Origin of the sequence: Aliivibrio sp. EL58, from assembly GCF_900312675.1 — a bacterium.
Classification (GTDB): Bacteria; Pseudomonadota; Gammaproteobacteria; order Enterobacterales; family Vibrionaceae; genus Aliivibrio.
This window is the reverse complement of the sequence record NZ_OMPC01000012.1, coordinates 57,672-173,014: the sequence shown is the minus strand read 5'-3', so window position 1 is coordinate 173,014 and position 115,343 is coordinate 57,672. Positions and strand designations below refer to the sequence as shown.

The following is a 115,343-nucleotide window of genomic DNA, read 5'->3' as shown; positions in this document are numbered from 1 at the left end:
CATTAATCATGCCTATCTCATCTCGTCACCTATTGATAAAAAACCGCCTTGGTTTACATGCCAGAGCAGCGATCAAATTGGTTGAGATGGCGCAAAGCTTTGATGCCATCATTACATTAACCAATGATGAAAATAAACAAGCAACGGCAGATGGTGTAATGGGCTTACTTATGTTGGACTCAGCGCAAGGTCAATACGTCGATGTTTCCGCTGATGGCCCAGATGCAGAACAAGCACTTTCTGCTATTTGTGAGCTTATTGAAGCCGGTTTTGATGAGGATGAGTGAGTATTTACTCATCCCTTCTCTTCTTTGACCTAATCTTCACAAATTTATCTTATTTCCTTTCTAAAATTGCGTTACTATTCTGCCCATTATTTAGATTGACTATACTCAGTTAATCAGTCTTTTATGGGGGAGAGAATGCAAGAACAACCAGATTTCGATCAAACCCATCAAACTCTTCAAGAAGTATCTAATGCGCTTGATAGTGGGATGTTTGTCCATGTACGTCGTTTATTACAAGACATGGAACCCGAGGATATTGCCCATCTATTAGAAGCCTCACCCAGAAAAAGCCGTAATGTATTATGGCAACTGACCGATCCTGAAGATTACGGTGAGATCCTTGACGAACTTTCCGAAGGCGTAAAAGACGGAATTGTTTCACAAATGGCTCCACAGAGCATTGTAGAAGCAACAGAAGGTATGGAGACAGATGATGTCGCTTACGTTCTTCGTAGCTTACCTCATGACGTCTCACGTGAAATATTAAGCCAGATGGACACGGTTGATCGATTCCGTGTCGAAACAGCACTGTCTTATCCAGAAGATACCGCCGGTGGGATGATGAATACCGATTTCATCACCATCCGTGCTGATGTTGAAATCGATGTTGTATTGCGTTACTTACGCATGAAAAGCGAGCTTCCCGATTCAACCGATGCCCTGTATGTCCTTGATGAAGAAAGTCGACTCATCGGCCACTTATCTTTAGCGACTCTGTTAACCACTCAACCCGATATTCTGGTTAGTGAAGTTATGGGTGATGCTGATGAGGCCATTCCAGTAAATACTGACGATGGTGAAGTTGCTAATCTATTTGAGCGTCGTAATTGGGTATCCGCGCCTGTTGTTGATGAAAACCTCTTGCTGCTTGGTCGTATTACCATTGATGATGTTGTCGATGTTATTCGTGAAGACGCTGAACACTCAATGATGAGTATGGCGGGTATGGATGACGAAGAAGATACCTTTGCTCCCGTGGTTAAATCAGCTCGCCGTCGTAGTGTTTGGCTAGGTATGAATGTATTAGCCGCTCTTGCTGCCGCATCGGTTTCTAATATGTTCGAAGCCACACTAGCACAAATGGCATCAATTGCCGTACTAATGACGATTGTCCCTTCAATGGGTGGTGTTGCCGGAAATCAAACTGTTGCTCTTGTTATCCGCGGTTTAGCGGTTGGTCATATCGGTGACAGTAACCAAAAAGAATTATTATTCAAAGAAGCAGGGATAGGTCTACTTAATGGTATTTTATGGGCTTCTATCATTGGTGGTATTGTCATGGTTTGGAAAGGCGACATCATGCTTGGAGCCATCATCTCCGCGGCTATGCTCGTTAACTTAACCGTTGCCGGAATTGCAGGGGTAACTATCCCTCTTATCCTAAAGAAAATGAATATCGACCCAGCATTAGCTGGTGGAATGGCCTTAACCACCATCACCGATATTATTGGTCTATTTGCTTTCTTAGGTCTTGCCACTGTTTTAATGTAATCAAAAATCTCTTTAATAAAAAAGCGCGCTCTCATTTAATGACAGCGCGCTTTTTATTATTTATTTAATTTAGGATTAATTACTGACCAGCAATCTTCATCGATTCAATTAAGATTGAACCAGTCTGAATTTGTGAACGCGTTTCGACATCACTACCGACTGCAATAATATTTTGGTACATTTCAGCCAAATTACCCGCAATGGTGATCTCTGAAACAGGGTATTGGATTTCACCATTCTCCACCCAGAAACCAGCTGCTCCACGAGAATAGTCACCAGTCACCGTATTTACGCCTTGCCCCATCAGCTCTGTCACAAGAAGGCCTGTTCCCATGGTTTTTAGCATCTGATCAAAGCTTTGACCGGTTGAGCTAACAAACCAGTTATGGATACCACCAGCATGACCTGTCGGTGTCATATTCAATTTACGTGCTGCATAGCTTGTTAATAAATACGTAGCCAATACACCATCAGTAATGATTTCACGATCTTGTGTATATAAACCCTCACTATCAAATGGGCTACTTGCTAAGCCTTTTAGGATATGTGGACGCTCACTCACATTAAACCATTCAGGTAAGATCTTCTCGTTCAGCTTATCTAACATGAAAGTAGATTTGCGATAAAGGTTTGCACCACTGATCGCCATCACCAAATGTCCTAACAAGCCTGTTGCTACATCTGCTGCAAACATAACTGGTACTTTCATGGTATCCAATTTTTTAGCATCTAAACGACTTACTGTACGCTCAGCAGCTTCTAACCCTACTTTTTTAGCATCCCATAAATCATCACGATGACGAGCAACTGTATAACTATAATCGCGCTCCATATCACCATTTTTATCGACACCAATAACACTACAGCTAATGCTATGACGGCTTGATGGGTAACTTGCCAACATGCCATGACTGTTGCCGTAAACTTTAATACCGTAGTGGCTATCGTAGCTCGCGCCGTCACTCTGCTTAATTGAAGAGTGGTACTCTAAAGCGGCTTGTTCTGCTTCAATTGCTTTTTGTGCTGCGTAATCTGGTTCTGGATCATCGGGATGAAACAAATCTAAATCAGGAATATTTTGAGCCATTAATTCTTTTGGTGCAGGTCCAGAAAATGGGTCTTCAGAAGTGTAATTTGCAATATCTAATGCCGCAGCTACCGTCTGTTGAATCGCTTTATCACTTAAATCAGATGTAGATGCACTGCCTTTACGATGGCCGCGATAAACTGTAATTCCTAGTGCGCCATCACGATTAAATTCAACGTTTTCAACCTCTCCCATTAAAGTAGAGACGCTAATACCTGTTGTTTTAGTAATCGCAACTTCTGCTGCACTTGCATGTTGTGTTGCCATTTCTAACGCTTTGGCTACTGCTGCTTCAAGTTCTATTTTTTGATTCATCATTTGGGCTTTTGCATCCATAACATCTGACTGAATATAAACATTTTTACTAGAATAACACTCTATGTGATAAATTTGCGCCCAATTATCCATTTATCTTGCTAAAATAGAGATAATCACCCATTAAAGAATGAAGATCATGGCACGCAAAAATCAAAAAGCTCCTTGGGAAGAAGAAGAAGAGATCATCTGGGTAAGTAGAACCGAGATGAAAAACGACATGGAAGACCTACAAAAACTAGGCGAAGAGTTAGTTGGTTTAAAGCCAGCTGTTCTTGCTAAATTTCCACTTTCAGAAACTCTGCAAGTGGCAATTTCCGATGCTCAGCGTTTTAAAAACGAAGCAAAACGTCGCCAATTACAATACATTGGTAAGCTAATGCGTCTTGAAGATCCAGAACCAATCCAATTGGCTCTAGACAAAGTACGTAATAAGCACTCACAAGCAACAATTGCACTTCAAAAATTAGAAGTCCTACGTGACCGTATGATTGAAACGCCTGATGCAGTGATTGAAGAAGTTATGGTGAAATACCCAGAAGCTGATCGTCAACGCTTCCGTCAACTTGCTCGCCAAGCAAGCAAAGAAAAAGCAGCGAGTAAACCGCCAAAGGCGTATCGTGAAATTTTCCAAGTATTAAAAGATCTGTACTTAGACCAAGACCTATAATTTAGGTTGAGGTAAAAAAGAGCCAAGCATTATGACAATGCTTGGCTCTTTTTATATCAGTTAATTAATTCAAACTAACCGAACTATTCTGTACCGCCAACAGTCAATGCATCTAACTTCAATGTTGGTTGACCAACACCTACTGGTACACTTTGTCCTGCTTTACCACAAACACCAACGCCACGGTCTAACGACAAGTCATTACCAACCATAGAGATCTGTTGCATCGCTTCCATACCAGAACCAATCAGTGTTGCGCCTTTTACTGGTCGGGTAATCTTACCATCTTCAATTAAGTAAGCTTCTGATGCTGAGAATACAAACTTACCCGAAGTAATATCAACTTGGCCGCCACCAAAGTTTGGCGCATAAATACCTTTCTTCACTGTTGAGATAATCTCTTCTGGTGCATATTCACCAGGCAGCATGTAAGTATTCGTCATGCGTGGCATTGGTAAGTGAGCATAAGATTCACGACGACCATTACCTGTCGGAGCAACACCCATTAAACGGGCATTCAACTTATCTTGCATGTAACCTTTTAATACACCATTTTCAATTAATGTATTGTATTGACCTGCAACACCTTCATCATCGACACTTAAAGAGCCACGACGATCAGGCATCGTGCCATCATCAACAATAGTACATACAGAAGAGGTTACTTTCTCGCCAATTTTACCTGAGAATACTGATGACCCTTTACGGTTAAAGTCACCTTCAAGACCATGACCTACAGCTTCATGCAATAGAACACCAGGCCAACCTGAACCAAGAACAACTGGCATCATTCCCGCAGGGGCTGCATCAGCATCAAGATTAACAAGAGCCTGACGAATTGCTTCATCTGCGAATTCAAGTGCGATTGATTTACCGTTAACTTCAGTTAGGAAATAATCATAGCCATAACGACCACCACCACCAGCACTGCCTCGTTCGCGCTTATCACCACGTTGGACTAATACACTGATAGAAAGACGAACCAATGGTCGAATATCCGCAGCATACGTACCATCAAGGGCAGCAACTAACATTTGTTCGTAGACACCACTGATGCTTGCAGATACCTCTTGAACTAAAGGCTCTTTTGCTCGGATATAGGCATCGACTTCTTCAAGCAATGCTATTTTTTGTTTCTTATCTAAGCTATTAAGTGGGTTAATTGGCGCATAAAACTGAGGCATTGCTTGAGAAGCAAACGCTTTTACTCGGCCTTCACCACCTTGCTGAACAATACCACGAGCCGCTTTTGCACTTTGGGTTAATGCTTCAAGGTTAATTTGGTCTGAATAAGCAAAACCTGTTTTTTCACCTGCAACCGCACGGATACCAACACCACGGTCGATATTAAACGAGCCGTCTTTAATAATGCTGTCTTCGAGTACTAATGATTCATGCCAGCAAGATTGAAAGTAGATATCAGCATAGTCTACGTCTCTTTTTGCAATGGTGCTTAAGGTCTGAGACAGTTCCTGCTGACCGATCCCTGCTTGGCTTAATAAGGATTGTTCTACTTCTTGCAAAATCATTCGAGATACTCTTGTTAAGAATTTAAGATCTAGGATCTAATTATGAATAAAAAAGTGTGTGTTTTATAGTGAAATTCACTCTTTATATCAAATAAAGCGACAGCTATTCTGAGCTTAACTCAATTTACACTCTAACCTTGCGTGTTGAGCCACCGGCATTTTCTTACGGATCATCGCTAATTGTGATTTATCTATATCAGCAATAATAACCCCAGTCCCCTCTCGCTGAGTCGCGACTTTATTTCCCCATGGATCAATAATCATTGAGTGTCCCCATGTTTCACGCTCAGCGCCATGAGAGCCCCATTGACCAGCAGCTAACACCCAGCACTGTGTTTCAATCGCTCTTGAGCGTAATAAAATGTCCCAATGAGCATAACCCGTCACCTTAGTAAACGCAGCTGGTACAGCGATAATCTCAACCCCTTGCCGGCGAAGCTCGCTGTATAATTGTGGAAAACGAACGTCATAACAAATAGAGAGTCCTAATTTACCAAAAGGTGTATCAACTACTTTAACTTCATTGCCCGGTGTAAAAGTGTCTGATTCTCGATAACTATGATGGCCGTCTTCAATCTCAACATCAAACATATGTAATTTATGGTAATGCTCAACTAGAACACCATTATCATCAAATACCAAACAGGTGGTCGATAGAGAACCATCCACATTTCTAATTGGAAAAGAACCAATCACGAGCCAAATCTGATAACGCTTAGCAAGAGCTGAAAGCGTATCTTGTAACTCCCCTTGTCCTAACGGTTCTGCATAGCGTTCATAGTCTTCTTTTTGACCAAATACGATACAGTTTTCAGGCGTTAGTGCGAGTTTTGCCCCTTGTTGTTGCAATCCTTTTAGCTTAAGACTTAGCTGTTTAATATTCTCTTCAGGAGTCGCTCCTGAGTTCATTTGAACTACGCCAACTTTGCTCATCACACTTCCTTATTTGATTCTTACTCACTGTAAAAACGGCTAACTTAGGCTTATTTTTCGGTTTTCTCCGGCAATTGATACTCACCTTGACTACGAGATAACTCTTTTACTGTTGGAGACTCAAGCGGCCCTTCTACTTTATAATTAACTTGCGTAATAACGTCAATAACTGGCGCAATAGCCGTTGCGACTGCAAGTACAATAATTGCTGTTTGTGGTGCAACAGCAAAAGCAGTAATAATAGGAATCCCTGATGTTAAATCTGGGGTAAAACTTACTTCAGCATCCACTAGACGTGTATTTAAGTTCGCTTTACCTTTGATATTCATCTCACCAGCAACCGCATCCATGGTTAAGTTATTACTAACAAATACACCATTACGCATTTTACCGCTGCCTTTGATGGAGTTAAATGCCATCCCATCATCAAATACATCTCTGAAATCTAATTTCATTTTACGGATAATAGAATCAATACTAAATAAGCCTAGGAAGCGTGCCGCCCCTTTCACATCAGTGATCACACCTTCACCTAATGTGGAAGCTAAATCACCAGAGAGTGTGTTAATTTGAATACTCCAAGGTGCGCCTTCCCATTGAAGATCTCCATCCATACTATAACTGGCTTTTTGAATACCAGAACTAATACCAAAACGAGCTAACAATTCAGAGTTATCTTCCCCTGATGCTTTAACCTTAAATTCTGAATGACTGGTATCTTTATCTAATAACCAATCCCCAGACATCGCTAATTTATTCTCACCACTCGTGATCTTTAGCTTATCTAAATAAAAGGTATTCGCTTTTTTATGCAGTTTAGTATCCACTTTACCTAGCTTGTAGCCTTGAACCCATGTGTCATTAATGGTCAGTTCTAAATTCGGCATCAAACGGAAAAATTCACGGTCAAAATCAGAAATAACAGGTTCATTATCATTAGCTTGATTTAAACGCTTTTGATTTTCAGGCTTATCTAGACTTGGAATAAAGATATGAAGATTATCCAATTGCACCAATAAATCATCATTGCCTTTCCAGCTCGCTTTTCCATCCACTTCTTGGCTGTTAACTTGTATATACCAGCCTTGAGATTTTTTACGTACATCTGTATTTACATCGTTCCAATCTAATGTCGCTAATCGTAATGACTTCACATTGGCATCAATGCGAGTTGGCACAGGGATAGTTGGAAAATGACTAGCCGTCGCTTTTCCTTTTTTCACTGCCTTATCATGATTCAAAATAGGCTCTGATAACCAAGCATCCAGATCTAATGACTTTGTATTAATCGAAGCTGATTGCCCAACAATTGGACTCACTTTAAAATTACCACGCCCAACCACAACATGACTTGCTGCTATTACGGGTGTTGTTTCAGCAATATTAATTTCAGCTTGATACTTAGCATCTGGTAACGTCAAACGACCTGATAATTTTTCTGAGTTGCCAGATACTTGCAGCAACGCTTTTGTTGCCGTACCTTTACCAAGAGCCAACGGATAAGGCAGAGTAGAAGTCATGCTATCTAATGAAGCATTCACTCCTATTTGATAAGTAAAACCAACATCTGCAACTTGTAAATTAATATCAGAATTCCATGTAGAAACACCACTCACTTTTTCCATCATTGGAGAATCTATATATTCTCTTAATGGTGAGATTTTCCATTTACCTTTTGTTTCAATCGCAACACTGTAAAAGTCAGACTGTGCTTCGCCATTAAAGGAAAGAGAGATTGGTTGTCCTAATAGTGACGCTTTAATTCCTGAGGCTTTCACTACATCATTATCAAACTCAATTCGTCCTTTAGCATTGGTCAATACAATATTAGGTGATTGTAATTCAATATGGTTATTAGCAAGATCGGCATAACCCCACGCACGAACATCTTCTCCCGTAAATGGAATATCTAATCGTAATAATGCATCAACTCGATTATCTACTTGTATGCTATTAAGCGCTGCACCAACAGAATCGACCAAAGGTGTTGCTGTCATGTATTCACGAACCGCTTTACCTGAGCCATTTGCTGTAGCACGAATTGTTAACTTACCGTCTTCCGCTAAATTGGCAATTCGTCCCGTAACACGAGTGGCGTGCACATCCATCAAATCTGCAGAGTGAGAGCTTAAGAACATAGAGGCATTTTGAAACATTAAATCTAACTGTAAATTAGTCAGAGGCGGCCACGCGGTATCAAATGAGAACTGAGCGTCTTTTAATCCCACTTTTACTTGGAAAATACCGTCATACTTAGTATAAGGAAAATCAGCTAACTCCCCATACCAAAGTAGCTGTACCGTTTTAGCACTACCCCCTTGAACTGCAGCAGATAGATAATCTGTCAGATCTTGCCCTAATGCTAAGGTCGGTAAATAACGCCAAGTTTGATCGGCATTAAAGGCATCTGCTTCAGCATAAAAAGAGAGAACTGAAGGCTTATCGTTAGGAAAATCTAATCGAAACTCCCCTTTTGCTTGCAGGTCAGGTGTCGATACATTGATGTAATCAGACCATAAACGCCAACCTTTATCATTCACTTCCCAATACGCAGTGACATCACCATTTTTTATATTTAATGGAGCTTGGAATACCTCACCATAAGGCAGAGTATCATCCACTAATGATAATTTAGCTTCACCCTTTTCAGCATCACCAGCAATCAAAACGTTTAATTTATGAAAACCTGGCAGTAGCTCCCATTGATTAATTTTTGCTTCATAGATCGATGCAGAGTAACTCAATCCAAGAGAATGATCATACTCAACTCGAATATCATTAATACTCCCTTCAGGATCCAAAGTAGTAAGAAGGTCGGTAATATTATCTTGAGAAGCTGGCAATAACGTTTTTAAACCCAATGCACTCTGTAAATCAACATGACTTAGATTTAAAATCCACTTTTCCGGCTGCCAAGTGAAATTACCTGAGATCTCAGGCCATAGCTCTGCTTGATGTTTAACTTGAATATCAGAAGCAGAAACCTTCCATCCTTCTCTATCTGGCTGAAGCTCAAACACGCCACCTTCAACACTCGCTTGATGGACTGTTTTACCTTCTAACCAGTTAACATAAGAAGGTGAAGCTTCGACAAGAGCATCAATCGGTTGCCCATCTTTAAAAGATAACCACGCATTAGCTGAGACTTCACCTTGAGTAATACCATATTCATTCTGAAGTTCTTCTGTGATCCACGGAGTTACTTGAATGTTTTTAGCTTCTACATAAAAATGGCCATCTAAACTTTTAAATGTGCCCTTCTCTTTAAAGTTAGCGATGACTTTAAGCTGGTTTATCTCACTACCAATGACACTAACAACACCTTCAGCTAGATGTTTTCTGCGCTCGTTGCGCCATTGTAATGAGTCAATTTGTACTGTTTTATCCGTTCCATCAAGTGCCACAAAAGCGACTTGAGAATCTTTTAATGAGAAATGATTTAACCGAACTAAAAATATATCTTCGAGACGTTTACCCAACGATTTATCAGCTTGCTGATTTTTTGGGTCCGATTCTTCCTCCTCTACATCAGAAGTACGCTTGCCTAATGAGGTAAGATCCGCACTTAATTTATCAATTCGTAGATCCGCAAATTGAGGTTGTCCAGCCCAAAGCGAAGAGAGAATATTCAGTTGGATCTCGACTTCTTTAACTGCAATGATTTCATCGCCAGTCGCAGGGTCAATAGCAGTAAGCTTTCGAAGATTTAAAGAGGGATTAGTATTTCGCCAGCGACCATCTAGCTCGCCAATTGAAATCGAAAAGCCTGTTGCTTGAGAAAGAAAGCCTTCAATTTCAGGTTGATATTTATTCAACGAAGGAAGGAAAAGGCGCAAGCTTGTAATGACTAATGCTGCCAGTAAAAATACCAGCAGCAATAATCCCATCAAGCAACGTTCAAAACGAATTAACTTAGTGGTCACGTATTATTATTCTCTACATCATTACGACATCAAACTGCTCTTGAATATAAAGAGGTTCAGCTTGAATTTTTACCTGTTTACCAATGAAAAGTTCGAGTTCTGCGAGTGCATGTGACTCTTCGCCTTCAAGCGCATTAGCTACTGCAACAGAGGCATATACAACAAACTTATCTGAATCATAAGCACGGTTTACTCGTGTGATTTCACGTAATATTTCGTAACACACACTTTCAATCGTTTTAACTGCCCCTCGACCTTCACAGGTTGGACACTGATCACATAAGATATGTTCAATACTTTCACGAGTTCGTTTTCGTGTCATTTCAACTAAACCAAGCTGAGTAAACCCGTTAACGTTACTTTTAACTCGATCTTTATCTAACGCAGCACCAAGTACTTGTAACACTCGACGACGATGCTCTTCACTCATCATGTCAATAAAATCAATGATGATGATGCCGCCAAGATTACGTAAACGTAACTGACGTGCAATCGCTTGTGTGGCTTCAATATTGGTATTAAAAATAGTTTCTTCTAAATTACGTCGTCCAACAAATGCACCAGTATTGATATCAACAGTGGTCATCGCCTCTGTTTGATCAATAATCAGGTAACCACCTGACTTTAATTCTACTTTACGATCAAGAGCACGTTGAATTTCGTTCTCTGTTTCGTACATATCAAAAATAGGCTTATCGCCTGAGTAATACTCAAGTTTCTTGGTTAACTCTGGTACGAATTCTGTTGTAAATTGCTTTAACTTTTCAAAAGCAAGTTTTGAATCAACACGAATTAAATCAAGCTCTGTTCCAACAAAATCACGCAGAATACGCTGGTCTAAACCTAGCTCACCGTACAGCATTGATTTAGTTTTGCTTTTTTTACGACGCTCAATCACCTTGTGCCATAGACGCTTTAAGAAAGCAGCATCTTGTGAGATCTCAGCTTCGCTTGCGCCTTCTGCAGCAGTACGAATGATAAAACCACCAAACTCATCGCAATAATCAGAGACCGTATTCTTTAAACGATTACGTTCTTTTTCACTTTCAATGCGTTGTGATACACCGACATGACTTGCCCCTGGCATAAATACCAAATAGCGAGAAGGAAGGGTAATATCCGTGGTTAGACGAGCGCCTTTAGTTCCAAGTGGGTCTTTAACAACTTGCACCACCAAGTCTTGTCCTTGGTGTACTAGCTGAGAAATATCTCTCACTTGAAACTGACGTTTTTCATTTTCAGACACACATTCCGTATGAGGAACGATATCTGAGGCGTGCAGAAATGCGGCTTTATCTAAACCGATATCTATAAACGCAGCTTGCATCCCCGGTAATACTCGGCTTACTCGGCCTTTGTATATATTACCCACAATACCGCGTCTTGCTTCTCTTTCTACATGGATCTCTTGAAGCACACCTGCTTCAATCATCGCAACACGAGTTTCGCTCGGCGTTACGTTTATTAACAACTCTGTACTCATTGGAGCACCTCACTAATTTTTACAAAAATTGGTGTAAGAGCTGATCTGTTTCCATCAAAGGCAGTCCCATGACAGCATGATAGCTGCCATCAATACGCGAGACAAATCGCCCACCACTACCTTGAATACCGTATGACCCTGCTTTATCACAAGGTTCTCCACTTTCCCAATATTGTTCTATTTCTTGTTCTGAAAGTGTTTTAAACCACACCTGTGTTATTACTGTTTTGGTTCTAATTTCATCAGGTGTTGCTAGTGTTACGGCAGTCATTACTTGATGTTGACGACCAGACAGTGCTAAAAGCATTCTTTTAGCATCTTCAAAATCTTTCGGCTTTTCTAAAATAACACCATCGATTACAACGATGGTGTCAGAGCCCAATACTGGGACATATTTATTCTTTGTTAGTTCTAATACTCTTACGCCAGCTTGTGCTTTATCTTTTGATAATCGTTCTACATATATAAGAGGCGTCTCATGTGACTGATGCACCTCTTCAACGTCTATAGATAAAATCTCAAACTGATACCCTAGTTGAGTTAATAATTCTTTTCTTCGTGGAGAGCCAGAAGCTAAGAAAACTTGAGTAGTCATTTTATTTCCCTATCGAATTGACCAATGACGACGCACCCTGCGCATCAATAAAAACAACCATGGCCAAAGAATGAAGTTTAACACGCCAGCCCATAAAAAATGTGCGTTAAAAGCCACATCATGAACTAAAAATTCACCCATAAACTCTAATATTTTACCAAGTAAGGTTAATCCGGAAAAAATAGCTGCTTGTTGCCATAACGCTAAGTTTCTCAATACCTTAAAATTGGCGGCGACAAGATAGACTAAAATAGCCATTGTCATGCCACGGATCCCTAATGTCGTACCCAATAAAAGGTCCCACAAGATACCAAGTAACATTGCCGTCCCAACATTGACTCGATGAGGCAGTGCCAGTACCCAATAAAAGGTAACTAAAATAATCCAAGAAGGTCTCAATACCTCTAGGGCTCCAGGCCACGGAGCAGCTTGCAAGGTTAATGCAATTAAAAAAGAGAGCCAAATGATGATTCGACCGCGCATTAAATGACTACTGGCCATTTGCCGTCTCCTCGGTATTAACTTCTGATTCTGTAGGCCAAACTAATAATAGATAACGTAATTTATCAAACTCAACCGTTGTCTTTAAATCAATAGAAGCAAAAGGACGTTTATTATCATTATCAATATTTGAAATATAACCCACAGGGTATCCTTCAGGGTAGCGTCCACCTAAGCCAGAACTCACTAATCTATCACCGACTTCTACATCTGTATTGGTTGGTATGTGCTCTAGTTGCATGGTATCTAAATACCCCTTTCCTGATGCTATCACTCGAATATCATTTCGTTCTACTTGGACTGGAATAGAGTTATTTGGATCGGTTAATAATAAAACGCGGCTATTGTGTGCACCAACATAGTTGATCTGTCCCACAATACCTTTATCGCTGATCACTGGTTGGCCTTCATAAACGCCATCAACCTGGCCTTTATCAATCATTACCTGATGCGTGTATGGTGCAGAATCAACCGCCATTACCTCTGTTACCATTTTTCTTTCATCACGAATAAATGGAGACCCTAATAGGTTACGTAAACGGCTGTTTTCTTGCTTAAGTTGTTCCATTAACAGTAAATTACTACTCTGCATAAACATTTCTTGTTTAAGCTTTTGATTTTCAAGCATGAGAGTATTACGGCTATTAAACCGGTCATACATGCCATCAAACATGGTACGAGGAAGGTTTGCCGCATAATGGATTGGAGCTACAAAGCTATTTAATAGGTAACGTACGTCGGAAAAGGCATTCAAGCGACTATCGGCTAGCATAAGGCTAGCCGATACCATTACAGCAATAAACAGGCGAAACTGTAGAGAAGGGCCTCTACCAAAGATTGGAGTCATATCCACTCACCCGTTATTTGTTATTACTCTTCACTAAACAGATCGCCACCGTGCATGTCGATCATTTCTAATGCTTTACCGCCGCCACGAGCCACACAAGTTAATGGTTCTTCAGCAACAACAACAGGAATCCCTGTTTCTTCAGTTAGAAGGCGGTCTAAATCACGAAGTAGTGCTCCACCACCCGTTAATACCATGCCGTGCTCAGAAATATCAGAAGCTAGCTCTGGTGGACACTGTTCTAGTGCAACCATTACTGCTGAAACGATACCAGATAGAGGTTCTTGAAGCGCTTCTAAGATTTCGTTTGAGTTCAATGTAAAGCTACGAGGTACACCTTCTGCAAGGTTACGACCACGAACTTCAATTTCACAGACATCATCGCCAGGATAAGCTGAACCGATCTCGTGCTTGATACGCTCTGCGGTTGCTTCACCAATTAAGCTTCCGTAGTTACGACGAACGTAGTTAATGATAGCCTCATCAAAGCGATCGCCACCAATACGTACTGATGAAGAGTAAACAACACCGTTAAGCGAGATAACAGCAACTTCTGTTGTACCGCCACCTATATCGATAACCATAGAACCTGTCGCTTCTGATACTGGCAAACCAGCACCAATCGCAGCCGCCATTGGCTCATCAATTAGGTAAACTTCACGAGCGCCTGCACCTTGTGCTGATTCACGGATAGCACGACGTTCAACTTGTGTAGAGCCACAAGGAACACAAACTAATACGCGAGGGCTTGGACGCAAAATGCTATTGTCATGCACTTGCTTAATAAAGTGTTGAAGCATTTTCTCTGTCACATAAAAGTCAGCAATAACGCCATCTTTCATTGGACGAATAGCTGAGATGTTACCAGGAGTACGACCTAGCATTTGCTTCGCATCATGGCCAACAGCTGCAACACTTTTCGTTGAACCATTACGGTCTTGACGGATAGCAACTACAGACGGCTCATCAAGAACAATCCCTTGACCTTTTACATAGATAAGTGTGTTGGCAGTACCTAGATCGATCGAAAGATCGTTTGAAAACATGCCACGAAGTTTTTTAAACATAATCTTCGTATTTCCTGAAAACGTGAGAATAAGATAAATTTTACTAAATGTACCAATGCCTAGCCTAATCAGCAAGGCATTGCTACAGAATCCTGAAGCAAATCAGGATTTTTATTCAATTTTTAGTTAGAAGTACCAATAATGTTACTTTCGCCGCGGAATATGACTCGATCATTGCCACGGAAAATACCAAAGGTCACGACTGTCGATGGATCTTCATCACCTTGCCCTCGCCAGTTGTATTGTAACCAAGGTTGGTCCTCATAACCTGATTCACAAGCGACATTCGTTTCACTTGTTTGTGGAGAGGTACTCGCTAATCTCAACCAAAAGCGCACTTGCTCTCGTAATGAACTATTATTTGCCTCTGCAACTAAATTGGTAACATCACTTCCTTGAATAACCGTATTAGAACCTTTTAGGATCGTACTACTAGATTGAGTCGGATCAGGCCATACAGTTTGCTTGCAATGCTTCCCCCCCTCAAACTTACTCGCATTATCAGTATTACTTAGTACGAAGGTATTACCATTCCAATATTGGACCCGCAGTGGAACAGCCACATCTTGACCTACAGCCGTTCCAACACTATCTAACACCATTCGACCGTAACGAACGTCTGGTTGAGAAAGTAATTCTTGCTCTGTTACTGCTGGATTAACAGGTGTGGTATCAAAAGAAACAGGATCGACACCACTAATTTTTAACCCTAACGCCGTTGTTACTGAGTTTGAGTTCCCGCTCATATTGAAGGGGCCATCTTCTTTTGTAAGTAATGGCGATGCTCCATCTGTGACTTGTTTTTTCTTCCAAGTAACCGTATCGCCAAGTCCTGTGACTTTCCAAAGCGAACCACTGTTCCAGAGTGATACATCTAAATCAGCATCTGTAATATTTAAGCGTTCCGAGTGATCACCTGATGATAAGTCTACGAGAGAAAAAGAAGCTTTTAGTCCATCAGAAAACAGACCATAATTCTCTGTCTCAGTTCCTGACGAATTATATGCCCTTACTTCAAAGCTCACATCAGTAAAGTTTTGATCCATGTAAATATAGCGACCACTCACTGAACCTTGATTTCCTGGGTAATCCCATATCGTATCTGTTATCTCAAAATATGTAGGGTAGAAGCGTCCAACCGCACTGCTTCCATCAGGGATGCCACCTTGAATTCCATCATAAAAACCAATACTTGAAACTTCTACATTAAATTGAATACTACCAACTTCATCATAAGTCATATTTTCAAAGAGATAATATTTATCAGGTTCACCAGTTTCTGAAATATCTGTTACATGATCATCATGCTCAAAAGAAGAAGATAATAGTAATAATGAACCTAGTACACCTCCCGCAGGAGAATCAAGAGTTGGATCTAATGCCACTATCGTGGCTGTAGGCGCTGTTGAGGCAAAAAAGTTTTGGGTAATTGGTAGTTGGCATACATCTGCGTTATTACCATAACGAACTGGTTTTACTTGAAGTGAAAATGGCTCACCAGCAGCCACAAGAGCCGAGCTTGAGTCATCATCACTGTTGCCATTGATCGGAACACCACTACAAACTGCAAGCTTCCAAGGGCGAGATTCAATATTTATCGTTGTTGATAATAAATCGGAATCAACAGGGTAATCATTACAATCAAAATTAGGAGGGCAAATAAAGCTAGGATCACTCAATATAAAACTAACTTCTCCTGTTTCTTGATAGGTTAGGTTTGTTGTTGCTTTACCTTTATCAAAAATAAGTTCAATTTTACTTGGGTTAGTTTGGTCTGCAAGCTGAAAATCAGTACGAATACCGTCATTTGAATTTGGTTTAATCAGCTTATAAGTCGATACATCTAATAACTTTTTTCCTTCGTAATTTTTAGTGATATCAACATTATTATTATCACAAGCTAATACTTTAATTTCAAAAGAGTGCGATAAATTTGCTATTACTTTTGTAGATGAAGTATCAAACATATAAGGTACGTAATGAACCTCACCTTCATCCGTTACATTTGAATCACCTTGCAAACTAGCCTTAACTGCAATTGTTTCTATTTTCTGTTTATCTAATTTTGAAAAAGATAATTTAACTTCACCGTTATTATCAGTAACTAAATTTGAGCTTAAAAGTGCAAGCTTTGATTCGTCGAATTGAAGCGCGATTTCCTTACCTATAACAGGAGTAGGAATGTCTGAATCAGTCATAACCAAAACATTAAATTCAACGTCATTACAAACTAAGCTATATTGTTCTATCGGAGTTATCCTCAGTATATAATTGTCACTCGGTGGCGATATATTACAAATATCATCAGAAGGAGATACTGGGCAATTACTAAAATCATTACAGTTAGCATCATTTAAGCCACAATACAATTTAGCCTTAGAAAAGTCAGTTTCACCTGATAACGAAGTGACGGTTCCACATACATCTGCACCTTTTATTGTTACTTTACCAAAGGAATCAATGGCATTTATTCCTGCATATATTTTATTGCCATTTTCTTCAATTATTACCTCCCCCCCTTCAGAAGTAATCGTTCCACAAACGAGTACCTTCTTTAATTTAGCATCATGATGAGCAACAATATCTCCAAAAACTTGATTTCCACTTTCTTCAATAAAAATGCCTTCACCATAACTAGTAATATCACCAATCACCTTTGTTTTTTTTAATTTAACGCTGCTTTGTGCAAAAATACTTCCTGTTATATGATTTCCACTTTCTTCTACAACAACCTCCCCACCAACACTAATAATATTTCCAAACACAGTTACTTTTTTTAATTTAACGTTGCTTTGTCCAACAATAAATCCATAAATTACATTACCATTTCCCTCAATGATAACTTCACCACCAAGTGATTTCAGATGGATAGACTGCTCTTCTGTTCCTATCTTATTACTGTTGAGTTTCATCGTACCACTAGATATCAACTCGACATTAGTTAAGTTCAAATCACTAACAATAATAGCGTCGTTTTTTTGAAGAGTAAGGTTACCTACACATTGGTAAATATTTCCGACTAGAGAACCATTACAAAGAGATACATTAGGATCAGATAAATCATACACTTTTGCATGCGCTGTAAATGATAAAAGTAAGAATATAAAAAATATCTTCCTCATTAATTAATCTCCTTTGCCCATACTTCTTGAACTCGCACCACTGCATTTATCCCTGAGCCACAGGTAGCGGTACTGGTAATTTGAAAATACCTAATATCATTCACCGGTGTCTTTTTACATGTTATTTGTGGTGCTGTGCGGCAACCACTGCCATCAAGCTGCATATCAGGAAAGTGCTTACGAAGGGGTTCATGCTCATCACAAATCGAATCATTAGCGCCAGATTGGTTTAATGGAAACAGCTGCACTAACCCCCACTCCGCTCCGGAGTGCGCTAAAAACCACGCTTGAGTACCTAATACTTCTTTAGATACCGTATCGTGATTGCTGGTTTCGACTTTCAATAAATTTAATGATAGGTAGCCAACAACAACCATGACAACAACAGACATTATCAACAGGTTACCTTTTTGCTTTGCTTGATTATGGTACATTGATCACCTGTACATCATGTTGATATTGAGTTGTTTCACCTAAGTCATTTTCAAAAACCAAGGTCATTTTAATGATGCTATTGCGATTTACCGATGCGCTTTGCGTAGTGAAATCGCCTGAAGAAACTTGATTTGCTAATTGAACCCCACTGCGGAATACGCCACCAAGTTGGATGCAATATTCAACAGGATTTGGACTATAAATAAATACACGTTCAGAGATTGAACTTGAAATAAAAGCAGGGTTATTAAGTGCGTTAGGAAAGTTAATTGTAGAAACACTTCCAGATTGTGTCATTGATTCAATGTTCACAAATCGGTGGTTACTTTCATTAATTAAATCAGCTTGAGAGCTTGGGTTAATGACCAATCTATGACCATTAAGATTAAACGTCGCATTAGAAAGTAATACAGTATCAATGTGTTTTTGGTCAAATGCAGGTAATGCTAAATAGAAAGCGCTTGCCTCAACAGGAATAAAACTGACGCAACTACCATTACCTGAGACTCCTACGCTATTTGGTACTGCATGACGCAGTTCTCGACTCAACTTTTCAATGACAAACTTTGCCTGCATTTGGTTATCTTGGCGATCAATACTATCGTTATAACTTTGAAAACCCAGTTGTAAGGTATTACTGGCAGCCAAGGCTACAATCCCGACCACCACAATAGTTAAGATCAACTCGATAAGGGTAAAACCATGAATACGCTTCATTAATAATTCCCTCGATAAGCACTAAAAGTATATTGCGCATGGCTGCTTGCATACAGGGTAATATCGATCTTTTTAAACTGAGTTATTGCTGTTGCACTATTATCTACATCTGCATAAGCGGCATTAATTTCAACAGTAAAATTTTTATATTCAGCGGCACTGTCTTGATCTATTAAACGATTTAACGAGTAATTAGCTAACCCTGAAGTACATTGAGCAGCCTCTCCCCAGCATCCAATAAAATCATCAACATCATTAAAAATAGTAGAATGGCTAGTTGTATTTTTTTCTGTAACACTATCTCGCCCAAGTTCATTAGGACTTGAACACACATCAGGTGCCGCAGCTTCTCCGCAACGATACGCTCCCCCATTAGGATCACTGTGCTCATCAAATTGACGACTTAAGATATCGGTCATAATTGAATGACCTAGCGCTGCAGCTTGAGCTTGATAGGTTGCTTGATGTGATTTAGTAGAAGAGGTAAATACACCAGAAACCAATACTGACAAAGCAAACCCTAGAATTACAATTCCAACAATGGACTCTATTAGTGTGAAACCAATTTGATGACCTTTCATTCGGTTCATATCCCACATCCTTCATCTTGAACTGAACGATAAATAAAGCCTTCACTATTAATGCACACAGAGCGGCTTTCATTTGAAGAAGGTGTCGTTATGGTGATGCGACAATCACTGTCGGTACAAAGAGTGGTGGTGGCGGATGAAGTCACTATTGCCGGCCTTCCAAGTAAATCAAACGACAACTCTGATACTTTGCCACCCGCAGAGTTAAACACATATTTTAATTTAATTAACTCTAATTCTTGCTGATTTGTCTCTTTTGAATAATCAGAAAGTACCGCGCTGCTCATATCTCGACTTGGACATGACTGGCTAACGCCAAATTGAGTTTCTTCCATAACAACCAACCGACAATCATCGTAGTTATTTGAACCATTTACTTGCATCGCTGTGATTTGAACTTGACGCAGAATAGAGAGCACTTGCTCTTGTGCTGCCGCCGAAGAGAAACGGCTCGCCCCCATGTATTTACTCGACGCATAGACACTAATAATAGCAAGTAGCACTATCACGACGATCAACTCTACCAGAGTAAAACCACCAGTTTGGGCTTGTTGTTTCGAGCTATTTTTATTGAGAGGAAAAGTCATCATCCGTTACCTTATTGCTTCCTGTTACTAGGATAACGAAATTTATAGAGATAGCGAGAGTTTGTTAATTTTTGATACAAAAAAGCCAGCGGAGATCGCTGGCTTTGGAAGTGTTAAGCTTTAGCTATTAACAACCTGTAGAGTTAACTGTAACTGTAGATGTTGCCGAAGAAGATGCAGCATTTTTATAGATTACCTGACAATCAGTTACTGACGAAGCTACTCCAGAGAAGTTAACTTTAACTTCATCTGCTGTATCATAATCAACAGCCCAATCCTCAAGGCCTATGACAACAGCACCAATACCTGCTGATGTAGCAGCTGGGTAACCAAATACAATTGCAGTACTATCATTTAATGTTGTACTTCCTTTTTGCTCTTTACCTTCAATCGCAGCTTTACCATAAACGATACCAGCAGCACCAGACATTGCGCCTTTTAGGCCTTGCAGTGATGATGCACGTGCATCTGATTGCAGGTTAAGGAATTTAGGTGCTGCAGTTACTGCTAGAATACCTAGAATAACGATTACAACTACCAACTCAATAAGGGTGAAACCACCTTGTCTTTTCATGTTACTACTCTCTTTTATTATAAAAAGTGATGGAACTTAATCGTTGCCACCATTATTGTTAAAACAGTTACTGCTATACGCCACTGGTTTAAGCAGTTTTCATTTAGCACCTTCATGAACAACACGATCATAAAGGTATTAATTCTTTATTGCAGAGTCACTACTACACGGCCAGATTCAGGCTCATAGGTAAAGAAGTGCCCTTCGTTTTCTTGTTGCGTATATTTACATTGATTGCGACTATTTTCGCTAATCACTTCTGCTAAGTATTTCGCTTTATTGTCATTGCTGTCATCTGTCACGTATGGCGCATTTTGCAATAACATTTCCATCAACAAGATACATTCTTTTGCCGTTAATGATGTCGGGTAGCTACCAGTATCATTACCATCTAAGTCTTCACGTGGTGAAATTGGGTAACCAGGACGAAAATCCACTTGATTTGCCTGAGATGGATCTGTTAGCCAAAACTCAGTGCCATCATAACTAACCGCATTGTAGCTATCAGTTCTTGGACGAGCTTCCGCTTCCCATTGTGCTCTTGCAGAAAGCACCGCCGTTGCATAACCACCTGCAACGCCTTCAATACTGGCTTTTTTTGCTTCAAGGCTAACATCTAAAAATCGAGGTAATGCTACTGTTGCCAGCAAACCTATTACAACAATCACAATCACTAGCTCAACCAGTGAGAAACCTTTTTGGTGCTTCATCGTAATGCTTCTCTCTCTATTCTTATTTTCGTTCTGAATTGTAAGGGATTATACAAAAAAAAACACAGTGTTCGTCAAAAAAATGCCCATTAATTTTTAATTCAAAAAACCGACATTAACTTTAAAAACACCATTCGATAACATTACAGAAAACACCTTACCATTCGGCATTCTATAATCACAGCGATATTGTTCTTTCATGCTAGTATTTTTATTTATTTCGATACGGTCCGCATAAACCTTGTCTTTATTTGGTAATAAAAGAGCTAACCATGCCTGACAATCCACATTATTATCACTAAGCACTACTGGCCAACCTAGTGATGAAAATTTCACATCTATGCCATCTTTTATCATGGAGTGAGGCTGTCCATTCACCACCCAATAATTTTTGAATTCATTCGCTGAGGATAATATCTCCCGACTGGTCATCGTCAATGCAGTATCTTCAACTTCAGGCTCTATTATCTCCCACTGGTATAAAATAACAGCAAGTAAAATAATCACCAGAGCCCCCCATATGATTCGGGTTGCTGACATAATTAACCGCCTTTTACTACATCTAACATATTCCACATAGGCAAGAAAATACCTAGTGCTAATATCAGAACCATACCCGATACAATCACCAACAACAGCGGTTCTATTCTTGCTGTTAAGGTTTTTAAATCATAATCGACTTCACGGTCATAAAAGTCAGACACTTCCAATAGCAAGTCATCGATTTGCCCGGTCTCTTCACCTACCGCAATCATCTGTTGAACAAGCGGTGTGAAAATTCCACTTTGTGCTGCGGTTGCTGACATACTGGTGCCCGATTCAATACCATTTTTCATTTCAAGCAACCTATTTTCTAAGTACTTATTACCTAGAGACTCCGCAGAAAGAGCAATAGATTGATTTAATGGCACCCCTGATTTTAGCATCAGAGCAAAGGTTCTTGAGAAACGTGACATTTGCGCTCGTGTAACAATATCGCCAACAATAGGAATTCGTAATCGAAATTTATCCCATTTTTCACGCCCGACGTCGCCACTGATCCAAGATTGAAAAGCAACAAACATTCCGGCCATTCCACCGAGCATAAAGTGCCAATAATTTACAGAGAAGCTCGATGTCGCCATTAAAATCCGCGTTGGTAATGGCAGTTCAACACCAAAACGAGCAAACATTGAGGTAAATTGTGGAATAACTTTAACGTTCAGTACTAACATCGCTAAGAAAATAAAACTCAGCACAAAAATAGGATAACGCATCGCTGATTTAATTCGCTTACGTGTTTCCATCTCTTGTTCATAATAATTTGCAAGCTGTAATAATGCCTGATCTAAACGACCAGTATTTTCACCAACATGGATCATTGAAACAAATAAAGAGCTAAATACTTGTGGATGCTGCTGCATTGATACAGATAAGCTTCGACCATTAGTTAAATCAGTAGTCACTTCTTCTAATGCTTTTTTGAGCAGTTTATTATTACTGTTTTGCGACAAACCATTCATCGCCCTCAACAATGGTACCCCTGCCTTTGTTAAGCTATACATTTGGCGACAAAAAATCACTAATACTTCTAAAGGAATATTAGGTTGAAACCATTTTTTCCAATCAGAAGCACTCGAATTACCACCAAATTTACTTGCTCGAATAGAGGTCGGGATCACTCCATCATTCATCAACTGTTCAGCGGCGGCTTCTTGTGACACCGATTCAACGGAGCCTGATACTTGCTCTCCGCGTCTGTTACGCCCGCTGTATTTAAATATTGCCATGCTCTATGCCTACATCAATATTGGCTGATGGGAAGCGGCATTATCTCCTTCCCCTAGAACCATCACTTCATCAAGACTGATGATGCCATTCATGGCTAACTCCATGGCTGAGGCTAATAATGGTTTATAATCTGCATTTTCTCGTGCTTTATGAGAAAAACCCACAGCATCATTAGCTCTTAATGCATCCATCATGGGTTGATCCAATTCCAGTAGTTCGAAAACACCGATACGCCCACGGTAGCCAGTTAAATTACAGCTTTGACAACCATGCCCCCTCTGAAATGGGACTGAAACTTGATTTGGGAAACGTGTCTGCACCCATTGTTTACGAGCGTCATCTAAATTATCAACCCCAGAGCAATCCGGACAAATTTTCTTAACGAGTCGTTGAGCCAATACTGCACGAACCGCGCTCGCTACCAAATACCCAGGCGCGCCCATATCCATCATACGCAACGCACTGTCTACCGCGTCATTGGTATGTAATGTTGATAATACTAGGTGACCGGTTAGGGCTGCTCGCAATCCAATCTCTACGGTTTCTTGATCACGCATTTCACCAATAAGAATTATATCAGGATCCTGACGTAGGAAGGTTCTTAAAATTTTAGCAAACGTTAAATCAATCTTACTATTTACTTGAACCTGGTTAATTCGAGGTAGACGATACTCTACTGGGTCTTCCGCAGTAATGATCTTCTTACTTGACTGATTAAGCTCACTCAACGCACCATATAGCGTTGTCGTTTTACCAGAACCTGTAGGCCCTGTTACTAAGATCATACCGTGAGGGCGACGTAGTTGTTTACGTAATCGAACTAAAAGATGTTCAGGTAAGCCTGAGTATTCTAATTCACGAATACCTGATGTTTGGTTAAGTAAACGCATTACCACTGATTCGCCATATTGTACTGGCATGGTTGAGAGACGAATATCAACCGATTGACCACGGGACTTTATATTAAAGCGCCCATCTTGAGGTAAACGTTTTTCAGAAATATCCAAGTTAGCCATAAGCTTTAAACGAAGTACTAAAGCAGAAGCGATGTTGACTTCATTAAGTAGTGTTTCGTGTAAAACACCATCAATACGCTGACGCAAACGTAATACTTTATCATCAGGTTCGATATGAATATCCGATGCACCAACTTGAATTGCATCTTCAAATAAAGAATTAATTAATTTAACAACGGTAACTTCATCATTATCGGTATCTGTAATACCAAAATTAAAGTCATTGGTATCTTGATGTTCAGATTGTAATTGCTCAGCAAAAGAGGCGATCTCTTTAGTTCGACGATAAAAACGGTCAAAGCTATCAACTAATTGTCTTTCTGATGCGATAACCATTTCAATTTGATAGCGCTGAAGTTGCGAAAACAGTGCTTCTTGAGCGGAGAGATCGGCAGGATCACTCATTGCTACACGAATGGTATCTCCCTTTTGACTGATCACTAGTGCTCGTAATCGACGAGCATGAACCTCTGGTAATAGCTGTACTGCGGCTGCATCAATATCTGCTCGGTTTAAATCAACCAAAGGAACATCTAATTGCTGAGATAGAAAGGCTAACATTTGCTTTTCAGATAAGAAGCCTAACTGTATTAGCGTACCACCCAGTTTTCGTCCTGTTTTCTTCTGTGCTAACAGGGCTTGCTCTATCTGCTGTTCAGTAACAATGTTTTCTTCGACTAATAGATCACCAAGTCTTTTTCTTAACTTAAGACGCATTATTCATTTCCTTCCATTGTTGCTAATAATTTAATTCTATCTCTTATGAACACCTGAGATGAGCGAGATAATCCAGGTTTAATCAATGCGGCTTGATAAGTCTCGTACGCTTTCTTTACTTGCGCCTCTCTTTCATAAACTATCGCTAGGCCAAGCCACCAGCGACCATTATCGGGTTCTTTCTCTACTAGCATTTGGTAACTTTCTTTTGCCAAGTCCATCAGCTTTAGCTGTTGAGCCAATCCGCCACGAGTAGCAAGATAATCAACATCGGCCTCTACAGGTATGAACTCTAACACTGACAAAGCGGCTTCAGGCTGTTTTTCTTTTTGCAATAAACTCGACAACGCTAAACGCAAAGAGACACTGTTATGGTCAAGCTTAATCCCTTGTTGTAATACCGCCGCAGATTCTTGTACTTCTCGCTTGCCATACAATAATGCCGCGAGTTTCTTTCGTGATTCCTCATCACTAGGCTGATATTTTAAAACCGTATAGTACGCTTTCATTGCCTCTTTAAAATCAGATCTATCTAACGCATTCTTAGCTACGTAACGACTTTTTTGCGCTAAATCTGATGGTAATAATTCAACTTCTTCCACAAAAAAATCTTCTGTTGCCTTCTCTTGTGGGGTCTTGGGGATGACCGACTCTTTTTTAGGTGTTACTGATGCTGTTTTTGTATTCGCGGTATAGCTAACAGCCGATGTAGTAACTTTTGCAGGCTGCGCTTCTCTATTTTCTGATTTCTGTTCTCTCGCAATAGAAATGGGCTCAAGTGCTTTATCTTTATAAATAGAGCTGATCTCTTTATTGGCTACTTTTTGCGTAGGCGAGAGAGATAAAATAGGTGCTCCTGTCGATACTCGTGTAGCGGGCACCTCTTCTTGAATAGGGTTTGAAGTATCACCTAAGCTCGCCCAGCCAATAAGAGAGAGTGAACTAATCACTCCAATAGCAAAAAAGAAAGAGGCTTTAAATTTAGATTCAACATTTGGAATATGTGCTGGAGAAATGCTCTTTTGAACACCTTCATTTACATCTTGTTTAGTAATATTCAACAAGGCTTTATTAGTGGCACTCACGATGCTCTCCAACCCCAAAATGTGGGGAAATAATACGTAGGTTTGGCGGTATCAGTTGTATCTAAAATGGCATTAAATACGGACTTAGCTGATACTCTCTCTAACTCTTCAGAAAAAGAAATAAGTAGAGCTTTATGGCATAGTTGATTAATTAATCGTGGTACGCCACCACTTGCCCGCCAAATAGCTTTCATCAGAGAAAGCGTAAAGGGGTTATTCTCACAGCCAGATTCAGACATTCTATAATTAATGTACGCCACGGTTTCACTTACATTTAATACGCGTAGCGATGCGGAAAAAGTAATTCGCTGCCTAAGTTGACGTAAGTGGTATTGCTGTAATCTCTCATCTAGTTCTGGCTGCCCAAACAAAACAATTTGCAATAACTTGGTATAGTCAGTTTCAAGATTTCCAAATAGACGCAAGGTTTCTAGAGCTTCATCACTGAGTGCTTGCGCCTCATCAAGAAAAACAACAGCGGTTTTTCCTTCCGCTTGTAAATCAATCAGCCGATCATGAATGCGGTCAGTCAATGCGACACCATCACCGCCTTGATCAATCCATAGCTCTTTAGCTAATGCTTGACGTAACTCATGACCATTCATCATCGGATTTGGAAGATAAAGTAACTCAACATTCGCAGGTAACTGACTCATCAACATTCGACAAACCAGCGTTTTACCCGTGCCAATCTCACCAGTGACTTTAATGACTCCCTCTCCCATAGAGATGGCAGACAATACCATTTTTATCGCCTCATAATGAGGCAATAATCCATGAAAAAGAGAGGTGTTCGGCGTTAAGGTAAAAGGTAACTGCTTTAAACCGAAATGTTGTTCATACATAAATGTTGTTCATACATAAACGTTGTGATTACTCGTCAGGGAACCATTCTTGCAATAAATCACGAGAACGCTCTAACTCTTCTTGCCAAGTATCAACACCAACAACCGTTGGTTTTAATAAAATAACCAGTTCTGTTTTTTGAGTAAGTTGACTTACATTACGGAATAAATGACCTAATGCAGGGATATCACCTAAGAATGGAACTTTAGATACTTGGTCAACAGTTTGAGATTTCATCAAACCACCAATAACCACCACATCGCCACTTTTTGCACGGATAACAGAGTCAGACTCACGGATTGAGCTTTTCGCTAGCGGTAGCTGAAGCACACCACCTACATCACCCAAGCCGATCTCTTTAATTTCAGTTTCAACATCAATAACAGAAGGATGTACATGCAACATTACATTGCCTTTATCATCGATTTGAGGAGTCACATCTAATGAAATACCAGAGAAAAATGGAGTTAGAGTCACTTCCGGCGATGCATTTGAATTATCACCACTGCCTGTAACGCTTGATACATCAGTAACAAAATATTCATCACGACCGACTTTAATTACGGCTTTTTGATTATTTGCAGCAGTAACACGAGGACTCGAAAGTACATTCAAATCACCTTGAGTATCCATAAAACTAAGAACCGCTTCAAAATTCCCATCTGAAACAGTGATGTTAGTTTGGCCTCCTAATAAGGACCCAATCGCATCCATACCCGGTAAAGCCCCAGCTGTTGTTCCTGGAGTTTGGCCGAAGATAATATCCGTACCGCCAATTGAACCGGTTAAATTTGACCAATTAATACCTTGCTGATAGCCGTCACTTAATGTTACTTCAAGCAATTTAGCTTCTAAAATAACCTGACGTTGCAAGCGTTTATGAGAAACACCTAAAAATTGTTTAACTTTACGTAACTCATCAGGAGAGGCGGTAATAGTAATAACACTCGCTTGTGGAGAGGTTACAACACTACGACCTGAACCATTTCCGATCATCACTGATACTGCTTTCTCTAATTCTGTCCAGAAGTCACTTTCACTGGTGGTTTCAATTTCAGTTCCGCCAGTAGCAGAAGATGATGAAGACGAATTACCGCTTGAATTTGAGTTATCACTATTACTTGATGATGAATTGCTATCAGAATTAGTAATAGAGCCCGTTGTTATCGTCGTTAATGAGCGACCTTTACGAGTAAGCTGCAAATAATCAATAGGGATTGTTTCTGTGCGGATTGTCGCTGGATAAACTTGTAATATTTTATCTGACTTTACAATTTCATAGCCATACAAATCTTCAACCGAAGATAAAACTTCGTCTAAGGTAACATCATTAACATTCATTGTTATACGACCAGAAACTTTAGGATGTATTACAACGCTGTATTCAGTGCCTTTAACGAGACTAGTAAAGAAAGCTTTAGCGCTGACTCCGTTAGCTTTTACTCTAAAACGTTTAACTGGTTCATCTATTTCAATACTCGGCGCATTCAAATCAGGCATTAAATCAGCCTGTACTGAAGCTGGCAAATCAGCTAATAACTGGCCACCATTTTCATTAATAGATTGATCTAAAGTCTGTTTAATTTCAACGGGATCACGGTGCCCCATTGAGCAGCCCGCTAATGACGCTACCATGAAGCTAATGATGACATTACGTACTTTCATTATTACAAACCTTAATTCTTAATATCTTGTGAAAATAGAGAAAGTTGCCACTGCTTACCAGAACGGCCAATCGAAACGCTTTCTTCGTTAATCGCTAATAAAGTGTAACCTGATATTTTGTCGCCTTTTGTCACTGACTTATCATCCAGCACGGCATAACAATTTGACTGCCCAGTACAACTGATTGCTTGTAATGAAGGAAAATACTGGCGTTTCTTAACCACTTTTTTCTTTACTGGTTCTGGTTTTATCCAACTTAGAGGCTCAGTAGGATCATGCCCAACCGTAGCATCTGATGCGTAAGACGAAGCTGAGAATAGCAATAAAACTAAAAAAATATTTTTCATATTAGCCGCCAATAAATCCTTTACTCGAACCTAGCGTATAAACCTCTATACTAAGTTCTGCTATTGGGTATTTTTTAACTTCATAGTTAAAATTTCGCCAATAATACTTCACAGGCAACGCTTCTAAACTAGATAAATAAGCTTCTATATCAAAATAGTTTCCTGATAAAACCAACTTCACAGGATGAATGTAATAGCCAGCAACATTATTTTCATCCAATAAACGCTCTGAACGTAGCGTACTCATTGAAAGTAAGGTTAACTTTGATGATTCTTGTAGCACGGTTTCCAGCAGCTGAGCCATTTGACTAGGCGATACTAAAGCAGCCACTCGATTTGAAAGCAATTCTGCGAGATCTTGACTCTCTAGCGTTAACGCTTGGTATTGTTCATTAATCTCTACATTTGGATCTTTTTGTAGCCTAAATTGAGCCAATTCAATTTGTTGCTTTAACGATGAAATCGAGTTGTTTAAACGGGTAATATCTCGTTCCACTTTTTGATATTGGGCGATTTTAGGTTCAACAAGAAAGGTTAATGAAATAAAAATCACAGCAACCCAACCAACTAAAGTAATTAGTATTTTTTCTCTTTGCGAAAGTGCAGAGAATGCCTCTTTGGCTTTAATCCAATGTTCCATGATTATTCCTTTGCCACTTTAGTGTTTAAGATAAATGACACTAAGCCTTTCTCATCTGTTTTGATTTCTAATTGGTCGAAGGTTCTGCCCACTAAGTGCAGTTCACTTTCAAAGCTTTGCACCCAATTAGGGATAACATCTGGCGTTCGTGCATAACCCGTAAAGTTAACATCTTCACCTGAAATATAGATTTTTGTCAGAGAGATATTTCCTTTTCCGAGTTGAGTTAAGTTACTCATAACACCGGAATAACCGATCTGCATTCCCTCATCAAAATTATCAATCACTTTCAACGATGCACGTTTCGATTCAATGTCTTCTTTTAAGCGCTTAATTGCCGCTAATTTTGCAGCAGAAGGTTTATGCCCTTCTAGTTTTTTATTTAATACTGACAATTCTTGTTTATGGCGACTTTCTTGAGATGCGAGCAATTGCGTGCGTTCTTCTAAATTGATTAATTTCCACTGATAAAAACCAACAATCATCGCCGCAATAACAAGGCCTACACCCCAGCTAATCATTACATTTTGTAGAGTGAAATAATCCGCTTTCGGTTTTAATCTATCACTGTATAAATTGACACTTGATTGATTAAATAATCCAAGCCAAGCTAGCAATTCTCCAGATCGAAATACTCGTGGTTCATCAACCAAAAGTGAAGCAACTTTCACACCTAAACGATTCTGTAATTCTGATGCTAAAATCGCATCGTCTTCATCATCACAACGAAAGTATAAGTGGTTAATATTAACGCTATGCAGCTGAGCACTGAGATAGTCCAATGAGCGTTGTAATTCCAATGCTAAACTATCTAATTGAAAGCTATTTGCATTATCACCCGTTAATGGAGCCATAATTCCACGTAAAGAACGGTTGAGGTGCAAACGCTCTTCACTAAAAGCAAGTAACTTAAATTCAGCTGATTTATTGTGGGTTAATAGCATGAAGCTATCGTCTTCTTTTTTGGCGTGCCCCCAAACCAATTCATCAGGGGTGACATTGACGATATTAATTGAAAGCGGCTTTAGTAACTCAAGTAGGGCTTGAATCGTAGCTAATTGAGAAATGTATACTTGCATCTTGCCATTAATCGTCTCGATTCCATCAGCGACAATATCTGCAACACGATCAGAGATCAGATCCTTAACTAAAAAAGGTAAAGCGCCAACCAACTCTTCTTTTGGTAGATTCGGGTTATCAATTTGGAAAGATTGGTATAAATGCGAACCTATCACAATATTCGCATTACAATCTGATATAGCCATATCCTGACAAGCACTAATTAGAGCTTCTTTCCAATTATGTGATTGTTCAACAGGAGTAAAGTGATGCGATTTAAGTTCATCATTAGCATCACTTTTTGCGATATAAATACCACCTTGCAATATCACAATCGATGTTGTTGTCTTTACTGAACGAGATAGCTTCAGTTTTTTTAATGCATCCATCATATTCATTATATTGCTCATTTCTCTACTGCGTTATTTCAATGGTATTAACAAGCCAAGACATATAGCGCAAGATAATACAACATTCTATTCCTGTCTGATATGAGATTATCTACAAATTAAGAAAGTTCCTACTTTCCCCATCGATTTCTTCTTTTTGGTATTGATATTTTTTCCTGTTGGTGGAATAGAGCAACTTCTGCTTCAAAAATTCGGCCTTGCCCTCCTTCAACACCTAACTCTTTTAATAATTTAAGTTCTTTCTTACTTTCAATTCCCACTGCCAATACTTTAGCGCCGGTATTCTCGCACGCGCCCAATAAACTACGTACAAATAACTGATTCTCATATCGCTGGTGAATATCTTTCATTAAGCTACGGTGAAGCTTAATATAATCAACCTTCAAGTCTTTAATGTAGTGAGTGCTTACTATTGTTCTTCCTGCTTGTTCGACAACTAATTGACAGCTAAATCCTTTTAATAACTTAGCGATAGGTCTTACCGCATCTAAATACGTCACTACCTGACCTTCAGTTAACTCGAAACTCAGTCGTTGAAGTTGAGCTCTAGGAGTTTGTAATAACCTATTTTTAAGCTGTCGTACAAATACAGGATTTTGTAAACTCTTAACTTGTAGGTGTACAGAAAAATGATGTTGAGAAAAATCAGGATCAGCAAGCAACGGGAATACCTGCTTCAATACTGCAATATCTAACTTTATTTGGTAACCAACTTGTTCTATCGCGGGTAAGAAACGAGAGGCTTTAATTTGCACTCCATTTTCATCTTTTATCCGGGAAAAAAGCTCAAAGTGAAGAGTCTCAAGCCCATTATCTTTAAAAAGAAAAGTTGATTGCTTATACAGCACTAATTGTTCTTGCTCAAAAATAGCATCAAATAGGTTTCTCCAACGAACACTACCTAAGCTCTCAGTCAGTTGTTGTTGCTTTTTAAATAGAGACCAACTGTTATTGTTCTGTAATAGTGCACTACGATGAGCCATATCTAACTCATCCATTAAGCGACCTCTTCTTTCTGAACTTACGTACATACTGACGCCGATGTGGCACCAATTATCAGAATCCAAGCTTTTTGGCGGCGATATTTTCTCTACAATTTTTAAACATTGAGCCGCGATTACTTTTGCTTCTTTAAGAGATTGCTGAGGGATAAGTAATGCAAAATCAGATTGATAATAACGAGAGAGAACGCTATCACTGTAACGCTGGATTAAATTATTCAGTTGCTTACCGACTTCAACAATGAGTTCATCACCAACCGCTTTTCCTTGTTCTTCAACTAAGTCTTCCCAACCATTTATTTTCAATAATAAAAGAACACCTTGACTGTCTGATTCTTGTAATGTCGATTCGAGTTTACTGTCGAATAACACTCGATTCGCAGAGCCTGTCAATTGATCTAAAAAAGTATGGGTACGAATAAACGTATCGAAGCGACTGCGCTCTTTTCGTGCGTCTTTTAATTCAGTGATCACACTATCAAGCGCTAAACTAGCCGTTGCTGGCCATTCTTCTTCGTTACCAACAGCATAATCATCTAACTTCCCAGCTAATAGCATTCTGCCTCGTTCTTCTAATAATTCAGAACCATGCAGCTGTTTCCTTAACCAGACCACTCCCCATAATAATGAGACGATAATGACAGCAATAGCTGCTGTTATTGAAAATAGAGCACCTAAAGAGTAGGCAAATGCACTATAGGGAGGTACTGATTTAAAGGTAATTGAATACCCTTTATTCATCTGAAGAGGTAGCGTGTTTGTAGAGAGTAAACTGCCATCAGGGATAACCGCTAATGTTTGAAACGAATAAACAACACCAGTAGGAGAGGATAATTCCATGCTCACTACACTACTTGCTTTCAATAGTTTAGGTAGCCACTTAGCCATTGATTCTGCTTCTTCTGGATGTAGTAACTCTTCATCTACAACATTCACTACACCAGTCAAATAATGCTCAAGGTATTCATTACCAATTTGCTTAAATGAGATGGTTCCACCAATAAACAAAATGAAGATTGCAGCTGACACCATTAATGTGACAAATGATATTAAGCGATTGCTTAGGCGTAAACTTGGGGTCTTTCTCATTAAACTTTTCTTCCTTGAAAAAATCTGATTGTGAATAATGCCACAATTAAACATGTAAGATTTAGAACTATCTCTAAATGCGTATTAGATATAATACAAATATTTCACCAACATCTCTATACAATGCCCAAAGTCAGTAACAGAACACTTATAAATCTGCACAAACCCTAGATCATACAAGGTAGATACGTGAATATTGAATTCAATGCTAAAAAATTATTAACTTTTTTCCTCTCCATTATTACTCTACTTTTCGTGGCAAACTCCTTTGCTATCTTTTCCGAACATTATTTAACGTATTCTCACATTGAAACAATCATCCGTTTATTTAATGTCGATAAAGAAATGAATATCCCAACACTGTACTCTTCTTGTGCAATGATCGTTGCCAGCCTTTTACTCGGTCTTGTTGCTCATATTCATGCAAAACAGCATGACGCCTATTTGGCTTGGGCTGGCTTAAGTGGCATATTTCTTTTTCTTGCTCTCGATGAAATGACAGAGCTTCATGAAATGTTAGTAGGCCCTGTTCGTAATTCTTTAAATACAAGCGGTGTGCTTTATTTTGCTTGGGTAATTCCTTATGCGGCCTTACTGCTCATTTTTACGTTAACCTATTTTAAATTCTTGTTTAGACTGCCAACCAAAACCCGCAACCTTCTTATCTTATCTGGTGTTATTTACGTTTCAGGGGCATTAGGATTTGAGCTGATTGGAGGTAAAATCTCTCAGTTACACGGTATTAACTCATTAAATTATGCCGTTAGCTATACCATTGAAGAAACATTAGAGATGCTTGGTATCGCTTTTCTAATTTATACCGCCAGTAGTTACATTGCTGAGCAATTTCCAAATTTAACCTTAAAGTTCAGCAAGTAATACCAGAATACGCCGATAAAAAAAGCCTCGATAAATTCGAGGCTTTTTTATTTATAACAACATCTACATTCTATGATTAGAACGGAATGTCGTCATCGAAGTCCATTGGCGGCTCATTATATTGAGGCTGAGCAGCCTGTGGTGCTTGTTGTTGAGGGGCTTGCTGCTGTTGCTTTGGTGCAAAATTATTTTGCTGAGCAGGCTGTTGAGGTTGACCCCAATTTCCTTGCTGTTGTTGACCACCAGCTGGAGCGCCTTGGCCTTGACCACGACCACCAAGCATTTGCATTACGCCATTAAAGCCTTGAACAACAACTTCTGTAGTAAAGCGATCTTGACCATTTTGGTCTTGCCATTTACGTGTTTGAAGTTGACCTTCAACATAAACTTGAGAGCCTTTACGTAAATACTCACCCGCAACTTCCGCCAACTTACCAAACAAAGACACACGGTGCCATTCTGTTTTTTCACGTTGTTCGCCAGTTGCTTTATCACGCCATGATTCAGACGTTGCAATTGTAATGTTTGCTACCGCACCGCCACTTGGCATGTAACGGATTTCAGGATCTTGCCCTAAGTTACCAACAAGAATAACTTTATTAATACCACGGCTGGCCATAGTTTGCTCCAGATAGATTAGGGGCGCATTCATAGCACCCGGTTATATATACAGTAGTCTTCAGTCTAACACGTTCAAGGTTATTTCTGATACCCCTAAAAATAGGATCCATTTCATAAAGCATCACAATTGAACAGCCTTTAAAGCAGGCTTCACCCCTTAAACGACTAAAAACTTTGAGTTACTCAAAAATATGAGACACCCTCCGCAAATAAAAAAGAGTAGGATGTCATTTTTTTGACGAAAAGCTAACTTTAATCAGCAATCCATCCTTTATAATGAATACAATAATTTAAATGCTTAAATTGGAGCGATATGAAACAACAAAATATTCAAGTGCTGACGAATAGCTATCGCACCCTAATAAAGACATTTGATTTTATAATTATTAATGCTGTTCTTTCTTTTATTATCCCAACAGAAACTGCGATTGATCTTAGTGCTGGGTTATTATTTTCAACTCTTTACCTTTTAGTCAGTGAGTATATTGGTCTATACACGATCAACCCTAAAAGAGAACTAGCTAAATACCTTTTAAAAGTAATAATTTCATTAACTCTTACTATTGCTGCGTTCTCCTTTCTAAAACTGAGATTTCTTCAATTTGAAGGGATTAATATCAGCAACCTATCACCTTCAATATACTTACAATGGTACCTAATAGTATTTGGCTCTTTATCGCTATCTCGCATTGTCTGTACTTGCTTCTATCGATTATTCATTCTACCGAAGATGGAAATTAAAAATATTGCTATCATAGGGTTAACTCCTGCTGGGCTTTCAATTGAGAAAGCGTTAATTGAAAAGTATAAAAATCAAAAAGTTAACATTAAGTTTTACGATGATCGTTCTGATGAGCGCTTTAGTTATGTCGCAAAAAGTGAATATGCAGGCAAAGTATCAGCAGCAATTGAAAAAGTAAAAAACAATGAAATAAAAGACGTCTATATTGCACTACCTATGGTAGCAAAAGACCGCATTAAAGCCGCTATCTTGCAATTATCAAACTCAACAGTTAATGCTTATATTGTCCCTGATTTATACACTTATAACTTAAGTGTTTCTCAAATTTCACGTATTGGTAATGTACACACATTCAGTATTTTCAGCTCTCCTTTTGAAGGATTAGGAGCAATAACAAAGCGTATCGAAGACATTGTCGTTGGCTCTCTTATTACATTATTAATCTTACCTGTTTTATGTATTGTCGCTTTAGGGGTGAAATTAAGCTCTCCAGGTCCTATCCTATTCAAACAGGATCGCTATGGTTTAGGTGGGAAGAAGATTAAGGTTTGGAAGTTTCGTTCCATGAGAGTCATGGAAAATTCAGAAATAGTAACTCAAGCAACCAAAAACGATCCGCGTGTGACTCGCTTTGGGAGCTTTATTCGTAGAACCTCTTTAGATGAGTTGCCTCAATTTATTAATGTACTGCAAGGCAGTATGTCAATTGTAGGACCAAGACCTCACGCTGTTGCCCATAATGAGGAATATCGTGTATTGGTTGATAACTATATGGTAAGGCACAAAATCAAACCAGGCATTACAGGTTTGGCACAAATTAATGGCTACCGTGGTGAAACAGATACATTAGATAAAATGGAAAAGCGAGTTGAGTATGATATTAAATATCTTCAAAATTGGTCGCTTCCTCTGGATATTAAAATCATCTTTTTAACCGTATTTAAAGGGTTTGTAAGTGATACCGCTTATTAAACCTAAGTACACCTTAAGCCTTTTATTGCTAAACTTTTATATGTTTGGCAGTACTGCTTACGCCTATTTAACACCAAAACCTCATATTGGACCTGCCGGTATTGAGTTTCAAAGCAACGTCGACCTTGATTATGGCTATGACGATAATGTGAATTTTCAATCTGAAAAAACAACACAAGTAGAGTCTGATTTCTTTAATGTAAAACCATTTATTCAATTAAAAGGCGTTCGTGGCGCTGACGTTTATACTCTTCAATATTCTGGAGATTATCGCCAATACCAAGAAGAAAGCACTTCTGACGATTATGATGATCACACAATTAAGTTTATTGGCGCCTGGAAAAAAGGCTTCAATAGTGACTTATTATTTACTATTGAAAATCAATTTGGTCATGAAAACAGAGGTGAAGGTCTTACTGATGGTTTCACTACTTACAATACAGACGACCCGAATGACCCTACGAATAACTCAGGTAGTTTTGAGAAATATGGAATAGATGAAGTATTAAAAACCAATACGTTTAACACATCATTACGCTATAGTATTGATAAACAAGATAGTATTGGTAAATTAAGCTTTGCCGTTCAATATAAAGAGTTTAACTATGATGATAGACCAACCAATACTGGCAACCATAATATAGATAGCTTTAATCTCTATGTAAAAGACCAGAACTGGGATCAAACGACATTTACGCTTGAGTTATTTGATCAGGCATCTAGCCGAACTCGATTCCGCTACTCTATTGTCAGTAATCTTAGAAACTATGATGAAAATAGCCTCAAAGATACTAATGAGACCTTCTTTATTGCAGGGATAAAAACTCAGCAAACAGGAAAAACAACGATTGATGCCAATATTGCTTGGCTATATAAAACTTTTCCAAATCAGCCTGATTACCAAGAGTTCTCCGGTCTTAACTGGGATATAGATTTAGCTTGGAGCCCTGTAAAACATTCAACGTTTCATCTATTTACTGACCAAAACGTTGAAGACCCGACAGAAGTCGGTGGATATGTTTTAAATACCACATATGGGACACGCTGGGAGCATTTTTGGTGGTCTAATAGGCTCTCAACAAATCTAGGCTTTAATTATAAAACCAGTGCTGATAAAAATAAGGATGACGATAAAGTAACCACAGATACTGATGCTATTATCGCCCTAAAATACAAATTTAGGCCTTCAGTTTTATTTGAGCTTAGTTACCAACAACTTATCAGTAAATCAAATAAAGACTCTGACGACTTTACTATCCCCGATATGAAAGGTGGTTTTACATCCGTAACCCAACAAGTCGGCTATAACAAATCCATTATAATGTTTACAACTAAGGTGCAAATTTAGATGAAATCCCTCTTTATGTCTTTTTGCTTATTCATCTCGGTGATCTCTCAGGTCTACGCATCAGATACACCACCTGTAGAAGATACTAAAAGTCAACAATCAGAATCCGCTCTTCCAAAAGATGAATTAGGTTATGTACTAGGTGCTGGTGACAGTATTCAAATCTCAGTATTTAAAGAGCCAGAGATGACTTTACGTTTAAAAATTCACCGTGGTGGGTTTGTAAACTTTCCTTATCTTGGAGATGTTCAACTTCTAGGCAGAACACCCGCACAAGTTGAAAAAGACATAGAACTTAAGCTCGAAGATGGCTATATCATGCAACCCATGGTAACCGTCAGTATCGAAGAATTTAGAAAGTTCTTTATTAGTGGTGAAGTTGCCAACCCTAATGGTTACGAATTTCAGCCAGGCTTAACAGTAGAACAAGCGATAGCGATGGCTGGCGGATTTACAGATAGATCTGACAGAGACGCGATAAATATTCGCTTAGCCGCAACAAATGAATTAATTGAAGATGTAGGTCCAACCTATCCTGTAGGTCCGGGTGATGTAGTTATTATTGAACAGAGTTTTTTCTAAATTATGGCACAGTCAATTATTGAAAATGGCAAAAAGCTAGAAAGTACGATCGATTTTTCTAATTTCCTAAAAGAATTTAAAAAGTATCGCCTGCGAGTTCTGCTGACCGTCTTAGGTGTAACCTTAATTGCTACACCATTAATTTATTCAATGACACCTCAATACTCAGCAACAGCGACGATGGTATTAAAAGCACAATCAGATAATTCAACCCCTATCGATCAGGTTGAAGATTTTGACGCTACTCAGGCTGAGTATTACCCAACTCAAGCTGAAGTATTACAATCCAAAGCAGTTATCGAAGCAGCTGTCCGTCAATTAGACTTACAGCATGACTCATTGTTTGAAATAAAAGACACTGACAAAGCCATTTCTGAAGATGAGCATATTCGTCAAATAGTAAAAGCGATTGGTAAAAAGCTCTCTATTGCGCCAGTTCGTTTTAGCCAACTGATTAAAGTCTCTTATGAATCAACATCTCCTGAAATGTCAGCAACAGTAACAAATGCTGTTATTGAAGCTTATATTCAGCTAGAAGAAGAGCGAAAAATAGAGAAAACCAAGCAAGCTCAAGAGTGGAATAACACTCGAATGGCTGAGCTAAAAGAGAAGATCACACAACAAAAAGCAGATATAGATAAATTCCTTAAAGATAATGGTTTATTAACCTACCAAGGTATTGATGGCTTTGAAACTGAACAGTTAGCGCTAGTTAATGATCGTTTAGCGACCGCAAAAGAGAAAAGAATTACAGCAAAAGCCAGTTATAACACCATAAGTGAAGCTCTTGGTTACTCACTCGAAGATGTTGCAACTCTACCCTCTATTTCAAATCATGCTCAGTTACAAGATTTACGCATTGCTCTTATTCAGGCAAAACGTAACTTATTTGATCTTCAAGAGAAATACGGCCCTAAAAACCCAATTATTATTGAGGCTAATGCTCAAATTCATGCAATTGAACTACAAACAACGTCTCTATTAAAAGAGCTTAAAACAGGGCTATATAAAGAATACCAAGCATCTATTGAGCGTGAAAATAAATACAAAGCTTTGTTGAAAGTTCAAAAAGAAAACTTTACTCAACTCGCTTCAAAAAGAGATACCTACAACACAATGAAAGCGGATTTAGATAAGACGCAAGAGTTGTATGAAAAGATCTTTACTCGCAGTAAAGAGCAAGAATTAACGGTGCTATACCGAGAGCCTGCTGCTACCTTACTCGATCCTGCAACACCACCACATAAGCCAAGTAAACCTAATAAAGCGCTATTTGTTATTATGATTTTCGTGATGACATTTATCTTAAGTTTGCTTTTCATTATTATTAAGTCCGCTCTGAATAAATCAATCAATAACCTAACACAAGTGAACACTCGCTTAGGTTTACAAGCCATCGGTGAACTGCGTCCATTCAATTACATTGAAGAATTATCTCTATTTACTAAAGGATTTTTTGCTAATACTTATTCAGGTGAAACAGTTCATGCAATAAGAACAAGTATCCTTTTAGATGAAACCTCCTGGCCTTCTATTGGTTTGGTTTCAACCGACTCTAAAGAAGGTAATGAATTAAGCAGCTATCTTCTAGCTCACTCTTTATCACAAGATCATTCGACCTTATTAATCGATTTAGATTTTAGAAAAGAAGTCTCTCTAACCGAAGAGATTTTAACAACTTATCCTTTAGATAAGAAATCGACAACCACTAAAAAAGAGAGTGATACTTCAGAAGTATTACCTACACTCACAGTAATGGGGATGGCTGAAGTTCTTGAAAAGAATCATCCTATTAATGATTGTTTAATCTCATTAGCTGATAATTTTTCTTTTTTACCAAGGGGAACACTAACTTCAACGCCTTTGCTGACGCTGTCTTCCGCTGAACTAGAATTAACACTGAAAGAGCTAAATCAGCAGTTTGAACAGGTGATTGTCCACTTACCTGCATTATCAGAAAGTAAAGACGCTCAACTTATTGCTCGTTATTTATCTGGCGTGATCTATACCGTTCAAGCTGGAGGGTTAAGTGCAAACCACATTCTTGCTAATGTTGACAAGATAACGCAACTACAAACCCCTATCATCGGCGTCGTATTAAATAATGTCGCAGATGATGAGTTAGAGACAGAGGAAGCACAACAGCAACTAATTCATCAAAATGAAGATTTATTAAGCTAGGTTACTGATGAGTTTATTTAAAAGCGTCTCTACCATTGCGGGTGCATCGGTTATTTCTCAAGTAATCGGGGCTATTTCTATTTGGCTTATTTCTCATAAGTACGATATGGCACAAGTGGGAACTTATGCATTGGTATACAGCATTGTGTTAATTGGCGCTCAAATTAGTACCTTTGCTTCTCAGTTATTACTACCAAAACAAGACGATGACAAACTAAATCAAAATATTATTTTTTCATTATTGCAAAGTTTAATTATTGCTCTTCCTTATAGCTTTATAATGACCCAGTTCTTTGAGTTAAATGGAATTTTGCTTTATGTCTTAACGCTTTGTCATGCTTGGATCCTTGTCTCAGAGAACTTGTTACTTAGAGTCGAAAATATTCGCTTGTTGGCATTTCAACGTATTTCAATCTCGCTGTTAGTCATCGCCGCTGTATTTCTAACACCAACAACTGAACAGTTCTATCTAAGTTGGGCTATGGGGTTATTGGCCCTTATCTCTGCTTGGCTTTTCCACTCAGTCTCTTTTTCAAAGATCACATTGTCACATTTATCTTTGTCGAATAACCTTCAATTTATCAAAGAGAATCGAGCTCATCTTAGCGGTATTGGTAGCGCAGAAGTTTTGGCAATGGCTAATAATAATTTACCCACATTACTAATTAATTTCTGGTTCTCTCCACTCATCGCAGGTTATTTTGCTGTGGTAAATCGCTTCTGCTTAGCCCCTGTTACGATTGTTGGTAATGCCGTTCGTAACTCTATCTTCTCTAAATGGTCTATCGATTTTAGAAACAACACCTTTAACTTCCAAGAATTTAAAAAAGTACGATTAATGCTTTTTGTTCTAGGATTGATAGCGACCGTTGGCGTGTTGATTTTTTATCCTTTAGTTATGCAATTAGGCTTCAATGATGAATGGTTAAGCTCAGTACCAACCTCTCGCTATATGCTGCCTTACCTGTTCCCTGCATTGGCTATTTGTCCTTTAACGGTCATTGAGTTGGTATTTGGTTCACCAAAATATTTCTTACGTATTCAAATTGAACAGCTACTGGTTATCACCGTTGCTTTTGTCGTACTCCCTTATTTCCATAAAGATTACGCCTATTCTGTTCTTTTATTTGCCGTCCTTTCTTTTGTTCGTTACGCATTTATCTATAGAAAGGTTAATAAACGAGCTCATTTATTAGCACAGGAAAATAATAAATGATGCCATTGAATACCGGTTTATTTTTACAATTATATGCAGCTATTAGCCTTGTTCTTTGCGGGTTAACTCAATACTTCACGGGTATTTCCGCTATTTTATGGCTGCCATTCTTATTAGCCTTCACCATGACCGGCCTACTCTTTTTACAGAATCGATATACGCCACTCGATCTTGATCATAAAGAAATTATTATACTCGTCTTGTTTAGTGGTTTTTTCGTTCAAGCGGTGCTGAGTACCTTTCTGCAAAATGGGGTGACCACCACTATCGTAGGCTTAAAAAATGAGCTCGCACTCTCTCTAATTTTATTCTGCCTATTACTAAGGTTTTGCCGAGAATCCCAAATATACCGAGTAACAAAAACACTCTATTGGATTTTTTACGCTCAATTTCCAGTGATCCTGTTCCAAATTTTTGTCATCCTGCCTAAGCGAGTAGCTGCCCATGGTGAATTTGAAAAATGGGATTCTGTCGTGGGTACTTTTGGCGGGGACCCTATGGGAGGCGGGAATACCGCTGCGATGGGACTGTTTTGCCTACTTATCATGTTGCTTAAACTCTCAGAATACAAACATGGACTCTGTTCATTAAAATCGACTATTTTACATATTGGTGCCGCATTCACTCTTTGTATCTTAGGTGAAGTTAAATTTGTGATTTTATTATCTCCTATCCTACTAGCTTACGTATGGCTAGCCCCTAGCTACATCAAGGGAATGAAGAGTTATGATATTAAAATTATTCTCGCCATCATTGGGGGGATGTTAGTTCTAATGAGCATCGCTATTTTATTACTCTCACTCTCTTACTCTTCCGCTTTTGGCAGCGATCCAAGCAAAGGGCCGTTAGACATTTTCATCGACTCTTTAGAGTATATATTTGATCCAAACTACATTATGCCGACAGGTGAATTAGGTCGAATGACCACCATCTTTTTCTGGCTAGACAACAATGATTTTTATGGTCTTCCCAATGTACTATTTGGTTATGGATTAAATACCACAAACCACGGTAGTGTGGTCTCTCCTGGTTTTCTAAATATCCTTTTTAATGTCATTCTCGATACTACAGCGCTAAGTGTTCTTTTGTGGGAATTAGGGATTATTGGTACCTTATTTTTTATTTCAATGACACTTTATATTCTCCGAGTCTGTAAACCTACACCTCTATTTAATCGAGATGATGTGGCAACAGAAGATATTAGGTTGATGAGCTACCCTCCTGCATTTAACGCGTTTGCAATTGCTTGTTTATTAAGTCTGCCATATAGCCAAATATTAATGCTGGTTCCTATGCTTCAATTTCTTTTTTATCTATCGCTAGGATCTAATCTAGTGATCCGAAAATCTCTAATTACGGCGGCTAAACACCATGACTGATCACTCTTTCATCTCGGTTATTATTAAAACCTATAACGAAGAAGCAGGTATAGCTAAAACCATTAGTAGCATTCAGCAACATATAGGCGATTTTCCTCACGAAATCATTGTGGCAGATAGCTTATCAACAGATAAAACCCAAGAAATTGCGACTGCATTAGGGGTCACCGTTGTATCCTTAACTAATGCTTCAGAGCGTTGCTGCGGCGTAGGCCATCAACTTGGCTATCTTCATAGTAAAGGCGAGTATTTACTTCTTCTTGATGGGGATATGGAACTAGAAGAAGGCTTCATCCGCCATGGTATTAATTTCCTTTCAACACACCCTGATTACGCTGGCGTTGCTGGCGCTGTAGAAATGGATGATGTTGACAGTTATGAATTCAAATCTCGAAAACAACGACTCCACCAAATATACCCACTAGGGGACTGTTCTCATTTAGGTGGCGGTGGCTTATATCGAAAAAGTGCCATTGATGATATTGGCTATTTAACCAATCGTAATCTTCACGCTTATGAAGAATCAGAGTTGGGTATGCGTTTAGGTTTGGCGGGTTATAAGCTACATCGACTTGATGTACCCTACTTCTCTCATACTTCTTATACCATGTCTTCATTAGAGCTCATGAAACATCGTTGGAAAGGTGGCTATTTATTTGCTTCAGGTGAGCTACTTAAAGGTTCGTTTGGAACACCACTATTTAAAAAAGTATTAGGTACGATCAAAAATGAAGCCATTTTCACGCTTTATTTAATAATACTGCTTATTAGTTTAGTTACTGTAAATCCATTTATTGTTGGTTGTGCCTTATTACCATTGCTTGCATTCATTGGATTAAAAGCAGTTAAGAATCGCTCGCTAAAGGACGCATTGCACAGTGTAATCAATCTCTCCGTCTTCTCTGCAGGACTTATTCGAGGGTTGTTCTTACCATTAAAAGATCCAAAACAACCACCACCGCATAAAGTGATTAGTGAGGCTAAAAAATGAAAGTTCTATTAGTTAATAAATTTTTCTTTATGAAAGGTGGTGCAGAAACCGTCTACTTTCAAGAGCGTGAAATGTTACTTTCTGAAGGTGTTGAGATCGTTGAATTTTCAATGCAACATGAAAAGAACATTGAATCTGACTACGCCGATTTTTTTGTACCAAATGTAGATTATTACCAAGAGCAATCCATTAAAAATAAAATTGAAACCGCAATTAATTTTATTCACAATGCTCAAGCTTGCGAGAAGCTCACTGCACTACTAGAACAAGAAAAACCAGATCTAGTCCATTTTCATAATATTTACCATCAATTAACGCCATCCATTATCAAGGTAGCCAAACGGTTTGGTTGCAAAACCGTACTTACCGCTCACGATACTAAAATTGCCTGCCCAAGCTACACCATGTATCGCGATGGCCATACTTGTGAAGAATGTGTGCATGGTTCTGTGTGGAATGCGACAAAACATCGTTGCCAAGAAGGTTCGTTAATAAAAAGCTTTCTACTTTCAGCTGAGGCGACCTATCAAAAAGTCAGTAAAAACTATCAACAGCTGGATGCGATCGTATCTCCAAGTCGCTTTCTTAGTCGCTTTATTCAGCAAAAACTGCCCGATAACCGCATAGAAGTAATTGTAAATGGTATTGATGAAGACGTTTCTTTAGAAGGAACAAGTGACCAAGGTTACTTCCTTTACCTTGGTCGATTAAGCCAAGAAAAAGGCGTCCCTACCTTAGCGAAAGCTCATCAATTAATGTCTGAAAAAGCAGGTTTGAAAATTGTGGGGGATGGCCCAGAATTTAATCAATTAAAAGCGACTTACCCAAGCGCGGAATTACTAGGCTTTAAAAGCGGTGAGGGACTACTTACTCTGATTAAGGAAGCTAAAGCGGTAATAGTGCCATCGGAATGCTATGAAAATTGCTCAATGTCAGTTATCGAGGCGATGTCTTATGGCAAACCTGTCGTCGGCTCTAAGATTGGTGGCATTCCTGAACAGATCCGGGATGGTATTGATGGCTATTTATTTGAAGCAGGGAATGCACAAGTCCTTGCTAATACATTAGATTTGCTAGTAAAAGAACCAAATAAAACCATTGATATGGGAAATAATGCAAGAGAACGCTTTTTAAGTAAGTACACACTAACTAAACATAAGCACGATCTATTAAGCCTATATCAAGAACTATTAAAAGGATAACAAGATGACAGATAAAATTACCGTCATAGGCACTCGTGGGATCCCAAATGTATTAGGTGGCGTAGAAACCCATTGTCAGCACCTTTATCCTGAAATTCATCGTCAATTTGGTAGTGAGGTTTGCGTTATCGCTCGCTCACCTTATGTCGACTATAAAAAATCAAGCTACAAAGGGGTTAATACAAAATCTGTTTGGGCACCAAAAAAGAAATCATTAGAAGCTATTATTCATTCAACTCTTGCTTCTTTTTCTACACTTTTTGATAAATCGAAAATTGTACACGTACACGCTATTGGTCCTGGTCTTGTTGTGCCATTACTTCGCTTGTTAGGAAAAAAAGTCGTTTTTACTCACCATGGTCCTGATTATGATCGCCAAAAATGGGGAGGTTTTGCTAAACGTATTCTTCAACTTGGAGAAAAGTTAGCGGCTACTTACGCAAATGAAGTGATTGTTATTTCAGAAGTAATTAATGACATTATAAAAGATAAATACAATCGTCATGATGCCCATCTTATCTATAATGGTGTAGAACTACCAACCCCATTAGCACAAGATAAAATAGACTCAACGTTAAGCGAGTTTTCATTAACCTCTGGTCATTATTTTGTTGCTGTTGGACGATTTGTGGAAGAGAAAGGATTTCACGATCTTATTGAAGCTTATCAACAAGCCAATATAGATATGCCATTGGTTATAATGGGAGATACCGATCACCCAACTTCTTATAGCTACAAGCTAAAAGAACAAGCGCGTAAAGTTGATGGTGTCATCCTTACTGGTTTTCTAAAAGGTGAGCAACTACAAGCTATTTTCTCTCAAGCCAAAACCTTTGTAATGCCTTCTTATCACGAAGGTTTACCTATTGCTCTTCTTGAAGCGATGTCTTATTCGTTACCTGCAATTGTCAGTGATATCCCTGCCAACTTAGAGGTAAAGTTAAAGCCTGAGACTTACTTTCCTGTTGGAAATATAAATAAATTAAGAGAACAATTAATTCAACATACGAATAGCTCACACTCTCAAGTTAGCTATGCGTCCTATCTTGAACATTATGATTGGGGTAAAATTGCAGCTCAAACAATGGGGGTTTATCAAAATGCACTCACAAAAGAGGCAATTAAGTGATCGATAAAAAACAGCAAAAGCTACTTGCTCATTTCTATTCATCTCTCGATGAAAATGTCATTGATTCGCTTTCAGAAGAACAAAAAAAATCCATTGAACGCGCAATAATTGCGACTGGATTAGGTTCCAACAATCGAGTTGATATCAGAAAAAGCATTTCGATTTTCAATAAACGTTACTTTTTTGTGCTTCTTCTCGGTCGTGATTATCGTCAGCAGTTACGTAAAGAGTCCCCTTTTGCCTTATTTATGCTCACTCTTTTAATTGCGATGGGTGTACTTGGTATATTAGGCTTGGCTGTTTTTGCTTTGTATTTAATTAAATCTGCAATGGGCATCGATATTTTTCATAACTTTTCATTTGGTGTTTGGGATTGGTTTAAATCGCTTATGCCACATTAGTATTGCGTTTAATTTCTATGAATATTAATAGAGAAATCACATTAATAATGATACGAGCCGATACTTTTAATCAAAGCACTTCATTTCATTATGTTTAATCGCTAAACTGCAACAATAATGATGATGCTCTAAGAGCTTTCTACTAATTTAAAATTTCGTCTATCTAGGACTCAGTTATGATCAAGAAATGTCTTTTCCCTGCCGCAGGCTACGGCACTCGCTTTTTACCAGCAACTAAATCAATGCCAAAAGAGATGATGCCAGTTGTAAACAAACCTCTGATTGAATATGGCGTAGAAGAAGCGATTAATGCGGGTATGGACGGGATCTGTGTCGTAACAGGTCGTGGTAAACACTCATTAATGGACCACTTTGATAAAAACTACGAACTAGAACACCAAATTAGCGGTACAAACAAAGAAGAATTACTTGAAGATGTTCGTGAACTAATCGATGCCGCTCACTTCACCTATATCCGCCAACGTGAAATGAAAGGCTTAGGCCATGCTATTCTTACTGGTCGTGAGCTAGTCGGTGATGAACCTTTTGCTGTCGTACTTGCGGATGATTTATGTGTTAACGAAGAGCAAGGTGTTCTTTCTCAAATGGTTGCGCTGTATAAGCAATTCCGCTGCTCTATCGTTGCTGTTGAAGAAGTTCCAGATAACGAAACTCATAAGTACGGTGTTATTGCAGGTGAGATGATCAAAGATGATCTTTACCGTGTAGATAACATGGTAGAAAAGCCAGAGCCAGGCACAGCACCAAGTAACCTTGCTATTATTGGTCGCTACATCTTAACTCCTGATATTTTTGAGATCCTAGAAACAACAGAACCAGGCAAAGGCGGTGAGATCCAAATTACGGATGCACTACTAAAACAAGCTCAATCAGGTTGTGTTCTTGCGTATAAATTTAAAGGTAAGCGTTTTGACTGTGGTAGCGTTGAAGGTTATATCGAAGCAACCAACTACTGCTATGAGAATGTTTATTTAAAAGACAAAAAATCAGCTGAACTTGCAAAGCAAAAAACAGGTAAAAAATAACCCTTAATTTGCTAGCTAGAATAATGCCTTGTAATTCATTACAGGGCATTTTTATATCCCCTATAGAATCTCTCTTCTAATAAAACCACTGTTTTTTTACCCAGTATCCCTTTGCTGTTTTAACACTCTGTGCAATACTTATCCTCTAGTTATTCTTTAAGTAGAGAGAGTTCCATGGATAAGATTGAAGTTAGAGGGGCAAGAACCCATAACCTAAAAGATATTAGCTTAACGATCCCACGAGATAAGCTAACGGTTATAACAGGGTTATCTGGCTCAGGTAAATCCTCTTTGGCCTTTGATACCTTGTATGCAGAAGGACAACGTCGTTATGTTGAATCCTTGTCTGCATACGCTCGTCAATTTTTATCATTAATGGAAAAACCAGATGTTGACCACATTGAAGGGCTTTCTCCTGCGATTTCTATCGAACAAAAATCCACCTCTCATAACCCAAGATCGACTGTCGGTACCATTACTGAAATCTACGATTACTTACGTCTTTTGTATGCTCGTATTGGTGAACCTCGTTGTCCTGAGCATCATGTCGAATTAACAGCACAAACCATCAGCCAAATGGTTGATAAAGCGTTAGAGTTGCCTGAAGGCACAAAGCTGATGTTGTTAGCACCTATTGTGAAAGAACGTAAAGGTGAGCATGTTAAAACGTTAGAAAATTTAGCCGCGCAAGGGTTTATTCGTGCTCGTATTGATGGTGAAGTATGTGATCTCTCTGATCCTCCGACATTAGAACTTCATAAAAAGCACACTATTGAAGTCGTTGTTGATCGCTTTAAAGTTCGAGATGATTTAAAACAACGTCTTGCCGAATCTTTTGAGACCGCACTAGAACTCACTGGTGGTATTGCTGTTGTTGATCATATGGATGGCACCGATCATGAGCCTCTAATTTTTTCTGCCAATTTTGCGTGTCCACATTGTGGTTACAGCATGTCTGAACTTGAACCTCGCCTGTTTTCATTCAACAACCCAGCAGGTGCTTGTGGTACTTGTGATGGCTTAGGGGTTCAGCAGTATTTTGATGCTGATCGTATTGTTTTAGATAATAAGCTCAGTATTGCTGAAGGGGCGATTAAAGGTTGGGATCAAAAAAACTATTATTACTTTCAAATGTTAGGTTCATTAGCCAAGCACTATGGATTTGATCTTTTTGCACCATTTAAATCATTATCAAAGAAATTTCAAAATATCATTCTTAATGGTTCAGGAGCGGAAGAAGTTGAGTTCCAATACAGCAATGATCGCGGCGATCTACGCGTTAAGCGCCATCCTTTTGAAGGAATATTAAATACACTTGACCGCCGCTATAAAGAAACCGAATCAAGCTCTGTGCGTGATGATCTATCAAAGTATATTTCAACTCAATCATGTTCAAGCTGTCACGGTACTCGCTTACGTTTAGAAGCCCGTAGCGTATTTGTTGGTGACACAACATTACCTGAAATCTGTGAGATGAGTATTCAAGATTCAATGGCCTTTTTTAGTTCATTAGAGTTGAAAGGACAGAAAGCTCAAATAGCAGATAAAGTAATGAAGGAGATTAATGAACGCCTGCATTTCCTTATCAATGTTGGTTTAAATTATCTTAATTTATCACGCAGTGCTGATACTCTTTCTGGTGGCGAGGCTCAACGTATTCGTCTGGCAAGTCAAATAGGTGCCGGGTTAGTTGGTGTTATGTACGTTCTTGATGAGCCTTCCATTGGTCTTCATCAACGAGATAATGAACGCCTATTGAAAACCCTTAACCATCTTCGTGATCTAGGTAATACCGTTATTGTTGTAGAGCACGATGAAGACGCAATAAGAAGTGCAGATCATATTATTGATATCGGTCCTGGAGCGGGAATTCATGGTGGCCACATTGTCGCAGAAGGCAGTTACCAAGACATTATTTCAAATCCAGAATCGCTAACAGGTCAATATCTTAGTGGTGCTAAAGAAATTTCCATTCCAAATGAACGAATTAAAGCAGATCCTAAAAAACAAGTTGAACTGATTGGCGCCACTGGCAATAACTTAAAAAATGTCACACTCAAATTACCGGTTGGTCTATTTACGTGCGTTACTGGCGTTTCAGGCTCTGGCAAATCAACACTGATCAACGATACTTTCTTTAAGATCGCTCATACACAGTTAAATGGAGCCACCACATCAGAACCGGCACCCTATAAAAAGATCAAAGGTATTGAACACTTTGATAAGGTTATCGATATTGATCAAAGTCCAATTGGACGAACGCCTCGATCAAATCCTGCAACTTATACAGGGATCTTTACCCCTATTCGTGAGCTATTTTCTGGTACGCCAGAATCTCGTTCTCGTGGGTATAAGCCGGGCCGCTTCAGTTTTAATGTCCGCGGTGGTCGCTGTGAAGCGTGTCAGGGGGATGGTGTAATTAAAGTAGAAATGCATTTCTTACCAGATGTTTATGTACCTTGTGACGTATGTACAGGTAAACGCTATAACCGCGAAACGTTAGAAGTAAAATATAAAGGTAAGAGTATTGATGAAGTGCTTCAAATGACAATTGAAGATGCTCATACTTTCTTTCAACCTGTCCCTGTAATTGCACGAAAACTGCAAACTCTAATGGATGTAGGGCTATCTTATATTCGTTTAGGACAAGCTGCGACAACGCTATCTGGTGGTGAAGCTCAACGAGTTAAACTGGCTCGTGAACTCTCAAAACGAGACACAGGGAAAACGCTTTATATTCTAGATGAGCCGACAACAGGCCTGCATTTTCACGATATTCAGCAACTATTGAACGTATTACATCGCTTACGTGAACGAGGTAATACCATTGTCGTGATCGAACATAACCTTGATGTTGTAAAAACAGCGGATTGGATTATTGATCTTGGTCCAGAAGGTGGTCAAGGTGGTGGTGAAATTGTGGCAGAAGGAACTCCAGAGGAGGTTGCATTGGTTGAGGGCTCTCATACCGCACGCTTCTTAAAGCCGATGCTGAATAAGTAATAAAGTCCGCACTTTATAATGCGAATACGATAGAATAAAGCCAGCACTTTGCTGGCTTTACTTTTATATTCATGCTCGCAACAAGGAACTGATTAACCCATGGCAACGCTACTTACCCAAGGAACGCAACTAGAAGCAAGAAAGGTTAGAAAACCATTAACCAAATCGTTTTTATTTAGCCTTAGTATTCTTTTCTTTGTCTGTGCTCACTTCTTCCAACCAAACCCTGGCGGCTCAGGTCTACACCTTGCCTTTAATGCAGCCTCTTGGATCCCTGCAAGTATTGCCATTGCGATAGCCTTATTTCATGTTGCTAAGCAAGGATTAGTTAAATACTCAACACTGACGCTTGTTTTACTGTTTGCAGTCACCCTACTGTCTTTACCTTTACTTTATCACGACGCATCTCCTCAACTGGCTATTGGCAAATTTCTAGGCTTGTGGGGAGGATTATTCTTTTTCATCGCCCTTCAACAATTTGCGTTTTCCAATAAACAAAAGCAGTGGTTACTGTGGTGTATTATCGGTTCAGTGCTCATTGAAACGCTTTTTGGTTACATTCAATATCTATTTTTAGATGCTGGAAATTCATTTGGTTATAACGTAATAGCTAATCGCCCTTACGGTATATTTCAACAACCGAATGTAATGGCTAGCTTCTTAGCTACTGGCCTTGCAATAGCCTCGTACTTCCTTGCTCGTCAACCGATAAAGTATCGAGAGAATATTGTTGCACTTACTCTACTTTACGCAACTATCATATTCACTTTGCCGCTTATTGTGATATTAGCCTCTAGAACAGGCTGGATTGCGACTATTTTTAGTCTTGCTTTGCTGACCCCATACATGTGGAAGTACTGCACTAAACAGCGATTTTTTTCTTGGGTGCTAGCATTAGTTATAGGCTTCAGTGGTAGTTTTGTTCTTTTTCACCTATCTCAAAATGATGATTTATCAAAAGTATCTTTAATTAGCCAAAAAGCGGATTTAGAAAGCCCAAGAAGATACACCTTTCCTCAAGCTCTCGATATGTTTTTAGAGAAACCTATTACAGGTTATGGTTACGGAAATTTTGAAGCGGAATACACGCTATATACAGCAAAACAGCACCAGATCTCTTCTAGCTATAAACCTGGACTGCCTTCAATGGATCACCCTCACAATGAAGTTCTATATTGGGGAGTAGAAGGAGGCGTCGTCGCTATTCTAGGCTTGCTTATTGCCGCTGGTGGCGTGCTGCTAAAGATAAGAAAAAGTAAGCTCGATACCCAATTTGCCCTGCTTGCCTTAATTGCGCCTATTTTTATTCATAGCCAATTAGAGTATCCGTTTTATCACTCAATGATACATTGGTTTACTTTTATCATTCTTCTCTTTTGGATAGATCAACTCAGCTGTAAATACAAGAAACTCCGAATCGGTGATATCACAAAGATTACTTTACGAGTAAGTTCATTAGTTATCCCTATTGTGACGGCTTTCTACATGCTTTCAGCCTTGCATACCAATTGGGTATTAACTAAATTTGAAACCACTCGACCAATGAATCCTGATATATTGAATCAAGTAACGAATCCTGTGGTTTGGGAAGACAGATTTAATTGGGACGTGCTTTCCGCTCAATTAACTATTGGGATCATTAATAAAAAACCAGAATTAATTACACCTTATATAAGCTGGTCAAAAGAGCTTATAAAAACAAAACCAAGACCTGCTTTTTATCAAAACTTAATCATCGCTTATCAAGCTCTTGGGCAAGAACAACATGCAGAAGACATAAGAAGAGAAGCAATTTTCTTATTTCCAAACAATAAATTTGAATCAGTAGAATTAGATGAAAAACTTCGCCAAAATAATTCTGTTTTAAAAGAGAAAAACAAATAAACAATTCATAAAAAACCGCTGATTATTCAGCGGTTTTTTTAGTTAACCCTTAAAGAACATCAGATAAAGCCTTAAGGCAAAGGGCAACATTTTCTTTTTTAGCCGCATAGCCCATTAAACCAATGCGCCATGTTTTCCCCGCTAACTCACCCAGTCCGGCTCCAATTTCTAAATTGTATTCATTCAATAAACGCGACCTAATCGCAGCATCATCAACACCCTCAGGGATATAAACCGCATTCAGTTGCGGTAAGCGAGACGCTTCATCAACAATAAATTGAATACCTAGAACTTCTAACCCTTGTTTTAACTCTTGATGATAGTGAGCATGCCTACTCCATGCTTCTTCTATCCCTTCGCTTTTTAGCATTAATAATGCTTCATGTAAGGCGTATAAACTATTGACTGGTGCAGTATGGTGATAACTTCTTTTTCCTTCACCACTCCAATAGCCTAACACCAAACTTTGATCTAAAAACCAACTCTGTACGGGCGTCTTTCTCGATGTCATCTTCTCAACGGCTTTATTCGAGAACGTCACAGGAGATAAACCAGGTGTACAAGATAAACATTTTTGAGAACCAGAATACACCGCATCCAATTGCCATTCATCCACCAATAATGGAACGCCACCTAATGACGTCACCGCATCCACAATGGTTAGGCATCCATGCTTACGTGCAAGTTCAGAAATAGATCTAGCGTCACTCAATACCCCTGTAGACGTTTCTGCATGCACAAAAGCCACAATAGCAATATCAGGATGCTGTTCTAATGCTTGCTTTACTTTATCTAACGAAACCGGTTCTCCCCACTTATCATCAACAACAATCGCAGTGCCACCACAACGCTCAACATTTTGTCGCATTCGTTCGCCAAAAACACCATTACGGCAAACTAAAACTTTCTCACCAGCTTCAACTAAGTTAACAAAACAAGTTTCCATTCCTGCACTTCCAGGGGCAGATACTGCAATTGTAAACTCGTTTTCTGTTTGAAATGCGTATTTAAGTAACTCTTTAACCTCATCCATCATTTTTATGAATAATGGGTCAAGATGGCCAATCGTAGGTCGGCTTAAAGCTTGTAATACTTGTGGTGAAATATCTGATGGACCAGGCCCCATAAGGGTTCTTCTTGGTGGGATAAAACTTTGCATTATTCACTCCTTGAAATATAGGGTGCACAAAGAATAGACACAAAAATAATTAAACTCAATTAGACGAAGTAATTAGAGTGACTAAACTAGAAAAAATACCATCAAAGCACCTACTTTTACTTTAAAGAGAAGAAATACAAATAAAGTTGTTACCACTTATTGACATTTGAGCCATAAAAAAGCACATTATTAATACGTATTTTGTTCCTTGAAATACATAAAGAAGAGGAGCATTACCTAGGTAGCTTAATTTGTGGAGTCCAAACTCCTAGTCAACTAAGTGAGGGAGAGTAATGCCGAGACGAACTTTATTGGGAAAAATTCGTCGGTCGTTTAGGCTGAATCCTAACGATTGTCACTTATTTTTTAAGTGAAGGGCTTCTAGCAACTATTTATTTCTTGCTATCACCCCTTCACCATTATTTTACACATTGGATGTAGTCGGGAGACAGGAAAGTGAACCCTATTAATGTTGCTAAATTTGGTGGCACTAGCGTTGCCAATTTCGAAGCAATGAGCCGCAGCGCTCATGTTATCGAGCAAAATCAAAAAACTCACCTTGTGGTTATCAGTGCTTGTTCTGGCGTTACTAATTTATTGGTAGAGCTCGCTAACGGTGTACAAGATAACCAAAGAAAAAAAGATATTTTTGAAGAGTTAAAATCAATTCACTTTTCTGTATTAGATCAACTCTCTGATCCTATTTATCCAGAGCAAGCTATTCTTGAAATCCTTGAAGAAATAAAAAAAACGGCCGATGCAGCTTCATTTCAATCAAGTGATAAACTCACTGATCATCTTGTTTCTTGCGGTGAGCTCATGTCAACTCACCTATTTACTCAACTATTAATTGAACGCGGTAACTCTGCCGTCCGCTTTGATATCAGAACCGTTCTTCGCACCGATGCACAATTTGGTAAAGGAGAGCCACAACTTGAAGAAATATCTCAACTAGCTCAAGCTAAACTCGCTCCTCTTTGCCAGAAGCATATTGTCGTTACACAGGGCTTTATTGGGTCTGATAATGAAGGAAATACAACGACATTAGGTCGAGGTGGCAGTGATTATAGTGCGGCATTGATAGCTGAATCTGTAAATGCTTGTGGATTAGAAATTTGGACTGATGTTCCTGGTATTTATACTACCGACCCTCGCATTGCACCTGCTGCATCTCCAATCCCAGAAATTAGCTTTAGTGAAGCTTCAGAGATGGCAAACTATGGTGCTAAAATTTTACACCCATCAACACTATTACCAGCTCTACGTCATCAAATTCCTGTGTTTGTTGGTTCATCAAAAGAACCAGAAAAAGGCGGTACGTGGATAAAACAAAAAGTAGATAGCTCTCCATTGTTTAGAGCACTAACCTTACGTTGCAATCAAACGATGGTGACATTACATAGTCCAAACATGTTCCATGCTTATGGTTTTCTAGCTGAAGTATTTAAAATTTTAGCTAAATATCAGATTTCAGTCGATTTAATTACAACCTCTGAAGTCAGTGTCGCTCTTACTCTTGATCAAACTAATACCAATGGTAAAGCGCCAGAATTGCCTTTTGAAGCCCAACAAGAATTAGAAAAACTATGCACAGTAGAAATTGAAAACAACCTATGTCTAATTGCTCTTATTGGTAATCAAATGAGTGACTCAAAAGGATATGCTAAGCAAGTGTTTGGAGCTTTAGAAGACTTCAATCTACGTATGATTTGTTACGGAGCAAGCCAGCATAATTTATGTTTCTTGTTGCATGAGTCTGAATCCAAACGTGCGGTTCAAGTTCTACATAAAGAACTATTTGAAAAATAAAAAATTACGTTTAAACCTCTAAACTAAAAAATCCCATTAATTGATTATTAATGGGATTTTTAATTTTTATTATAAAAAAGATATTAGTTTAGATTTGGCCCTAACCACTTTTCAGTTTCTAACATATCCCACCCTTTTCTCTCTGCATAACTCTCCGCTTGATCTTTTTGGATCTGAGCAATAGCAAAATAACGAGAATCTGGGTGTGAGAAATACATACCCGAAACTGATGCCCCTGGCCACATAGCGTAACTAGAAGTCAACGACATTCCTATTGCTTCTTCAACATCCATCAACTCCCACAATGTTCCTTTCTCTGTATGCTCAGGACAAGCTGGGTATCCAGGTGCAGGGCGAATGCCTTGATATTTTTCACGGATCAGATCATCATTTGAAAGGTCTTCATCTGGAGAATAGCCCCAAATATCTTTACGTACTTCTTTATGCAGATACTCGGCAAACGCTTCAGCTAAACGGTCAGCAACCGCTTGGATCATAATGGCATTATAATCATCACCTTTGGCTTTATAATCATCAGCAAGCTCTCGCTCACCAATACCACCAGTAACAGCAAATCCACCTATCCAATCAGATTTTCCGCTCTTTTTCGGCGCGATATAATCAGATAGACAATAGTTAAACCCTTTTGGCTTTTCTGTTTGTTGGCGTAAGTTATGCAGAACTTTCAATACTTCAGTACGTGATTCATCGGTATACACTTCAATATCATCATCAACACTGTTAGCAGGGAAAAGAGCACACATTCCTCGCGCTTTTAGTAAGCCTTCTTTTTCTACACGGTCCAACAGATCGCTCGCGTCTTTATATAGACGCTTCGCTTCTTCACCCACTTCTTCATGATCTAGAATTGCAGGATATTTGCCCATTAAAGACCATGTCATAAAGAAAGGGGTCCAATCAATATATTGGCGTAACGTAGCAACATCCATATCATCAATAATATGCACACCCGGCTTTACAGGTACTGGAGGCGTGTAGTTTACCCAATCAATATCGACTTTGTTTGCTCGTGCTCTTGCTAGTGAAACGGGTTTCGTTCGTGGTGTTTTACGGCTATGTTGATCGCGCACACGCTCGTAATCTAAATCCAACTTTTCAATAAATACAGGTTTCAATTCATTAGAAAGCAATGACGTACAAACCCCAACAGCACGAGAGGCGTTATTAACATAAACCACAGGCTGAGAATAGTTTTGCTCAATTTTCACCGCTGTATGCGCTTTAGACGTTGTTGCACCACCAATTAAAAGTGGTAAATCAAATCCTTGTCGCTCCATCTCTTTAGCGACATGAACCATCTCATCAAGTGATGGCGTTATAAGACCAGAAAGTCCGATAATATCGACATTCTCTTCTTTCGCTACTTTTAGAATTTTCTCACAAGAAACCATCACGCCAAGATCTATGATTTCATAGTTATTACATTGAAGAACAACCCCAACGATATTCTTACCTATATCGTGAACATCACCTTTCACCGTTGCTAATAAGATTTTGCCATTGGTTGAACCGACGTCTTTAGTTGCATTAATAAAAGGTTCTAAATGCGCTACGGCTTGTTTCATCACTCGTGCTGACTTTACTACTTGAGGAAGAAACATTTTCCCTTCACCAAATAGATCACCTACTACGTTCATTCCGTCCATTAAAGGACCTTCGATCACTTCAATAGGACGAGAGGCATTAACTCGAGCTTCTTCAGTATCTTCAACAATGAAATCTGTAATTCCCTTAACTAAAGAATGTTCAAGGCGTTTTTCTACCGACCATGTTCTCCATTCTAAAGCCGATTTATCTTCAACCTTTCCGACCGCTCGTTCTAGATATTCTGTTGCCATATCAAGTAAGCGTTCTGTTGAATCATCACGACGGTTAAGTACGACATCTTCTACCGCTTCGCGTAAATCTTCAGGTAAGTTATCGTAAATCTCTAGTTGACCTGCGTTTACTATCCCCATATCCATACCATGTTTAAAGCAGTGATATAAAAACACGGCATGAATCGCTTCTCGTACGTAATTATTACCACGGAATGAGAATGACACATTAGATACGCCACCTGAAATCATGGCATGGGGAAGCGTTCTTTTGATATCGGCAACGGCTTCAATGAAATCAACAGCGTAGTTGTTATGTTCATCAATCCCTGTTGCAACAGCAAAGATGTTTGGGTCAAAAATAATGTCTTCTGGTGGGAAACCAATTTCATCCACTAAGATGTTATAAGCGTTAGTACATATTTCTATTTTTCGCTCACGCGTATCCGCTTGGCCTACTTCATCAAAAGCCATCACAATTACAGCCGCCCCATAGCGACGGATTAGCTTAGCTTGTTGTAAGAATTTTTCTTTACCTTCTTTAAGGGATATTGAGTTTACAATACCCTTACCTTGAATACATTTAAGACCCGCTTCAATTACTTCCCACTTAGAAGAATCAACCATCACCGGTACTTTGGATATCTCTGGCTCTGAAGCACATAGGTTTAAGAATTTAACCATACACGCTTCAGCATCAAGCATGCCTTCATCCATGTTGATATCGATGATTTGAGCGCCGTTTTCTACTTGCTCACGAGCAACACTCAATGCTTCATCATATAACTCTTCTTTAATTAAACGTTTAAAGCGAGCCGAGCCAGTAACATTGGTTCTTTCACCAACGTTTACAAAAAGAGAGTCTTTCTCAATCGTTAATGGCTCTAGACCTGATAAACGACAAGCAACTGGAAGGATTGGTAATTGACGAGGCTTAACACCTTCAACCACTTGTGCCATTTGGCGGATATGTTCAGGGGTCGTGCCACAACAGCCACCGATCAAATTTAAGAAACCACTTTCAGCCCATTCCTTTACATGCTCTGCCATTTCTTCTGGAGAAAGATCATACTCACCGAAGGCATTAGGTAAACCGGCGTTAGGGTGCGCAGACACACTGCATTCTGAAATACGAGATAGCTCACTTACATACTCACGTAACTCATCAGGCCCCAAAGCACAGTTCAAACCAAATGAGATTGGTTTAACATGACGTAAAGCATTATAGAACGCTTCTGTTGTTTGACCTGAAAGCGTACGTCCTGATGCATCAGTTATCGTACCAGAAATCATTACCGGTAATATGATACCTATTTCTTCAAAAACAGATTCGACAGCAAAAGAACAGGCTTTTGCATTCAAGGTATCAAAGATAGTTTCGATAAGGATTAAATCAGAACCACCTTTAATCAAGGCACGAGTTGATTCTGAGTAGGCTTCGACTAATTCATCGAAAGAGACATTTCGATAACCAGGGTCATTCACATCCGGAGAAATAGAACACGTTCGGTTCGTCGGGCCTAAAACACCAGCAACATAACGTGGTTTATGAGGTGTTTTTAATGTCCATTCATCTGCGACTTCTCTTGCTAGCCTAGCCGCTTCGAAGTTCATTTCTTCGCTCAGACTTTCCATATCATAGTCAGCCATTGCGATCGTTGTTGAGTTAAAGGTGTTCGTTTCTAGGATATCGGCACCCGCTTCTAAATAAGCGGAATGAATATCTCTGATAATTTGAGGACGAGAAAGCACTAGAAGATCATTGTTACCTTTTAAGTCACAATGCCAATCACTAAAGCGCTCTCCACGATAATCTTGTTCTTCAAACTTATACTCTTGGATCATGGTACCCATACCACCATCAATTAAAAGTATACGTTCCAGAAGCTGCTTTTCTATTTCAGTTTTCTTATTGCTTCCTGCCACGGTACTGCCTCATCCATAATACGTTTCTGTTACAATCCTATCACACATCTAATAGAAATCTAGACGTCCAAAATGTTTTTATTTTCACAAATTCGAAATAAAGTTTGATATTTATCAATTTGAGTGGAAAATGACCTCTATCACATTTTGTTACACAAATAACATATATAGAGGTTAAACAATGTCTGTGTATAACACACTCTGCTTTTTAGCAGCGGCTGCTATGCTAATTGCTTTTTTTAATAGCAAAATAGGAAAGATGCAAACAACAATCGCGATCACCGCAGGTTCAATGATGCTATCGCTTGGGCTCATTATCGCTGGTCAAAATGATTGGTTTAACCTTAGAGAAGTGGCTACAGAAACCTTAACAGAGATAAATTTTGAAGATTTTCTATTGAAGGGAATATTAGGCTTCTTATTGTTTGCTGGTGGGTTAGGGATCAAACTTCAAAACCTTAAAGATCAAAAATGGGAAATAACCGTACTTGCATTAGGTGCGACCTTATTCTCAACGTTCTTTATTGGTTTTGCTCTATGGGGTATATGTAATCTAATCGGTATTAATCTTGATTTAATCTACTGCTTACTATTTGGCTCACTTATCTCTCCAACCGATCCTATTGCCGTGCTTGCTATAGTAAAAAAACTGAATGCCCCACAACGTATTTCTACCCAAATCGAAGGTGAATCACTATTCAACGATGGTTTTGGTTTAGTTATTTTCGTTACATTATTTACCATTGCTTTTGGTTCAGAAACACCAACAATTGGTAGTGTAACGGCACTGTTTTTACAGGAAGCTATTGGCGGTATTATCTACGGTTTCCTTCTGGGTTTAATTTTCCATTACCTCATAAGTTCAACTAATGATCATTCAATGGAGTTATTATTAACCATCGGTATCCCTACATCAGGTTATGCTTTTGCTGAAGTTATCCATGTTTCAGGTCCTTTAGCTATGGTTGTATCTGGTATCATGATCGGTAACTGGACCCGTTATATTGGGTTTTCAAAAGAGAGTGAAGATCATTTAGATCATTTCTGGGAACTTGTTGATGAGTTCTTAAATGGCGTGTTATTTCTTCTTATTGGTATGTCGATGCTACTATTCCAATTCCATCAAGAAGATTGGATATTAATGGCTATTTCTATTCCGCTGGTATTAGCAAGTCGTTATTTAAGTGTTTTCGTCTCGTACATTGGTTTTAAACGATTCAGAACTTATAATCCATTATCCGTTAATATCTTAACGTGGGGTGGTCTTAGAGGAGGATTGGCTTTAGCGATGGCTCTGGCTATCCCATCGGGCATTATCATCATCCCAGATAAGAATATAGATGTAAGAGAAATCATCCTCGTCATGACTTATTCTGTTGTTGTTTTCTCTATTTTGGTTCAAGGCTCTACCATTACAACAATGATTGAAAAAGCAAAGAAATTAGAAAAAGATACTTAATCTTTTTCGTCATATATTACTTAATGGAGATGCATCTTATGTATCTCCATTTTTTATATCACTAATAACACCCATTAATCTGATTCCCTCATACCTTATTAAGTATTGGTACTATTTAGCTTAAACTTATTTCCTCTATCGTTGACAGGACTTTCTAGCCTCTCTGTAGCGATATACTCCACTCGTAACTTACCGTTAAGATCCCCAATAGAAAGCCTAATCAACTGAACTGCTACTTCGCAGTGTCTATTCTGCATTATTTTACTTTTAGATAGACGTAAAAAAGCCCTAATCTTTCGATTAGGGCTTTTTAAAATAGTGGCGGAGTGGACGGGACTCGAACCCGCGACCCCCGGCGTGACAGGCCGGTATTCTAACCAACTGAACTACCACTCCGCAGTGTCTATTCAGCATAATGCTATTTTTGATTTTACTTTTTATTAAAAAAGTAAAAATAAATAGGAGCCTGGCGATGTCCTACTCTCACATGGGGAAACCCCACACTACCATCGGCGCTATTACGTTTCACTTCTGAGTTCGGCATGGGATCAGGTGGGTCCATAACGCTATGGTCGCCAAGCAAATTCTTTCTATCTACCTCAATAAGAGATAAATAATAATCTGGAAAGCTGTGTATGCGTTCTTAATCACATTCAATACGTTTCTTGCAACTTCAAATCCGTTCAAAACCCCTTGGGTGTTGTATGGTTAAGCCTCACGGGCAATTAGTACAGGTTAGCTCAATGCCTCGCAGCACTTACACACCCTGCCTATCAACGTCGTAGTCTTCAACAACCCTTTAGGATACTTAAAGTATCAGGGATGACTCATCTCAAGGCTCGCTTCACGCTTAGATGCTTTCAGCGTTTATCGATCCCGAACTTAGCTACCGGGCAATGCTACTGGCGTAACAACCCGAACACCAGAGGTTCGTCCACTCCGGTCCTCTCGTACTAGGAGCAGCCCCTTTCAATCATCCAACGCCCACGGCAGATAGGGACCGAACTGTCTCACGACGTTCTAAACCCAGCTCGCGTACCACTTTAAATGGCGAACAGCCATACCCTTGGGACCGACTTCAGCCCCAGGATGTGATGAGCCGACATCGAGGTGCCAAACACCGCCGTCGATATGAACTCTTGGGCGGTATCAGCCTGTTATCCCCGGAGTACCTTTTATCCGTTGAGCGATGGCCCTTCCATTCAGAACCACCGGATCACTATGACCTGCTTTCGCACCTGCTCGAATTGTCATTCTCGCAGTCAAGCGGGCTTATGCCATTGCACTAACCACACGATGTCCAACCGTGTTTAGCCCACCTTCGTGCTCCTCCGTTACTCTTTGGGAGGAGACCGCCCCAGTCAAACTACCCACCAGGCACTGTCCGCAATCCCGATAAGGGACCAACGTTAGAACATCAAGCATACAAGGGTGGTATTTCAAGATTGCCTCCACCAATACTAGCGTACTGGTTTCAAAGGCTCCCACCTATCCTACACATGTAGGGTCAATGTTCAGTGCCAAGCTGTAGTAAAGGTTCACGGGGTCTTTCCGTCTAGCCGCGGGTACACTGCATCTTCACAGCGATTTCAATTTCACTGAGTCTCGGGTGGAGACAGCGTGGCCATCATTACGCCATTCGTGCAGGTCGGAACTTACCCGACAAGGAATTTCGCTACCTTAGGACCGTTATAGTTACGGCCGCCGTTTACTTGGGCTTCGATCAAGAGCTTCGACCGAAGTCTAACCCCATCAATTAACCTTCAAGCACCGGGCAGGCGTCACACCGTATACGTCATCTTACGATTTAGCACAGTGCTATGTTTTTAATAAACAGTTGCAGCCACCTGGTATCTGCGACTCCCGGCAGCTTAGAGAGCAAGTCTCATCACCGCTAGGAGCGTACCTTCTCCCGAAGTTACGGTACCATTTTGCCTAGTTCCTTCACCCGAGTTCTCTCAAGCGCCTTAGTATTCTCTACTCGACCACCTGTGTCGGTTTGGGGTACGATTCCTTATAATCTGAAGCTTAGAGGCTTTTCCTGGAAGTATGGCATCAATAGCTTCACATCCGTAGATGCTCGACATCGTGTCTCAGCCTAACAAGAGTCCGGATTTACCTAAACTCTTAGCCTACGCACTTGAACTTGGACGACCGTCGCCAAGCCTACCTAGCCTTCTCCGTCCCCCCATCGCAATTATAAGAAGTACGGGAATATTAACCCGTTTCCCATCGACTACGCTTTTCAGCCTCGCCTTAGGGGTCGACTTACCCTGCCCCGATTAACGTTGGACAGGAACCCTTGGTCTTCCGGCGAGGGGGTTTTTCACCCCCTTTATCGTTACTCATGTCAGCATTCGCACTTCTGATACCTCCAGCAGCCCTTACAGACCACCTTCAACGGCTTACAGAACGCTCCCCTACCCAGCACAATAAATTGYACTGCCGCAGCTTCGGTGTATAGCTTAGCCCCGTTACATCTTCCGCGCAGGCCGACTCGACCAGTGAGCTATTACGCTTTCTTTAAATGATGGCTGCTTCTAAGCCAACATCCTGGCTGTCTGAGCCTTCCCACATCGTTTCCCACTTAGCTATAACTTTGGGACCTTAGCTGGCGGTCTGGGTTGTTTCCCTCTCCACGACGGACGTTAGCACCCGCCGTGTGTCTCCCGGATAGTACTTACTGGTATTCGGAGTTTGCAAAGGGTTGGTAAGTCGGGATGACCCCCTAGCCTTAACAGTGCTCTACCCCCAGTAGTATTCGTCCGAGGCTCTACCTAAATAGATTTCGGGGAGAACCAGCTATCTCCAAGTTTGATTGGCCTTTCACCCCTAGCCACAAGTCATCCGCTAATTTTTCAACATTAGTCGGTTCGGTCCTCCAGTTGATGTTACTCAACCTTCAACCTGCCCATGGCTAGATCACTTGGTTTCGGGTCTATATCCAGAGACTGAACGCCCAGTTAAGACTCGGTTTCCCTACGGCTCCCCTAAACGGTTAACCTTGCCACTGAATATAAGTCGCTGACCCATTATACAAAAGGTACGCAGTCACATAACAAGTATGCTCCTACTGCTTGTACGTACACGGTTTCAGGTTCTATTTCACTCCCCTCACAGGGGTTCTTTTCGCCTTTCCCTCACGGTACTGGTTCACTATCGGTCAGTCAGTAGTATTTAGCCTTGGAGGATGGTCCCCCCATATTCAGACAGGATATCACGTGTCCCGCCTTACTCGTTTTCACTGATGATGAGATGTCGGTTACAGGGCTATCACCTTGTATCGCGGCACTTTCCAGAGCCTTCACCTGTCTCATTAAAAGCTTAAGGGCTAACCCAATTTCGCTCGCCGCTACTTTCGGGATCTCGGTTGATTTCTCTTCCTCGGGGTACTTAGATGTTTCAGTTCTCCCGGTTTGCCTCGCTGCGCTATGTATTCACGCAGCGATACTAGCTTATGCTAGTGGGTTTCCCCATTCAGAAATCGTAGACTCAAATGGTTTTTACTACCTAATCTACGCTTATCGCAAGTTAATACGTCTTTCATCGCCTCTGACTGCCAAGGCATCCACCGTGTACGCTTAGTCACTTAACCATACAACCCCAAGAGGTTTCGTATGGACCGTTTGCTTTCACTTTTCAAAGTGAAGACAAAACAGCAACCAAGGTTGAACTCGTCATTGCGAGTTCTGGTTTTTCGCCGGATTCAAAATACAAGAACACTTGAATGTGTTTTTAATTTGTTTATCTAAAAGATAAACAAAAGATATTAAGAACTTTTAAATTTTGATTTATCTAACTCGTAAGTTAGYTAAATCAGTCAGCTTTCCAAATTGTTAAAGAGCGATTTCACGCTAATGCGTGTAACCATTTTTAAAGACTCTTAAAGGYGTTACCTAAAARAACRTTTAAAGATGGTATCCCGTAGGGGAGTCGAACCCCTGTTACCGCCGTGAAAGGGCGGTGTCCTAGGCCTCTAGACGAACGGGACACTGGATACTCTAAATTAAAACCTWATTAATCTGTGTGAACACTCATAAATYGCAATCTATCGTTTAAGGAGGTGATCCAGCCCCAGGTTCCCCTAGGGCTACCTTGTTACGACTTCACCCCAGTCATGAACCACAAAGTGGTGAGCGTCCTCCCGAAGGTTAAACTACCCACTTCTTTTGCAGCCCACTCCCATGGTGTGACGGGCGGTGTGTACAAGGCCCGGGAACGTATTCACCGTGACATTCTGATTCACGATTACTAGCGATTCCGACTTCACGGAGTCGAGTTGCAGACTCCGATCCGGACTACGACGCACTTTTTGGGATTCGCTCACTATCGCTARCTTGCAGCCCTCTGTATGCGCCATTGTAGCACGTGTGTAGCCCTACTCGTAAGGGCCATGATGACTTGACGTCGTCCCCACCTTCCTCCGGTTTATCACCGGCAGTCTCCCTGGAGTTCCCACCATTACGTGCTGGCAAACAAGGATAAGGGTTGCGCTCGTTGCGGGACTTAACCCAACATTTCACAACACGAGCTGACGACAGCCATGCAGCACCTGTCTCACAGTTCCCGAAGGCACAAGTCCATCTCTGGTCTCTTCTGTGGATGTCAAGAGTAGGTAAGGTTCTTCGCGTTGCATCGAATTAAACCACATGCTCCACCGCTTGTGCGGGCCCCCGTCAATTCATTTGAGTTTTAATCTTGCGACCGTACTCCCCAGGCGGTCTACTTAACGCGTTAGCTCCGAAAGCCACGGCTCAAGGCCACAACCTCCAAGTAGACATCGTTTACGGCGTGGACTACCAGGGTATCTAATCCTGTTTGCTCCCCACGCTTTCGCATCTGAGTGTCAGTGTCTGTCCAGGGGGCCGCCTTCGCCACTGGTATTCCTTCAGATCTCTACGCATTTCACCGCTACACCTGAAATTCTACCCCCCTCTACAGCACTCTAGTTCACCAGTTTCAAATGCGGTTCCGAGGTTGAGCCCCGGGCTTTCACATCTGACTTAATGAACCACCTGCATGCGCTTTACGCCCAGTAATTCCGATTAACGCTCGCACCCTCCGTATTACCGCGGCTGCTGGCACGGAGTTAGCCGGTGCTTCTTCTGTCGCTAACGTCAAGATATGCAGCTATTAACTACACACCCTTCCTCACGACTGAAAGTACTTTACAACCCGAAGGCCTTCTTCATACACGCGGCATGGCTGCATCAGGCTTTCGCCCATTGTGCAATATTCCCCACTGCTGCCTCCCGTAGGAGTCTGGACCGTGTCTCAGTTCCAGTGTGGCTGATCATCCTCTCAGACCAGCTAGAGATCGTCGCCTTGGTGAGCTCTTACCCCACCAACTAGCTAATCTCACCTGGGCTAATCTTGACGCGAGAGGTCCGAAGATCCCCCTCTTTGGTCCGAAGACATTATGCGGTATTAGCTATCGTTTCCAATAGTTATCCCCCACATCAAGGCATATTCCCAGGCATTACTCACCCGTCCGCCGCTCGTCAGCAAATTAGCAAGCTAATTTCTGTTACCGCTCGACTTGCATGTGTTAGGCCTGCCGCCAGCGTTCAATCTGAGCCATGATCAAACTCTTCAATTAAAGTTTTTTTTGGTTTGTTTCAGCAGAAACAAAACCGGCTCAATGATTAATACTGATTGTTACATAAAAGTAATTTTGTGTAGTCACTCAGTTCATTGATTATTTTGTTTGAATTCACTTCGAAAAGTAAAAGCAAACTAGTGATTATCAACTCACAAGTGCCCACACAGATTGATTTGGTTAAATTATTAAAGAGCTTGTCTTTCAACCACTTAGCATTACCGCTTCGTCGCTTTAGGCTGCGTATAATACCGAGCCAAACTTTTAAGTCAAGTTTTATTTAAAATTAATTTAAACACCTCAAAACTTAATGTCCTCAATCGTTTCTGCTTTCGCTTTTCTCTTGGGAACGAGGCGCATTATAGGGCGCTTAAAGTTATTCGCAAGCACTTTTTGAATAATATAGTTCAAGTGATTATTTTCTACACAGATCACTTTTTTTAACACAAAACCCCTACAAGAAAAGCACAATGACTTAATTAGTTGGCAATTGATAAATAATATAAGTAGTATCAATGTGATTTTATTGTTAATTCATCACTTTCCATTTATTTACTAGACATTACTTATCATGAAATCTACTAACTCAAATATTATTATCATTGCTATTGCTGCACTAGGTGCAGGTGCAATCTCGTTTTTTCCGGTATCTCCCGCTTTTGCTTTCGCTTTTGGCGCAGTAATTACAGGTTTTACACTATTAACCATTAATAAAGCGCCAACCAAGGCAAGTACTACGGCTTCTGTTGATGATACTCAAACAACAGACCAAGCAAGTACGACTCTTTATGTTGGTAATCTTCCTTACCGAGCAAATGAATCAGATGTAAAAGATTTATTTGCAGAGTTTGGTGACGTATTTGCCGTTCGTTTAATGAAAGACAAACGAACAGGTAAAAGAAGAGGCTTTGGTTTTGTTGTTGTTGCAAGTAAAGATGCGGATAACGTTATCGAAAACTTAAACAATAACGAATTTGATCAGCGTACACTTAAAGTACGCATTGCTAATGATCCTAAAACTTCGGGTAATCCAAATATTGAAGAGGACTAAACCCTAGTTCCTGAAATGTTTTATTAAGTGCCTCTTCATTCTTTGTTGAGGCACTACAAAATACCTCTCCCTTTATAGCTTCCTTTCCTTTCTCTTTATAATCCCCTAATAATTGTTTTACTCTTCTTGCTATCGCCTCACCTGAATCAATAAGCAATACATTACCATTTAATACTTTTTTAATTTCGTTTCTCAAAAATGGAAAATGAGTACAACCAAGAACAATTGTATCTACCTTATCTTGCCAAGGAGATAAAATGACTTTTAACTCTTCAAGGTCAACATCCACCCCTATCATTTTTTCTTCCGCCATTTCAACCAATCTAGTTGAACCTAATAGCTGAACATCAGAAATTGGAGCAAATGATTTAATCAAGTCATAAGTGTAGCTTCGTTTTACCGTCGCAGGAGTCGCAAGAAGTCCAATCTTAGTTGACACTAACGCAGCTGGCTTTATTGCAGGAACCACACCAACCACTGGAATGGTTAATTTTTCTCTAAGTGTAGGTAAAACAATCGTACTTGCTGTATTACAAGCGATCACCACTATATCTATAGAAAATTTGCTACAAAGCTGGGAAATGATATGAGCCGTTCTTTCAATTAAAACCGATTCCGTGAGTTCACCATATGGAAACGCCGCATTATCAAAAGCATAAATATACTTTGCTAGAGGTAATTGGTATTGGATCTCCTTATATACAGATAACCCACCGATACCTGAATCAAAAATCAAAATATGTTTTGGCATAACTGAAACCACAGACTCTTTTAAGTCGATATGAAGATTGGGGCTCTAATCATACCTTTAATGCTATTTTTGTAAAACAGAAGCCTGATAACGTAAATGAGTAAATCTTTCTTGTTCATCAATTCTTGTATCAGATAATTCTATCGAACCGTTAAAACAAGGAGCCTCTATTACTAGAGTATGAAACTCACCATCTTCTCCACATGGATCAACGTGTATTGGTAACTCAGAAAGTAGCTGCGTTGTGTATTCTTGACTACAAAATTGATTATCTAATTGAGTTCCATCTGTTGTAACAAGGATGGTTTTAATTCCACAGTTAATGATTTCTTCTGCTAGCTCACTACTTGATTGTCCTACCAATGGAAAGACACACTCCCAACCTGCCTCTTCTATATAACTTTTACGATATTCGACGATACCATTACAAAACATATCGCCGAAAGCAACGGCATCGAACTCAATCCCACATTCCTTTAAACCAGTTACGACTAAACTTTGATATTCATTATTGGCAGGGAATACGGTAGGCAATTCAATCGTAATTAAAGGCAGCCCCGCCAAGTCAGCTTGCATTTGAACAACTGAAATAGGCGTGACTTGAAAAGGTACTTCATTTGCGACATGGGTTGTATATAAAGCTACAACCTCATAATCAGGATTTTGAAGTAGACGGATAAGAGTGAGTGTTGAATCTTTACCAGAAGACCAACTGATGATGACTTTCTTTTTCATAGATACCTCAGAAAAGAAAAAACCGCCGATGAAGGCGGTTTAATACAATTAGAATTGATAATCGGCTGAAATAAAGAACTCTCTACCAGGAGGAACATAGCCTACATTCGTTTCATATTCTTCATCAAAGATATTACTCACCTTACCATTAACCTTAAATGATTCGCTGAATGCGTATGATGTAACAACATTCCAAAGGCTGTAACTTGCAAGCCTTGTTGTGCCACTAAATCTTTCACCTTCATATAAATACTGAGTTCCAAAAGACCAAGCATCCAACTCTATAGACGTATTCCATTTCATTCCTTTTTTAGAACGATGCGATAACTGAGTTTCTTCTGTACCTGATTTATCTATCGGATCTTTAAAATCCATATAAAACTGATGGTGTATTATTGATGTGTCAAAACCAAGAGCTAACTCTATGCCCTTAATTTCAGCCTTACCTATATTTTGCATGTAACCATAATTTACATTGCCATAATCCGTATACCACATCAACATATTATCAATTTCATTGATGTAACCAGTTATTGACCACTCAAAGACATAACTATACCCCTGCAATGAAATCTCTGTATTTTTAGATGTTTCAGGTTCCAAGTTTGACACCTCAGAGCCTGGATAGTATAAATCTGTAAAGTTGGGAGCTCTAAAAGCAGTGCCATAAGACGCTGTTAATTCATAATCATCAAAGAAATTCCAACCTGCAGCAGCTTGCCAAGTATTGTGGCGTCCATATTGATTGTTATCATCACTACGTACGCTTGATTCTAACGACCAAGCCTCAATTTGATATTGAACTAAAGCGCTTACTCCTAAATTACTTCTTGGATTTTCTTCTGGTTGGTATGGCACCGACCCATAACCATAAGCTTCTACAAGTTTATCTTGTCTATAATCAATCCCACCACCTAGAGTTAATCCCTGTGCTAATTCATAAGAACTTAACCAAGCTAAATAGACCTGATCAATAGTTGTGACATTTTTGGTAGCATTTTTATCTGTACCCTTTATAAAGTCATAACTATCTTGAGTGCTATAATTAGCATTCAAGCTAGAATTAAACTTCTCATTAGAATAATTAACCTTGCTATTAACACCTAGGAATTCAACTCTATTTATTTTCATCTCATGTCGTTCAGGACTTCCAAAAATAGGATCTACATACTCATAAGCGCTATTATCAAATTCTGTTTCATTAGTGTATGCAACCGTTGAAACTAATCCTGACCAATTCTCATTAAACTGATGTTGGTAGCCAAGTAAAATATTATAAGATTCAAAACCATGCTCATCGTCATCATTTAACCCTGGCATAGGCTTAACGTTATAGCCATCTACACTTTCATAACCAACAACCGCTTTTAAATGCCCTTTTTCCGTAATCGGTTTTGATACAGCTACGCTACCACTATAATGTCCATTCGACCCAATCCCTGCATGAAGTTTAATTGAATCATCATGTTTATTAGCTTGAGTAATAATATTAATTACGCCACTGATTGCTTCAGACCCATAAATAGATGCTCTTGCACCTCGAATATATTCAATCCTTTCGACACTATTTACAGGAAATTGGTTAAAATCCACCCCACCCATTGCCGCTTTTGGCATTCTAACACCATCAACAAGGAGCAATACTTGTGAGGATGACCCCCCTCGAACAAAAATCGAAGCCGTTTGCCCTCTCCCGCCATATTGTGTTATTTCAATACTTGGTAGAGTTTTAAATACATCAATTAAACTTTGTGGCTGTAATTTTTCTATTTCTACTTTTGTTAACACAACTGTTTGTGCTAAAACTGCAGCATCCGACTGCTCAAATCGATTAGCAGTGACAACCATAGTCTCATCAGTTTCAGTTGTGGTGTTTTGGGCAAATACAGGGGAAGTATAGGCGTGAGAAAGCAGCGACACTATTGCAGTCGCAAGGGCAGTTTTTTTCATTTCCATTGTTTCCTAAAATCGCGTTAAGTCCATATAGCAATACCTCATGTATTGCATATTGCTGGCAGGTCTTCGGACTTGAGAGCAGTTAGCCTACGGTACTCACTTCCCATTCCTTCTCTTTACATCCTTTAATAAAGAAAAATAATAGTGTGGTTCGTGTACCTTCGTTCTCTCTTACCGCTGCGCGTCAGTTCTGGATTTTCACCAGATTCCCTTTTCAGGCTATTCTCAAATATGAAAATAGCGCACCAACATGGGCGAAATAGTAATGGCGTACGCTATATTTGTCTAGGTTTATGCGCTTAATATCACAACACTGAAGCAATTAGTTTCGACCAATAACACACAAAGACTGGACAACAAATCTCTATCGCATAAAATCGGCGCTCTTATTTTGAGCAGCGTGAGGCAAGACAATGACACAATCCGTCATGAACCCAGAAAATTATCAAGTACAACTAGATGAAAAAGCAGAAGCACTGTCTGCAATGTTTTCTGAATTCGACGTTCCTGAACTTGAAGTCTTCTCTTCTCCTGCTGAAAACTACCGTATGCGAGCGGAATTTCGAATTTGGCATGAAGGTGACAATATGTATTACGTCATGTTCAATCAAGAAACCAAAGAAAAATACCGCGTAGATTACTTCTTACCTGCAAGTCGCATCATTAACGATTTGATGCCGCTACTAACTGAAGCGGTAAAAGAAAGTAAAACACTGCGTTATAAAATGTTCCAAGTGGATTTTTTATCAACTCTAAGTGGTGAGATTTTAGTTTCTATGCTTTATCACCGTCAATTAGACGATGCATGGAAAGAAGAAGCAAAAGCACTAAAGCAACGCTTAAATGATGAAGGCTTTAACTTAAATCTTATTGGTCGTGCTCGTAAGATGAAAATCGTACTAGACCAAGAGTTTGTTATTGAAAAACTTAAAGTAAACGATGATATCCTGACTTATAAGCAAGTTGAAAATAGCTTTACTCAACCAAACGGTGTTGTCGCACAAAAAATGTTGGAGTGGGCGGTAGACTGTACTCAAAACAGTCAAGGTGATTTATTAGAACTGTACTGTGGTAATGGTAACTTTTCTTTAGCCTTAGCTAAAAACTTTGATCGAGTACTAGCAACTGAGCTAGCAAAACCCTCTGTTGAATCTGCACAATACAATATCGCAGCAAACAATATTGATAATGTTCAAATCATTCGCATGTCAGCAGAAGACTTTACTGATGCGATGGAAGGTAAACGTGAGTTTAGACGTTTAAAAGATCAAAACGTAGATTTAAAAAGCTATAACTGCAATACCATTTTTGTCGATCCACCACGCTCTGGTATGGATGAAGGCACTTGTAAAATGGTACAAGGTTATGAGCGAATTATGTACATCTCTTGTAACCCTGAAACATTGAAAGAAAACCTAGAGATTTTAGGTAAAACTCATAACATCACTCGTTTTGCTTTATTTGATCAATTCCCATATACACATCATATGGAAGCCGGTGTTTTCTTAGAAAGAAAATAATCATTAATAATAGATAGAAAAAAGGCTCAGAACACTACATTCTGAGCCTTTTCTTTTTTAAACTAATTAAACTTCTACTGGTTCATCTTTCTTTTTTAAAAGACCCATTTTAACGCCAACCCAAAGTAACAAGCTAAGTACAACAACAATAGATAGGAAGTTACCTCCCATTTCTGGATATTGCGCCTTCACAAATGCTGAATGGCCAAATAAACCGACAAAGAAACAAGCCGCTGCAATCAAAGAAGTATCTTCACTTGCAGGCTGACGTAAATACTCTTGATATAAACCTTGAGCCGCAAGAACCAACGCTATAATTGGAAAAATTGAAAATGCAACTTCCGTCGCCGTAAACCCAACCCAAACGGCATTCAAACAAAGACCGGTCACTACGGATAGCACTAACGTCTTACGTTCATTTCTACTATTTTCATGTGTCATTTTCATTACCTCGTATAGACATTGATTCACTGCGATCAATGCATCTAAATTCTATTTTTCATTCTCTTTACGATACAAATAAGCCCCTTTGGACAACATTCGTAATTGGAATATCAATCGTTTTGACAATTCATCTCTGTGCGGTGCATCCAGATCTAGTGCTTCCGCTCCAGAACTAAAAACCAATGTTACTGATGCTTCAGCCTGAACCGACGCCTCTTCACGAGCAACTCCTGTTGTGGCAACCAAATATTCAGTTAGTTCCGCAACAAAATGTTGGATCTCACGTGCAACTGCCGCCCTAAATGCAGGAGAAGTACCTGAGCGTTCACGCAATAGCAATCTAAATACGTTTGGGCTACCTTCAATAAATTCCATAAAGGTTTCAACCGACGTTCTGATCACACTGCCTTCAACCACTATCCGTTGACGAGCTTGACGCATCAACTGGCGTAGAATCAAACCGCCTTCATCGACTAACGTTAATCCTAATTCATCCATGTCTTTAAAATGACGATAAAATGAAGTGGGTGCTATCCCCGCCTCTCTTGTTACTTCACGCAGACTCAAACTCGTAAAGCCTCTTTCGGCACACAGTAGGCAAAAAGCAGCATCAATAATGGTTCTGCGTGTTCTCTCTTTTTGCTGCGCTCGTACGCCTTTGGCGCTTACTGGTCGTTTTACTTCAGACACTGTATTGAGATCATCAGCTTCAAATTCAGGATACATATATTTTACCGTATATTGTACAATTTAATTAAATGGGTACCACAAACTTTTCGCTAGCTCACATTATCGATTTCTCACTGGCTATGTAAATAATGAAATACATAATCGAGTACATTTCCATAAACAACGTGATCCTCTCCACTCTATCTTACTCACTTGATTTACCAAACGAATGAAAAGGTTAAGATAGTTCACTAGCAATGTTGCGAGATTGATAATAATAAGGCGTTAATAATGACTAACTCGACCCCTACACATTCGACCCATTTTGATGCCATTGTAATTGGCAGTGGCCCAGGGGGAGAAGGCGCTGCAATGGGACTCACCAAAGCAAACCTGAATGTAGCCATTATTGAAAGAGAAGCAAGTGTCGGTGGCGGCTGTACTCACTGGGGAACCATACCATCAAAAGCACTGCGCCATGCCGTTAGCCGTATTATTGAGTTTAATTCAAACCCTCTTTATTGTAAGAATAATACCAGTCTTCATTCTACTTTTTCAGATATTTTAGGCCACGCCAAAAGTGTTATTGATAAGCAAACGAGAATGCGACAAGGATTTTATGATCGTAACCAATGTTCATTGATTTTTGGTGAAGCCAGCTTTGTTGAAAAAAATACTATTGCGGTAACCGCAAAAGACGGTTCTATTGAAACTTATACCGCGGATAAGTTTATTATCGCAACGGGATCTCGCCCTTATCGTCCTACAGGGGTGAACTTCAATCATAGCCGAGTCTACGATAGTGATTCAATTCTATCTCTTAAACATGACCCACGACATATCATTATTTATGGTGCAGGGGTTATTGGTAGCGAGTATGCCTCTATCTTTCGTGGATTAGGCGTTAAGGTTGACCTCGTCAACACTCGAGATCGTTTACTTTCATTCTTAGACAACGAAATGTCTGACGCCCTCTCTTACCATTTCTGGAACAGTGGTGTAGTAATACGCAATGATGAAACATTTGAGAGCATTGAAGCGCATGACGAAGGCATTGTAATGCACCTAGAGTCCGGTAAGAAAATGAAAGCGGATTGTATTTTATTTGCCAATGGACGAACGGGTAATACCGATAAACTTAATTTATCCGCGGTAGGCCTTGAAGCTGACTCTCGCGGTCAACTCAAAGTAAATGGAAGTTATCAAACTATTGTTGATCATATCTATGCCGTTGGTGATGTCATTGGCTACCCGAGCCTAGCTAGCGCCGCTTATGACCAAGGACGCTTTACTGCACAAGCAATAACGAAAGGCAAAGCAGAAGCTCAATTAATTGATCATATCCCTACTGGCATTTATACCATTCCTGAAATCAGCTCAGTAGGTAAAACAGAACAAGAATTAACGGCGGCAAAAGTACCTTATGAAGTCGGAAGAGCATCCTTCAAGCATTTAGCTCGCGCTCAAATTGCGGGAATGGATATCGGTAGTTTAAAAATTCTTTTCCATCGTGAAACCAAAGAAATTTTGGGCATCCATTGCTTTGGTGAGCGTGCTGCTGAAATCATTCATATCGGTCAGGCCATTATGGAACAAAAGGGTGAAGCAAATACTATTGAGTATTTTGTTAATACTACATTTAACTACCCAACAATGGCTGAAGCCTATCGTGTTGCGGCTCTAAATGGATTAAACCGCCTCTTTTAAATCAAAAAATAGAGCTATATACATCAGCAGATAACAAAAGGGATTAAGCATGACTTAATCCCTTTTTAGTTTAACTATCAATACAATAAAGTATTTGGCCTATGATAGGAAAATTGCTTTTTTCCATTGAATAGAAAAGGTAATTGCTAAGCTGATACCACGCATCGCCATAAAAGATAACATCGCCGCCCACAAAGCATGATTGCCATAATCCTGCATGAACCACCACGTAGTAAAGAACGTCAACATAGCGATAAACATGGAATTTCTCATCTCAGAGCCCTTGGTTGCCCCAACGAAAATACCATCTAATAAGAAGCACCACATCGACACTAATGGCATAGCAACAAGCCAAGGAAGATAAATAAGTGCTGTTTGTTGTACCGCTTCAATAGAAGAAATCATCGAAATTAATTGATAGCCACCAAACCCAAAGACTAAGCTAAGTATCAAACTAATAATGAAGCTCCAAAAAGTAGTACCAATTAAAGAATCAGATAACTGAGATTTACTCTTCGCTCCGATGGCTTTTCCTACCATCGCTTCCATTGCATAGGCAAAACCGTCCATCCCATATGAAATCATCATCAAAAAACTCATCAATACGGCATTAGCTGCAACAATATCTACTCCTAATGATGCCCCTTGGAAAGTCATAAAAGTAAAACAAGCTTGTAAGCATAATGAGCGTAAGAAAATATCTCGGTTCAATTTAAATAAACGCTTAAAGCCAGAAAGAAGATCTGCAATTGGCATAATGAAACGAGGCAATTCTAATTTTTTACTTTGCTTAAGAACAAAGAACAGACCAATTACAAACGCTGAATAATCAGCAATAACAGAAGCGAATGCGGCCCCTTCTACCTTCCAGTTAAATCCGACAACAAAGAGTAAATCGAGAATAATATTAATGCTGTTCGTTATAATAACAAGCCACATAGGATAACGAGCATTCTGCGTTCCGAGTAACCAGCCCATGATAACCAAATTACTCAACGCAGCTGGTGCACTCCATATCCGAATAGAGAAATATTGCTCGGCATACAACTTAACTTCAGGTGCTGCGTCACTAAAAGAAAAAATAGCGTAAGAAAGTGGTTGATGAAAGATAAGAAGAATAAAAGAAAAACAGAGAGCTAAGAAAATACCCTGAGAAAATGTTTGGCTCAGCAGCATTTTATTTTCAGCACCATACGCTTGTGCAGATAAACCCGTGGTTCCCATACGTAAAAAGCCCAACAGCCAAAACGTCACGCTGATCATGGTACCGCCTACTGCAACCCCTCCTAAATACCATGCGTGTTCAAGATGGCCAATTACAGCTGCATCAATTAAACCTAATAATGGAATAGTGATATTTGAAAGCACCATAGGAATAGCTAGCGCTAATACCTGTCGGTGTAAAGAAAGGTTTTTTAATGCCTGTAACATGAATGGATACCAAGATTGAAAAGTAATCATATTATTACTTACTTTCTTTCAATCCAAAACCTTTGGCTTAGCTCAAGTTACTTACAGCATCATTACCAATTCATATGGATTAGCAGTGGCGTAACTCTGTGCTTAAACAGTGGGAACTTAGACAACCAACGTTGCCATGCTTTCCACCGTGTGCAGTCATGCTCAAGAGGCGATGTCACAGATAATTTTTCTATCCACGGTAGCCAACCCGTAAAATGTTGCTTTGGTTGATATAGACCATGTTGATATTCAATACTACCAAGCTTTTTGCCTATCATGGTATTACAACGATCCCCCGCCACCACAAACAATACTTCTGCATGATGAAAACGACGACCTAATAACTGAACAAATTTCGCTAACTGTCTTTCATTACATTCTAATAATGCATGCTCACAGACAATCATGACAGGTACATCATGTGGTACAGGAAGATTATCTACCCAGCTTTCTTCTGTTACAGAGCCACAGCGTAAATAATAACGCTCATTGGTATGAAATAGCTTTTGTCGCCAGAGAAGATTTTCATTGATATCAAGTTCAAGCCAATGACAACGACCATTATCTAATCGATAAAAACGCGTGTCTAACCCTGCCCCGACATTCACAACCCAACCCGATGGATTAGATTTTAGAAATAGAGAAACCTGTTGGTCACACTGAACAGTAAGAGTGGCATGGAGTAATTGCTTTTGATCGATATCTCCAGAGAGACATTCAGAAGAGAGGTGACAATGTCGACATGCAGCAGCTGCAATAGGATCGTAAATTAATCCATTATCGATCATACTTTCACGGCTTCTCAACCAAAGAGGTTGCAGTAGGCGAGAAGGAATTTTATGGCCGAGCTGTGTCATTATCATCTCCTATGAAAGAGATTAGATGATAATAACTATCATTACCACTTGTAAAGTTCTATTTAAGAAAAACAAGCGATAATGACAATTTAATAATACCCATCAATAAAATTATCTAAATGAATATTAATTATGCGTAAGTATTACATCCAAGTTGTGCTGCGAATAACGCCAACAGCAAGACCTTCAATACTTAAGCTTTGTGATGTTAAATCTACTTCAATTGGAGCAAATTCTTCATTTTCGGCATGAAGAAAAACCATAGACCCTTTACGCTCTAAACGCTTAACGGTTACGTCATCATCCACTCGTGCGACAACCACTTGTCCATCACGAACATCTTGCGTCTTATGAACCGCTAATAAGTCACCATCCATAATCCCGATGTTTTTCATGCTTTCGCCATTCACGCGCAATAAGAAATCAGCTTGCGGCTTAAACATACCAGGATCCACTTGATAATGGCTCTCTACATGTTCTTGAGCAAGAATCGGTTCTCCTGCTGCAACTTGGCCAATCAAAGGAACACCAAGCTCTTCGTTCTCAGCTTCTTGCAGAAGAATACGGATACCTCGAGAGGCTCCTGGAATAATCTCAATAACCTGTTTACGAGCAAGTGCTTTTAAATGCTCTTCTGCGGCATTCGCAGAACGAAACCCCAACTCACGAGCAATCTCTGCACGTGTTGGTGGCATGCCAGTATCATCAATTTTTGCTTTGATTAACTCAAAGACTTCTTGCTGTCTTGCCGTTAGTGGCTTCATAACTCACCTGTTTGTTTATACAGTTAACTGTGAGTATATACAGCTGTGCTATTCTTTGAAAGACCTACTGATTAAAAATAAAACAAAACTGGGCACATTTATGTCATATAAGTCGTACTATTGGGGATAATCTGTTCATTCCTATTAAAAGGTTTGACCAGTTCTGCTATTCTTGCCGTGAAATTGTAAGCAACTATATAAACCGGCTGATCGGTACATAACTAAGGCGTTATTGTCATTATGTCTACAGGACAAACTATCTATCACTCTTTGCTAAAACTGCCATTGTCAGTAATGGTGAAGAGTACCTCGATTCCATCAAATCCAATTGAAGACCTTAAGATCGATCTTGAGCGTCCAATTATCTATGCACTGCCATTTCGATCATATGTTGATTTACTAACATTACAGAAAAGTGCATTAGAATTAGGATTACCCGATCCTCTTTCTCCAATAAAAATTGATGACGTTGAATACCCGCGCTACGTATTTACCTCTATCGGCCCAAAAATGTTCGATACAGATGAAGACCTACCGCAAGAATCATTAGATCTATTTAAAATAGTTCTAAAACATCACGAAGAAAACTCAGCTGCAGATTTCCAGTTGATCCCAACATCAATCCTATGGGGAAGAAAACCAGGTAAAGAAGGTACAAGTAAGCCTCATTTAATGCCGCTTAATGGTCCAGAAAAATTCATCACGTTAATTAAAGCCGGTCGTGATTCAACCGTTCGTATCAGTCCAGTCGTCTCTTTACGTTACATGGCAGATAACCACGGTGCAGATGAAGCGATTGCCCATAAGTTAGCTCGCGTTGCTAAGATCCACTTCTCTCGCCAAAAACTAGCGGCATCAGGACCTAATCTTCCTAATCGCCAAGCACTCTTTAATCGCTTATTAAAATCTCAAGCGATAGAGAAGGTGATTTTAGAAGAAGCCAAAATACGAAATGTAGATGTAGAAAAAGTGCGTAAAGAAGCCATGAGCATTATGGAAGAAATCGCAACAAACTTCTCTTACTCACTGATTAAAAACGGTAACCGTATTCTTAAATGGCTATGGAACCGTTTATACCAAGGCTTAAACATCAATAATGCGGCTACGGTGCGTAAATTAGCGCAAGAAGGTCACGAGATTGTTTATGTTCCTTGTCATCGTAGCCACATGGATTACTTACTACTTTCTTATGTGCTTTATCATGAAGGGTTAGTTCCACCACATATTGCGGCAGGTATTAACTTAAACTTCTTCCCTGCGGGCCCTATCTTCCGTCGTGGCGGAGCCTTCTTCATTCGTCGTAGCTTTAAAGGTAATCGTCTTTACTCGACTATCTTCCGCGAATATTTAGCAGAGCTTTTTGCTAAAGGTTATTCTGTGGAGTATTTCAGTGAAGGTGGGCGTTCACGTACTGGGCGCTTATTGGAAGCTAAAACCGGAATGTTAGCGATGACAGTTCAAGCGATGCTACGCGGTCTAAATCGCCCTGTTACGCTAGTCCCGGTTTACATTGGCTATGAACACGTAATGGAAGTAACCACTTACGCTAAAGAGCTACAAGGCAAGCGCAAAGAAAAAGAAAACGCTGGTCAGGTGTTACGCACACTTCGTAAACTGCGTAACTTTGGTAAGGGCTATGTCAACTTTGGTGAACCCATTTCATTAAACCATTACTTAAATGAACATGCGCCAAATTGGTCTGAGTCAATTAATCCTATTGAGCCACAAAGACCAGAGTGGATGGTCCCTGTCGTTAATGGTATTGCTAATAAAATGATGACGCACATTAATGATGCGGCGGCAGCGAACGCCTTAACATTATGTGCAACTGCTTTACTTGCTGCACGTCAGCGTGCGTTAAGTAAAGAGGATCTAACTGAACAACTGGATTGTTACTTACAGTTACTGCGAAATATCCCTTATTCTGATACAGCAACAGTCCCAACAGACAGCGCTGAAGAGTTATTGGATCATGCTATTGCTCTCGATAAATTTGTTATTGAGAAAGATACGCTTGGTGAAATCGTTTCATTAGACAGAAACCAATCGATTCTAATGACGTACTATCGCAATAACATTATCCATCTATTTGCACTACCTTCATTGATTGCAAAATTAGTGGTTCAGCATCGTTCGATTTCTGTTGATGATATCCAACAACAAATTCAAAAAATCTATCCATTTCTTAAAGCTGAATTATTTTTGCATTATGAAGAAGATGGATTGGACGATGTGGTTACTCAACACATTGATGAACTGGTTCGTCAAAAATTAATCACACTAGAAAATGGGCTTCTACAGCTTAACTCAACCAATATTCGTAAGCTTCACCTATTGGCTCACACTATTTCAGAAACACTGCAACGCTATGCCATTGCTCTTACGCACCTGCAAGCGTCACCTGAATTAGATAAAAGCGAATTAGAAGAGCAAAGCCAGATCATGGCTCAACGTCTCAGTCGTCTACATGGTATTAATGCACCTGAGTTCTTTGATAAAGGGGTTTTTGGTATCTTGTTTAATAGCTTAAAAACGGAAGGTTACCTAGACAGCGATGGTAATGCCGTACTTGAGAAAGTCGCGCCATTCGCACATGATATTTCTAAGTTACTAACGCCAGAGATTAAGTTAACCATCCAAGCGGTGATGAATAAAGAAGACTAGTTTTCTTTTGATACAAAAAAGCCAGTATGATATTTCTTATTGAAAATCTCATACTGGCTTTTCTTTTTAATAAAGATAATTTAAATCAGAACCGTTGCGCTAATAGCAGCAAACACCAAACCACCCACATAATTATTGTTTAGAAACGCTTTAAAACACGCCTCTCTTTCGCGACCTTTAATCAACCATTGTTGATAAACAAAAAAACCTGCCGCCGCTAACACTCCCCAATAGTACACACTCGAAAGTGCTAACTGAGAACCAAGAATAATCAATAGCGTCAGGACACTTAATTGCAGTAGGCCTATGATGAGCTTATCGAAACGACCAAATAAGATCGCCGTTGATTTAATTCCTATCTTAAGGTCATCATCTCTATCTACCATGGCATATTGCGTATCATAGGCAATTGTCCATAACGCATTAATCACAAACAATAACCACGCTTCTGGTGGTACTTGATTAGACTCTGCGGCATAAGCCATAGGAATAGCCCAGCTAAATGCTAACCCAAGAACAAATTGGGGCAAGTAAGTAACTCGCTTCATAAATGGATACGCAACAGCAAGTACAATACCTATGCCCGAAAGCATAATGGTGAGCGTATTCATGGTTAACACGAGTAAAAATGAACACACCACTAAAACTGCAAAAAGGGTTAATGCTTCTTTCGAAGAAACAAGTCCTGAAGGTAACGGGCGATTCGCGGTACGCTTAACATGGCCATCGACTTTACGATCAGCAAAATCGTTAATCACACACCCAGCAGAGCGCATAAATAAAACCCCTAATACAAATACAATCAGTACATGCCAATCAGGTAATCCATCCGCAGCTAAAAATAGAGCCCATAGTGTTGGCCATAAAAGCAATAAAGAACCAATAGGTCTATTCATGCGAGTTAATTGCCAAAACGCCAGTGCTTTTGACTTGGTCATTAATCCATTTCCTTTGAGTAAATAGGTGCGTTTGGTAAAAATAATTCCGCAACCAACATTGGCTTTTCATTCATCCATAAACGAGAGCGGCGAGCAAATAACTCTCCTCTCTCTGTCATGACTTTTGCAACTTGTAGCTTATCCCTATGTACACTCTTAGCACTAAAGACCGTAATACCTAAAGGAACATGACCTTGACGCGTTAAATCGTGTGGTTGGTCTTGAAGCGACGATAATGGGATCAAAGTACGGCCATAGACCCATGATGCTTGATCTCCTTTTAATATAACTTTTCGACGCAAGCACACCTCTCCGCTAAGAAGCGCTATTTCTTCTTCGGTTAATGCGTTTGGATTAACATGGGTATTATCTAAAACCGATACAGACAACACTTGGCAATGTTGCTCTAAACGACGTGATAATGAATCTAGTCCGAGCAGCCAATATTGCTGCCATTCATTATGACACTTGAAGGTATCGGCCTCTTGCCACTGCACTTTTTTAAGTACTGAAGCACACCAAGAATTGATATCTGACATATTCTCTATAACATCTCTCACATATATCGATTATATTGAGAGATAACGGTTAATTTTTTCTCACAACTGCCGACTATTGTAACAAGTAATAAAATAAATTGACTGACGAATGGATTAGAAAATGACAAAGAAATCATTATTTGTAGGGTTACTGCTAATTATTAGCCAACTTTTTGCCCCTACTGTTTTTGCTGAAGAAGAAGGTAGCCCTCAAATGGGATACTTTACTTTAGCTCCAGACTTAACAACAAACTTTGTTACCGCAGGAAAGAGACTCGGATACATTCAAATCCGTGTTGATATTCTAGTGGCCGATAATCGTGAATTACCTAGTTTAGAGCATCACAATCCACAGATTAGAAATGCATTAGTAGAAGTTCTAGGCCAACAGCCTGAGCAGAGAATTAAATCTCTCGCAGGTAGAGAAGAGATCAGAAAAGAGTGCTTAACAGCAATCAATGAACTCTTACTCGCTGAGACAGGAAAAACTCTTGCGGTAGATTTACTCTTCACTAAATACATCTATCAGTAATAGTGATTTGATCTCATCGCCTTAAATTAAATAGAAATAAAAATGAGCAAGACAGTTGATGTCTTGCTCATTTTTTTATGATCTCTATTTCGATGCGTTTTTCAGCTGACTGTCTATTGCCGCAATAACACAACCTGTGACTAAACCCGCTAAATGGGCGGTATTGGCTATTGCCATGAAAGGTTGTGCGTACCCTAATACTATCCATACCAACATAAAGCCGACAATCGGTTTAGATACAGATATTCCTCTCTCTGGATCTAACCACCCAATAAACCAAGAATACCCCAGTAACGCATATACTACGCCAGACAAGCCACCAAAATTTGCCCCTTCAATCCAATACTGCCCTAAACCAGAAAACAACGCTGAGAATAAAAATAGTTGAACCAGCTTCGTTCGGCCTAAACGTAATTCAATATCCCCTCCCAATTGCCACCACCACAATAAATTAAAGATGATGTGCATAGCAGAGAAATGAAGCAGTGCATGAGAGAACCAACGCCACACTTCAACGCTCTGCGCTTGGCTTGCGGGAAAATGTAACGCTTGAAAAATCGAATTATTCCAACCTAATTGCTGCAATGCAAAAATAACAATACAAACCGCCATGATGAATAAAGTAAAGAACCCTGCTTTTGCTTTAATCATTTTCATGAGATCGGGCGAACCATAAGTAAACTTTGCCGTTCGCGTATCAGCCATATCCCATGATGCTAATTGATATTTCGTATCATTCGGATTACTTAAAAAAGCGTGCAGTTCAGATTCAACTTCCAGCAAATAAGCATCATCAGATACCACCCATAATGCAAACTGGCCGTCTCCTTCTGGCATCATTTGAATATCTATTTGGCGCGATGCCATATAATCGATAAACGCCTGCCCAGCTCTTGGGTTAGATAATGCGATTAATCTCTGCATATAATTTTACTTCTCCACAGGTAACCCTGCTTTATGCCAACCTTCAAAGCCACCATCAACACTATAAACCTCATCATAACCTTGATTAATTAAGTATTGGGCAGCGCCTTGGCTACTATGTCCGTGATAACACATCACTAATACAGGTTGTTCAAAATCAACGGTATTCATTAATTCAACAATTGTGTCATTGGTTAAATGAAATGCATCAGTCACATGTCCACGTGAAAAGGATTGGGGATCTCGAGTATCAACGATCACCGCATTAAGATCTTTATTTTGTAGTTTTTCTTGAGCATCTACTACTGAGATATGTTGAAACTGTTCCATTTTGACTTTTCTCTCTATTTTTCTTCATTGTACTCTGGATTAATCACAAGAAAAACACAGAGTATGTAAGGGTTAAACAAAGTTATGCACAAGGTTATTATCCACATTATTTTTACGCCAAAAGAAAGGTGTCTATTTTTTAATCAGCTGTGGAAAAGCTTGTGGATTACGTTGATAAAGTAGATTAAATAAAATGGATCCACTACATGTAGTAACGATCCTTTTTAAGGTGTGGATAGTAATAGCTACTTAAACCTATACTCCACCTAGCTTTTAGATTAAATCATGAAGATCTAAACAGATAACTCCCTACTTATACACAAGATTCTATCTTGCAATTATATCAACCCATACAAGTATTCATCACTATGAGATCAACACTTTCAGATAAAAAAAAGGCTGACCTCTTTCGAGATCAGCCTTTCTTTTTAATTTTTTAACTAGAAAACATCACCAACGGCGTCTTTTAGCTTTTTCATCGCATTCTTTTCAAGTTGACGAATACGTTCTGCAGACACTTCATAAGTATCAGCCAATTCTTGCAAGGTTACCTTTTCATCCGCTAACCAACGAGATTGCACAATGTGCTGGCTACGATCATCTAAGGTAGCAATTGCATTTGCTAAACGATTATTAGTGTAATCTTCCCAGTTATCTTCTTCTAGAGAATGCGCAACATCAGATTGCTTATCTTCTAAATAATAAACGGGAGCAGTAAATGCCATATCACGATCATCATCTTCTGCTGGCGCTTCAAACGTTGAATCTTGCGCAGCAAGACGAGATTCCATTTCTCTCACTTCAGAAGGGGATACACCAAGATCTCTTGCTACCGCCTCAACTTCACCGTTGTTAAACCAGCCAAGACGTTTTTTATTCTTTCTTAAGTTAAAAAACAGTTTACGCTGTGCTTTTGTGGTTGCCACTTTCACAATACGCCAGTTTCTCAACACGTATTCATGAATTTCAGCTTTAATCCAATGCACGGCGAAAGAAACCAAACGAACACCCACTTCAGGGTTGAAACGTTTTACTGCTTTCATAAGACCGACATTACCTTCTTGGATAAGATCCGCCAAAGGTAAGCCATAACCAGAATAACCACGAGCAACATGCACGACGAAGCGAAGATGAGATAAAATTAGCTCTTTCGCAGCATCTATTTCTTCTTTGTAGTGTAAACGCTCAGCCAGTTCACGCTCTTCTGTCACTGTTAGCATCGGATAACTATTAACAGAACGCAGATAGCTATCAATACTATCTTGTGAAACGGCTGCCATTGAATACATCTCTTTCGACATTCAAATCCCCATTTATATCTTGGTATTACTTAACTTAACCTTGCAATGATGTACTTAAAGTAAACAGACTGCAAGTGAAAGGCGGAAAATTATCCACACTTTATGGACTAAATTCTGTTAACTAAGTTCAACTTTTAACAAAATGAATACAAAAAAACCGCTAATTCAATGAATTAACGGCTCATAAGATCTTAGTTCATGTAGATATGATCTTTGTTATTAAACAGGCTCTATCTCTTTTAAATGACGCAATACTGAAATACGAGCAGCTAATAAACCCAAAAATGACGATAACATTAACAATAACAAGCTTTCATCCCATGTCAGGCCAATCAATCGAAATACACTGTCGTAAAGTACAGCGACATTATCTACCGCCCCATTAAGCGTTACGGTAATGATCGCGGTTAATAGCCAAGCAACAAAGCCCCCCAGCAAACCAAACCACATTCCTGTATATAAGTATGGGCGTAAAATAAAAGTATTGGTGGCTCCAACGAGTTTCATTACTTGTATTTCATCTTTTTGCTCTAATACATTAAAGCGTAGGGTATTACCCACAATTAAGAAAACAGCAATAAACATCAAAATCGCCAAGGTAGTCGCAACCACTACCGCGACATGCTTAATCGCATCTAAACGCTGTAGCCAATCATCATCTAAGCGCACTTCACTCACATTAGATTGAAGTTTAAGACGGCTGACTAACTGATTTACATTATCTGTACTTTGCCATTCACTCTTAGGAGAGACAATCAATACCGATGGCAGTGGATTCGTATCAAGTAGTGTTAACGCTTGTTCAAATCCAGAATGCTCACTCAGCTCATTTAACCCTTCTTGTGGTGAAATATATTGAACGGCTTCAATCTCTTTCCACCCTTCAAGTTCAGATTGTAAACTCTTTACTTTTGATTCTGATGTTTCTTGCTGTAAGTATAAACTTACTTGTGAAGGTGCTTGCCACTTAGAAGCAACCATCGTTAAGTTTTTACCGACTAAATACATACTCGATGGCAACGTTAATGACATCGCAATCACTGCTAACGTCAACATGTTACCTAGAGGACGACGTAATAACTCTTGAAAAGAAAGTTTAGCCTGTTTCTTATGAGTAGCCCAAAAGCCATCACTTGATGCCCCTTGAGTATTTTTTGCTTTGCTACGCTTAGCCATGATCTGCAACCTCACGTAAACACCCTTGGTGTAAATCAAAACGGCGATATTTATTACCACCAATTAATGACAAATCATGCGACGCCATTAATACACTCACACCAACGCGATTAAACTCAGCAAATAAATTAAATACTTGGCGAGATAATTGTGGGTCTAAATTACCTGTTGGTTCATCAGCTAACAACAACATTGGCTTATTTACTACCGCTCTTGCGATGCCGACACGTTGTTGCTCACCACCAGATAGCTGCATTGGATAACTTTTGGCTTTATCTAATAAACCGGTTTTATCCAATGCCGCAGACACACGACGTTTAATGTCATTCTCTCTCACCGATTCAACACGCATTGGCAGTGCCACGTTGTCAAATACGGTTCGGTTCATCAATAATTTATGATCTTGAAAAACAATACCAATATTACGACGTAGAAAAGGAATGTCTTGATTAGAGATCTTAGTAATGTCATGACCATTAAATAAGATCTTTCCATCACTTGGGCGTTCAATGGCACAGATCAATTTCAGCAAAGTACTTTTACCCGCACCAGAATGACCACTTAAAAAAGCCATTTCACCTCTATTAAGGTGGAAGTTTACTTTTTGTAATGCTGGACGACCGCCACGATAGGCTTTCGACACTTGCTGAAATCGAATCACGCGTTATTCCTCACGACTAAATAATGCATCAATAAAATCTTGCGCCACAAATGGACGTAAATCATCAATTCCTTCACCAACACCAATATAACGAATTGGGATTTGAAATTGATCGGCAATAGAGAAAATAACACCACCTTTTGCTGTGCCATCTAATTTCGTTAATGTAATACCTGTTACTGGCGCAACATCACTAAATAATCTGGCTTGGCTAATGGCATTTTGTCCCGTACCCGCATCAAGCGTTAACATCACTTCATGTGGTGCTGTTGGGTCAATTTTCTGCATTACACGAACGATTTTACGCAATTCTTCCATTAAATTGCTCTTATTTTGGAGACGACCCGCAGTATCCGCGATAACGACATCTACTTTTCGTGCTTTTGCCGCTTCAATTGCATCATAAATCACTGAAGCACTGTCTGCTCCTGTGTGTTGTGCAATAACAGGAACATCGTTACGTTGACCCCATACTTGAAGTTGCTCAACCGCAGCAGCACGAAACGTATCACCCGCCGCTAAAATGACAGATTTACCATCATTCTGGAATTGTTTCGCTAGCTTACCAATTGTCGTTGTTTTACCAACGCCATTAACCCCAACCATTAAAATCACATGAGGCATGTTTTTTTCATCGATTTCTAACGGTTTTTCCACTTTAACTAAGATCTCAGCCATTTCTTCTTTTAATAGGCCATATAAAGCTTCACCATCTTTTAAATCACGCTTGCTTGCTTTCTCGGTTAAGCTATTAATGATTTTAACTGTGGTATCCATGCCCACATCAGCAATCAATAACTGCTCTTCTAATTCTTCAAATAGATCTTCATCTATTTTTTTACCGCTGAATAAACCAAAGAAACCTGCACCGATATTTTCTTTAGTGCGTTGTAAACTGCGCTTTAAGCGAGCAAAAAAGCTTTCTGTTGGCTTTTCCTGCACTTCTTCAATTACAGGCTCAGATTCAACCTTCGATTCAACAAGCTCTTCAGCAACAGACTCTATTAGCGTGTTTTCTTTTACCTCATTAGAAGTCGTGTCACTTTCTTCTTTTTCACTCACTTCTATTGACGTTACTTCAGTCTCTTTAGACTGTTCAAGTTCAGCGTCTTCCACTACACTCTCAACAACACTGTCTTCTTGAGACGGTGCTTGAGATAAAGTATCAGTGTCTTCTTGTGCTGATTGTTGTTCTACTGTTGGTTGTTCGGCTTTTTCTTCATCACCAAAACCTAACCAAGACAATAATCCGCGTTTCTTTTTGCCTGTCATTGGGAAATCCTAGAATTAAATTGGTACAATTTTCTCGTATACTATCACTTTCTGAGCGGTCAAAATATCTATGCTTAAACGTAAACAACACTCATCTCGCACTTCTGGTACAAATGGTCGCTCTGGAAGCATTCGTATTATCAGCGGACGCTGGCGTGGACGCAAACTTCCTGTGCATGATGCTGAAGGATTAAGACCAACCACAGACCGAGTAAAAGAGACGGTTTTTAACTGGCTAGCCCTTGATATTCCACGCGCTCGCTGTTTAGATCTTTTCTCTGGTAGCGGTGGTTTAGGGTTTGAAGCGGCCTCTCGTGGCGCAGAACAAGTAGTAATGCTTGAACTTAATAAGCAAGCTTATTCACAACTAAAACAAAATGCCGAAAGCTTAAAAGCCGATAATATTGAGCTTCATCATACCGATGCTCTCACTTTTTTAGATAAAACGGCAACACCCTTCGATGTGATTTTTATCGATCCTCCTTTTAGAAAAGATTTATTAGAAGCAACATTAACAAAATTAGAAAATAATGGATGGTTAGCGAAAAATGCCATGATATATATTGAAGCAGAGAAAGAGCTCAGTGCCTTGCCTGTTCCTGCTCATTGGCATTTACATCGAGATAAGACCGCTGGACAAGTTACTTTTAAATTATATGAGAGAGAAGAATAGATGAAAGGATTGATCATTCTAGCCAAAATTGCCATTGGGTTTGTTTGGCTAATACTATTACTTAACCTATTTATGCCGTTCCCTGGAACAGGCGCGATTGCACTTTATATTCTGACTGCATTTTTATTTATGATGCACGGCTTACAAATGCTTATTTTCATTGGCGCATTCGGCGATAAAATTTCAATGAGTCGATGGGAAAAATGGTCAATCCTGATATTCGGGGTTTTTGCCTTACTGGATATCAGAAAAAAACACATGATGGATAAATAGCAGATCATTACATCATTTTAATTAGGAGCAGTTATTGCTCCTTTTTTACGCTTCTATATATTCCATCCCCCCGTGCCCGATAACTATCTATGTTATGATCTTCCCCCTATTTCTTACGATTTTAATTTTGGTACTCATTTATGGAAACTCTATCCGCAGCAGTCATGCTTTTTCTGATCATGGATCCAATGGGTAACTTACCTGTTTTCACCTCTATTCTTAAACATGTGGAAAAGAAAAGAAGACGTATTATTTTAATTCGAGAACTTCTTATTGCTCTTGCCATTATGATGTCCTTTCTCTTTATGGGAGAACAGATACTGAATTTCCTAAGTTTAAAAAAAGAGGCCGTCTCAATCTCAGGCGCAATTATCTTATTCCTAATTGGCTTAAAGATGATCTTCCCGCCAGAAGGGGGATTAGGTGCGAGTTTAGGTGCTGGCGATGAACCTTTAATTGTTCCTCTGGCAATACCTATGATTGCCGGTCCTTCTATTCTTGCTACTTTACTACTACTTGCTCACCAAGAGCCTGACCGCATGGTTGATTGGAGCCTAGCACTCATCGGGGCTTGGTCTGTCACGACGGTTATTTTAATGTTCTCGGAACTATTCCAACGCATCGTCGGTGAAAAAGGCCTCGCAGCCATTGAGAGACTGATGGGTATGCTACTACTGATGATTTCAGTACAAATGTTCTTAGATGGTATTACGAGCTATTTCACACACATCTAACTCATAATTCATGCTGAAATAAAAAAGGTCGCACGTCAATGCGACCTTTTTTATTATCAATACCACCATTCTTAATGATTGCAGATCCGATCAGGGTTAGCCGTCAATCCAGCCTCCAACTCAATCACTTTCTTTTTAGATAAAAGAAATTCAAGCAATTCCGTTAATGTTAGTCCCTGCTGGCTACACGTATGAAAACACACGTCATGACCAAATTCACTTTCAACCATCTCTTCCAATTGCGAGCGAGAAAGGGGCTTTTCAGAATCCAATAAAATATTTAATACCGTGTGACCATGAATGTCTTTTTTCATAACCTGCCTAATTTCTTTAAATGTAAAAGTAGAGGGTATCAAAGAGGATAAAATAAACATTGCGATCGATCTATTTCATTGTGATTGTTCTTTTTCATAACCATATAAAACCTCCCTTTCTCCTTCCTATAGACTCAAAACACCAAAACCGCAAGAAAACAGAGTGAGCAACATTTAAAAAACAGAATAAAAACAACAAAAAAGAAAAGTAAAAACCTTAATTAACAATAAGATAGTTTAATTAAGTTATAAATTTATAGAAAAAAAACAATAAATAAACCCTACTAGATATAGGATTTAGGTGAAATTTAATAGCATTCAATGGCTTAATAACATAAACCTCAATAATAAAGCCTCTATATAACTTTATAAAAAACAGAAAATAGATAGTAGAGTGACATCTAGAGGATAAGGGGTGAAATGAGAACAAAAATAGATGGTTAATTATCAAACCATTAAAAAGCAAGTAAAATCGATTAATTTCAACAACTTAAGTTAGGCAACCAATAAATTAACATAATAAAGCACAATATCAACAGACAAAAGAACACCTAAACACGCGAGTAAACCGCCACTTTTGTCATAGAAAAGTTATTTTTTCAAGCTTTAGAGCATTCAGCACTTGATCAACAACTAAAAACAGTGCTATTCTATTTGTCAAGCAATGATAGAATACATTAAAGGAGAACGGTAATGATTACTTCATCGCAAAAACAAGGACTTATGATGATCGCTGTAGTTGTTGGACTAATGACTCTGCCAATGATGTATTAATCTACATTCAAATAAGTTTATATAAAAAAACGGACGCATTTGCGTCCGTTTTTTTATGCTTACAATAAATACATCAAAACAAATGTTTTATATTATCCCAATGAATCAAATAGATAGCTAAAGATGCTAATGTAGAAAGCAATACAATTGCCCCCACAAGTTTCCACAAGAAACGGTTGGCTCTAGGCGTTAATATATCCGTCATATCTTTGCATGTTGCTTTGAAGCCCGCCTTATCCTCCAACTTATAGCCCTCTTCATGCACTACCTTATTTCTCATAGTTGCAATAAAGCGTAATTTTCCAATCACATCATGAGGCAAACGCTCCTCACAACTAGTAATAAGTTGGTGAAGTCCTTTTCCTTCAGCGTGATAATGCGTCTTTAAAAGCGATTCAATATTTCGACTTTGTTTTACAACAAGATCAATGTCAGACATCTCACTCTCCTATCCTACGTTTTGAACGTCTCTTTGTATTTATACCACTCTAACGCCCGTTTCTCTTTCCGATCCTTAAGATTATTTCTTTTTAAACCTGACTTATCTCTTAATCCCTTAACTCATAAAATAATAGGAGATATTTAATCAATAGTATTCGAGCCAGATCTCAGTTCCAAATTCATTTTATACGTAGCCAAGCAATATCTATAAGATAACGGGAAAACCCGCACAAACTGAACAAATACTCCTTATCTATCTATAGAGAGAAGATTAGAATACTTATGTTCATATGTATTACTCGCAAGTTTAAGGACAAATCATGCCTGTTACTTATATCGTTATTTTGATCGCATTTATTCTAATTGCTGCCGTACTGTTCCAGCGCTTCCAAACAAAATTTATTTTGGGAGATAACGCGCCAGAAATGAAAGCAGAAGTCACTATTTTAGATAAACAGATTATTGAAATCCCAGATACACAACCAGGAGAAGACGACCAAGAGTTTTGGATTTACGTTCAGAAAGGGAAATTTGGCCCAAAACGAGAGTTTGAAATCGGTGTGCACTATTTTCATGCTCTAAATCCAGGAGATAAAGGTATAATGACTTATCAAGGGCGTAAATTTCATCACTTTGCTTTAAAGCGAGATTAACACTAGGACAATAATTATGACCAACACAATGCTTTCTGCGATTCCATTAACCTCTCTTGCTGGTGTTGGAGCCAAAGTAGCAGAAAAGCTCGAAAAAGTTGGGTTGGTCACCATTCAAGATCTTCTTTTCCATCTTCCTCTTCGCTATGAAGACAGAACTCGTGTTTATCCAATGGCGCGAGTTCACTCCGGTTTATTTGCTGCCGTTCAAGGCAAGGTGATGTCTTGCGATATGCAATTTGGCAAACGTAAAATGTTACTGGTTAAAATTAGTGATGGTAATGGCACAATTACTTTGCGCTTTTTCAATTTCAATGCCGGTATGAAAAATAGCTTCAGTGAAGGAAAATTAGTTCACGCTTACGGCGAAATTAAACGTGGCGGAAGCGGTTTAGAAATTGTTCATCCTGAATACCAATTTCATACCCCTTCTAAAGCTTTAGATATTGAAGCAACATTAACACCGGTTTACCCAACCACTGATGGGCTTCGTCAAAATACATTACGTAGTTTGACGGATCAGGCTTTAGAGCTATTAGATAAAGCCGCCGTTAACGAATTATTACCTCAAGGCTTGTACAACAACCAAATCACCCTTAATCAAGCACTGCATATTATTCATCGCCCTGATCCTTCTATTAATCTAGATGCGTTTGATGAAGGAAAACATCCCGCTCAACAACGTTTAATTATGGAAGAATTGTTAGCTCAAAATCTTTCAATGCTTTCGGTACGTAGCAAAGGCCAACAAGAAGACGCACTCCCATTGGCTACTGTGACCAATCTAAAACAAAAATTATTAGACCAATTACCTTTTACCCCAACGGGAGCCCAGCAACGAGTTGTGGCAGAGATAGAACAAGACTTAGCAAAACCGCACCCAATGATGCGATTAGTTCAAGGAGATGTGGGCTCAGGTAAAACTCTCGTTGCAGCCTTAGCCGCAGTACAAGCGCTCGAACATGGATATCAAGTAGTGCTAATGGCCCCAACCGAATTATTAGCAGAGCAACACGCAGTAAACTTTAGTAATTGGTTTGAAAGCATGGGAATTCCTGTTGGCTGGTTAGCAGGAAAGCTCACCGGTAAAGCAAAAGAGAAGGAATTAGCTCGTATTGCCAGTGGTGAAGCCAAGATGATAGTGGGCACTCACGCCCTATTTCAACAGCACGTTGAGTTCCACCACCTTGCTTTGGTTATTATTGATGAACAGCACCGCTTTGGGGTTGATCAACGTCTAGAGCTACGAGAGAAAGGCGAGAAAGACGGTGCTTACCCACACCAGTTGATCATGACAGCAACGCCTATTCCAAGAACCTTAGCCATGACGGCGTATGCAGATCTAGAAACCTCAGTCATCGATGAGCTTCCACCAGGTCGAACGCCAATTCAAACCATTGCTTTGCCTGATACAAGACGCGATGAAATCGTCAATAAAGTAAGAAGCGCCTGTGTGAACGATGGACGACAAGCCTACTGGGTTTGTACTTTAATTGATGACTCCGAAGTACTTGAAGCTCAAGCCGCCTCAGATACGGCTGATACGTTACGACTGCAGCTGCCCGAGCTGAATATTGGCTTAGTCCATGGTCGAATGAAATCAAAAGAAAAACAGCAGATCATGCAGGAGTTTAAAGAAGGTAAATTACATTTGTTAGTGGCTACTACGGTTATTGAAGTCGGGGTTGATGTTCCTAACTCAAGCTTAATGATTATCGAGAACCCTGAACGTCTTGGTTTAGCCCAACTGCACCAACTACGTGGTCGAGTCGGTCGTGGCTCTGTTGCTAGTCACTGTGTACTGTTGTACCACTCTCCACTCTCTAAAACAGCTCAAAAGCGATTGAGTGTTCTGCGTGAAAGTAATGATGGCTTTGTGATTGCCCAACGAGATTTAGAGATCCGAGGCCCGGGTGAATTATTGGGGACAAAACAGACCGGATTGGCTGATTTTAAAATTGCAGACTTGGTTCGAGATCAGCATTTAATTCCTGAAGTACAACGCATTGCACGTCATTTACATGATAATTACCCGACCAATGCTAAAGCGATTATTCTTCGTTGGTTAGGTGAGCGAGACATCTACTCAAATGCATAAAAATCATGGCTTTCATTCTAGGAGCCAAGAGTAACAGACACAAAAAAGGTGAGTACCTACTCACCTTTTTAACTCGTTGATTAAGCTAAACGCTTAGTAATAAGAGTGCTCACCACGATCATGTTCAGTTAAATCTTTAACTGCGGTTAGTTCACCTTCAAATTGAACTAGCAATTCTTTTTCGATGCCTTCTTTTAGAGTCACATCTACCATTGAACAACCATTACAACCACCACCGAACTGAACAATTGCAATACCTGCTTCAGTGATTTCCATCAGACTAACGTGACCGCCGTGGCCAGCAAGCTGTGGGTTAACTTGAGTCTGAATTGCGTATTCAACACGTTCAAATAAAGGAGCATCATCGTTTACTTTACGCATTTTTGCGTTTGGTGCTTTCAATGTTAATTGAGAGCCCATCTTGTCAGTAACGTAATCGATATCAGCATCTTCAAGAAAAGGTAAGCTTAACTCATCAACATACGCTGATAATTTTTCAAATTTCAGCTCAGTATCATTCGCTTCGATTGCTTCTGGTGGACAATAAGATACGCCACACTCTGCGTTTTGAGTACCCGGATTAACCACGAATACACGGATGTTTGTCCCTTCTGGCTGTTGTACCAGAAGTTTTGCAAAATGCTCTTGAGCACTTTCAGTAATATTGATTGAAGACACAAGTAATACCTGACTAAATTAGTATGATTAAGGATTGTACTCTGAAACACAATTTTTTTCGAGTAGAATTCTTTTCGAGTCGAGTTCTTTTAAAATCAAATTGTTTAGAGCTACCTACTAGCAGTATAGCAATCTTAATAATCTATTTATCAAGATTGGCTCTAATTATTTGCACGTTAAGATCGTATTCCAAGGTAAGTTTTCATCACCTAACACAATAAAATTAGGATTCTCTAATGATTCTCTTTCGTTATAAGAGAGTGCTTCAAGTTCTGTCGATAAAATACGACCACCCGCTTCTTGAACAATGCACTGTGTTGCCGCAGTATCCCACTCACCTGTCGGACCTAAACGTAAATAACAATCCACCGCCCCTTCAGCCACAAGACAGGCTTTTAATGCCGCAGAGCCAAGAGGGACTAAATCGTAATTCCATTCAGCACTCATACAACGGGTAATATTATTAATATTTTGACGACGACTAATTGCGATGGCTATCGGCTGTTTTTCTTCTTCATGCTTAAGAGTGCTAATACGAACGCTTTCATCCATATCTGGAATTTTCCACGCTCCTTTCCCTTCATAAGCATAATAGGTAACACCCGAAACTGGACCATAAACCACGCCCATCACAGGACGATTATTTTCAACCAAAGCGATAACCGTTGCAAAATCCCCACTGCGAGCGATAAATTCTTGAGTGCCGTCTAGAGGATCTACCAACCAATAGCGATTCCATTGTGCTCGTTGCGCTAAAGCAATATCCGCATCTTCTTCTGATAAAATAGGAATATCAGGCGTCAATTGAGCCAACTTTTCCATGATTAACTTATGTGCCGCTAAATCAGCACTGGTCACTGGTGTTTCATCTGACTTAGTAAACTCTTCAAAATCACCCTTCTCATAAATATCGAGAATAAGCTGACCTGATGCACGTGCAATATTGATCACTTCAGGAAGTAGGTGCGAAAGTGTTGAATCCATCAATATTACTCCTTAGATAAAAATTGTTGAGCAAGCAAGAGCGCACTGATGCTCCTTGCTTCTGAAAAATCAAGGTGATGTAAAAGCTCAGAGGCTTGAGCTAAAGGCCATCGAACAATATCTAATGGTTCTGGCTCATCACCTTCCAATCTCTCAGGGTATAAACCTTGAGCGACAAATAACGTCATCTTACTTGAAAAATAAGAGGGAGCGAGAACCAACTCTTTTAATGGAGTCAACTTCTCAGAACCAAAACCAATCTCTTCTTTTAATTCACGATTTGCCGCTTCTAGCGGAGATTCCCCTTGGTCGATCAAGCCTTTTGGAAACCCTAATTCATAGCTTTCAGTTCCCACCGCGTACTCTCGCACTAACAGTAGATCGCCTTGCTCAGTAATAGGTACCATCATAACGGCATGACGACCACTCGGTTTCATTCGTTCATAGGTACGCTCAACCCCATTAGAGAAGCGTAAATCTACCGATTCAATACAAAACAACTTTGATTTTGCTTCAATGCGTTTATCTAAAATTGTCGGCAATTGTTTTTTAGCCATTGTATTTCCTTACAGACGTCCTGAATAAGTTACTTTATATTGCCCTTTTGAATCAGGCTTGCCTAGCCATTTAAGTTGGCTTCTTAAGCTAGATGGGAAGTTTTCCTCAGGTTTGAACCAACCCTTAACCTGATAAGAACGATTTGGATTAAGCACCACATCGAACTGGCTGCCCACATCTTTTGATGATTGCTTACTGATCAAGGTTATCTTGTTATCCACACAAGTGACATCAGCAATGGCAGTATTAGGATCTATGTTACCTAAAGGAGAAATAATCTTACCCGCAGACCAAACTACCTCACCCGTTGCTTGTTTACACCAAGGTTGCCCTTGTTGAAAATAACTAATATTGAGTTCGGCTTGCCCTTGTAAAGACACAGGTAACGCCATTGGTACTTTATTCATAATGCTGGCGACAGGAAGTGATACCACCATATTTTCAGCATACGCCCCTTTTGATACGCTATAACCTACCGTGCCTTTACCGCGCAACTCTAATTCGCTACCACGACCAAAACGCACCGCAAACACCGCATGTCCTTTTAGTATAGCCATTGGATCTATCTGCCATTGTAATTGCCCATAGTTCACTCGTTGCCATGATAGTGAATCAACTTGGCCTTTCCACGGCGTGCCTGATAACCCCGTTAATGCCAATCCTCTGATAGTAGGTGCTTGCTTAATAACCCACTGAATTGGTATGTGCAACAATGCACTGGCGGTAAAAAAGGTAGAGAAGACCGTTGCGATTAGTAATTTAAACTTCATGATCACTCTCTACTTAATTGAAGGCGGTTTACTTCAACCATACCTTCTACATCGGTTTTATTTAAATCTAAAAACTGAGCATGAATGCCTTGGGTATCTCTCAAATACGCCAACCAATTAATTAATGAATTAAAAGGCAGAGGTTTAACCCACACCTGCATTTGCTCGCCACGAGGCTGCATACGGATCAACTCAATTTGAAATTGGCGCGTACTGCTTGGGATCACTTGGTTCATAGGACGGTTCGCCACTTGCGATCCTCCTGATGCTCCACCGCGAAGTGTCACAATCGTATCAGCTTTCTTTTGCACCCAAGTTAATAAACTGCGTTCACTGTTAATCCGATTCTGCGCTAATTCTGCTCGATCATTTAATGGCTTAATACCTCCCCAATAAATAACAGCAATCAATAACGCAACACTGCCACCACTAACCAAAATTCGTTCTCTTGGTGAGATACTTTGCCACCATGTCGTAAAGGCTTTCATTATTTTCTCCTAATAACAATCGCACCAAATACTTGGTTTTGGTTTTTATTCAGTTGGCCTTGCTCAACCTCAAATTTAGCACTTAACTCTGAAGTCAATTTTTCAAAATAAGGAAAATCTGACGCACTGGCTTGCAATCGCAGTTCATCTCGTTTGCCATCAAATTTTAGGCTTTGTAATTTCACTTGAGGCACTTTTGCTAAGTATGGTGCAAGCTCTGCCATCCAAGCCAATAAATCATCCCCACCCGAACCACCTTGTAAGCGTGCTTCTTCGTTTTTCATTTGAGATTTTAAATAACTCACCGTTGGGATCTTACGTTTACCAGGGAAAATATCTCTAAAAATTCGTTCGCTTTCAGTTCGAAGCGCAATACTGTGCTGCTCCAGTTTTTGTACTTCAGTAATATGTTGAGCAACAAAAGCCACCATAACTAAACCAAAAGCCAAAATTACTTTCTGCCAGATACGCCAATGCTTGCGCCATGAAGATTGAGGACGATACTTACCACTCAATACATTCACTTTAGAGCTAAGAGTCCCTTCAGCCAGTAATTGCATCACTAACTCTGGCGTCTCTTTTATATGCTTGGTATTCGCAACGTTAATTTCACAAGGCGAATAACTATGAAGAACATAACTCTTTGAGTCTTCTACATCCTCTGTTTCAGTATCTTGTTCTTCCGTATCGACAACTGATTTAGCGCTATTGATAACGAGCCCCTCCAATAGCATTGGTAGCCACTCAGATTCCGCAATCGCGCCTTGATACTCACTAAAACGCAACAGCCATTGTTGATTAAGCTCAACCATGGTTGTTCCATCTTGGTGAAAAGGCAACGCTAATACATCAGGTAAGAAACGCTTAGTTTGAATTCCAGCCTCACTAAGTTGCCCTAACCATTTCACCATTTTTTGATGTTCAACAATGGCAACCTGAGCCATTTTGTTGGTTTTCTTCAAAATAACGATATGTAAATCATCGACATCTTGAGCTAAATCGTCTTCAACTATAAAAGGCAGCATCGACGAAAATTGTCGAGCCGCCCCTTCAGGTATCACCACTTCTCGCAATAACACATCACTGCTAGGCAATAGAGCTGAGACGGTACGCTGATCGCTGTATTGCGATAACGATGGTAACTCTTCCGCAGAGCTTAACTCTCCAGACGCTATCACTTCTTTATTTTCTGGTGACCAGACTATCCATTGAATGGGATCTGACGGCTGACTATTCAGCCTTAGTATCAGATGTTCGCTCATTCATTCCTCCATACTGGCGACGGACAACGTTCACCACCTTTTTATCACTACTGTGTAATAAAGAACGCACACGTACGCGCGAATCTTCTACTAATACTTGAGCATCTAACTCAAAAAACTGACTATCTATCGATAAATACGGTTTTGCTTGCTTGCGTGTATTGGCGTCAACTTGGCTTATTGCCCCTTCCGCTAAAAAATCATCAATACTAGCCCAGCCATCAAAAGGTCTATTTTCTAATACTTCTCGAGCATTCTCTTCGCTTAACCCAGGAGAAAACAGAGCCACTAAAATATTGGCATTTTCAGGTGCTAAGGTATTTACGTTTAAATAAAAATTACTGCTTGGTATCGCACATACCAAAGGTGAAACGGCCTCAATCACTTGCGCCGTTACCCCGTTAATTGCTCGTAACTCACTGGCATCGCCTATCCAACCATTTGGCGCTAAATAGGCAGGTTTAAACGATTGATAAGTACTGTCTTCAACACCTGAGATAGATTGAACCGTGTCGTTCTCATCCATGAACTCCCAGGTAGAATCCGCAATGACTTCTGCAAGGTAATTTTCAACCTCAACCGATTCTAATAAGTTCATCCATACTTTAACTAAAAATGGACGCTGAGATGGATCACTACTCGGTTTCACACTGCTCAATGCATTCAAATTAAAACACGCTTGTTTATCTTTCACCCCACCAAAGGCTTCGCCGTAATCAAGTGGGTAGCTCGTTTCTTCTGTAGCCCATGCTTGGCTCAAATTAATGGTGTCACCATCTTTATACGCCTCTTCGATGCCCGCCTTCGCCAATGCTTCAACCCCTATTGAGTACCAATAAGCCTGCTGATGATTGACTTGATTCTGCGCCCGATGAAACTGAATAAACAAGCGCTCAGACATTTGAGCCGCAATGGTCACCATAATGGCGAGTAATAACAAAACTACGATCAGTGCAACGCCTTGCTGTTTTTTTGAGTGGCGACTTAAATGCACTTTTTTATTTCCCATTATGACTCACCTTGTTCTTGTGATGCGTCACCGTTTTGATCTGAATTTTCTTCTACTTTAAATCCTGAGGTTAAATAAATACGCTCAACATCGCCATAATCTTTAAAAGTAATAATAATCTTAGTGGCTTTAGGCAATTGGTTTTTCACATCCCATATTTTCAACCATTTTTTGCCGTCATAAAATTCAAACTTAAGCTCTTCAACCCCATCGATTAACGGGGTAACAACGGGTTTTTGTCCTACCGGAGTATCCGGATAACGCCACCACAAACGCTCAATGATATTTTCAACTAGACGATAACCAACTTTAGTTATCTCTCCACGAGGAAAAGCCTGTTGTGGATTTTTCCATCCTAAACGTACAAATAAAATACCTTGAGATTCAGAGTCCAATAAATACTCATCGGCAGACAATAATTTATCTGACACTTTTTCACCATTGGTGCGAAATGGACGAGCAACAATTTGACGAAAATCGTTATCTAAAAAGACCAAGCTGCGTTGAAGTTGCTTAATGCGCTCACTCTTTTCTAGGGATAATTCATTACTGCGCTGAACTTGGTTCACCACTTGATACGCTGAAAAACTCAAGGTGGCAAAAACCGCAATGGCTACCATCACTTCAATCAGCGTAAACCCTTTGACTGAGCAGCGAGAAGAGTTATGGCGCAACATACGTTCGTACCGTAATTAATGGGGATTGTTGATCTTTACTGGTCGATACCGATACATCCACTGACTTTAAAATATCAGAGGTTGTTTTTACCGGAGCGATGGTCCAATACCATGTTTGACCAGCCAACTCTGTTTCACCCTTTTTGGTCGATGTTGGTGGCTTATCTAACATCATCAATGCCATTTGATTATCTACCACCATTCCTGCGAACGTCTTTTCTTCTAAATAACCTAAGGTATTAATATGCTGAGTTACCGCTCTTAATACACTCAAGGCTGCGGTCGCAAAAATAGCAAGCGCCACTAACACTTCCAATAAGGTCATGCCTTGCTTGGTTCTTCGTAAAGAAAAGTTACTCTTCATCTCGTTCATCTCCCGGAGCAAATAAACGGATCAAACCAGACTCATCGGCTTTAACTTCCCACGTTTTATCATCGAGATTACCGCGTTCATTTTCAGGAAAAAAAGTCACTATAAAAGGCGTCACTTCGCCACTTGATAGCACCATCACCTGCGGAGGAATTGGTTTTTTGTCTTCTTCGAGATCAGCAAACATCTCTTCATCAAATAGGGAACCCGGTTCAAATAAGCGATCATCATCAGCCCATGCTGAACCACCTAGCTCCATCTCAAATTCTACGGATGAGTCATCCATTTTTACTTCGGTAAAAAAGCGACTTTGCTCCATTGGCTGCCAACCATCGACATTTAATTGCATAAAGCGATATTCTTGTCGCTCTTGATTAAAGTAAATGCCGTAATCCATCCCATTGAGCAAAGCATCTTCATTGAGAAGCTGAACTAACTGATAAAAACGTGAGGCTTGTTCTTCCATTTGATCATCTTGACTATCAGGAAGGCTCATAATTACTGCCATCGAACTGACCGATAGCAGTACCAATACCAACATAATTTCGATTAGGGTAAACCCAACCTCACGTTTTATCTTCATCATTGTTTTTATTTAGCGCTTATCACTTATTGAAAGTCTTGCATGTTCCAGTTACCAATATCAGCATTGGCACCTTCACCGCCTTCTTGACCATCTGCACCTAATGAGAAGATATCAATTGTGCCGTTATCGCCAGGGCTTAGATATTGGTACTCGTTACCCCATGGGTCATTTGGTAAACGACGAATATAACCATCAGCGCGGTAATTACGAGGCTCAGGACTTGACGTTGGTTTAGATACTAATGCTTCTAAACCTTGGTCTGTGGTTGGATAAACACTGCTATCTAACTTGTACATATCCAATGAATTTTCTAATGCCACGATATCAGTGATCGCTTTTTGTTGATCGGCTTTCTCTTTGTTACCAAGTAAATTTGGTACGACTAAACTTGCTAAAACACCAAGAATAACGATAACAACCATCACTTCTAACAATGTGAAGCCACCTTGTTTACGTTGAGCTGAATTGACTTGCATGGAATGACTCCTGAGATTAAAAATCAATATATTAATAAAAAGAAAAAGGATAGTAACTACTCACTACCCGACTAAATTATTTAGTTCAATGATTGGCATTAATGTCGCGACAACAATAAAAAGTACGATGCCGGCCATAAAAACAATCAGTAAAGGTTCAAAAATACCCAGAGCCATATTAACCAGAGATTCAAAATCACGATCTTGGTTATCAGCTGAACGCGTTAACATTTGCTCTAATTCACCACTTTGCTCACCACTTGCGATCATATGAAGCATCATTGGTGGAAACAACTTTGTTTGTTCTAACGAGATACGTAAGCTCGCCCCTTCACGCACATTATCTGCCGCTTCTAATATCTGCTGCTTAAAGTATTGATTACTCATTACATCTGCCGCTACTTTCATCCCATCCAATAATGGAATTGCACTTGAGGTACAGATCGATAACGTACGAGCAAAACGAGAGGTATTCAATCCACGAACCACCTTGCCAACAACAGGTAAGCGTAAGATTTTTTTATCCCACGCTAAACGCAAATGAGGCTTAGTGAGTAACCACTTCACGCCAACAATAAAGAGCACCACTACAATCACAACCAATAAACCCCAATGAACAACAAAGTTACTGGCTGCCAATAATATTTCAGTTACTGTCGGTAGGCCTTGTCCCATTTGCACAAATTGGTCAACAATTTTCGGTACTACCGTCGCAAGTAAAAAAGAGATAACCGCAATCGCAATTAACGTCAGCATGATTGGATAAATCATCGCTTGTTGTAATTTACTGCGCATCTTTTGCCGATTCTCAGCGTAATCAGCCAAGCGGTTTAACACCGTATCTAAATGGCCTGATTTTTCACCGGCAGCCACCATTGAGCAAAACAGTTCATCAAAGACATGCGGGTAATCAGCAAAGCTTTCTGCCAACGGATACCCTTCTATCACTTTAGAACGAACTCCCATCATCATGCTGCGAATGTGGGCTTTTTCACCTTGCTCTGCGACGGCTTTTAAACACTCTTCTAATGGCATTCCCGCTTGAACTAAGGTCGCTAATTGGCGAGTGATCAATGATAAATCGTTAACACTAATCCCACGCTTAAAGCTTAATCCTTGAGAAGCACTCTTTTGCTGCTTTGATTTGGTTTCAATCACTTCAACTGGAATTAGACCTTGTTCTTTTAACCGTTGGCGAACTTGGCGTGCATTATCGCCTTCCATGACGCCTTTTTTCTGCTTGCCTGTTTTTTCTAATGCTTTGTATTCAAAGGCTGCCATTTACCCTTCCCGAGTGACTCGCATCACCTCTTCCAGTGTTGTGATCCCTTGTTGTACTTTTAATAAACCATCTTGCTGAATCCCACGAGTGGTACCACGAACTTCTTTTTCAATCTCTTGCTCGCCAGCCTCTTTGTGGATCAACTCTTGAACTTTCTCATTTACAACCAGTAACTCATGAATGCCGGTACGCCCACGATAGCCCTTGCCATTACAGTGATCACAGCCTTTCGGTTTATAAAGAACCAAGCTATCCGAAGCAGATAAGTTAAAGAGTTTTTTCTGCTCGTCATCGGCTTGATAAGGTGCTTTACACTCCTTACATAAAGTACGGACCAGACGTTGAGCAAGTACACCAAGTAGAGAGGATGAAATTAAGAAAGGTTCGATTCCCATATCACGCAGACGAGTGATCGCCCCCACCGCCGTATTGGTGTGAAGTGTCGACATCACTAAATGGCCGGTTAATGAAGCTTGAACGGCGATTTCTGCGGTTTCTAAATCACGGATCTCACCTATCATCACCACATCGGGATCTTGACGAAGAATGGCACGTAACCCACGAGCAAACGTCATGTCTACTTTTGGATTAACTTGGGTTTGACCAATGCCATCAATATCAAATTCGATTGGATCTTCTACGGTTAGAATATTCGATTGAGAACTGTCTAACTCCCCTAAACCGGCATATAACGTGGTTGATTTACCTGAACCTGTTGGGCCAGTAACCAAAATAATGCCATGAGGACGCTTGATGATGTGCTGAAAGTTTTTATGGTTTTCAGCCGACATACCTAAGCTATTTAAGTCCAAACGAGTCGCATTTTTGTCTAATAAACGCATTACCACACGTTCGCCATGGGAAGATGGCATGGTAGAAACACGTACATCAACCGCTCGACCACCAATACGCAATGAAATACGGCCATCTTGAGGGACACGCTTCTCCGCGATATCAAGTTTCGACATCACTTTTACACGCGATACCAACAGTGGCGCCAATTTACGGCTTGGACTCAAAACATCACGCAATACACCATCAACACGGAAACGAATCGACAATATTTTTTCAAACGTCTCAATATGAATATCTGATGCACCCTCTTTAATTGCTTCACCCAACATGGCGTTGATCAATTTAATGATGGGAGCATCGTCTTCTGATTCTAATAAATCATCATTATCAGGCAGCTCTTCAGCCAGAGAGAAGAAATCGTCATTATCGGCACCAATATCTTCCATCAGCTGTTGCGCTTCTGACGAGTTACGTTGATAGACTTGAGTTACCTTGGTATCAAATTCTTCTTTGGTTAATTGAATTAACGAAAAACCTGATTTACATACTCGACGAATTTCACACAGTACTATTGGCGAAGGGGTGAGCGCGTAATACAGCACCCAGCCTTCAGAACTTGCTTCAATAACTACAGAATGCCTTTTTGCAAAAGAAAAAGGCAAACGCAGCATTGCTGAAGATTCAGGAAATAACGTATCCGCCATTATTTTTCCTTATCTTCGCTAAATTGTTCGAAGAACGCTTGGATCTCTGCTGGATGATTAACCTCTTTACCAAATTTAGGTAATACCGGAATATGGGCGTCATCCATCAACTTCAAACCTTTCTCAGCGTTATACAATTGCTCTGCTCGAATGTAGTTATATTTACGTTGAGTGACCCCATCAGCCGTCATGCCATCACGAATAATGGTTGGCTTGATAAACACCATTAGATTTTTCTTCTCAACTTGCGTACTGGTTGATTTAAATAGGTAACCTAAGATAGGAATATCACCCAAGAAAGGAACTTTCGATTCACTCTCTAGTGCTCTCTCATCAATCAAACCACCAAGAACAAGCATCTTGCCATCTTCAACCATCACTGACGTATTCAGCTGACGTTTAGCAAAACGCACATCAACCGCACCATTAGCACCCAATACGTTAGACACTTCTTGTTCGATATCTAAACGAACTGAGTTACCTTCGTTTATTTGTGGCACAACTTTAAGCTTGATACCGACTTCTTTACGATCAACTGTTTGGAATGGATTGTCATTATTTGAGCCTGATGCAGATCCCGTTAATACTGGAACTTCTTCACCGACAATAAATGACGCTTCACCATTATCCATTACGGTAATACTCGGTGATGACAGAATGTTAGAGTTTGAATCAGTCGATACGGCAGTAATCAATGCCGCCCAATCCCCCATCATGACACTGACTGCAGCACCTTGAACGCCTTTAAGAGCAGTAGCTAATCCGTCATAGCTACCTTTTTCAGTCGTCGTCTCATTACGTAAAAATTTATTATTTTCATCATAAACAGCGGTTGTTGTTGTTGTGTCTTTTGCTTCTTCCAAACCAACCATAGTGGCACCAATTGATGCACCGGTATTGCTGTATTGGATCATAGCTCCAGTTTCTAGGTTGCCCCATTGCACGCCTAAATTAACGCCATCGCCTTCGGCTAATTCAACTATCAAGGCTTCAATCAAGACTTGAGCACGACGAATATCTAGCTGAGCAATCACGTCTTTTACTGCACGCATTACATCTGGCGGCGCAGTGATCACTAAGGCATTGGTATCAGTATGAGCAGAGATCATCACATCACTGCGATTACTTGAACCACCTTTTTGAGAACCACCTTTACTCGCGGTTAAGTTATCAGAAACCCCTTTTAATACATCAACCAAATCTTCTGCTTTGGCATAACGTAAATAGACAACTTGGTTATTACCTTTAGTCGCCATTTCAACATCAAGCTGCTTAATTAATTTTTTAAGACGATTGCGTACCTTTGGATCACCCGAAATAAGAATCGAGTTCGTGCGCTCATCTGCAACCAATTTAGGCTGTAAAAAAGCAGGGGTATTTTTCGCTTCTGTGGTTTTATTTAGCGCATCAACAATACGTACCATTTCAGCGGCAGAGGCATTTTGTAAATCCACGACTTCAATTTCTTTATCGCCAGCTTGGTCAACACGTTCAATAATTTCCGCTAAGCGATTTACCACCGCCGCACGACCTGTGATCATAATGATATTGGCAGGATCATAGTGCACAACGTTACCCGCACCGGCATTATCATTTAGCTGACGTAACAAAGGAGACAACTCACGCACAGAGACATTACGAACGGCAATAACACGAGTAATTACTGCATCACCTGTAATTTTGTCTTTTGCACCAAGTACTGGAACGGCTGAGGTTTTAGCGTCTTTATCTTTAATGACTTTTAAAATGCCACTGTCCATCTCAACAACAGCGTAGCCATACACTTCAAGTACACTTAAAAAGAACTGATAGTATTGCTCTTCATTTAATAAGTCATAGCTACGAACATCTACTTTGCCACGAACAGAGGGATCAACAATAATAGTCTTTTCTAAGTTTCGACCCACAATATTGATGAACTCTTGAATATCCGTCCCTTTGAAGCTAGCACTAAAGTCATTTGCAATAGCCGATGTCCACATCATGCTGCCCGCAAGTAATAAGGCTCCCTTGCCTATGCACTTTTTCACAATATACCCTTATTCATTTTCTTATTTATCCGTTACAAACCGATAAAAATGTCATGTAGTTGACCGTCACGCTGAACGGTTAAATTAAGCTCTGTCATTTCCGACATGTTTTTCCACAATGCACTCATTGCGGCAGGATCAGTTAAATCAATCCCATTTAAGCTGGTCGCTATATCACCTGGCTTAAAGCCAACTGAATCAAATAATTTACGGTCTTTACCTGGATTAACACGATACCCCGTGATTTTTCCATTATCAGACACTTGAGATAGGCGAATGTATTTCAATACCGATTGTGGGTTTTTCGCCATTTCTTTACGAATATTATCCAGTTCGTCTTGATTAGAGTTTTGACGATTGTTTCCCAACACGGTGCCAGAACTACCCGTACTATTTCTCTCTGTTGAGATTTTTGTGTACTCAATGCCTTCTAACATTAAAGTTTCATCACGGCCATTATTAGAGATAATAATGCGATCGACACTGATCGCTTTTACGGTTGCACGCGTTCCATCAATCGTCTCATCAATACCGTACGTATTCTGTTTTCCTCGATTCGCAATAACCGCCAAACTCAATGTAGGCTTAGAACTGGCAACGACACCTGCTAGGGTTAAATTTAAGCGAGTCTTAGGGGCGTCTTTCACTTCAACTATTTTTGGCTGCTCAACTTTTTTCTCTGTATTAAAATGCCCAAACACTTGGCTATTCAATAAACCAGATAAAGAGTCATCTCCATTTTTCTTTTGCGTATTAGCGACAACCACAGCTTTAGGCTGCCATTGAGAAACAGAAGTTTGAGGAGCAAGCATCGACCAAAAGAGAGAGCCACAAATCCACGCAAAACAAGCAACCAACACAACAGTTAAACTTTTAGATATCGTAGATTGATATACCGACCAATATTGAGAAATTTTTTCTATTTTCATATTAGCTATCATTAGGCTCAGAGCTTCCTTTCTATGTTACAAAGTCAATTAAATAGTTGATGTCAGTATGAATTATAAAATATCACCGCATAATTACCGAGAATAATGTCGTTTTATTGAATTACTCGAAGACATATCACGTAATTAAAGAGGGGGAACTCGTTATTAGAGCATTATTTCTCATTAATAACTCTAGTTGCTTATGAATTTTGATTAATTCTCCTCAAAAGATTGAAAAAAAAATTCCTGACACCATTAAATAAGCAGAGAAGTAAGACATTAGGTAGGCATAATGAGTTCAAAATCTAATACCAACGATGGCATCAGACTCGATAAATGGCTCTGGGCTGCTCGTTTTTACAAGACTCGCTCTATTGCGAGAAATATGGTTGATGGCGGTAAAGTTCATTATAATGGCCAACGAGCTAAACCAAGTAAATTAGTAGACGTTGGAGCAGAAGTTAAACTTCGCCAAGGCAACAACGAAGAAATCGTCGTGGTTATTGAAATCCTTTCAGATCAACGTCGCGGTGCCCCTGTTGCACAAACGCTTTATAAAGAAACAGAAAGTAGCATTAAGCATCGTGAAGAGAATGCAAAATTACGCAAACTCAATTCTCTTGGCAGCCCACATCCTGATAAACGTCCAGATAAAAAACAGCGACGTGATATCATGAGATTCAAGCAACAATAATCACTATACTGTGAGCGACAACAACCCTTAATACAATTGCTGGAGTATTTCATGGCAAATAACACATTGCATCGTTACCTATTTGAAGATTTATCTGTTCGTGGTGAACTTGTTCAATTAGACGATGCTTACCAACAAATCATTTCTAGCAAGGAATACCCTAAAGCAGTACAAAACCTTTTGGGTGAGCTATTAGTTGCAACCACGCTATTAACTGCAACATTAAAATTTGAAGGCTCAATTACCCTTCAACTTCAAGGTGACGGTCCTGTTTCTCTTGTAGTAATTAATGGCGATAACGATCAAAAGGTTCGTGGTGTCGCTCGCTTTGATGGCGAAATTTCTGATGATGCCACACTGCACCAATTAATGGGTAAAGGTTACCTAGTTATTACTATCGCACCAAAAGATGGTGAGCGTTACCAAGGTGTTGTTGCACTTGACGGTAAAGATTTAGCTGCTTGTTTTGAAGGTTACTTTGAACGTTCTGAGCAATTAAAAACTCGCTTATGGTTACGCCTAGGTGAATTTGAAGGCAAACCTCACGCTGCTGGTATGCTACTGCAAGTTATGCCTGACGGCACTGGCTCTGCAGATGACTTCGAACATCTAGAACAACTGACTGATACGATTAAAAACGAAGAGCTATTTGGCCTAGAAGGCGAAGACGTTTTATATCGTTTATACAACCAAGATAAAGTGCAATTATTTGAACCTCAACATGTTGAGTTCTTCTGTGGTTGTTCTCGTGAGCGCAGCGCAGGTGCAATTGTTACGATTGAAAGAGCTGAAGTTGATGACATCGTAAAAACAGAAGGCAAAGTTTCTCTTCATTGTGATTACTGTGGCACAAGCTACGATTTTGACAGTATCGATGTTGCGAATATTTTTGAAGACGCGACAAAAGGTAATGACACCGTTCATTAATTTACCATACAGAATAAGTTACTTATTTTGTCGAAAAGCCAGCCATTAGGTTGGCTTTTTTTATAACTAAATTTGATATCAAACACCTTTTTAATTCCACTTATCCACACTTAATTTTGTTTAAATAATAATCAATTACATCTAGCGCAAACGATTTCTTTAAGAGTAGAATAGGGCTATTGCTATTTTGTGATGGCGATTAAATAACCACTACTACTTTATGGTTATTTTATGATTCATCTCCCTGTTTTCAATTTACCGCATTGTTAGCATGATTAGCAGAATACAAATAATTAGAAATATTAAAAATCCCTACAAAATTCCTTTAAGGAGCTCCTATGACTGTTATGGAACATAAAAAGGCTGCACAGCTCGATCTTACTCAACATGGTCTAACCAATGTTACTGATGTTCTCCGTAACCCAAGTTATGACCAACTGTTCGAAGAAGAAACACGTCCTGACCTAGAAGGTTATGAGCGTGGTGTAATGACAGAGCTTGGCTCAGTTGCGGTAGATACTGGTATTTTTACTGGCCGTTCACCAAAAGATAAATACATCGTAAAAGATGACACGACAAAAGATACACTGTGGTGGTCTGATCAAGGTAAAAACGACAATAAAGCTATCACACCAGCAGTTTGGGATGATCTAAAAGCCCTAGTCACAGAGCAACTTTCTGGTAAGCGCCTATTTGTTATTGACGGTTATTGCGGTGCAAACCCTGATACTCGTTTGAGTGTTCGAGTCATTACGGAAGTGGCATGGCAAGCACACTTCGTAAAAAACATGTTCATTCGACCAACAGAAGAAGAGCTAGCAACGTTTGAACCCGATTTTGTGGTAATGAACGGTGCAAAAGCAACCAACCCTAATTACGTAGAACACGGATTAAATTCGGAAAACTTTGTTGCTTTCAACTTAACAGAGCGCGTACAAATCATCGGTGGTACTTGGTACGGCGGTGAAATGAAAAAAGGCATGTTCGCAATGATGAACTACCTTCTTCCACTGCAAGGCATTGCATCAATGCACTGTTCTGCAAATGTGGGTGAAGAAGGTGATGTTGCGGTATTCTTTGGTTTATCAGGTACAGGTAAAACTACGCTTTCAACCGATCCAAAACGCCAACTCATTGGTGATGATGAACACGGTTGGGATAATGACGGTATCTTCAATTTTGAAGGGGGCTGTTACGCAAAAACAATCCGCCTATCGAAAGAAGCTGAACCTGATATTTTCAATGCGATCCGCCGTGACGCTCTACTTGAGAATGTAACTGTTCGTAGTGACGGCACTATTGATTTTGATGATGGCTCTAAAACTGAAAACACTCGTGTTTCTTACCCAATTTATCACATCGATAATATTGTTAAGCCAGTATCAAAAGCAGGCCATGCAAATAAAGTTATTTTCTTAACCGCAGATGCATTTGGTGTTCTACCTCCTGTAGCAAAACTAACGCCAGAACAAACTAAGTACCACTTCCTTTCAGGTTTTACTGCTAAGTTAGCAGGTACTGAACGTGGTATTACTGAGCCGACACCAACGTTCTCAGCAGCATTTGGCGCGGCGTTCTTAACACTGCACCCAACACAATACGCCGAAGTTCTTGTAAAACGAATGGAAGCAGTTGGCGCAGAAGCATACATTGTAAATACAGGGTGGAATGGCACAGGTAAACGCATCTCTATCCAAGATACTCGTGCAATTATTGATGCGATTTTAGATGGTTCAATCGACCACGCTGAAACCAAAAACATTCCAGTATTTAACCTAGAAGTACCAACATCATTACCAGGTGTTGATACCTCAATCTTAGATCCTCGTGATACTTACACTGACCCACTACAATGGGACAGCAAAGCTGAAGATCTAGCTCAGCGTTTCATTAAAAACTTTGCTCAATACACAGATAATGACGAAGGTAAGGCGCTAATTAAAGCAGGTCCTCAACTTAACTAAATTATCTAGTAAATACATCGATAAATTCAAGCCCTTCCATTGTGAAGGGCTTTTTTATGCAATCAGTTCAAACAACAGTGCAAAACAGTGATTACCTCTAAGTAAACCATCACAATAACTTGATTGCATTTGATTTTTACTCCACTCTTTCTATTCCTATTTCTCTTTTGGAGTTAACAATGTACACCACACTGAAAAGCCTTGGTTGGCTTATCTCTTTTTGCCTACTACTTGTGGTCGCATTTTTATCCCTTTTGCATACACCTTACGCACAGCCGGTATTAACCCCCCTTATCAATAAGATCACTGATCAAAAGGTCACTTTTGGTGGCATAGATTACTCTATTCAATCTCCTTTATATCTCACGCTCTCTGACGTCACGATTATTCAAGAAGATCACTTATTACAGATCCAACAGGTTGATTTTTGGCTTTCTCAACATCCAATAAAAAAAGGAAAATTGGCTTTTGATAGTATCAAAATTGATGGTTTGAGCTTACAAAACGGACTTCCAACAAATGAAGGTATTCATTGGATTTCAATAAACCAATTAAGTATTTCTAACTTGGACTTTGCTAATGAAGACGTCGTGCTTCGTGACGCACAAATCCAACTCACCAATTGGTCAGTACAAGAAAATACGGCAATTCCTTTTGAAGGCAGTTTTCAGTTTTCAACACAACAATTGTACTGGCAAGGCGAAGCACTTAATGACGTATTAATCGATGGCTATTACAGCGAAAATTACACCGCGTTACATGGCCTTTCTTTTATTTGGCGAGACAGTACGATTACCGCTCAAGCAGAACTAAAAGAAAATACCTTATGGGTTATCCCTCAATTTACGCTACGTAATTTTAATTTAGAATCTGATAATGCAGACATAATAGGGAAACCATTAAATTGGTTAACTCAACAAGGTTTCACCTACCAATTTGAGCGTATTGATTTACTAGACATTAATGTGGAGTTACCCCAATTTAGCGTAAACAATTTAAGTTTATCTGCTGAAAATGTACTGCTTCCTTATCATTTATGGCAACAAAGCGAGGCTGCGATTTCCTTTAATGCCGACAGCGTGGTTTGGAATCAACATCTTATTGAAAACCCAATTGTTAATTTAACTCTTAATGGTAAAAAAGCAGACATCACTAATCTGTCTCTCGATATCTTTGATGGCAATATTCAACTTTCAGGTCAGGTGTCTCAAAATGCCATTAACCTAAAAACCTTTACGGCGGAACAAATAAAGTGGATCGTCACTGATGAGGAAGCCCAAGCGTTTAATCAATATATAAAGCAGTTAATCGAAGTAAAAGTGGCGAAAATAGATTTCAATAATGTTCAACTGATTCAATTAAATAGCCTTTACCCTTATCAATTATCAGGCGTAAACGTTGAAGGTAATGATCTCGATTTATTACGCTATGCACAATGGGGGTTATGGGATGGTAAACTTTCAATTAGCGCCTCTAATGCAAGCTTCAATTACTTGTTAAGTCAGCAATTATTGATAGAAATGAATACAGTAAATGGATTATGGTCAATCGAACGTGCACTACTTCCTTTACCTGAAGGACTTATTGGCTTTACTGGTAGCATTCAATTGATGCAAGACAGTCAACCTTGGCAACTTGAGGCGTATGGCGATGGATTACCCGTTAGTTATCTTAGCCATTTTATCTCAAATCCAATCCCTCTTGATGGACTCACTGAATTCACTTTTAATGGCAATGGATTAGCTGTAAATAGAGACAGTTTTAACTACAGTTTTAATGGTGAATTGAATGTCATCCCAAGAGAAATGATCACAACAAAGACAGCAAAAGAATTGTGGCAATATAAGTTAGGATTAATTCCTGATAACGATCAACCTAATGCCTCTCTCGAAACTAAAGAAAAGATTCAAGAAAAAGTACCTGTAGCACAATATCCAATACATGTTGACCCGATCACGGTTACAGCAAACCGTGGGCGTATTACCATTGAGCCGATTATGATTACTGGGGAAGGTTTTAACTACAACATTGAAGGGGATTACGATTTAGTAAACCCAGAGCAGGCAGAAGCCATCACTTCAATTACACAAGAGTGCCACCAATTAAAACAAAAACTCTTTTCAAAAGAAGTTCAAATTATCAATTATTGCCAGTAATAAAAAATCATAATACCTAAATAACAAAGCCCCATTAATCGCACACTTAAATAAGATGTACGATTAATGGGGCTTTTTTGTCTAGTTATTTAACTACTTAGCGAGAATTGATTGATACCACTGCTCTGCATCTTGATAGGTTTTCTCTACCGTTTTAGATGAAAAACCCAATAATCGACTCGTTTTATCTATCTCTTCCCAATCACCGACATCTAAACTTTCATACAGCTCTAGCATTGAACCAAGCAAACCAACACGAAGTAAAATCGCTTGTTCAATTTCGTGACTTAAAGATAACTGCTCTAAAACATCATCAAGCTTGCGATCAAGTAGTGCATCAAGCAGTGAAAATAAGCCCACAATAAAGGCTTGCTGTCCTGGCGTACCATTTTGAATACGACAGATCATTAATTCACAAAAACGCCCTTTCACTAACGACTGCTTATAAAGCTCTTTTGGTTTATTTATCGCAGCATGAGCTGTCGCAATTAAGGTTACAAACATTTTTATTTGTTCTTCACCAAGATAAACCAGTGCTTGCTTAAACGATGAAATAGGATTCTCTAATCGTGCTGACGCTGTATTTACAAATTTCAGTAATTGATAAGACAAAGAAACATCTTGCGCAATAAGCTGTTCTATTCGGACAAAGTTAACCTCTTCGCGGCACACTTCTTGAAACAGCTGCATCGTAAGGAATTCTTCTGGTTTTACAACGCGATTTTTAATGATCTCAGGCTTACTGAAGAAGTAACCTTGATAAAAATGAAAACCAGCATCAAACGCCAATTGAAACTCTTCATTAGTTTCCACTCTTTCGGCTAAGTAATGACGCTTACAGCCCTGCTGTTTTCGTTGTTTAACGTATTCACATGCGACTTCAATGCCTAATTGCATAATGTCTAGCTTAACTATATGTGAATAAGGTAAAAAACGGTCCCATGCGGTATCTAAACTAAAATCATCCAGAGCAATAATGTAACCCATTCGATGTAAATGCTTAATCGCACTAAACAGCTCATCATTAGGGGTACAAGTTTCTAATACTTCGACGACAATCTTACGTTTAGGGAAAGACGTTGGAACTAGAGATATCAATGACTCTTGGGGGAAATTAATAAAACTACGTGGCGATTCTAATGCAGGATTACAACCCGTCGACATAAAGTTTTCAACTAACAATCGACTCGTTGCTTGATTTGCTTCTATATTAGGAAACGCATTACTTTCACCATCACGGAAAAGTAGCTCGTAGCCTATCGTTTGTTTTTTCCGACTCAGGATCGGTTGTCGGGCAACGTATGCATACATAACTTAA

At 39.6% G+C, this 115,343-nt stretch carries 97 protein-coding genes, 2 tRNA genes, 3 rRNA genes and 2 riboswitches (1 of these 104 only partly in view); of the genes, 34 read left to right on the top strand and 68 right to left on the bottom strand.

Going from position 1 to position 115,343, the window contains the following annotated elements; translation table 11 throughout:
• From rapZ to mgtE, 3 genes are all read left to right on the top strand, one after another.
• Window positions 1–6, top strand: partial view of an RNase adapter RapZ gene (gene rapZ / locus ED622_RS18805; RefSeq protein WP_122036576.1) — the 3' portion only. It extends 849 nt beyond the left edge of the window; the window shows 6 of its 855 coding nt (coding positions 850–855); its start codon lies beyond the left edge, outside the window; the stop codon is at window positions 4–6.
• A gap of 2 nt (window positions 7–8) precedes the next feature.
• Window positions 9–287 (top strand): HPr family phosphocarrier protein, encoded by a 279-nt coding sequence (locus tag ED622_RS18800; RefSeq protein ID WP_122036575.1) that lies wholly within the window; start codon window positions 9–11, stop codon window positions 285–287.
• Between the two features lie 135 nt (window positions 288–422).
• On the top strand, window positions 423–1,778 hold the full coding sequence (gene mgtE / locus ED622_RS18795) for a magnesium transporter (protein WP_122036574.1): 1,356 nt from the start codon (window positions 423–425) through the stop codon (window positions 1,776–1,778).
• Window positions 1,779–1,857: 79 nt separating this feature from the next.
• On the opposite strand, the gene pmbA is transcribed toward mgtE, so the two are convergent.
• Window positions 1,858–3,201: a metalloprotease PmbA gene (gene pmbA / locus ED622_RS18790; protein WP_122036754.1), complete on the bottom strand. Its 1,344-nt coding sequence runs from the start codon at window positions 3,199–3,201 to the stop codon at window positions 1,858–1,860.
• Between the two features lie 118 nt (window positions 3,202–3,319).
• Here pmbA and yjgA point away from each other — a divergent pair, with 118 nt between their 5' ends.
• Window positions 3,320–3,850: a ribosome biogenesis factor YjgA gene (gene yjgA, locus ED622_RS18785; RefSeq protein ID WP_162922571.1), complete on the top strand. Its 531-nt coding sequence runs from the start codon at window positions 3,320–3,322 to the stop codon at window positions 3,848–3,850.
• A gap of 83 nt (window positions 3,851–3,933) precedes the next feature.
• On the opposite strand, the gene tldD is transcribed toward yjgA, so the two are convergent.
• The 25 genes from tldD to csrD all read right to left on the bottom strand — a co-directional run bounded on the left by tldD (window position 3,934) and on the right by csrD (window position 33,108).
• On the bottom strand, window positions 3,934–5,379 hold the full coding sequence (gene tldD, locus ED622_RS18780) for a metalloprotease TldD (RefSeq protein ID WP_122036572.1): 1,446 nt from the start codon (window positions 5,377–5,379) through the stop codon (window positions 3,934–3,936).
• 114 nt (window positions 5,380–5,493) lie between these two features.
• The gene (locus tag ED622_RS18775) at window positions 5,494–6,312 is read right to left on the bottom strand and encodes a carbon-nitrogen hydrolase family protein (RefSeq protein ID WP_122036571.1); all 819 of its coding nucleotides are present in this window, start codon (window positions 6,310–6,312) and stop codon (window positions 5,494–5,496) included.
• Between the two features lie 50 nt (window positions 6,313–6,362).
• Complete coding sequence (locus ED622_RS18770) at window positions 6,363–10,235, bottom strand: YhdP family protein (protein WP_122036570.1); 3,873 nt, start codon at window positions 10,233–10,235, stop codon at window positions 6,363–6,365.
• A 13-nt stretch (window positions 10,236–10,248) separates the two neighbouring features.
• Window positions 10,249–11,718, bottom strand: coding sequence for a ribonuclease G (gene rng / locus ED622_RS18765; RefSeq protein ID WP_122036569.1), 1,470 nt, complete (start codon window positions 11,716–11,718; stop codon window positions 10,249–10,251).
• 19 nt (window positions 11,719–11,737) lie between these two features.
• Window positions 11,738–12,313, bottom strand: a complete 576-nt coding sequence (locus tag ED622_RS18760) for a nucleoside triphosphate pyrophosphatase (protein WP_122036568.1) — start codon at window positions 12,311–12,313, stop codon at window positions 11,738–11,740.
• A 9-nt stretch (window positions 12,314–12,322) separates the two neighbouring features.
• Window positions 12,323–12,814 (bottom strand): rod shape-determining protein MreD, encoded by a 492-nt coding sequence (gene mreD, locus ED622_RS18755; protein ID WP_122036567.1) that lies wholly within the window; start codon window positions 12,812–12,814, stop codon window positions 12,323–12,325.
• Window positions 12,804–13,661, bottom strand: coding sequence for a rod shape-determining protein MreC (gene mreC, locus ED622_RS18750; protein ID WP_122036566.1), 858 nt, complete (start codon window positions 13,659–13,661; stop codon window positions 12,804–12,806). Before mreC ends, mreD begins: the two co-directional genes overlap by 11 nt.
• Window positions 13,662–13,684: 23 nt before the next feature.
• Window positions 13,685–14,728 (bottom strand): rod shape-determining protein, encoded by a 1,044-nt coding sequence (locus ED622_RS18745; protein WP_122036565.1) that lies wholly within the window; start codon window positions 14,726–14,728, stop codon window positions 13,685–13,687.
• A 122-nt stretch (window positions 14,729–14,850) separates the two neighbouring features.
• Window positions 14,851–17,850, bottom strand: coding sequence for a DUF6701 domain-containing protein (locus tag ED622_RS18740; protein WP_122036564.1), 3,000 nt, complete (start codon window positions 17,848–17,850; stop codon window positions 14,851–14,853).
• Window positions 17,850–18,284: an MSHA biogenesis protein MshP gene (locus ED622_RS18735; protein WP_122036563.1), complete on the bottom strand. Its 435-nt coding sequence runs from the start codon at window positions 18,282–18,284 to the stop codon at window positions 17,850–17,852. The genes ED622_RS18740 and ED622_RS18735 overlap by 1 nt, the downstream gene beginning before the upstream one ends.
• A complete protein-coding gene (locus tag ED622_RS18730) occupies window positions 18,274–19,002 on the bottom strand; it encodes a type II secretion system protein (RefSeq protein ID WP_122036562.1) in 729 nt (242 codons plus the stop codon). The genes ED622_RS18735 and ED622_RS18730 overlap by 11 nt, the downstream gene beginning before the upstream one ends.
• A complete protein-coding gene (locus tag ED622_RS18725; RefSeq protein WP_122036561.1) occupies window positions 19,002–19,592 on the bottom strand; it encodes a prepilin-type N-terminal cleavage/methylation domain-containing protein in 591 nt (196 codons plus the stop codon). The genes ED622_RS18730 and ED622_RS18725 overlap by 1 nt, the downstream gene beginning before the upstream one ends.
• Window positions 19,589–20,182 carry a type II secretion system protein gene (locus ED622_RS18720; RefSeq protein ID WP_122036560.1) on the bottom strand — a complete coding sequence of 198 codons (594 nt, stop codon included), beginning with the start codon at window positions 20,180–20,182 and terminating at the stop codon, window positions 19,589–19,591. The genes ED622_RS18725 and ED622_RS18720 overlap by 4 nt, the downstream gene beginning before the upstream one ends.
• A 124-nt stretch (window positions 20,183–20,306) precedes the next feature.
• Complete coding sequence (locus tag ED622_RS18715) at window positions 20,307–20,753, bottom strand: prepilin-type N-terminal cleavage/methylation domain-containing protein (protein ID WP_122036559.1); 447 nt, start codon at window positions 20,751–20,753, stop codon at window positions 20,307–20,309.
• A 146-nt stretch (window positions 20,754–20,899) separates the two neighbouring features.
• Window positions 20,900–21,463, bottom strand: a complete 564-nt coding sequence (locus ED622_RS18710; protein ID WP_122036558.1) for a prepilin-type N-terminal cleavage/methylation domain-containing protein — start codon at window positions 21,461–21,463, stop codon at window positions 20,900–20,902.
• A 96-nt stretch (window positions 21,464–21,559) separates the two neighbouring features.
• Window positions 21,560–22,003: a type IV pilus, mannose-sensitive hemagglutinin protein MshF gene (locus ED622_RS18705; RefSeq protein WP_122036557.1), complete on the bottom strand. Its 444-nt coding sequence runs from the start codon at window positions 22,001–22,003 to the stop codon at window positions 21,560–21,562.
• A gap of 2 nt (window positions 22,004–22,005) precedes the next feature.
• Complete coding sequence (locus tag ED622_RS18700) at window positions 22,006–23,232, bottom strand: type II secretion system F family protein (protein ID WP_122036556.1); 1,227 nt, start codon at window positions 23,230–23,232, stop codon at window positions 22,006–22,008.
• A gap of 9 nt (window positions 23,233–23,241) precedes the next feature.
• Window positions 23,242–24,966 (bottom strand): GspE/PulE family protein, encoded by a 1,725-nt coding sequence (locus tag ED622_RS18695; protein ID WP_122036555.1) that lies wholly within the window; start codon window positions 24,964–24,966, stop codon window positions 23,242–23,244.
• Window positions 24,966–26,051, bottom strand: a complete 1,086-nt coding sequence (locus ED622_RS18690) for a lipopolysaccharide assembly protein LapB (protein ID WP_122036554.1) — start codon at window positions 26,049–26,051, stop codon at window positions 24,966–24,968. The genes ED622_RS18695 and ED622_RS18690 overlap by 1 nt, the downstream gene beginning before the upstream one ends.
• A complete protein-coding gene (locus ED622_RS18685) occupies window positions 26,048–26,896 on the bottom strand; it encodes an ExeA family protein (RefSeq protein ID WP_122036553.1) in 849 nt (282 codons plus the stop codon). The genes ED622_RS18690 and ED622_RS18685 overlap by 4 nt, the downstream gene beginning before the upstream one ends.
• A 28-nt stretch (window positions 26,897–26,924) precedes the next feature.
• Window positions 26,925–28,562 carry a pilus (MSHA type) biogenesis protein MshL gene (mshL, locus tag ED622_RS18680; RefSeq protein WP_122036552.1) on the bottom strand — a complete coding sequence of 546 codons (1,638 nt, stop codon included), beginning with the start codon at window positions 28,560–28,562 and terminating at the stop codon, window positions 26,925–26,927.
• An 11-nt stretch (window positions 28,563–28,573) separates the two neighbouring features.
• On the bottom strand, window positions 28,574–28,909 hold the full coding sequence (locus ED622_RS18675; RefSeq protein ID WP_122036551.1) for a type IV pilus, mannose-sensitive hemagglutinin D (MSHK): 336 nt from the start codon (window positions 28,907–28,909) through the stop codon (window positions 28,574–28,576).
• 1 nt (window position 28,910) lies between these two features.
• On the bottom strand, window positions 28,911–29,549 hold the full coding sequence (locus tag ED622_RS18670; protein WP_122036550.1) for an MSHA biogenesis protein MshJ: 639 nt from the start codon (window positions 29,547–29,549) through the stop codon (window positions 28,911–28,913).
• 2 nt (window positions 29,550–29,551) lie between these two features.
• Window positions 29,552–31,006, bottom strand: coding sequence for an MSHA biogenesis protein MshI (locus ED622_RS18665; RefSeq protein WP_122036549.1), 1,455 nt, complete (start codon window positions 31,004–31,006; stop codon window positions 29,552–29,554).
• A gap of 122 nt (window positions 31,007–31,128) precedes the next feature.
• Complete coding sequence (csrD, locus tag ED622_RS18660) at window positions 31,129–33,108, bottom strand: RNase E specificity factor CsrD (protein WP_122036548.1); 1,980 nt, start codon at window positions 33,106–33,108, stop codon at window positions 31,129–31,131.
• 189 nt (window positions 33,109–33,297) lie between these two features.
• Here csrD and ED622_RS18655 point away from each other — a divergent pair, with 189 nt between their 5' ends.
• Window positions 33,298–33,987, top strand: a complete 690-nt coding sequence (locus tag ED622_RS18655; protein WP_122036547.1) for a hypothetical protein — start codon at window positions 33,298–33,300, stop codon at window positions 33,985–33,987.
• A 76-nt stretch (window positions 33,988–34,063) separates the two neighbouring features.
• On the opposite strand, the gene ED622_RS18650 is transcribed toward ED622_RS18655, so the two are convergent.
• Window positions 34,064–34,606: a single-stranded DNA-binding protein gene (locus ED622_RS18650; RefSeq protein ID WP_122036546.1), complete on the bottom strand. Its 543-nt coding sequence runs from the start codon at window positions 34,604–34,606 to the stop codon at window positions 34,064–34,066.
• 315 nt (window positions 34,607–34,921) lie between these two features.
• Here ED622_RS18650 and ED622_RS18645 point away from each other — a divergent pair, with 315 nt between their 5' ends.
• The 13 genes from ED622_RS18645 to ED622_RS18585 all read left to right on the top strand — a co-directional run bounded on the left by ED622_RS18645 (window position 34,922) and on the right by ED622_RS18585 (window position 52,684).
• The gene (locus ED622_RS18645) at window positions 34,922–36,322 is read left to right on the top strand and encodes an undecaprenyl-phosphate glucose phosphotransferase (RefSeq protein ID WP_122036545.1); all 1,401 of its coding nucleotides are present in this window, start codon (window positions 34,922–34,924) and stop codon (window positions 36,320–36,322) included.
• The gene (locus ED622_RS18640; RefSeq protein ID WP_122036544.1) at window positions 36,306–37,670 is read left to right on the top strand and encodes an outer membrane beta-barrel protein; all 1,365 of its coding nucleotides are present in this window, start codon (window positions 36,306–36,308) and stop codon (window positions 37,668–37,670) included. The genes ED622_RS18645 and ED622_RS18640 overlap by 17 nt, the downstream gene beginning before the upstream one ends.
• The gene (locus tag ED622_RS18635) at window positions 37,671–38,252 is read left to right on the top strand and encodes a polysaccharide biosynthesis/export family protein (protein WP_122036543.1); all 582 of its coding nucleotides are present in this window, start codon (window positions 37,671–37,673) and stop codon (window positions 38,250–38,252) included.
• A gap of 3 nt (window positions 38,253–38,255) precedes the next feature.
• Window positions 38,256–40,433 carry an exopolysaccharide transport family protein gene (locus ED622_RS18630; RefSeq protein WP_122036542.1) on the top strand — a complete coding sequence of 726 codons (2,178 nt, stop codon included), beginning with the start codon at window positions 38,256–38,258 and terminating at the stop codon, window positions 40,431–40,433.
• A gap of 7 nt (window positions 40,434–40,440) precedes the next feature.
• Complete coding sequence (locus ED622_RS18625; RefSeq protein ID WP_122036541.1) at window positions 40,441–41,649, top strand: lipopolysaccharide biosynthesis protein; 1,209 nt, start codon at window positions 40,441–40,443, stop codon at window positions 41,647–41,649.
• Window positions 41,649–43,028, top strand: coding sequence for a capsular biosynthesis protein (locus tag ED622_RS18620; protein ID WP_122036753.1), 1,380 nt, complete (start codon window positions 41,649–41,651; stop codon window positions 43,026–43,028). Before ED622_RS18625 ends, ED622_RS18620 begins: the two co-directional genes overlap by 1 nt.
• Window positions 43,021–44,019 (top strand): glycosyltransferase, encoded by a 999-nt coding sequence (locus ED622_RS18615; RefSeq protein WP_122036540.1) that lies wholly within the window; start codon window positions 43,021–43,023, stop codon window positions 44,017–44,019. Before ED622_RS18620 ends, ED622_RS18615 begins: the two co-directional genes overlap by 8 nt.
• Window positions 44,016–45,221, top strand: coding sequence for a glycosyltransferase family 4 protein (locus ED622_RS18610; RefSeq protein WP_122036539.1), 1,206 nt, complete (start codon window positions 44,016–44,018; stop codon window positions 45,219–45,221). The genes ED622_RS18615 and ED622_RS18610 overlap by 4 nt, the downstream gene beginning before the upstream one ends.
• Before the next feature lie 4 nt (window positions 45,222–45,225).
• The gene (locus tag ED622_RS18605) at window positions 45,226–46,350 is read left to right on the top strand and encodes a glycosyltransferase family 4 protein (RefSeq protein ID WP_122036538.1); all 1,125 of its coding nucleotides are present in this window, start codon (window positions 45,226–45,228) and stop codon (window positions 46,348–46,350) included.
• A complete protein-coding gene (locus ED622_RS18600; protein WP_122036537.1) occupies window positions 46,347–46,751 on the top strand; it encodes a hypothetical protein in 405 nt (134 codons plus the stop codon). The genes ED622_RS18605 and ED622_RS18600 overlap by 4 nt, the downstream gene beginning before the upstream one ends.
• 176 nt (window positions 46,752–46,927) lie before the next feature.
• Window positions 46,928–47,797, top strand: a complete 870-nt coding sequence (galU, locus tag ED622_RS18595; RefSeq protein ID WP_122036536.1) for a UTP--glucose-1-phosphate uridylyltransferase GalU — start codon at window positions 46,928–46,930, stop codon at window positions 47,795–47,797.
• 174 nt (window positions 47,798–47,971) lie between these two features.
• Window positions 47,972–50,800 (top strand): excinuclease ABC subunit UvrA, encoded by a 2,829-nt coding sequence (uvrA, locus tag ED622_RS18590; protein ID WP_122036535.1) that lies wholly within the window; start codon window positions 47,972–47,974, stop codon window positions 50,798–50,800.
• A 99-nt stretch (window positions 50,801–50,899) separates the two neighbouring features.
• Window positions 50,900–52,684, top strand: coding sequence for a PglL family O-oligosaccharyltransferase (locus tag ED622_RS18585; protein WP_122036534.1), 1,785 nt, complete (start codon window positions 50,900–50,902; stop codon window positions 52,682–52,684).
• A 49-nt stretch (window positions 52,685–52,733) separates the two neighbouring features.
• Here the strand turns inward: ED622_RS18585 and ED622_RS18580 are convergent, their stop codons facing one another.
• Window positions 52,734–53,843, bottom strand: coding sequence for an alanine--glyoxylate aminotransferase family protein (locus ED622_RS18580; RefSeq protein ID WP_122036533.1), 1,110 nt, complete (start codon window positions 53,841–53,843; stop codon window positions 52,734–52,736).
• Between the two features lie 215 nt (window positions 53,844–54,058).
• Window positions 54,059–54,232: riboswitch (Lysine riboswitch) on the top strand.
• 67 nt (window positions 54,233–54,299) lie between these two features.
• Between ED622_RS18580 and lysC the strand changes: the two genes are divergently transcribed.
• Window positions 54,300–55,652, top strand: a complete 1,353-nt coding sequence (gene lysC, locus ED622_RS18575; RefSeq protein WP_122036532.1) for a lysine-sensitive aspartokinase 3 — start codon at window positions 54,300–54,302, stop codon at window positions 55,650–55,652.
• Window positions 55,653–55,735: 83 nt separating this feature from the next.
• Here lysC and metH read toward each other — a convergent pair whose 3' ends face one another.
• Window positions 55,736–59,416, bottom strand: a complete 3,681-nt coding sequence (gene metH / locus ED622_RS18570; protein WP_122036531.1) for a methionine synthase — start codon at window positions 59,414–59,416, stop codon at window positions 55,736–55,738.
• A gap of 181 nt (window positions 59,417–59,597) precedes the next feature.
• Here metH and ED622_RS18565 point away from each other — a divergent pair, with 181 nt between their 5' ends.
• On the top strand, window positions 59,598–60,875 hold the full coding sequence (locus ED622_RS18565; RefSeq protein WP_122036530.1) for a sodium:proton antiporter: 1,278 nt from the start codon (window positions 59,598–59,600) through the stop codon (window positions 60,873–60,875).
• A gap of 319 nt (window positions 60,876–61,194) precedes the next feature.
• Here ED622_RS18565 and ED622_RS18560 read toward each other — a convergent pair.
• The 5 genes from ED622_RS18560 to ED622_RS18540 all read right to left on the bottom strand — a co-directional run bounded on the left by ED622_RS18560 (window position 61,195) and on the right by ED622_RS18540 (window position 66,474).
• Window positions 61,195–61,271 (bottom strand) — tRNA-Asp (locus ED622_RS18560).
• A 68-nt stretch (window positions 61,272–61,339) separates the two neighbouring features.
• Window positions 61,340–61,455, bottom strand: a 5S ribosomal RNA gene (rrf, locus tag ED622_RS18555).
• 124 nt (window positions 61,456–61,579) lie between these two features.
• Window positions 61,580–64,470: ribosomal RNA gene (locus ED622_RS18550) — 23S ribosomal RNA — on the bottom strand.
• Window positions 64,471–64,790: 320 nt separating this feature from the next.
• A tRNA-Glu gene (locus ED622_RS18545) sits at window positions 64,791–64,866 on the bottom strand.
• Between the two features lie 65 nt (window positions 64,867–64,931).
• Window positions 64,932–66,474 (bottom strand): 16S ribosomal RNA (locus tag ED622_RS18540).
• The 16S, 23S and 5S rRNA genes sit together here with 2 tRNA genes alongside, the layout of an rRNA operon.
• A 571-nt stretch (window positions 66,475–67,045) precedes the next feature.
• Here ED622_RS18540 and ED622_RS18535 point away from each other — a divergent pair.
• Window positions 67,046–67,525 (top strand): RNA-binding protein, encoded by a 480-nt coding sequence (locus ED622_RS18535; RefSeq protein WP_122036529.1) that lies wholly within the window; start codon window positions 67,046–67,048, stop codon window positions 67,523–67,525.
• Here the strand turns inward: ED622_RS18535 and murI are convergent.
• The 3 genes from murI to ED622_RS18520 form a co-directional block, all read right to left on the bottom strand.
• The gene (gene murI / locus ED622_RS18530) at window positions 67,488–68,276 is read right to left on the bottom strand and encodes a glutamate racemase (protein WP_122036528.1); all 789 of its coding nucleotides are present in this window, start codon (window positions 68,274–68,276) and stop codon (window positions 67,488–67,490) included. The two genes, ED622_RS18535 and murI, sit on opposite strands and share 38 nt — an antisense overlap.
• A 63-nt stretch (window positions 68,277–68,339) precedes the next feature.
• Window positions 68,340–69,011, bottom strand: a complete 672-nt coding sequence (locus ED622_RS18525; RefSeq protein ID WP_122036527.1) for an adenine nucleotide alpha hydrolase — start codon at window positions 69,009–69,011, stop codon at window positions 68,340–68,342.
• 48 nt (window positions 69,012–69,059) lie between these two features.
• The gene (locus tag ED622_RS18520) at window positions 69,060–70,961 is read right to left on the bottom strand and encodes a TonB-dependent receptor domain-containing protein (protein ID WP_122036752.1); all 1,902 of its coding nucleotides are present in this window, start codon (window positions 70,959–70,961) and stop codon (window positions 69,060–69,062) included.
• A gap of 45 nt (window positions 70,962–71,006) precedes the next feature.
• A riboswitch (cobalamin riboswitch) is annotated at window positions 71,007–71,232 on the bottom strand.
• Between the two features lie 148 nt (window positions 71,233–71,380).
• On the opposite strand from ED622_RS18520, the gene trmA reads away from it, so the two are divergent.
• The gene (gene trmA / locus ED622_RS18515; protein ID WP_122036526.1) at window positions 71,381–72,487 is read left to right on the top strand and encodes a tRNA (uridine(54)-C5)-methyltransferase TrmA; all 1,107 of its coding nucleotides are present in this window, start codon (window positions 71,381–71,383) and stop codon (window positions 72,485–72,487) included.
• A 66-nt stretch (window positions 72,488–72,553) separates the two neighbouring features.
• On the opposite strand, the gene ED622_RS18510 is transcribed toward trmA, so the two are convergent.
• On the bottom strand, window positions 72,554–72,928 hold the full coding sequence (locus tag ED622_RS18510) for a YijD family membrane protein (RefSeq protein WP_122036525.1): 375 nt from the start codon (window positions 72,926–72,928) through the stop codon (window positions 72,554–72,556).
• 51 nt (window positions 72,929–72,979) lie between these two features.
• Window positions 72,980–73,657: an HTH-type transcriptional repressor FabR gene (fabR, locus tag ED622_RS18505; protein ID WP_122036524.1), complete on the bottom strand. Its 678-nt coding sequence runs from the start codon at window positions 73,655–73,657 to the stop codon at window positions 72,980–72,982.
• A 234-nt stretch (window positions 73,658–73,891) separates the two neighbouring features.
• Between fabR and sthA the strand changes: the two genes are divergently transcribed.
• Window positions 73,892–75,307: a Si-specific NAD(P)(+) transhydrogenase gene (sthA, locus tag ED622_RS18500; protein WP_122036523.1), complete on the top strand. Its 1,416-nt coding sequence runs from the start codon at window positions 73,892–73,894 to the stop codon at window positions 75,305–75,307.
• 99 nt (window positions 75,308–75,406) lie between these two features.
• On the opposite strand, the gene dinF is transcribed toward sthA, so the two are convergent.
• The 3 genes from dinF to lexA form a co-directional block, all read right to left on the bottom strand.
• The gene (dinF, locus tag ED622_RS18495) at window positions 75,407–76,738 is read right to left on the bottom strand and encodes an MATE family efflux transporter DinF (protein WP_122036751.1); all 1,332 of its coding nucleotides are present in this window, start codon (window positions 76,736–76,738) and stop codon (window positions 75,407–75,409) included.
• Window positions 76,739–76,830: 92 nt separating this feature from the next.
• Window positions 76,831–77,625, bottom strand: coding sequence for a class I SAM-dependent methyltransferase (locus ED622_RS18490; protein ID WP_122036522.1), 795 nt, complete (start codon window positions 77,623–77,625; stop codon window positions 76,831–76,833).
• A gap of 143 nt (window positions 77,626–77,768) precedes the next feature.
• Window positions 77,769–78,389, bottom strand: coding sequence for a transcriptional repressor LexA (lexA, locus tag ED622_RS18485; RefSeq protein WP_122036521.1), 621 nt, complete (start codon window positions 78,387–78,389; stop codon window positions 77,769–77,771).
• Between the two features lie 240 nt (window positions 78,390–78,629).
• Between lexA and plsB the strand changes: the two genes are divergently transcribed.
• Window positions 78,630–81,053 (top strand): glycerol-3-phosphate 1-O-acyltransferase PlsB, encoded by a 2,424-nt coding sequence (gene plsB / locus ED622_RS18480; protein WP_122036520.1) that lies wholly within the window; start codon window positions 78,630–78,632, stop codon window positions 81,051–81,053.
• Between the two features lie 80 nt (window positions 81,054–81,133).
• Here plsB and ubiA read toward each other — a convergent pair whose 3' ends face one another.
• Window positions 81,134–81,991: a 4-hydroxybenzoate octaprenyltransferase gene (gene ubiA, locus ED622_RS18475; RefSeq protein ID WP_122036519.1), complete on the bottom strand. Its 858-nt coding sequence runs from the start codon at window positions 81,989–81,991 to the stop codon at window positions 81,134–81,136.
• A complete protein-coding gene (locus ED622_RS18470) occupies window positions 81,991–82,530 on the bottom strand; it encodes a chorismate lyase (RefSeq protein WP_122036518.1) in 540 nt (179 codons plus the stop codon). Before ED622_RS18470 ends, ubiA begins: the two co-directional genes overlap by 1 nt.
• A 121-nt stretch (window positions 82,531–82,651) precedes the next feature.
• On the opposite strand from ED622_RS18470, the gene ED622_RS18465 reads away from it, so the two are divergent.
• The gene (locus tag ED622_RS18465) at window positions 82,652–83,062 is read left to right on the top strand and encodes a flagellar basal body-associated protein FliL (protein WP_122036517.1); all 411 of its coding nucleotides are present in this window, start codon (window positions 82,652–82,654) and stop codon (window positions 83,060–83,062) included.
• An 84-nt stretch (window positions 83,063–83,146) separates the two neighbouring features.
• Here the strand turns inward: ED622_RS18465 and glpG are convergent, their stop codons facing one another.
• The 6 genes from glpG to ftsY form a co-directional block, all read right to left on the bottom strand.
• Complete coding sequence (glpG, locus tag ED622_RS18460; protein WP_122036516.1) at window positions 83,147–83,986, bottom strand: rhomboid family intramembrane serine protease GlpG; 840 nt, start codon at window positions 83,984–83,986, stop codon at window positions 83,147–83,149.
• A 6-nt stretch (window positions 83,987–83,992) separates the two neighbouring features.
• Window positions 83,993–84,316 (bottom strand): thiosulfate sulfurtransferase GlpE, encoded by a 324-nt coding sequence (glpE, locus tag ED622_RS18455; protein WP_122036515.1) that lies wholly within the window; start codon window positions 84,314–84,316, stop codon window positions 83,993–83,995.
• A gap of 440 nt (window positions 84,317–84,756) precedes the next feature.
• Complete coding sequence (rpoH, locus tag ED622_RS18450; RefSeq protein WP_122036514.1) at window positions 84,757–85,617, bottom strand: RNA polymerase sigma factor RpoH; 861 nt, start codon at window positions 85,615–85,617, stop codon at window positions 84,757–84,759.
• Window positions 85,618–85,836: 219 nt separating this feature from the next.
• A complete protein-coding gene (gene ftsX, locus ED622_RS18445; protein WP_122036513.1) occupies window positions 85,837–86,793 on the bottom strand; it encodes a permease-like cell division protein FtsX in 957 nt (318 codons plus the stop codon).
• Window positions 86,786–87,454: a cell division ATP-binding protein FtsE gene (ftsE, locus tag ED622_RS18440; protein ID WP_005421376.1), complete on the bottom strand. Its 669-nt coding sequence runs from the start codon at window positions 87,452–87,454 to the stop codon at window positions 86,786–86,788. The genes ftsX and ftsE overlap by 8 nt, the downstream gene beginning before the upstream one ends.
• A 3-nt stretch (window positions 87,455–87,457) precedes the next feature.
• Window positions 87,458–88,726: a signal recognition particle-docking protein FtsY gene (gene ftsY / locus ED622_RS18435; protein WP_122036512.1), complete on the bottom strand. Its 1,269-nt coding sequence runs from the start codon at window positions 88,724–88,726 to the stop codon at window positions 87,458–87,460.
• A gap of 70 nt (window positions 88,727–88,796) precedes the next feature.
• Between ftsY and rsmD the strand changes: the two genes are divergently transcribed.
• From rsmD to ED622_RS18420, 3 genes are all read left to right on the top strand, one after another.
• On the top strand, window positions 88,797–89,399 hold the full coding sequence (gene rsmD / locus ED622_RS18430) for a 16S rRNA (guanine(966)-N(2))-methyltransferase RsmD (RefSeq protein ID WP_122036511.1): 603 nt from the start codon (window positions 88,797–88,799) through the stop codon (window positions 89,397–89,399).
• Entirely contained in the window at window positions 89,400–89,672 is a 273-nt protein-coding gene (locus ED622_RS18425; protein WP_122036510.1) for a DUF1145 domain-containing protein, read from the top strand.
• A gap of 140 nt (window positions 89,673–89,812) precedes the next feature.
• Window positions 89,813–90,406: a YhgN family NAAT transporter gene (locus ED622_RS18420; protein ID WP_122036509.1), complete on the top strand. Its 594-nt coding sequence runs from the start codon at window positions 89,813–89,815 to the stop codon at window positions 90,404–90,406.
• A gap of 71 nt (window positions 90,407–90,477) precedes the next feature.
• Here ED622_RS18420 and ED622_RS18415 read toward each other — a convergent pair whose 3' ends face one another.
• On the bottom strand, window positions 90,478–90,720 hold the full coding sequence (locus ED622_RS18415; RefSeq protein ID WP_122036750.1) for a YecH family metal-binding protein: 243 nt from the start codon (window positions 90,718–90,720) through the stop codon (window positions 90,478–90,480).
• A gap of 847 nt (window positions 90,721–91,567) precedes the next feature.
• Complete coding sequence (locus ED622_RS18405; RefSeq protein WP_122036508.1) at window positions 91,568–91,933, bottom strand: DUF4145 domain-containing protein; 366 nt, start codon at window positions 91,931–91,933, stop codon at window positions 91,568–91,570.
• Window positions 91,934–92,255: 322 nt separating this feature from the next.
• On the opposite strand from ED622_RS18405, the gene ED622_RS18400 reads away from it, so the two are divergent.
• Complete coding sequence (locus tag ED622_RS18400) at window positions 92,256–92,588, top strand: DUF2500 domain-containing protein (RefSeq protein ID WP_122036507.1); 333 nt, start codon at window positions 92,256–92,258, stop codon at window positions 92,586–92,588.
• 16 nt (window positions 92,589–92,604) lie between these two features.
• A complete protein-coding gene (gene recG / locus ED622_RS18395; RefSeq protein ID WP_122036506.1) occupies window positions 92,605–94,686 on the top strand; it encodes an ATP-dependent DNA helicase RecG in 2,082 nt (693 codons plus the stop codon).
• Between the two features lie 93 nt (window positions 94,687–94,779).
• Here the strand turns inward: recG and nfuA are convergent, their stop codons facing one another.
• From nfuA to gspC, 15 genes are all read right to left on the bottom strand, one after another.
• Window positions 94,780–95,364 carry a Fe-S biogenesis protein NfuA gene (gene nfuA, locus ED622_RS18390; RefSeq protein ID WP_122036505.1) on the bottom strand — a complete coding sequence of 195 codons (585 nt, stop codon included), beginning with the start codon at window positions 95,362–95,364 and terminating at the stop codon, window positions 94,780–94,782.
• A gap of 165 nt (window positions 95,365–95,529) precedes the next feature.
• Window positions 95,530–96,348 (bottom strand): 3'(2'),5'-bisphosphate nucleotidase CysQ, encoded by an 819-nt coding sequence (gene cysQ / locus ED622_RS18385; RefSeq protein ID WP_122036504.1) that lies wholly within the window; start codon window positions 96,346–96,348, stop codon window positions 95,530–95,532.
• A gap of 5 nt (window positions 96,349–96,353) precedes the next feature.
• Window positions 96,354–96,905 carry an ADP compounds hydrolase NudE gene (gene nudE, locus ED622_RS18380; protein ID WP_122036503.1) on the bottom strand — a complete coding sequence of 184 codons (552 nt, stop codon included), beginning with the start codon at window positions 96,903–96,905 and terminating at the stop codon, window positions 96,354–96,356.
• Window positions 96,906–96,914: 9 nt separating this feature from the next.
• Window positions 96,915–97,676, bottom strand: coding sequence for a type II secretion system protein N (locus tag ED622_RS18375; protein ID WP_122036502.1), 762 nt, complete (start codon window positions 97,674–97,676; stop codon window positions 96,915–96,917).
• A 2-nt stretch (window positions 97,677–97,678) separates the two neighbouring features.
• On the bottom strand, window positions 97,679–98,164 hold the full coding sequence (locus ED622_RS18370) for a type II secretion system protein M (RefSeq protein WP_122036501.1): 486 nt from the start codon (window positions 98,162–98,164) through the stop codon (window positions 97,679–97,681).
• On the bottom strand, window positions 98,164–99,426 hold the full coding sequence (gene gspL / locus ED622_RS18365) for a type II secretion system protein GspL (RefSeq protein WP_122036500.1): 1,263 nt from the start codon (window positions 99,424–99,426) through the stop codon (window positions 98,164–98,166). The genes ED622_RS18370 and gspL overlap by 1 nt, the downstream gene beginning before the upstream one ends.
• Window positions 99,395–100,435: a type II secretion system minor pseudopilin GspK gene (gene gspK, locus ED622_RS18360; RefSeq protein WP_122036499.1), complete on the bottom strand. Its 1,041-nt coding sequence runs from the start codon at window positions 100,433–100,435 to the stop codon at window positions 99,395–99,397. The genes gspL and gspK overlap by 32 nt, the downstream gene beginning before the upstream one ends.
• Complete coding sequence (gene gspJ, locus ED622_RS18355) at window positions 100,435–101,112, bottom strand: type II secretion system minor pseudopilin GspJ (protein ID WP_122036498.1); 678 nt, start codon at window positions 101,110–101,112, stop codon at window positions 100,435–100,437. Before gspJ ends, gspK begins: the two co-directional genes overlap by 1 nt.
• Entirely contained in the window at window positions 101,099–101,476 is a 378-nt protein-coding gene (gene gspI / locus ED622_RS18350; RefSeq protein ID WP_122036497.1) for a type II secretion system minor pseudopilin GspI, read from the bottom strand. Before gspI ends, gspJ begins: the two co-directional genes overlap by 14 nt.
• Window positions 101,466–102,065 (bottom strand): type II secretion system minor pseudopilin GspH, encoded by a 600-nt coding sequence (gene gspH / locus ED622_RS18345; protein ID WP_122036749.1) that lies wholly within the window; start codon window positions 102,063–102,065, stop codon window positions 101,466–101,468. The genes gspI and gspH overlap by 11 nt, the downstream gene beginning before the upstream one ends.
• Before the next feature lie 26 nt (window positions 102,066–102,091).
• On the bottom strand, window positions 102,092–102,544 hold the full coding sequence (gspG, locus tag ED622_RS18340; RefSeq protein ID WP_122036496.1) for a type II secretion system major pseudopilin GspG: 453 nt from the start codon (window positions 102,542–102,544) through the stop codon (window positions 102,092–102,094).
• A 63-nt stretch (window positions 102,545–102,607) separates the two neighbouring features.
• Window positions 102,608–103,825, bottom strand: a complete 1,218-nt coding sequence (gene gspF, locus ED622_RS18335) for a type II secretion system inner membrane protein GspF (RefSeq protein WP_122036495.1) — start codon at window positions 103,823–103,825, stop codon at window positions 102,608–102,610.
• Entirely contained in the window at window positions 103,826–105,325 is a 1,500-nt protein-coding gene (gene gspE, locus ED622_RS18330; protein WP_122036494.1) for a type II secretion system ATPase GspE, read from the bottom strand.
• Complete coding sequence (gene gspD / locus ED622_RS18325; protein ID WP_162922574.1) at window positions 105,325–107,310, bottom strand: type II secretion system secretin GspD; 1,986 nt, start codon at window positions 107,308–107,310, stop codon at window positions 105,325–105,327. The genes gspE and gspD overlap by 1 nt, the downstream gene beginning before the upstream one ends.
• A 77-nt stretch (window positions 107,311–107,387) precedes the next feature.
• Window positions 107,388–108,296, bottom strand: a complete 909-nt coding sequence (gspC, locus tag ED622_RS18320; protein WP_122036493.1) for a type II secretion system protein GspC — start codon at window positions 108,294–108,296, stop codon at window positions 107,388–107,390.
• Window positions 108,297–108,576: 280 nt separating this feature from the next.
• Here gspC and hslR point away from each other — a divergent pair, with 280 nt between their 5' ends.
• The 4 genes from hslR (at window position 108,577) to ED622_RS18300 (ending at window position 114,025) form a co-directional block, all read left to right on the top strand.
• Window positions 108,577–108,978, top strand: a complete 402-nt coding sequence (gene hslR / locus ED622_RS18315; RefSeq protein ID WP_122036492.1) for a ribosome-associated heat shock protein Hsp15 — start codon at window positions 108,577–108,579, stop codon at window positions 108,976–108,978.
• 51 nt (window positions 108,979–109,029) lie between these two features.
• The gene (hslO, locus tag ED622_RS18310) at window positions 109,030–109,905 is read left to right on the top strand and encodes an Hsp33 family molecular chaperone HslO (protein ID WP_122036491.1); all 876 of its coding nucleotides are present in this window, start codon (window positions 109,030–109,032) and stop codon (window positions 109,903–109,905) included.
• Between the two features lie 338 nt (window positions 109,906–110,243).
• A complete protein-coding gene (pckA, locus tag ED622_RS18305; RefSeq protein ID WP_122036490.1) occupies window positions 110,244–111,869 on the top strand; it encodes a phosphoenolpyruvate carboxykinase (ATP) in 1,626 nt (541 codons plus the stop codon).
• Between the two features lie 179 nt (window positions 111,870–112,048).
• Window positions 112,049–114,025, top strand: coding sequence for an AsmA family protein (locus ED622_RS18300; RefSeq protein ID WP_122036489.1), 1,977 nt, complete (start codon window positions 112,049–112,051; stop codon window positions 114,023–114,025).
• A gap of 93 nt (window positions 114,026–114,118) precedes the next feature.
• Here the strand turns inward: ED622_RS18300 and ED622_RS18295 are convergent, their stop codons facing one another.
• Window positions 114,119–115,336 carry an EAL and HDOD domain-containing protein gene (locus ED622_RS18295; RefSeq protein ID WP_122036488.1) on the bottom strand — a complete coding sequence of 406 codons (1,218 nt, stop codon included), beginning with the start codon at window positions 115,334–115,336 and terminating at the stop codon, window positions 114,119–114,121.
• Between the last annotated feature and the right edge of the window lie 7 nt (window positions 115,337–115,343).

Excerpts from the sequence above, each read along its gene's own strand:
- ED622_RS18800 (WP_122036575.1), top strand. The coding sequence starts at position 9 with ATGCCTATCTCATCTCGTCACCTATTGATAAAAAACCGCCTTGGTTTA.
- mgtE (WP_122036574.1), top strand. The coding sequence starts at position 423 with ATGCAAGAACAACCAGATTTCGATCAAACCCATCAAACTCTTCAAGAA.
- pmbA (WP_122036754.1), bottom strand. The coding sequence starts at position 3,201 with ATGGATGCAAAAGCCCAAATGATGAATCAAAAAATAGAACTTGAAGCA.
- yjgA (WP_162922571.1), top strand. The coding sequence starts at position 3,320 with ATGGCACGCAAAAATCAAAAAGCTCCTTGGGAAGAAGAAGAAGAGATC.
- tldD (WP_122036572.1), bottom strand. The coding sequence starts at position 5,379 with ATGATTTTGCAAGAAGTAGAACAATCCTTATTAAGCCAAGCAGGGATC.
- ED622_RS18775 (WP_122036571.1), bottom strand. The coding sequence starts at position 6,312 with ATGAGCAAAGTTGGCGTAGTTCAAATGAACTCAGGAGCGACTCCTGAA.
- rng (WP_122036569.1), bottom strand. The coding sequence starts at position 11,718 with ATGAGTACAGAGTTGTTAATAAACGTAACGCCGAGCGAAACTCGTGTT.
- ED622_RS18760 (WP_122036568.1), bottom strand. The coding sequence starts at position 12,313 with ATGACTACTCAAGTTTTCTTAGCTTCTGGCTCTCCACGAAGAAAAGAA.
- mreD (WP_122036567.1), bottom strand. The coding sequence starts at position 12,814 with ATGGCCAGTAGTCATTTAATGCGCGGTCGAATCATCATTTGGCTCTCT.
- mreC (WP_122036566.1), bottom strand. The coding sequence starts at position 13,661 with ATGACTCCAATCTTTGGTAGAGGCCCTTCTCTACAGTTTCGCCTGTTT.
- ED622_RS18745 (WP_122036565.1), bottom strand. The coding sequence starts at position 14,728 with ATGTTTAAAAAACTTCGTGGCATGTTTTCAAACGATCTTTCGATCGAT.
- ED622_RS18740 (WP_122036564.1), bottom strand. The coding sequence starts at position 17,850 with ATGAGGAAGATATTTTTTATATTCTTACTTTTATCATTTACAGCGCAT.
- ED622_RS18735 (WP_122036563.1), bottom strand. The coding sequence starts at position 18,284 with ATGTACCATAATCAAGCAAAGCAAAAAGGTAACCTGTTGATAATGTCT.
- ED622_RS18730 (WP_122036562.1), bottom strand. The coding sequence starts at position 19,002 with ATGAAGCGTATTCATGGTTTTACCCTTATCGAGTTGATCTTAACTATT.
- ED622_RS18725 (WP_122036561.1), bottom strand. The coding sequence starts at position 19,592 with ATGAACCGAATGAAAGGTCATCAAATTGGTTTCACACTAATAGAGTCC.
- ED622_RS18720 (WP_122036560.1), bottom strand. The coding sequence starts at position 20,182 with ATGATGACTTTTCCTCTCAATAAAAATAGCTCGAAACAACAAGCCCAA.
- ED622_RS18715 (WP_122036559.1), bottom strand. The coding sequence starts at position 20,753 with ATGAAAAGACAAGGTGGTTTCACCCTTATTGAGTTGGTAGTTGTAATC.
- ED622_RS18710 (WP_122036558.1), bottom strand. The coding sequence starts at position 21,463 with ATGAAGCACCAAAAAGGTTTCTCACTGGTTGAGCTAGTGATTGTGATT.
- ED622_RS18705 (WP_122036557.1), bottom strand. The coding sequence starts at position 22,003 with ATGTCAGCAACCCGAATCATATGGGGGGCTCTGGTGATTATTTTACTT.
- ED622_RS18700 (WP_122036556.1), bottom strand. The coding sequence starts at position 23,232 with ATGGCAATATTTAAATACAGCGGGCGTAACAGACGCGGAGAGCAAGTA.
- ED622_RS18695 (WP_122036555.1), bottom strand. The coding sequence starts at position 24,966 with ATGCGTCTTAAGTTAAGAAAAAGACTTGGTGATCTATTAGTCGAAGAA.
- ED622_RS18685 (WP_122036553.1), bottom strand. The coding sequence starts at position 26,896 with ATGTATGAACAACATTTCGGTTTAAAGCAGTTACCTTTTACCTTAACG.
- mshL (WP_122036552.1), bottom strand. The coding sequence starts at position 28,562 with ATGAAAGTACGTAATGTCATCATTAGCTTCATGGTAGCGTCATTAGCG.
- ED622_RS18675 (WP_122036551.1), bottom strand. The coding sequence starts at position 28,909 with ATGAAAAATATTTTTTTAGTTTTATTGCTATTCTCAGCTTCGTCTTAC.
- ED622_RS18670 (WP_122036550.1), bottom strand. The coding sequence starts at position 29,549 with ATGGAACATTGGATTAAAGCCAAAGAGGCATTCTCTGCACTTTCGCAA.
- ED622_RS18665 (WP_122036549.1), bottom strand. The coding sequence starts at position 31,006 with ATGAATATGATGGATGCATTAAAAAAACTGAAGCTATCTCGTTCAGTA.
- csrD (WP_122036548.1), bottom strand. The coding sequence starts at position 33,108 with ATGAGAAAGACCCCAAGTTTACGCCTAAGCAATCGCTTAATATCATTT.
- ED622_RS18650 (WP_122036546.1), bottom strand. The coding sequence starts at position 34,606 with ATGGCCAGCCGTGGTATTAATAAAGTTATTCTTGTTGGTAACTTAGGG.
- ED622_RS18645 (WP_122036545.1), top strand. The coding sequence starts at position 34,922 with ATGAAACAACAAAATATTCAAGTGCTGACGAATAGCTATCGCACCCTA.
- ED622_RS18635 (WP_122036543.1), top strand. The coding sequence starts at position 37,671 with ATGAAATCCCTCTTTATGTCTTTTTGCTTATTCATCTCGGTGATCTCT.
- ED622_RS18630 (WP_122036542.1), top strand. The coding sequence starts at position 38,256 with ATGGCACAGTCAATTATTGAAAATGGCAAAAAGCTAGAAAGTACGATC.
- ED622_RS18625 (WP_122036541.1), top strand. The coding sequence starts at position 40,441 with ATGAGTTTATTTAAAAGCGTCTCTACCATTGCGGGTGCATCGGTTATT.
- ED622_RS18620 (WP_122036753.1), top strand. The coding sequence starts at position 41,649 with ATGCCATTGAATACCGGTTTATTTTTACAATTATATGCAGCTATTAGC.
- ED622_RS18615 (WP_122036540.1), top strand. The coding sequence starts at position 43,021 with ATGACTGATCACTCTTTCATCTCGGTTATTATTAAAACCTATAACGAA.
- ED622_RS18610 (WP_122036539.1), top strand. The coding sequence starts at position 44,016 with ATGAAAGTTCTATTAGTTAATAAATTTTTCTTTATGAAAGGTGGTGCA.
- ED622_RS18605 (WP_122036538.1), top strand. The coding sequence starts at position 45,226 with ATGACAGATAAAATTACCGTCATAGGCACTCGTGGGATCCCAAATGTA.
- galU (WP_122036536.1), top strand. The coding sequence starts at position 46,928 with ATGATCAAGAAATGTCTTTTCCCTGCCGCAGGCTACGGCACTCGCTTT.
- uvrA (WP_122036535.1), top strand. The coding sequence starts at position 47,972 with ATGGATAAGATTGAAGTTAGAGGGGCAAGAACCCATAACCTAAAAGAT.
- ED622_RS18585 (WP_122036534.1), top strand. The coding sequence starts at position 50,900 with ATGGCAACGCTACTTACCCAAGGAACGCAACTAGAAGCAAGAAAGGTT.
- ED622_RS18580 (WP_122036533.1), bottom strand. The coding sequence starts at position 53,843 with ATGCAAAGTTTTATCCCACCAAGAAGAACCCTTATGGGGCCTGGTCCA.
- ED622_RS18565 (WP_122036530.1), top strand. The coding sequence starts at position 59,598 with ATGTCTGTGTATAACACACTCTGCTTTTTAGCAGCGGCTGCTATGCTA.
- ED622_RS18535 (WP_122036529.1), top strand. The coding sequence starts at position 67,046 with ATGAAATCTACTAACTCAAATATTATTATCATTGCTATTGCTGCACTA.
- murI (WP_122036528.1), bottom strand. The coding sequence starts at position 68,276 with ATGCCAAAACATATTTTGATTTTTGATTCAGGTATCGGTGGGTTATCT.
- ED622_RS18525 (WP_122036527.1), bottom strand. The coding sequence starts at position 69,011 with ATGAAAAAGAAAGTCATCATCAGTTGGTCTTCTGGTAAAGATTCAACA.
- ED622_RS18520 (WP_122036752.1), bottom strand. The coding sequence starts at position 70,961 with ATGAAAAAAACTGCCCTTGCGACTGCAATAGTGTCGCTGCTTTCTCAC.
- trmA (WP_122036526.1), top strand. The coding sequence starts at position 71,381 with ATGACACAATCCGTCATGAACCCAGAAAATTATCAAGTACAACTAGAT.
- ED622_RS18510 (WP_122036525.1), bottom strand. The coding sequence starts at position 72,928 with ATGACACATGAAAATAGTAGAAATGAACGTAAGACGTTAGTGCTATCC.
- fabR (WP_122036524.1), bottom strand. The coding sequence starts at position 73,657 with ATGTATCCTGAATTTGAAGCTGATGATCTCAATACAGTGTCTGAAGTA.
- sthA (WP_122036523.1), top strand. The coding sequence starts at position 73,892 with ATGACTAACTCGACCCCTACACATTCGACCCATTTTGATGCCATTGTA.
- dinF (WP_122036751.1), bottom strand. The coding sequence starts at position 76,738 with ATGTTACAGGCATTAAAAAACCTTTCTTTACACCGACAGGTATTAGCG.
- ED622_RS18490 (WP_122036522.1), bottom strand. The coding sequence starts at position 77,625 with ATGACACAGCTCGGCCATAAAATTCCTTCTCGCCTACTGCAACCTCTT.
- lexA (WP_122036521.1), bottom strand. The coding sequence starts at position 78,389 with ATGAAGCCACTAACGGCAAGACAGCAAGAAGTCTTTGAGTTAATCAAA.
- plsB (WP_122036520.1), top strand. The coding sequence starts at position 78,630 with ATGTCTACAGGACAAACTATCTATCACTCTTTGCTAAAACTGCCATTG.
- ubiA (WP_122036519.1), bottom strand. The coding sequence starts at position 81,991 with ATGACCAAGTCAAAAGCACTGGCGTTTTGGCAATTAACTCGCATGAAT.
- ED622_RS18470 (WP_122036518.1), bottom strand. The coding sequence starts at position 82,530 with ATGTCAGATATCAATTCTTGGTGTGCTTCAGTACTTAAAAAAGTGCAG.
- ED622_RS18465 (WP_122036517.1), top strand. The coding sequence starts at position 82,652 with ATGACAAAGAAATCATTATTTGTAGGGTTACTGCTAATTATTAGCCAA.
- glpG (WP_122036516.1), bottom strand. The coding sequence starts at position 83,986 with ATGCAGAGATTAATCGCATTATCTAACCCAAGAGCTGGGCAGGCGTTT.
- glpE (WP_122036515.1), bottom strand. The coding sequence starts at position 84,316 with ATGGAACAGTTTCAACATATCTCAGTAGTAGATGCTCAAGAAAAACTA.
- rpoH (WP_122036514.1), bottom strand. The coding sequence starts at position 85,617 with ATGTCGAAAGAGATGTATTCAATGGCAGCCGTTTCACAAGATAGTATT.
- ftsX (WP_122036513.1), bottom strand. The coding sequence starts at position 86,793 with ATGGCTAAGCGTAGCAAAGCAAAAAATACTCAAGGGGCATCAAGTGAT.
- ftsY (WP_122036512.1), bottom strand. The coding sequence starts at position 88,726 with ATGACAGGCAAAAAGAAACGCGGATTATTGTCTTGGTTAGGTTTTGGT.
- rsmD (WP_122036511.1), top strand. The coding sequence starts at position 88,797 with ATGCTTAAACGTAAACAACACTCATCTCGCACTTCTGGTACAAATGGT.
- ED622_RS18425 (WP_122036510.1), top strand. The coding sequence starts at position 89,400 with ATGAAAGGATTGATCATTCTAGCCAAAATTGCCATTGGGTTTGTTTGG.
- ED622_RS18420 (WP_122036509.1), top strand. The coding sequence starts at position 89,813 with ATGGAAACTCTATCCGCAGCAGTCATGCTTTTTCTGATCATGGATCCA.
- ED622_RS18415 (WP_122036750.1), bottom strand. The coding sequence starts at position 90,720 with ATGAAAAAAGACATTCATGGTCACACGGTATTAAATATTTTATTGGAT.
- ED622_RS18405 (WP_122036508.1), bottom strand. The coding sequence starts at position 91,933 with ATGTCTGACATTGATCTTGTTGTAAAACAAAGTCGAAATATTGAATCG.
- ED622_RS18400 (WP_122036507.1), top strand. The coding sequence starts at position 92,256 with ATGCCTGTTACTTATATCGTTATTTTGATCGCATTTATTCTAATTGCT.
- recG (WP_122036506.1), top strand. The coding sequence starts at position 92,605 with ATGACCAACACAATGCTTTCTGCGATTCCATTAACCTCTCTTGCTGGT.
- cysQ (WP_122036504.1), bottom strand. The coding sequence starts at position 96,348 with ATGGATTCAACACTTTCGCACCTACTTCCTGAAGTGATCAATATTGCA.
- nudE (WP_122036503.1), bottom strand. The coding sequence starts at position 96,905 with ATGGCTAAAAAACAATTGCCGACAATTTTAGATAAACGCATTGAAGCA.
- ED622_RS18375 (WP_122036502.1), bottom strand. The coding sequence starts at position 97,676 with ATGAAGTTTAAATTACTAATCGCAACGGTCTTCTCTACCTTTTTTACC.
- ED622_RS18370 (WP_122036501.1), bottom strand. The coding sequence starts at position 98,164 with ATGAAAGCCTTTACGACATGGTGGCAAAGTATCTCACCAAGAGAACGA.
- gspL (WP_122036500.1), bottom strand. The coding sequence starts at position 99,426 with ATGAGCGAACATCTGATACTAAGGCTGAATAGTCAGCCGTCAGATCCC.
- gspK (WP_122036499.1), bottom strand. The coding sequence starts at position 100,435 with ATGGGAAATAAAAAAGTGCATTTAAGTCGCCACTCAAAAAAACAGCAA.
- gspJ (WP_122036498.1), bottom strand. The coding sequence starts at position 101,112 with ATGTTGCGCCATAACTCTTCTCGCTGCTCAGTCAAAGGGTTTACGCTG.
- gspI (WP_122036497.1), bottom strand. The coding sequence starts at position 101,476 with ATGAAGAGTAACTTTTCTTTACGAAGAACCAAGCAAGGCATGACCTTA.
- gspH (WP_122036749.1), bottom strand. The coding sequence starts at position 102,065 with ATGAAGATAAAACGTGAGGTTGGGTTTACCCTAATCGAAATTATGTTG.
- gspG (WP_122036496.1), bottom strand. The coding sequence starts at position 102,544 with ATGCAAGTCAATTCAGCTCAACGTAAACAAGGTGGCTTCACATTGTTA.
- gspF (WP_122036495.1), bottom strand. The coding sequence starts at position 103,825 with ATGGCAGCCTTTGAATACAAAGCATTAGAAAAAACAGGCAAGCAGAAA.
- gspE (WP_122036494.1), bottom strand. The coding sequence starts at position 105,325 with ATGGCGGATACGTTATTTCCTGAATCTTCAGCAATGCTGCGTTTGCCT.
- gspD (WP_162922574.1), bottom strand. The coding sequence starts at position 107,310 with ATGATGTGGACATCGGCTATTGCAAATGACTTTAGTGCTAGCTTCAAA.
- gspC (WP_122036493.1), bottom strand. The coding sequence starts at position 108,296 with ATGATAGCTAATATGAAAATAGAAAAAATTTCTCAATATTGGTCGGTA.
- hslR (WP_122036492.1), top strand. The coding sequence starts at position 108,577 with ATGAGTTCAAAATCTAATACCAACGATGGCATCAGACTCGATAAATGG.
- hslO (WP_122036491.1), top strand. The coding sequence starts at position 109,030 with ATGGCAAATAACACATTGCATCGTTACCTATTTGAAGATTTATCTGTT.
- pckA (WP_122036490.1), top strand. The coding sequence starts at position 110,244 with ATGACTGTTATGGAACATAAAAAGGCTGCACAGCTCGATCTTACTCAA.
- ED622_RS18300 (WP_122036489.1), top strand. The coding sequence starts at position 112,049 with ATGTACACCACACTGAAAAGCCTTGGTTGGCTTATCTCTTTTTGCCTA.
- ED622_RS18295 (WP_122036488.1), bottom strand. The coding sequence starts at position 115,336 with ATGTATGCATACGTTGCCCGACAACCGATCCTGAGTCGGAAAAAACAA.